82 protein-coding genes and 3 pseudogenes (1 of these 85 cut by a window edge) are annotated in these 81,225 nt (G+C 30.5%); 60 read left to right on the forward strand and 25 right to left on the reverse strand.

What is annotated here, in order from left to right:
• Positions 1–1,104, reverse strand: the 5' portion of a protein-coding gene (locus tag L8W57_RS02975; RefSeq protein ID WP_133319501.1) for a PhoX family protein. It extends 678 nt beyond the left edge of the window; 1,104 of the gene's 1,782 nt are visible here — the first part of the coding sequence; it begins with the start codon at positions 1,102–1,104; its stop codon lies off the left edge, out of view.
• A gap of 135 nt (positions 1,105–1,239) precedes the next feature.
• On the opposite strand from L8W57_RS02975, the gene dapB reads away from it, so the two are divergent.
• A complete protein-coding gene (dapB, locus tag L8W57_RS02980) occupies positions 1,240–1,968 on the forward strand; it encodes a 4-hydroxy-tetrahydrodipicolinate reductase (RefSeq protein WP_133319502.1) in 729 nt (242 codons plus the stop codon).
• Positions 1,969–3,309 (forward strand): amidophosphoribosyltransferase, encoded by a 1,341-nt coding sequence (purF, locus tag L8W57_RS02985; RefSeq protein ID WP_133319503.1) that lies wholly within the window; start codon positions 1,969–1,971, stop codon positions 3,307–3,309.
• Between the two features lie 3 nt (positions 3,310–3,312).
• On the opposite strand, the gene L8W57_RS02990 is transcribed toward purF, so the two are convergent.
• From L8W57_RS02990 to ilvE, 4 genes are read right to left on the reverse strand one after another with little or no spacing between them, the layout of a single operon-like run.
• Positions 3,313–3,843, reverse strand: a complete 531-nt coding sequence (locus L8W57_RS02990; RefSeq protein ID WP_133319504.1) for a DUF2393 family protein — start codon at positions 3,841–3,843, stop codon at positions 3,313–3,315.
• A complete protein-coding gene (locus L8W57_RS02995; protein WP_133319505.1) occupies positions 3,843–4,379 on the reverse strand; it encodes a DUF2393 family protein in 537 nt (178 codons plus the stop codon). Before L8W57_RS02995 ends, L8W57_RS02990 begins: the two co-directional genes overlap by 1 nt.
• 16 nt (positions 4,380–4,395) lie before the next feature.
• Positions 4,396–5,466: a prohibitin family protein gene (locus L8W57_RS03000; protein WP_133319506.1), complete on the reverse strand. Its 1,071-nt coding sequence runs from the start codon at positions 5,464–5,466 to the stop codon at positions 4,396–4,398.
• Between the two features lie 12 nt (positions 5,467–5,478).
• Entirely contained in the window at positions 5,479–6,393 is a 915-nt protein-coding gene (ilvE, locus tag L8W57_RS03005) for a branched-chain-amino-acid transaminase (protein ID WP_133319507.1), read from the reverse strand.
• Between the two features lie 100 nt (positions 6,394–6,493).
• Between ilvE and L8W57_RS03010 the strand changes: the two genes are divergently transcribed.
• From L8W57_RS03010 to L8W57_RS03060, 11 genes are all read left to right on the forward strand, one after another.
• Positions 6,494–6,700, forward strand: a complete 207-nt coding sequence (locus L8W57_RS03010) for a tautomerase family protein (protein ID WP_133319508.1) — start codon at positions 6,494–6,496, stop codon at positions 6,698–6,700.
• Positions 6,697–7,158 carry a thioredoxin-dependent thiol peroxidase gene (bcp, locus tag L8W57_RS03015; RefSeq protein ID WP_263659520.1) on the forward strand — a complete coding sequence of 154 codons (462 nt, stop codon included), beginning with the start codon at positions 6,697–6,699 and terminating at the stop codon, positions 7,156–7,158. The genes L8W57_RS03010 and bcp overlap by 4 nt, the downstream gene beginning before the upstream one ends.
• Positions 7,152–8,225, forward strand: coding sequence for an epoxyqueuosine reductase QueH (locus tag L8W57_RS03020; RefSeq protein ID WP_263661966.1), 1,074 nt, complete (start codon positions 7,152–7,154; stop codon positions 8,223–8,225). The genes bcp and L8W57_RS03020 overlap by 7 nt, the downstream gene beginning before the upstream one ends.
• A 68-nt stretch (positions 8,226–8,293) precedes the next feature.
• Positions 8,294–8,734 carry a 3-hydroxyacyl-ACP dehydratase FabZ gene (fabZ, locus tag L8W57_RS03025; protein ID WP_039619275.1) on the forward strand — a complete coding sequence of 147 codons (441 nt, stop codon included), beginning with the start codon at positions 8,294–8,296 and terminating at the stop codon, positions 8,732–8,734.
• Positions 8,734–9,525: an acyl-ACP--UDP-N-acetylglucosamine O-acyltransferase gene (gene lpxA / locus L8W57_RS03030; RefSeq protein ID WP_133319571.1), complete on the forward strand. Its 792-nt coding sequence runs from the start codon at positions 8,734–8,736 to the stop codon at positions 9,523–9,525. The genes fabZ and lpxA overlap by 1 nt, the downstream gene beginning before the upstream one ends.
• Entirely contained in the window at positions 9,518–10,747 is a 1,230-nt protein-coding gene (gene clpX / locus L8W57_RS03035; protein WP_039619273.1) for an ATP-dependent Clp protease ATP-binding subunit ClpX, read from the forward strand. The genes lpxA and clpX overlap by 8 nt, the downstream gene beginning before the upstream one ends.
• Positions 10,748–10,749: 2 nt before the next feature.
• Positions 10,750–11,787, forward strand: a complete 1,038-nt coding sequence (locus L8W57_RS03040) for a rod shape-determining protein (RefSeq protein WP_012662095.1) — start codon at positions 10,750–10,752, stop codon at positions 11,785–11,787.
• The gene (mreC, locus tag L8W57_RS03045) at positions 11,777–12,520 is read left to right on the forward strand and encodes a rod shape-determining protein MreC (RefSeq protein ID WP_133319511.1); all 744 of its coding nucleotides are present in this window, start codon (positions 11,777–11,779) and stop codon (positions 12,518–12,520) included. The genes L8W57_RS03040 and mreC overlap by 11 nt, the downstream gene beginning before the upstream one ends.
• Before the next feature lie 89 nt (positions 12,521–12,609).
• Positions 12,610–13,581 carry a catalase gene (locus L8W57_RS03050; RefSeq protein WP_263660462.1) on the forward strand — a complete coding sequence of 324 codons (972 nt, stop codon included), beginning with the start codon at positions 12,610–12,612 and terminating at the stop codon, positions 13,579–13,581.
• A 97-nt stretch (positions 13,582–13,678) separates the two neighbouring features.
• The gene (gene carB / locus L8W57_RS03055; protein WP_263661968.1) at positions 13,679–16,942 is read left to right on the forward strand and encodes a carbamoyl-phosphate synthase large subunit; all 3,264 of its coding nucleotides are present in this window, start codon (positions 13,679–13,681) and stop codon (positions 16,940–16,942) included.
• Complete coding sequence (locus tag L8W57_RS03060; RefSeq protein ID WP_263661970.1) at positions 16,939–17,361, forward strand: Sua5 YciO YrdC YwlC family protein; 423 nt, start codon at positions 16,939–16,941, stop codon at positions 17,359–17,361. Before carB ends, L8W57_RS03060 begins: the two co-directional genes overlap by 4 nt.
• Here L8W57_RS03060 and L8W57_RS03065 read toward each other — a convergent pair.
• Positions 17,358–18,392 carry an isoaspartyl peptidase/L-asparaginase family protein gene (locus L8W57_RS03065; RefSeq protein ID WP_263661971.1) on the reverse strand — a complete coding sequence of 345 codons (1,035 nt, stop codon included), beginning with the start codon at positions 18,390–18,392 and terminating at the stop codon, positions 17,358–17,360. The two genes, L8W57_RS03060 and L8W57_RS03065, sit on opposite strands and share 4 nt — an antisense overlap.
• A 462-nt stretch (positions 18,393–18,854) precedes the next feature.
• Between L8W57_RS03065 and L8W57_RS07925 the strand changes: the two are divergent.
• The 5 genes and pseudogenes from L8W57_RS07925 to bioD form a co-directional block, all read left to right on the forward strand.
• Positions 18,855–19,358 (forward strand): annotated as a pseudogene (locus L8W57_RS07925) (cache domain-containing protein); the annotation flags it as partial.
• Between the two features lie 690 nt (positions 19,359–20,048).
• Entirely contained in the window at positions 20,049–20,573 is a 525-nt protein-coding gene (locus L8W57_RS07930; protein ID WP_375154850.1) for a methyl-accepting chemotaxis protein, read from the forward strand.
• A 62-nt stretch (positions 20,574–20,635) separates the two neighbouring features.
• On the forward strand, positions 20,636–20,983 hold the full coding sequence (locus L8W57_RS03080) for a DMT family transporter (protein ID WP_087699708.1): 348 nt from the start codon (positions 20,636–20,638) through the stop codon (positions 20,981–20,983).
• Positions 20,983–21,297: a DMT family transporter gene (locus L8W57_RS03085; protein ID WP_087699706.1), complete on the forward strand. Its 315-nt coding sequence runs from the start codon at positions 20,983–20,985 to the stop codon at positions 21,295–21,297. Before L8W57_RS03080 ends, L8W57_RS03085 begins: the two co-directional genes overlap by 1 nt.
• Positions 21,298–21,304: 7 nt before the next feature.
• Complete coding sequence (gene bioD, locus L8W57_RS03090; protein ID WP_263661972.1) at positions 21,305–21,877, forward strand: dethiobiotin synthase; 573 nt, start codon at positions 21,305–21,307, stop codon at positions 21,875–21,877.
• On the opposite strand, the gene L8W57_RS03095 is transcribed toward bioD, so the two are convergent.
• Positions 21,851–23,119: an adenosylmethionine--8-amino-7-oxononanoate transaminase gene (locus tag L8W57_RS03095; protein WP_263661973.1), complete on the reverse strand. Its 1,269-nt coding sequence runs from the start codon at positions 23,117–23,119 to the stop codon at positions 21,851–21,853. The genes bioD and L8W57_RS03095 overlap by 27 nt on opposite strands.
• Positions 23,120–23,252: 133 nt before the next feature.
• On the opposite strand from L8W57_RS03095, the gene L8W57_RS03100 reads away from it, so the two are divergent.
• From L8W57_RS03100 to bioC, 4 genes are read left to right on the forward strand one after another with little or no spacing between them, the layout of a single operon-like run.
• Positions 23,253–23,873, forward strand: coding sequence for a tetratricopeptide repeat protein (locus tag L8W57_RS03100; protein WP_263661974.1), 621 nt, complete (start codon positions 23,253–23,255; stop codon positions 23,871–23,873).
• A complete protein-coding gene (locus L8W57_RS03105; protein WP_263661975.1) occupies positions 23,873–24,997 on the forward strand; it encodes an aminotransferase class I/II-fold pyridoxal phosphate-dependent enzyme in 1,125 nt (374 codons plus the stop codon). The genes L8W57_RS03100 and L8W57_RS03105 overlap by 1 nt, the downstream gene beginning before the upstream one ends.
• On the forward strand, positions 24,994–25,620 hold the full coding sequence (locus L8W57_RS03110; RefSeq protein WP_263661976.1) for a pimeloyl-ACP methyl esterase BioG family protein: 627 nt from the start codon (positions 24,994–24,996) through the stop codon (positions 25,618–25,620). The genes L8W57_RS03105 and L8W57_RS03110 overlap by 4 nt, the downstream gene beginning before the upstream one ends.
• A complete protein-coding gene (gene bioC, locus L8W57_RS03115) occupies positions 25,605–26,303 on the forward strand; it encodes a malonyl-ACP O-methyltransferase BioC (RefSeq protein ID WP_263661977.1) in 699 nt (232 codons plus the stop codon). The genes L8W57_RS03110 and bioC overlap by 16 nt, the downstream gene beginning before the upstream one ends.
• Positions 26,304–26,306: 3 nt before the next feature.
• Here bioC and L8W57_RS03120 read toward each other — a convergent pair whose 3' ends face one another.
• The 5 genes and pseudogenes from L8W57_RS03120 to surE all read right to left on the reverse strand — a co-directional run bounded on the left by L8W57_RS03120 (position 26,307) and on the right by surE (position 29,296).
• Positions 26,307–27,128, reverse strand: a complete 822-nt coding sequence (locus tag L8W57_RS03120; RefSeq protein WP_263661492.1) for a CPBP family intramembrane glutamic endopeptidase — start codon at positions 27,126–27,128, stop codon at positions 26,307–26,309.
• 13 nt (positions 27,129–27,141) lie between these two features.
• A pseudogene (locus L8W57_RS03125) lies at positions 27,142–27,449 on the reverse strand (hypothetical protein); the annotation flags it as partial.
• Positions 27,450–27,893 (reverse strand): annotated as a pseudogene (locus L8W57_RS03130) (GNAT family N-acetyltransferase). It abuts the pseudogene before it with no gap.
• Positions 27,877–28,530 carry a ThiF family adenylyltransferase gene (locus L8W57_RS03135; protein WP_220566570.1) on the reverse strand — a complete coding sequence of 218 codons (654 nt, stop codon included), beginning with the start codon at positions 28,528–28,530 and terminating at the stop codon, positions 27,877–27,879. Before L8W57_RS03135 ends, L8W57_RS03130 begins: the two are co-directional and overlap by 17 nt.
• Positions 28,523–29,296: a 5'/3'-nucleotidase SurE gene (surE, locus tag L8W57_RS03140; RefSeq protein WP_133319525.1), complete on the reverse strand. Its 774-nt coding sequence runs from the start codon at positions 29,294–29,296 to the stop codon at positions 28,523–28,525. The genes L8W57_RS03135 and surE overlap by 8 nt, the downstream gene beginning before the upstream one ends.
• Positions 29,297–29,416: 120 nt before the next feature.
• Here surE and pepE point away from each other — a divergent pair, with 120 nt between their 5' ends.
• On the forward strand, positions 29,417–30,121 hold the full coding sequence (gene pepE, locus L8W57_RS03145; RefSeq protein ID WP_263661978.1) for a dipeptidase PepE: 705 nt from the start codon (positions 29,417–29,419) through the stop codon (positions 30,119–30,121).
• A 9-nt stretch (positions 30,122–30,130) separates the two neighbouring features.
• On the forward strand, positions 30,131–31,423 hold the full coding sequence (dcuC, locus tag L8W57_RS03150; protein ID WP_263660471.1) for a C4-dicarboxylate transporter DcuC: 1,293 nt from the start codon (positions 30,131–30,133) through the stop codon (positions 31,421–31,423).
• A gap of 24 nt (positions 31,424–31,447) precedes the next feature.
• On the opposite strand, the gene pepT is transcribed toward dcuC, so the two are convergent.
• Complete coding sequence (gene pepT / locus L8W57_RS03155) at positions 31,448–32,674, reverse strand: peptidase T (protein WP_133319528.1); 1,227 nt, start codon at positions 32,672–32,674, stop codon at positions 31,448–31,450.
• Between the two features lie 156 nt (positions 32,675–32,830).
• Between pepT and L8W57_RS03160 the strand changes: the two genes are divergently transcribed.
• The 29 genes from L8W57_RS03160 to serC all read left to right on the forward strand — a co-directional run bounded on the left by L8W57_RS03160 (position 32,831) and on the right by serC (position 61,153).
• The gene (locus L8W57_RS03160; protein ID WP_133319529.1) at positions 32,831–33,637 is read left to right on the forward strand and encodes a cytolethal distending toxin subunit A/C; all 807 of its coding nucleotides are present in this window, start codon (positions 32,831–32,833) and stop codon (positions 33,635–33,637) included.
• A gap of 2 nt (positions 33,638–33,639) precedes the next feature.
• The gene (locus tag L8W57_RS03165; RefSeq protein WP_263661997.1) at positions 33,640–34,443 is read left to right on the forward strand and encodes a cytolethal distending toxin subunit B family protein; all 804 of its coding nucleotides are present in this window, start codon (positions 33,640–33,642) and stop codon (positions 34,441–34,443) included.
• A 9-nt stretch (positions 34,444–34,452) separates the two neighbouring features.
• Positions 34,453–35,025, forward strand: a complete 573-nt coding sequence (locus L8W57_RS03170; RefSeq protein ID WP_133319530.1) for a cytolethal distending toxin subunit A — start codon at positions 34,453–34,455, stop codon at positions 35,023–35,025.
• A gap of 124 nt (positions 35,026–35,149) precedes the next feature.
• A complete protein-coding gene (locus tag L8W57_RS03175) occupies positions 35,150–36,535 on the forward strand; it encodes an AAA family ATPase (protein ID WP_133319531.1) in 1,386 nt (461 codons plus the stop codon).
• 1 nt (position 36,536) lies between these two features.
• On the forward strand, positions 36,537–37,106 hold the full coding sequence (locus L8W57_RS03180; RefSeq protein WP_263661979.1) for a hypothetical protein: 570 nt from the start codon (positions 36,537–36,539) through the stop codon (positions 37,104–37,106).
• Between the two features lie 8 nt (positions 37,107–37,114).
• Positions 37,115–38,212, forward strand: coding sequence for a lipid-A-disaccharide synthase (gene lpxB / locus L8W57_RS03185; protein ID WP_263661980.1), 1,098 nt, complete (start codon positions 37,115–37,117; stop codon positions 38,210–38,212).
• A gap of 9 nt (positions 38,213–38,221) precedes the next feature.
• Positions 38,222–38,707 (forward strand): transcription elongation factor GreA, encoded by a 486-nt coding sequence (gene greA, locus L8W57_RS03190; RefSeq protein WP_039619215.1) that lies wholly within the window; start codon positions 38,222–38,224, stop codon positions 38,705–38,707.
• Between the two features lie 3 nt (positions 38,708–38,710).
• Positions 38,711–39,439 (forward strand): UDP-2,3-diacylglucosamine diphosphatase, encoded by a 729-nt coding sequence (locus tag L8W57_RS03195; protein ID WP_412175280.1) that lies wholly within the window; start codon positions 38,711–38,713, stop codon positions 39,437–39,439.
• Entirely contained in the window at positions 39,439–40,392 is a 954-nt protein-coding gene (locus L8W57_RS03200) for a chemotaxis protein (RefSeq protein ID WP_133319535.1), read from the forward strand. The genes L8W57_RS03195 and L8W57_RS03200 overlap by 1 nt, the downstream gene beginning before the upstream one ends.
• A gap of 2 nt (positions 40,393–40,394) precedes the next feature.
• Positions 40,395–42,701 carry a chemotaxis protein CheW gene (locus L8W57_RS03205; RefSeq protein ID WP_263661981.1) on the forward strand — a complete coding sequence of 769 codons (2,307 nt, stop codon included), beginning with the start codon at positions 40,395–40,397 and terminating at the stop codon, positions 42,699–42,701.
• Between the two features lie 4 nt (positions 42,702–42,705).
• Complete coding sequence (locus tag L8W57_RS03210) at positions 42,706–43,224, forward strand: chemotaxis protein CheW (protein WP_133319537.1); 519 nt, start codon at positions 42,706–42,708, stop codon at positions 43,222–43,224.
• The gene (gene serB, locus L8W57_RS03215; RefSeq protein WP_263660473.1) at positions 43,224–43,850 is read left to right on the forward strand and encodes a phosphoserine phosphatase SerB; all 627 of its coding nucleotides are present in this window, start codon (positions 43,224–43,226) and stop codon (positions 43,848–43,850) included. Before L8W57_RS03210 ends, serB begins: the two co-directional genes overlap by 1 nt.
• Positions 43,847–44,818 carry a transaldolase gene (locus L8W57_RS03220; RefSeq protein WP_263661982.1) on the forward strand — a complete coding sequence of 324 codons (972 nt, stop codon included), beginning with the start codon at positions 43,847–43,849 and terminating at the stop codon, positions 44,816–44,818. Before serB ends, L8W57_RS03220 begins: the two co-directional genes overlap by 4 nt.
• A 46-nt stretch (positions 44,819–44,864) precedes the next feature.
• On the forward strand, positions 44,865–45,401 hold the full coding sequence (locus L8W57_RS03225) for a 50S ribosomal protein L25/general stress protein Ctc (protein WP_133319540.1): 537 nt from the start codon (positions 44,865–44,867) through the stop codon (positions 45,399–45,401).
• Between the two features lies 1 nt (position 45,402).
• A complete protein-coding gene (gene pth, locus L8W57_RS03230) occupies positions 45,403–45,942 on the forward strand; it encodes an aminoacyl-tRNA hydrolase (RefSeq protein ID WP_263659767.1) in 540 nt (179 codons plus the stop codon).
• Positions 45,943–45,945: 3 nt separating this feature from the next.
• Positions 45,946–47,007: an LptF/LptG family permease gene (locus L8W57_RS03235; RefSeq protein ID WP_220566586.1), complete on the forward strand. Its 1,062-nt coding sequence runs from the start codon at positions 45,946–45,948 to the stop codon at positions 47,005–47,007.
• A 17-nt stretch (positions 47,008–47,024) separates the two neighbouring features.
• Entirely contained in the window at positions 47,025–48,230 is a 1,206-nt protein-coding gene (lysA, locus tag L8W57_RS03240; RefSeq protein WP_263661983.1) for a diaminopimelate decarboxylase, read from the forward strand.
• Position 48,231: 1 nt separating this feature from the next.
• Positions 48,232–48,993, forward strand: coding sequence for an HAD-IIA family hydrolase (locus tag L8W57_RS03245; protein ID WP_263661984.1), 762 nt, complete (start codon positions 48,232–48,234; stop codon positions 48,991–48,993).
• The gene (gene pheA, locus L8W57_RS03250; RefSeq protein WP_263659771.1) at positions 48,990–50,063 is read left to right on the forward strand and encodes a prephenate dehydratase; all 1,074 of its coding nucleotides are present in this window, start codon (positions 48,990–48,992) and stop codon (positions 50,061–50,063) included. Before L8W57_RS03245 ends, pheA begins: the two co-directional genes overlap by 4 nt.
• A complete protein-coding gene (gene hisC / locus L8W57_RS03255; RefSeq protein ID WP_133319546.1) occupies positions 50,053–51,144 on the forward strand; it encodes a histidinol-phosphate transaminase in 1,092 nt (363 codons plus the stop codon). Before pheA ends, hisC begins: the two co-directional genes overlap by 11 nt.
• 14 nt (positions 51,145–51,158) lie before the next feature.
• Positions 51,159–52,844, forward strand: a complete 1,686-nt coding sequence (gene fliF / locus L8W57_RS03260; RefSeq protein WP_133319547.1) for a flagellar basal-body MS-ring/collar protein FliF — start codon at positions 51,159–51,161, stop codon at positions 52,842–52,844.
• On the forward strand, positions 52,844–53,872 hold the full coding sequence (gene fliG / locus L8W57_RS03265; RefSeq protein WP_039619192.1) for a flagellar motor switch protein FliG: 1,029 nt from the start codon (positions 52,844–52,846) through the stop codon (positions 53,870–53,872). The genes fliF and fliG overlap by 1 nt, the downstream gene beginning before the upstream one ends.
• A 4-nt stretch (positions 53,873–53,876) precedes the next feature.
• Entirely contained in the window at positions 53,877–54,689 is an 813-nt protein-coding gene (fliH, locus tag L8W57_RS03270; RefSeq protein WP_220566592.1) for a flagellar assembly protein FliH, read from the forward strand.
• A complete protein-coding gene (gene dxs, locus L8W57_RS03275) occupies positions 54,686–56,515 on the forward strand; it encodes a 1-deoxy-D-xylulose-5-phosphate synthase (RefSeq protein WP_263661985.1) in 1,830 nt (609 codons plus the stop codon). Before fliH ends, dxs begins: the two co-directional genes overlap by 4 nt.
• Positions 56,516–56,596: 81 nt before the next feature.
• Entirely contained in the window at positions 56,597–57,010 is a 414-nt protein-coding gene (gene perR, locus L8W57_RS03280; protein WP_133319550.1) for a peroxide-responsive transcriptional repressor PerR, read from the forward strand.
• Between the two features lies 1 nt (position 57,011).
• Complete coding sequence (locus L8W57_RS03285; RefSeq protein WP_263661986.1) at positions 57,012–58,196, forward strand: hypothetical protein; 1,185 nt, start codon at positions 57,012–57,014, stop codon at positions 58,194–58,196.
• Between the two features lie 7 nt (positions 58,197–58,203).
• Complete coding sequence (gene ubiE, locus L8W57_RS03290) at positions 58,204–58,905, forward strand: bifunctional demethylmenaquinone methyltransferase/2-methoxy-6-polyprenyl-1,4-benzoquinol methylase UbiE (protein ID WP_133319552.1); 702 nt, start codon at positions 58,204–58,206, stop codon at positions 58,903–58,905.
• The gene (xseA, locus tag L8W57_RS03295) at positions 58,902–60,065 is read left to right on the forward strand and encodes an exodeoxyribonuclease VII large subunit (RefSeq protein WP_133319553.1); all 1,164 of its coding nucleotides are present in this window, start codon (positions 58,902–58,904) and stop codon (positions 60,063–60,065) included. The genes ubiE and xseA overlap by 4 nt, the downstream gene beginning before the upstream one ends.
• An 11-nt stretch (positions 60,066–60,076) precedes the next feature.
• Entirely contained in the window at positions 60,077–61,153 is a 1,077-nt protein-coding gene (gene serC / locus L8W57_RS03300; protein WP_263661987.1) for a phosphoserine transaminase, read from the forward strand.
• 60 nt (positions 61,154–61,213) lie between these two features.
• On the opposite strand, the gene kcuS is transcribed toward serC, so the two are convergent.
• The 3 genes from kcuS to L8W57_RS03315 all read right to left on the reverse strand — a co-directional run bounded on the left by kcuS (position 61,214) and on the right by L8W57_RS03315 (position 64,369).
• Positions 61,214–61,405 (reverse strand): KCU-star family selenoprotein, encoded by a 192-nt coding sequence (gene kcuS, locus L8W57_RS03305; protein WP_263661988.1) that lies wholly within the window; start codon positions 61,403–61,405, stop codon positions 61,214–61,216.
• On the reverse strand, positions 61,402–63,507 hold the full coding sequence (locus L8W57_RS03310; RefSeq protein ID WP_263661989.1) for a carbon starvation CstA family protein: 2,106 nt from the start codon (positions 63,505–63,507) through the stop codon (positions 61,402–61,404). The genes kcuS and L8W57_RS03310 overlap by 4 nt, the downstream gene beginning before the upstream one ends.
• A gap of 148 nt (positions 63,508–63,655) precedes the next feature.
• Positions 63,656–64,369, reverse strand: a complete 714-nt coding sequence (locus L8W57_RS03315; RefSeq protein WP_220566597.1) for a DUF4198 domain-containing protein — start codon at positions 64,367–64,369, stop codon at positions 63,656–63,658.
• A 158-nt stretch (positions 64,370–64,527) separates the two neighbouring features.
• Here L8W57_RS03315 and uvrA point away from each other — a divergent pair, with 158 nt between their 5' ends.
• Positions 64,528–67,350: an excinuclease ABC subunit UvrA gene (gene uvrA / locus L8W57_RS03320; protein ID WP_263661990.1), complete on the forward strand. Its 2,823-nt coding sequence runs from the start codon at positions 64,528–64,530 to the stop codon at positions 67,348–67,350.
• Between the two features lie 18 nt (positions 67,351–67,368).
• Here the strand turns inward: uvrA and trpB are convergent, their stop codons facing one another.
• Positions 67,369–68,544, reverse strand: coding sequence for a tryptophan synthase subunit beta (gene trpB / locus L8W57_RS03325; protein WP_133319559.1), 1,176 nt, complete (start codon positions 68,542–68,544; stop codon positions 67,369–67,371).
• A gap of 275 nt (positions 68,545–68,819) precedes the next feature.
• Here trpB and L8W57_RS03330 point away from each other — a divergent pair, with 275 nt between their 5' ends.
• Positions 68,820–69,263 carry a YqaA family protein gene (locus L8W57_RS03330; protein WP_133319560.1) on the forward strand — a complete coding sequence of 148 codons (444 nt, stop codon included), beginning with the start codon at positions 68,820–68,822 and terminating at the stop codon, positions 69,261–69,263.
• On the opposite strand, the gene L8W57_RS03335 is transcribed toward L8W57_RS03330, so the two are convergent.
• Positions 69,219–70,223 (reverse strand): nucleoside hydrolase, encoded by a 1,005-nt coding sequence (locus L8W57_RS03335; RefSeq protein WP_165955272.1) that lies wholly within the window; start codon positions 70,221–70,223, stop codon positions 69,219–69,221. The two genes, L8W57_RS03330 and L8W57_RS03335, sit on opposite strands and share 45 nt — an antisense overlap.
• Positions 70,223–71,575, reverse strand: a complete 1,353-nt coding sequence (locus L8W57_RS03340) for an MFS transporter (protein WP_243705651.1) — start codon at positions 71,573–71,575, stop codon at positions 70,223–70,225. Before L8W57_RS03340 ends, L8W57_RS03335 begins: the two co-directional genes overlap by 1 nt.
• Positions 71,576–71,705: 130 nt before the next feature.
• Here L8W57_RS03340 and polA point away from each other — a divergent pair, with 130 nt between their 5' ends.
• From polA to motB, 3 genes are read left to right on the forward strand one after another with little or no spacing between them, the layout of a single operon-like run.
• Positions 71,706–74,345: a DNA polymerase I gene (gene polA, locus L8W57_RS03345; protein WP_133319562.1), complete on the forward strand. Its 2,640-nt coding sequence runs from the start codon at positions 71,706–71,708 to the stop codon at positions 74,343–74,345.
• 12 nt (positions 74,346–74,357) lie between these two features.
• Entirely contained in the window at positions 74,358–75,131 is a 774-nt protein-coding gene (gene motA, locus L8W57_RS03350; protein ID WP_133319563.1) for a flagellar motor stator protein MotA, read from the forward strand.
• A gap of 9 nt (positions 75,132–75,140) precedes the next feature.
• Positions 75,141–75,875, forward strand: coding sequence for a flagellar motor protein MotB (gene motB, locus L8W57_RS03355; RefSeq protein ID WP_133319564.1), 735 nt, complete (start codon positions 75,141–75,143; stop codon positions 75,873–75,875).
• Between the two features lie 18 nt (positions 75,876–75,893).
• Here motB and L8W57_RS03360 read toward each other — a convergent pair whose 3' ends face one another.
• From L8W57_RS03360 to L8W57_RS03385, 6 genes are all read right to left on the reverse strand, one after another.
• Positions 75,894–76,877, reverse strand: a complete 984-nt coding sequence (locus tag L8W57_RS03360; protein WP_133319565.1) for a beta-ketoacyl-ACP synthase III — start codon at positions 76,875–76,877, stop codon at positions 75,894–75,896.
• Complete coding sequence (gene plsX, locus L8W57_RS03365; protein ID WP_133319566.1) at positions 76,864–77,853, reverse strand: phosphate acyltransferase PlsX; 990 nt, start codon at positions 77,851–77,853, stop codon at positions 76,864–76,866. The genes L8W57_RS03360 and plsX overlap by 14 nt, the downstream gene beginning before the upstream one ends.
• 5 nt (positions 77,854–77,858) lie before the next feature.
• Entirely contained in the window at positions 77,859–78,005 is a 147-nt protein-coding gene (gene rpmF, locus L8W57_RS03370) for a 50S ribosomal protein L32 (RefSeq protein WP_012662034.1), read from the reverse strand.
• 14 nt (positions 78,006–78,019) lie between these two features.
• The gene (locus L8W57_RS03375) at positions 78,020–78,373 is read right to left on the reverse strand and encodes a hypothetical protein (protein ID WP_133319567.1); all 354 of its coding nucleotides are present in this window, start codon (positions 78,371–78,373) and stop codon (positions 78,020–78,022) included.
• Positions 78,373–78,786, reverse strand: coding sequence for a nucleoside-diphosphate kinase (ndk, locus tag L8W57_RS03380; RefSeq protein ID WP_133319568.1), 414 nt, complete (start codon positions 78,784–78,786; stop codon positions 78,373–78,375). Before ndk ends, L8W57_RS03375 begins: the two co-directional genes overlap by 1 nt.
• A gap of 156 nt (positions 78,787–78,942) precedes the next feature.
• Positions 78,943–79,227 carry a ferredoxin, 4Fe-4S gene (locus L8W57_RS03385; protein WP_039619165.1) on the reverse strand — a complete coding sequence of 95 codons (285 nt, stop codon included), beginning with the start codon at positions 79,225–79,227 and terminating at the stop codon, positions 78,943–78,945.
• A 186-nt stretch (positions 79,228–79,413) separates the two neighbouring features.
• On the opposite strand from L8W57_RS03385, the gene L8W57_RS03390 reads away from it, so the two are divergent.
• Positions 79,414–80,010 (forward strand): peroxiredoxin, encoded by a 597-nt coding sequence (locus L8W57_RS03390; RefSeq protein ID WP_133319569.1) that lies wholly within the window; start codon positions 79,414–79,416, stop codon positions 80,008–80,010.
• Between the two features lie 244 nt (positions 80,011–80,254).
• Positions 80,255–81,225, forward strand: a 971-nt coding sequence (locus L8W57_RS03395; protein WP_263661995.1) for a cache domain-containing protein, incomplete at its 3' end; no start/stop codon positions are given.

Consider the following 81,225-nt stretch of genomic DNA (forward strand, 5'->3'; position numbering starts at 1 on the left):
AAGGTTATTTTTACCATATTCTAACTCAATCCATTTTCCACTCCCTCTAAAATCTCCTATTTTTCCATTAAATTGTGCTACATATAAGGTTCCTTCATCTAAAATTTTGCTAGTATCTAGACCTTTTTTATATTTATGTTTGCTTATAAATTTATAAATAAATTCATTGGCTTCATCATCTCCCATATAAATTACAACGGTTCCATCATCTTCTACAATTAATTCTGCATTTTCGTGTTTAAATCTTCCAAGAGCTGTTCTTTTTATAGGTATGCTGTTTGGATCAAATGGATCAATTTCCACAACCCATCCAAATTTATTTGCCTCGTTTGGATTTTTACTTAAATCAAATCTTTCATCAAATTTTTCCCACCCATATTGACTTTGAGCTTTAAATCCAAATCTAAGTTGCTCTTTTGAAAATTTAATTTTTTCATCTAAACTTCCAAAAAAATCATTTATATTTTCTTCGCAAGTAAGATAAGTCCCCCAAGGTGTTTTTCCATTGGCACAATTATTTAAAGTTCCATATATAAAATTTTCATTTTGAAGTACTTGTTGTTTTGCTGGACCACTAATGCTCATTTTTGTATTTGCATCAATTCTGCGGTTGTATTTAGAATCAAGCACCACAGACCATTGATCTTTTTCTTTTTTTATTTCAAAAATACTCACTCCTAAATTTGCTTGTTCGTATAAAATATCTTCTAAGCTAATATTTTTACCTTGATGTTTAAACATAATTTCAGGATTTATATATTCATTATTAATAGCTAGTATAGCCCTATCTTTTGAAAGAGGAAAAAAACTCATACCATCGTTATTGTCCCCAAAAGTTAATTTAGCATTTTCCACAGCTTTTTTATCGATATTTTTTTCTTCATCATAAATAGATGCTTTGCTAAAAAGAGGATCGCCCCATGAGATTAAAATATCTGCTTTGTAGCCATCTGGTACGATAACTTTATCTTCTGTGCTAGCAGGTATTTCTTTAAAATTTAGCAAATCTTTATCTTTTAATAAACTCGCATTTAAATTTGAGCTAGCAAAAAATGCTACCATAGAACCCAAAGCTGAACCTTTCAAAAATGTTCTTCTTTTCATAAAACTCCTTTTAAAAATGTGTTATAAATTTAAAGTTTTTTGGAAACTTTTTGGAAACTTTTGCTCATGGTATGTAATATTGTATTAATTAACTTAGTGATACAATTTCTCACTGCAAATATAAAGGATAAATTTATGATATGTATAGGAATTCATGGGAGCAATGGTCGCATGGGTAAACAAATTGAAAATTGTTTACAAGATCAAAAAGATGCTAAAGCAAGTGCATTTTTTTATCAAGGATCAAGCTATGAAGAATTTTTTAACAAATGCGATGTAATAATTGATTTTTCTTCCCCGAAAGGTTGTGAGGATTTGTTGTTATACGCAAGAAGCAATCCTAAACCTTTAGTGATAGGTACTACAGGATTAGATGCTAAGCAAAATGAGTTAATGCAAAGTGCAAGCATTACTATGCCAATTCTTTATGCTACCAATATGTCTTTGGGTGTAGCTATTTTAAAAAAACTTTCATGTTTAGCAAGTGAAGCTTTAAGGGATTTTGATATAGAAATACTTGAAATGCACCATAATAAGAAAAAAGACGCTCCAAGTGGTACAGCTATGACTTTAGCACAAAATGTCGCTAAGGCTAGGAATTTAGATTTGGAAAAGGTTAGAGTAAGTGGTAGAGATGGGATTATTGGTCAAAGAAGTAAAGATGAAATCGCAGTGATGAGCTTAAGAGGTGGTGATATAGTGGGTTCTCATAGAGTTGGATTTTATAATGATGGTGAATTTATAGAATTAAATCATAGTGCTACTTCAAGAGCTACTTTTGCTATGGGGGCTATTAGATGTGCTAAATGGCTGGTTTCTCAAGAAAATGGCTTATATGATATAGACGATTGTTTAGGAATTTAAATGTGTGCGGTAGTTGGAGTAATTAATTCAAAAAATGCAAGCACGGTGGCTTATTATGCTTTATTTGCTATGCAACATCGTGGCCAAGAAGCAAGTGGAATTAGCGTGAGTGATGGTTTAAATATCAAAACTCATAAAGCTAAAGGTGAAGTAGGACAAATTTTTAATACTCAAATTTTAGCAGATTTAAAAGGTAGTATAGCTGTAGGGCATAATCGTTATTCTACCGCCGGAAATTCTTCTTTGCATGATGCACAGCCTGTTGCAGCTACTTGTTCTTTGGGTGATATTTCTTTAGTGCATAATGGAAATTTGATTAATAAAGAAGAAGTTAGAAAAGAGTTAATTGATAATGGAGCTATTTTTCATTCTAATATGGACACGGAAAATGTTGTACATTTAATAGCAAAAAGCAAAAAAGAAACTTTAAAAGATAGATTTATAGAAAGTCTAATGCAAAGTAAGGGTGCATATTGCTTTATGTTAGCTAGTAAAAATCAACTTTTTGTGGTAAGAGATCCTTATGGGGTTAGACCTTTATCTTTGGGAAAATTAAAAGATGGCGGATATATTGTAGCGAGTGAAACTTGTGCTTTTGATTTGATAGAAGCTGAATTTATCCGCGATATAAAGCCCGGTGAAATGCTAGTTTTTACTCAAGGTAGTGATGAGTTTGAAAGCATTCAAGTTTTTGATAAAACAGATCCAAGAATTTGTGCATTTGAATATATTTATTTTGCTAGACCTGATAGTATTATAGAAGGTAAAAGTGTATATGAAGTGCGTAAAAAAATGGGTGAAGCCTTGGCTAAAAAATTTAAAGAAAAAGTAGATTTTGTAGTGCCTGTTCCTGATAGTGGAGTAAGTGCTGCTATAGGTTTTGCGCAATATTTAAAAATTCCACTTGAAATGGCCATAGTTAGAAATCACTATGTTGGAAGAACTTTCATAGAGCCAACTCAAGAAATGAGAAATTTAAAAGTAAAACTGAAATTAAATCCTATGAAGAAAGTTTTAGAAGGTAAAGATATAGTGGTGATTGATGATAGTGTAGTAAGAGGAACAACTTCTAAAAAAATCATCACACTTTTAAGACAAGCAGGTGCTAGAAAAATTCATTTGGCTATAGCTTGTCCAGAAATCAAATTCCCTGATATTTATGGTATAGACACTCCAACTTTTGAAGAGTTAATTTCAGCTAATAAGAGTATCGAAGAGGTTAGAGAATATACAGGTGCAGATAGTTTGACTTTTTTAGATATTAATGAGCTAGTTTCAAGCATAGGCAATGAAAGAAAATATTCTTTGATTAGTTTTGATGGGGATTATTTTATTAAATAATCCTTATCTGCATTTTAATTGTTTAAAAATTTTATAACTTTGAAAATGAGGTGGCAATCCTACTTCAAAAGAAAAGTCTTTGTAGGTATGACCTGATAATTGATTTGCAATGTTAATATTATACGAAACATCTCTTTGTTGTTGATTTGCTTTTTTTATGCTATCAAAATTTTGTTGATTAAAAATTTCTCCACTGATTGCATGCTTTTTATTATTATCAATAATTCTAAGTTCTAAAAAGCATTCTGAAATTTTAAAATTAGTATCGTTGGTTACTCTACCTTTTATAATAATACTTTCTGTAGCTAAGCGTCTGTAGGTTGAAAAATTACTCAAACTAGCTTTTTTTGTGTATTGATCTATAGTTAATAGTAAAGAAATAGTTAAGATTGAGGCTAATATAAAACTTATTATGCAAAAAATTATCATATATTTTTTGTTTTGTATTTTTAAATAGAATAAAATCCAAGTAAGGAAAGTTGAAGCTAGCATAATAAAAATGATAAGAATATGAAAAAAAGTAAAATATCCCATTAAAAACACTTTGAATTAATTTTAATATCAAAATCTTGACCTTCATTAAAATCGGAAAATTTGGTTTTTAGATTAATAGTTTGGTTGGGACTTATTGTTTTTTCGATAGTGGTAGATTTACTTCTTAATGGTTTTAATAAATGTATTAAATTTTTAAAAGTATTATTTTCATCGCTTTTTCTAAATACTTCTACTTTTATTTTGCAAAATTTAAAACTTTTTTTAGAAGTATTTGTCAAGCTATAATCAACACTTAAAGAATTATCATATACAAAAAATTGAGCATTATCTAAGCTAGCTATTCTGGATCTAACTTTAGTATCAATTAAAAAATATCCCAAATACGCAATACTAAGTGAACATAAAATTCCTAAAAAAATTATAATAAAAGCAAAAGTAGGTTTGTTTCTAACAATCAAAGCAATAAATAAAGTGATAATGAAAAAGAATACAACTAAAGCCATTAACAAAAAATCGATCAAGTGCAAATGAGCTGTATAAAAGATCATTTGCTCTCGGATATGTTGAACATTCATTATCACTTCTTTATTTTTAATTTGCTACTGAACTTGTTCTTTTATTATCTTTGCTATCAACCCAAATATTTGGCACAGCTCCGCCTGGTGTTAAGAAAATTTTAGCATCTTTATTGACTTTAAGTGCTTCATTAAATTGCTTTTGGGTTTCAATTTGTTTTAAATCAAGTAAAGGATTATTTAAACTTTTTGCTATTTCTCTATTTGAATATGCTTGTGCATCAGCTTCAATTTTTACGGCACTTGCTCTACCTTTAGCACTAATAATAGTTGCATTTGCCTCCCCTTCAGCTAAAGCCGCTTTTTTAAGTGCTTCTTGGTTAGCTCTTTCAACTTCATATTTAGTTCTTTCAGCTTCTTGTTTAGCAATTTGTACTCTTTCGATTTGTTCTTTTACTTTTATAGGTAAGATAATTTCTCTAAGCTGAACTGCTTGAAGCTCAGCAGGCTCATTTGGTTGGCTTTCAATAGTTTTTCTAATACCCTGATCAATTTGCACCGCTATAGTATTACGATTTGTTGGAAGCTCTTCTGCGGTGTATTGACCTACAACATTTCTTACAACATCTCTTACTACTGGATCTATGATTTTATTTTCCCAATTAAGCCCCCATGTTGCGATAGTTTGAGGAACTTGTAAAGGATTTAATCTGTATTGAACGGTTACATCAATAGATACAGGCAAGCCTCTTGAATCAAGCACTGAAATACTATTTTTATTAACAACGCCTGATCCTATTTGTAAATTTTCATTTATTCCTTCGATTGAAGCATAGTTGATTTGTCTTACTCTAGTATCTACGATAGTGATTTTTTGCAGTATAGGCATAAAAAAATGAAGTCCTGGTTCAAGTGGGGTAGGGCTGTATTTACCTGTAGTGGATTTGATCCCCATTTCCCCTGAATTTACTATTGCAAAAGGTTTAAAAAGTGCAAAAACTAAAATAATCGCAATTGCACTATAAATTAATGGGGAAAATTTCCCAAAACCTTTGAAATTAAATTCTGGTGTTTTGAAGTTTAAATTTTGCTTATTGTTGTTTTGATTGTTTTTTTTATTAAAATAATCATTCAAATCAGCTGGCATTTAGTTCCTTTGTTAAATATAAGTTAGCATAGAAGCGTATTTTTCATTGCGTCCATAAACTATATCAAAATACGCATTTTGAAGCTTTGTCGTTAGCTCACCTCTTTTTCCATCTCCTATAATTCTTGCATCAATATTATTTATCGGAGTTATTTCTGCTGCAGTTCCTGTGAAAAATGCTTCATCAGCTACATAAACTTCATCTCTTGAAATTCTTTGACGCACTACACTTATGCCCAAATCATGTGCAATTTTTAAAACAGTATCTTGAGTGATACTTTTTAATGAAAAATCATTTGGCGGTGTGATTAGCTTATTATCTTTAATCATAAAAAAACACTCACCTGTTCCTTCTGCTACAAAACCTTCTTCATCGAGCATTAAGGCTTCCTCATATCCTGCTTCTATAGCTTCATATTTAGCCATTTGAGAATTTAAATAATTTGCACTTGCTTTTGCTTTACCTAAGCTAGATTTTACACTATTTCTAGCAAAAGAAGAAATTTTAACCTTAATACCTTTTTCTAAGCCTTCTTCGCCTAAATAAGCACCCCATTCCCAAGCAGCAATAGCTACCCTAACAGGAGCTTTAGCATGATAAACTCCCATAGTACCATCACCTAAAAAGATTAATGGTCGCAAATAGGTGTTATTTTGAAAATCATTTGCTCTTAAAAGTTCAACTTGTGCATTTTCAAGTTCTTCTTGAGAAAAAGGAGAATTAATTAAAGTAATTTTTGCAGACTCTAAAAGTCTTTTGGTGTGTTCTTTTAATCTAAAAATTGCTAAACCATTTTGTGTTTTATAAGCTCTTGTTCCTTCAAAAACTGCATTTGCATAATGTAATGAATGTGTTAAAACATGAATTTTTGCATCATCAAAATCAATGATTTTTCCATCCATCCAAATTTTTTTTGCCCTAATCATAACTAAGCCTTTTTGTTGAAAATAAAACTAATTTTATCAAAAATATACTAATAATTACTAGAATATAGTAAAATTATTATATTTGAAACAAGGAAAAATCATGCCAATTATAAATATCAAATTAGCTAAACCAGAATTTAGCAAAACACAAAAAGAAGAGTTAATAGCAGATATTACAGAACTTTTACATACAAAATACAACAAGCCAAAGCAAAATATAGTGATCATGTTAGAAGATATTGAGCCATATAATATTGCTTTTGGTGGCGAAAGTGTAGAAAAATTAAGATTGAAAGATAAAAAATGAAAGAATTGCAAATTGGTGATAAAGCTCCTGTGTTTGAACTTTTAAATCAAGATGGAGTTAAAATTTCTTTAAGTGATTTCTTGGGTAAAAAAATTATTTTGTATTTTTATCCAAAAGATAACACCCCAGGTTGTACCACACAAGCTTGTGAATTTAGTCAAAGTTATGAGGATTTTTTAGAGCAAAATGCTGTGATTATAGGTATTAGTCCAGATAGTGTTAAATCGCATGAAAATTTCATAAAAAAATATGATTTAAAACACACTTTATTAAGCGATAGTGAAAAAGAAATTTGTAAACTTTATGGTGCTTGGGGTTTAAAGAAAAATTATGGTAAAGAGTATGAGGGGCTTATAAGATCCACTTTTGTGATTGATGAAAATGGAAAAATCTCAAAAATTTATAAAAATGTAAAAGCTAAAGATCATGCTTTTAAGGTATTAAAAGAATTATGCTAGTGCATATTTGCTGTAGTGTGGATAGTCATTATTTTATACAAGAATTAAGCAAAACTTATCCTGATGAGAAAATTATAGGTTTTTTTTATGATCCAAATATTCATCCTTATAGTGAGTATGAACTTAGATTTTTAGATGTTAAGCGTAGTTGTGATAAATTGGGTGTTAAGCTTTATAAAGGTGAATATGAGTATGAAAAATGGCTTGAGAGTGTAAAGGGTTATGAGGACGAGCCTGAAAAAGGCGCAAGATGTCAAATTTGTTTTGATTTTAGAATGCATAAAAGTGTTGAATTTGCTCAAAAAATTGGTGAAAAAAAACTTACAACAACCCTTTTAACATCCCCTAAAAAAGACTTAGAGCAGTTAAAATTAGCTTTACAAAAAGAATGCGATAAATTTGGTATAGAGTTTTTGGCGCCTGATTTTAGAAAAAATGGAGGCACGCAAAGACAATTTGCCTTAGCTAAGCAAGATATGCTTTATCATCAAAATTATTGTGGGTGTATTTATGCACTTTCTAAACAAAAAGGCCAAAAAGCTTTTATAGATGAGCTTATGAGTCCTGTAAATAAACAAATATTACCTTCAAGCATAGAAGAAAAGATAAAATTTTACAATCAAGTAAAAAAATTAGAAAAAAAGGGTGTTAAATTTGAAATTCAAAGAGAGAAATTTTTAAATTATCGCTTACTAAGAGCTTTGATAAAAGAAAACAAAAAAGCCATAAAAACTCATGTTTTATTTTATTCTCATTTTAAAAATTCTTACACTAAATTTAGCATTTTAGAAGAGGATTTAAAGTGCTATAAAAGTGTAAAGGATGAGATTAATTTATGGAGTTTTGATTATTTAAATAATTTGTGCAAAATGCGATTTAAAAATTTTGAAGATTTTTTACAAAATCCTTTAAAAATAGAGCAAGAAATCAAAATAAGGCAAAAGCATTTTGGTGCTTATGATCTTTCGCCGGTGGTTATTGTTGAAAATATTATTAAAGGCGCTTATGAATTTATAGCAAAAAGTGAAATTTATTTTGATAGTAAAGAAAAGATTGTGAAGTTATAAAACTTAACTAGTTTGTTAATATTTTTTTTGTAAAATCTGAATTTTGAATATATTTTAAGGCTAAATTTATGATAGATGTAATGCAAATTCAAAAAATTTTACCACATAGGTATCCATTTTTACTTGTAGATAAAATCGTAGAATTAAAAAATAAAGAAGTTGTTAGAGGTTATAAAAATATTAGTATAAGCGACCATGTTTTTATGGGGCATTTTCCAGATCATCCAATTTACCCGGGTGTGTTAATTTTAGAAGGTATGGCACAAACTGGAGGGGTTTTAGCATTTGAAAGCATGGATGATAAGGTAGATCCAAGCACTAAAGTAGTATATTTTACAGGCATTGATAATGCTAAATTTAGAAATCCAGTGCGTCCAGGTGATAGGCTTGATTATGAGATGAGTGTGGTAAAAAATCGTGGAAATATGTGGATTTTTCAAGGAAAAGCTTTTGTTGATGGACAATTGGTTGCAGAAGCTGAACTTAAAGCTATGATAGTAGATAAATGATGAGCAAAATTCATCCAAGTGCTGTTATAGAAGATGGAGCTATCATAGCAGATAGTGTTGTAGTAGAAGCCTATGCTTATGTTGGAAAAAATGCCAATATAGGTGCAAATACTATCATCAAACAAGGTGCAAGAATTTTACCTAATGTAAGCATAGGTGAAAATTCTAAAGTTTTTTCTTATGCCATAGTTGGAGATATTCCACAAGATATATCTTATAAAGATGAGATAAATTCAGGTGTTATTATAGGAAAAAATGCAGTTATTAGAGAATTTGTTACTATAAATTCAGGTACAGCTAAGGGCGATGGTTTTACAAGAATAGGTGATAATGCTTTTATAATGGCTTATTCTCATATTGCACATGATTGTTTGCTTGGAGATAATATTATTTTAGCAAATAATGCTACTTTAGCAGGTCATGTGGAACTTGGAGATTATACTGTGGTAGGTGGACTTACTCCAATACATCAGTTTGTTAAGGTAGGTGAGGGGTGTATGATAGCAGGTGCTAGTGCGCTTTCTCAAGATGTGGTGCCATTTTGCTTAGCTGAAGGAAATCGAGCAAGTATTAGAAGTTTAAATTTAGTAGGCATTAGAAGACGCTTTGATAAAGAAGAGGTGGATGTTTTAAGCAAGGCTTTTAAATTTTTATTCAGACAAGGAAGTTTAAAAGATAATGCTTTAAGTTTGCTAGAAAATACTTCTAGTGAAAATGTGAAAAAAATGTGTAATTTTATCTTAGAAACAAAAAGAGGAATTCCTATATATAAGGAAAAAAATCATGGTTAAAAGATGTAGTTTTTGCAATGAAATAGAAACAAGTGAAAGAAGAATTTTAGTAAATGATTATAATAATGCCTTTATATGTGAGTATTGTGCCGAAAGTGCTTGCAATATTTTCTTTGGAGAGGAAAAAGAATTAAAAAATAAAGAAGTTGATAAAGAAAATTTTAAAGATATTACTCCTAAGGAATTAAAAGCATATTTAGATAAATATGTTATCGGGCAAGATAGAGCTAAAAAAATCTTTAGTGTAGGGGTGTATAATCACTACAAAAGGCTTTTTAGATCTGACTTAGAAGATGATGATACAGAATTAGCAAAATCAAATATTTTATTAGTAGGCCCAACGGGAAGTGGAAAAACTTTACTAGCACAGACTTTAGCTAGATTTTTAGATGTTCCTATCGCAATTTGTGATGCGACTTCTTTAACTGAAGCGGGTTATGTGGGAGAAGATGTTGAAAATATCCTTACTCGTCTTTTACAAGCTGCTGATGGAGATGTGCAAAGAGCACAAAAAGGGATTATATTTATCGATGAGATAGATAAAATCGCAAGAATGGGTGAAAATCGCTCCATTACAAGAGATGTAAGTGGTGAGGGCGTGCAACAAGCCTTACTCAAAATTATCGAAGGATCTTTGGTAAATATCCCACCAAAAGGCGGTAGAAAACACCCAAATCAAGATTTTATACAAATAGATACAACTAATATTTTATTTGTGTGTGGCGGGGCTTTTGATGGTATTAGTGATATTATTAAAAGAAAATTAGGCGATAATGTCATGGGCTTTTTTACTGATGATAAAAAAGATGAAAAAGAAGCTTTACTTCAAAGACTAGAGCCTGATGATTTGGTGCATTTTGGGCTTATTCCTGAACTTATAGGAAGATTGCATGTGCTTGCTTCTTTAGAAGAGCTTGATGAGGAAAGCATGGTGCGTATTTTAACTGAGCCAAAAAATGCCATTATTAAGCAATATCAAAAACTTTTTGCTATTGACAATGTGGAATTAAAATTTGAAGATGAAGCGCTAAGAGAGATTGCTAAGCTTTCGCTAGAGCGTAAAACAGGTGCTAGAGGTTTAAGAAGTATTATTGAAGAAATGATGGTAGATTTGATGTTTGATTTGCCAGAGTATAATGGATATAGCATAGTAATTACTAAAGAAGTGATCAAAGAAGGTGCAAAACCTTTATTTATAAAAAATAAAAAAGTTAAAGGCTGAGAATGATTTTAGATCAAATAATTGGATTTTTTTCAAGTGATATGGGGATTGACTTAGGTACTGCAAATACTTTAGTTTTAGTAAAAGATAAAGGTATAGTGATTGATGAACCTTCGGTTGTTGCAGTAGAGCGTGAAAGATATGGTAGGGTTAAAATTTTAGCTGTTGGAAAGGAAGCTAAGGAAATGGTAGGAAAAACCCCAGGTAATATCGAAGCAATCCGTCCTATGAAAGATGGTGTGATTGCTGATTTTGATATGACTGAAAAAATGATCCGTTATTTTATAGAAAAAACTCATAGAAGAAAATCTTTTTTAAGACCTAGAATTATCATTTCAGTTCCTTATGGATTAACCCAAGTAGAAAGAAAAGCGGTTAGAGAAAGTGCGTTAAGTGCGGGTGCTAGAGAAGTATTTTTGATAGAAGAACCTATGGCAGCAGCTATTGGTGCAAATTTACCAATTAGAGAGCCTCAAGGGAGCTTGGTGGTAGATATTGGCGGTGGTACTACTGAAATTGGTGTTACTTCTTTGGGCGGTCTTGTGATTTCAAAATCTATCCGAACAGCTGGTGATAAGCTTGATACTAGTATAGTAAATTATGTAAAAGAAAAATACAATCTTGTCATAGGTGAAAGAACGGGCGAGGAAATCAAAATCGCAATAGGTTCAGCAGTTCAGCTTCCAAAAGAGCTTTCTATGGTAGTTAAAGGACGCGATCAAGTAACAGGATTGTTAAATAGAATAGAGTTAACAAGTGAAGATGTAAGAGAGGCTATGCGTGAGCATTTAAAAGAAATTGCTGATGCATTAAAAATCGTTCTTGAAATGATGCCGCCTGATCTTGCAGCTGATATTGTTGAAAATGGTGTTGTTTTAACAGGAGGCGGAGCTTTAATACGCGGTCTTGATAAATATTTATCTGAAATTGTAAAACTTCCAGTATATGTAGCTGATGAGCCACTTTTAGCAGTAGCAAAAGGCACAGGTAAAGCTTTGGAAGAAATTTCTTTATTGCACCAACTAACGAATGAAGAGTAAAATTCTTAGTGTTTTAATTTTATCTTTTTTAGTGTTTGTTTCGTTTTATTATGGAGATATAATAAAACGAAATGTTTTAGATTTAAATATTGCTATTGTTAATCAGTTTTCTCAAAGCATTAATCTTTTAAAAGATAAATTTAATGAGCATTTTAATCAAGCTCAAGAAATTAAAAAATTAAGAGAAAGAAATGCTGAGCTTGAAAAAAACAATATCTATATGAAAAACTTTGCCAATGAATTAAACAATATTTTAAGTGATAAAAATTCAAGTTTTTATTATCCTAATGTTAGTTTAGTTAAGGCAACTTCTTATGCTCAAATTAGCGATTATCATAAGGTTTGGCTTGATGTGGATTATAAAGGAAAAATTAAAGGCTTAATTTATAATGGCTATACAGCAGGCATAGTTATAGAAAAAAATGGTAGAGCTTTGGGACTTTTACAAGGTGATGAAGAGTGTATTTTTTCCGTATATATAGGTAAGGAACAAGCACCAGGTATAGCTCATGGTAGAAATGATTATGTTTTAGTTAAATATATTCCTAAATGGCTTGAACTTAAAATGGGCGATAAGGTTTATACAAGTGGCTTAGATGAGATTTTCTTTTCAGGAATTCCAGTAGGCGAAATTTTTAAAATAGAAGAAGAAGGCGCCTATCAAAATGCATATGTTAAACCTTATGTAAAAATGAAAGTACCAAGTTATTTTTATATGGTAGAAAATTTTTAATAAAAAGTTATTTATTTTAGTTGATATAAATTATTATTTACTATTAAATATTAGAATTATCTCCGAATTTTAAAAATTTAGGAGATTAAATGAAAAAATATATCAGTAGTTGTTTAGCTTTTTGCTGTTTAAGTGGTGCTATTTATGCAAATGAAGTGGAATATGATGCACAAAAAATAGCAGATATTTTTTATCAACTTAATGCTGATCCTAAAAATCCAAAAGCAAAAGTTAATCATGCAAAAGGCTTTTGTGCTATGGGAACTTTTGAGCCAGCTTTGTCTATTAATAAAGAAGTTGATGTGCCTTTGTTAACACAAAAAAGTTTGCCAATCCAAGTAAGATATTCTTTGGGTGGAGCTTTTAAAGATGATAAAAGCAAAACAAGAGGTATGGCTATTAGAATTACTGATCCTAAAGATTCTGCTTCTTGGACTATGGTTATGCTAAATACAGAAATAAATTTCGCAAAAAATCCTAAAGAATTCGGTCAGTTTTTTGAAATGAGACTTCCTGTAAATGGTAAAGTCGATCAAGAAAAAATAAGCAAGATGATGCAAGAGGTTGATTCTTATAGAAATTTTGCTGCATATACTGATAAAATTGGCATTAGTAAAAGTGTAGCAAATACTCCATTTTTTAGTATTCATACTTTTTATTTTAAACAAGCAAACGGAGAAAACTATTTACCAGCAAGATGGAAATTAGTTCCAAGTGAAGGTGTGGCATATTTAAATGAAGCACAAATGAAAAGTGCGAGTAGTGATTTTTTAAAAGAAGATTTCCAAAATCGTGTAAAAGCTAATAAGCCGGTTGAGTATAAAATGTATTTAGTATATGCAAATAAAAATGATATTACCAATGAAACAACGGCTTTATGGAGTGGTAAGCACAAAGAAAGTCTAGTTGGGACTTTTAAGGTTAATGCCTTGAGCGATGAAGATTGTAATTTTGATGTATATTTTCCTTCGGATGTACCTCAAGGGGTTAATCCACCACAAGATCCTTTATTTGATGTAAGAAATGAAGCTTATGCTATAACTTTTGGTAAGCGTCAATAAAATTTAGCTCTTTAAGAGCTAAATTCTTTGTTAAATTCAACTTCTAAAAAACTTATATTTGTTATAATTTGGCTAAAAATTCAGCTTAGGAAAATACATGCCAAAAAGAACAGATATAAAAAATATATTATTAATAGGCAGTGGGCCTATCATTATAGGTCAAGCTTGTGAGTTTGATTACTCAGGAACTCAAGCGGCAAAAACTTTAAAAGAGCTAGGTTATAGAGTAGTTTTGATCAATTCTAATCCGGCTACGATTATGACAGATCCTGAATTTGCTGATGCAACTTATATAGAACCAATTACCAAAGAAAGTATTCTAAGTATTATCAAAAAAGAAAAAATCGATGCGATTTTACCTACTATGGGTGGCCAAGTTGCTTTGAATGTTGCTATGGAAGTTTATGAAAGTGGCGAGCTTGCAGATGTAAAATTTTTAGGTGCAAATCCTGAAGCGATTAAAAAAGGCGAAGACAGACAAGTTTTTAAAGAATGCATGAAAAAAATTGGCATGGATTTACCAAAATCTATGTATGCGTATAATTATGAAGAAGCTTTAAAAGCTGTTGATGAGATTGGTTTTCCTTTGATGATTAGAGCTTCTTTTACCTTAGGTGGTGCAGGAAGTGGCGTGGTGTATAATATGGATGAGTTTGCAGAACTTGCAAATACTGCTTTAGCGCTAAGCCCTATCCATGAAATTTTAATCGAAGAAAGCTTACTTGGTTGGAAAGAATACGAAATGGAGGTCATTAGAGATAAAAATGATAATTGTATTATCGTTTGCTCTATTGAAAATGTCGATCCTATGGGAGTTCATACAGGCGATTCTATTACTATAGCTCCTGCTTTAACTTTGACTGATAAAGAATACCAAGCGATGCGTAATGCTTCTTTTGCTATTTTAAGAGAAATTGGAGTAGATACAGGTGGATCAAATGTGCAATTTGCTATCAATCCAACTAATGGTAGAATGATAGTTATTGAAATGAATCCTAGGGTTTCAAGATCTTCAGCCCTAGCTAGTAAAGCTACGGGCTATCCTATAGCTAAGGTAGCTACGCTTTTAGCAGTTGGATTTAGTTTAGATGAGATTAAAAATGATATCACAGGAACTCCTGCTTCATTTGAACCGGTAATTGATTATATCGTAACTAAAATTCCTCGTTTTACTTTTGAAAAATTCCCAAATGCAAGCACAGAGCTTGGCACTGCTATGAAAAGCGTGGGTGAGGTTATGGCTATAGGGAGAACTTTTAAAGAAAGCATTCAAAAAGCACTTTGCTCACTTGAGAGAAATTTAAGTGGGTTTGATACTATAGAATGTGATAAAAATGAGCTTTTAGCAAAAATCCGCCAAGCTAATGAAAAACGCTTGCTTTATATAGCACAAGCTTTTAGAGAAGGTTTTAGCACACAAGAGCTTTTTGAGCTTTGCAAAATAGATCCTTGGTTTTTAAACCAAATCAAAGAAATAGTGGAATTTGAAAATCAAATAGATATGGATATTTTAAGTAATAAGCAACTATTAAGAAAAGCTAAAACCTTAGGTTTTTCAGATAAAAAAATTGCTAGCTTAATTAATCAAAAAGATAATCTTGAGTTAAGCCAAAATGATATTTATTATGCAAGAATTAAACATAAAATCATCGCTCAATATAGTGAAGTAGATACTTGTGCGGGCGAATTTGAAGCACTAACCCCGTATTTATACTCAAGTATTAATACAAATGAAGCTACGCAAGTAAAAGAAAGTAAAGATAAAAAAGATAAAAAAGTGATGATTATAGGTGGTGGACCAAACCGCATAGGACAAGGCATTGAGTTTGATTATGCTTGTGTGCATGCTTCTTTTGCTCTAAAAGATATGGGTGTAAAAACTATAATGTATAATTGTAACCCAGAAACGGTTTCAACAGATTATGATACAAGTGATATTTTGTATTTTGAGCCAATTGATTTTGAGCATTTAAGAGCAGTTATTGATAGAGAAAGACCCGATGGAGTGATAGTGCATTTTGGTGGTCAAACCCCGCTTAAATTTGCAAAACGCCTTAGTGCTTTTGGAGCAAAGATTATAGGAACAAGTGCAAGGGTAATAGATTTAGCTGAAGATAGAAAGAAATTTGCTAAATTTATTGAAGATCTAGGTATAAATCAACCTAAAAATGGCACAGCCATAAGCGTTGAAGAAGCCATTATAAAAGCAAATGAGATAGGTTATCCTGTGCTTGTTAGACCAAGTTATGTTTTGGGTGGTCGTGCAATGCGTGTAGTGCATGATGAGAGTGAGCTTAGACTTTATATGCAAGAAGCAGTAGATGTGAGTGATAAATCTCCGGTATTAATTGATCAATTTTTAGATAATGCAACTGAGCTTGATGTAGATGCGATAAGTGATGGAAAAGAAGTTTATGTAGCAGGTATTATGGAGCATATTGAAGAAGCAGGAATTCACTCAGGCGATAGCGCTTGCTCTTTACCTGCTGTAAATATTGATGAAGCTATGCTTGAAATGATTGAGCAAAAAACAAAAGATATTGCTTTAAATTTAGGTGTAGTAGGACTTTTAAATATACAATTTGCTATTTATGATAATAAACTTTATATGATAGAAGTAAATCCAAGAGCTAGTAGAACCGTGCCTTTTGTGAGCAAAGCTACAGGAATTCCTTTAGCTAAGGTTGCAACACGCGTGATGTGGCAAGGAAATTTAAGAGAAAGCTTGAAATTTTATGACACCTTTAGAGTGGTAGAGGAAAAAAACGGAATTTTAAGAGCTAAAAAACCAAAACATATTAGTGTAAAATCAGTGGTATTTCCTTTTGCTAAACTTAGCGGAAGCGATCTTGAGCTTGGACCTGAAATGCGCTCAACCGGTGAAGTTATGGGAGTAAGTAAAGATTTTGATAACTCTTATGCAAAAAGCCAACTTGCTTCTTCAAATTTCTTACCAGAAAGTGGTAATGTGTTTTTATCACTAAGAGAGCAAGATAAAAAATATGCAGTAGATTTAGCTAATGAGTATATTAAGCTAGGATTTAAAATCATTGCTACGAGTGGAACTTATAAAGTTTTACAAGAAGCGGGCTTGGAGTGTGAGTTTGTGCATAAAATTTCTGAAGGACGCCCGAATGTAGAGGATAAATTAAAAAATTCTCAAATTCAACTTACTATAAATACTAGCGATGAGCATAGTTTTAAAGGCGACACTAAAAAAATTAGAGCAAATATTTTACGCTTTAAAATCCCATATTTTACAAATCTAAGAGCAGCTTATGCGGGGATTAAAGCTATCAAAGCTATACAAAATAAATCATGTCTTGAAGTAAAGAGCTTACAAGAATACTTAAAAACATGATTTATCTTGCTCAAACTGATACAACAGCAGGGTTTTTAAGTAAGGACTTAAAAGCCCTTAATACTTTAAAAAAAAGGCCTTTAAAGCAAGATTGTTTAATTACTACGGCTAAATTTAGTGAGCTTAAAAAACTTACAAGAGTGCCAAATTATTTTAAAAATACTATTAGAAAATCCAAAAAAACTACTTTTTTATATCCTAATTCTAAAGCAATACGCGTTGTGAAAGATTGCACTCATGAGGAATTTTTAAAAAAGTTTGATTGGCTTTATTCTACTTCTGCAAACATTCATGGAAAAAAATTTGATCTAAAGTGGGCTATGCAAAATGCAGATAAAATAGTAGATGAAAAGTTTTTTGAAAGTGGAGCCTCAAAGATTTTTAAACTTCGAGGCATTAAAAAAGTTAAACTGCGTTAATTTCCAAGCGGCCAAAATACTTTTGGCTCTTCGCCGATTTTTGCTTGTCCATGATACATTCCAAGTTTATCTTTAGTCCAAGCATAACCAACTTTTCCATTTTTATCTATTGAAATAATTCCGCCTGTACCACCAAGTTTTGCAACTTGTTTGATAGTTTCTTGGGCTGCTTTTTGCACTGAAAGTTTTTTGTATTTGTATAAAGACGCAACTTCATGAGCTGCAGCTACTCTTATGTAAATGTCACCTGTTCCTGTGCAAGAAATTGCTACTGAGTCATTATTTGCATAATTTCCTGCTCCTATGATAGGAGAATCCCCAATGCGTCCTGTCATTTTATTTGTAGTGCCACCTGTGCTTGTACCTGCTGCTAGGTTGCCGTTTTTATCTAAAGCTATTGCACCTACTGTGCCTAAATATGGCTCGGTGCTTACACCAAGATGAGCTTTTGCCTTATCACTATCTAATAAAACTTCCTTGCTTTTTTTAGCTTCTTGAAGTTGTTTGTATCTGTGCTCTGTAAAGAAGTATTTTTGTCCTACTATTTCTAAGCCATGTTTTTTGGCTAATTTATCAGCACCCTCGCCCGCTATTAAAGTATGGGGTGTTTTTTCCATAACAAGTCTTGCTGCTTCTATAGGATTTTTAATCGTCCTAGCCATAGCAACTGCACCTGCTTTTAAATTTTTTCCATCCATTATAGATGCATCAAGCTCATTAAATCCATCAGAGGTAAAAACAGCACCTTTCCCAGCATTAAATTCAGGACTATCTTCCATTACTTTAATAGCGGCTATAACAGCATCAACCGAGCTTCCTCCTTTTTCAAGTATGCTTTGACCTGCTTTTAAAGATTCTTTCATTACCTTTTCTCTTTTGGCAAATTCTTCTTTGGTAAGTCCTAAGCCACTTGTTCCACCATGTATAACGATGATAGGTTCAAAATTTTTTGCAAAGACATTATTGCTTAGTAAAAATATTAAACTAGTTAATGTCAATAAAATTCTTTTACTACAGGTTAAAAATTTCATTATTTACTCCTTTTTTAAAATTATTTATTATATTTAATAAAAATTAAATATAACTAAAATTTAATTAATAAATGAGTATTTTTAGGACAAAAATTCTACTTTTTATTTTTATAGGTGTTATTTTTGAAAAATTTTTTAGAAATTAATTAAAATGTTTTTATATTTATTGCAAAATTAGGAGGTATTTTAATGTTTAAAACTATTGTAGCTAAGAAAATATCATTTTTCACAGCTTTGATTTTGGTTGTTGGATTTGGTATTTTTGTTGGACTAAATTATTATTCGTCTAAAACGGATATTCTTCAAAGTATTGTAAGTGGAAAGCAAGAAAGTGTTAAAAATGGAAAAAATTTTTCAGATTTATACTTCAATACCAAGATAGAGAATATTAAAAAAATCGCTGCAAATATTATTGAACATAAAAATGTAAGTGAGGAATATATTGGTTCTTTTTTAGAAAAGATGTTTGGTTTTTATTCTTTTAATGCTATTTATGTTGGGTATGAAAAAGATGGTAGCTTAATTGATGTAGATATTAATTCTAAAGGAAAACATTTTATTTTAAATCAAGAAAAAGATGGTTTTGATGCTAGAGAACGCGTGTGGTATCAAAATGCAAAAAATAAAAATAAGGTAAGCATTTCAGAACCTTTTTTAGATGTCGTAACTAAAAAAATAGCTTTGTCAGTGTCAATTCCGATTGTTATTGATGGGAAATTTTATGGAGTTTTAGCAGGTGAATTTTTTCTAGATGATATACGCAATGCTTTTGGAAGATTAAAAACTACTGCAAGTAATAATGTGTTTTTAATCAATGAAAGAAAGGAAATGATAGCTCATTCTTCTGCTAATATAGATTTTTATGAAGACAATGAAGTTAAAGAAGTGTTAAAAAATTTTGTTAATGTTGCAAGTGTAACTCCAAATGAAACTACTGATTTGATTTTGTATAAACTTAAAGGTCAAGAACGCTTAGCTGTGTGTATTATGGGAGAAAATTCTTTAACTTTGTGTTCTTCTAATGCTTTGAGTGATTATGATGAGGTTTTAAACGGACTTTTAATTACCCAAGTTATATTTGGTGTGATTTTTGTCCTTGTTATTATCGTTATTTTGGGTGGTATGATAGAGCATTTTCTTAAGAAAATTATATTTATTAAAGAAGCTTTAGAAGATTTTTTTGAAAGTTTAAACTACAAAGGCGATATGAAAGATATAGATTTAAATATCAAAGGAAATGATGAATTTGCTATTATTGGTAAAGAAATCAATAATGGTATAAAAAATATCCAAAAGAATTTAAAACAAGACAAGAAGGCTGTGTTTGAAAGTGTTCAAAAGTTGAAAGAGATAGAGCTTGGAGATTTATCTGTTAGAATTGATAATGATCCTATAAATCCTCAACTAATAGAGTTAAAAAATGTATTAAATGAATTACTTGATATTTTAGAAGAGAAAATAGGATCAAACATCAACGAGCTTGATAGAGTGCTTGAAAGTTATAAGGCTTTAGATTTTTCAACACAAGTTGAAAATGCAAAAGGAAGTGTAGAAATAACAACAAATGTTTTAGGTTCAGAAATCAAAAAGATGTTGATTTCTTCTTCTAAATTTGCACATAAACTAACTATACAATGTGAAAAACTAGAAGAATTTATGCAAAAACTTGTTGATGGAACTTATTCTCAATCAAATTCTTTGGAAAAATCCATAAAAGCAGTAGAGCAAATAAACATTTCTATGCAAAATGTTGGAGGTAAAACTACAGAGGTTGTTTCTCAAGCTGAAAATATTAAAGAAGTAGTAAATGTGATCAAGGATATAGCAGAGCAAACAAATTTATTAGCATTAAATGCTGCCATAGAAGCTGCTCGTGCGGGCGAACATGGCAGAGGTTTTGCTGTGGTTGCTGATGAGGTGCGTCATTTGGCTGAAAAGACAGAAAGAAGTTTAGGTGAGATAGAAGCTAATGTAAATATTTTAGTTCAAAGTGTTAATGATGTTTCTATATCAATGCATGAACAAACTCAAAGTATTTCACAAATCAATGATGCGATAATTCAACTAGAAGATGTCACAAAAGAAAATGTAAAAATAGCTAATTTTACTAATGAAACTACTAAAGAAGTAGGGGATATTTCTCAAGATATATTAAAAGAGGTAGAAAGTAAGAAAATTTAATACCAAGGAGCTTATTATTTTGTAATTTTGGTTATAATTTGCACTTTTAAAAAAGGTAGATTATGATTGAAAGAACAAAAATAAGCTCTAATTTTGGTTGGTTTATGGTAATTTTAGGTGGTTTGGTTGAGTGTTTTTGGGTAAGTGGTTTAAAATACTCTACTGAAATTTGGCATTATGCTTTAACAGCTATTGGAGTTTGTATATCTTTTACATGTTTTTTAAAAGCTTGTGAAAGACTTGAAGTAAGTATTGCTTATAGTGTTTTTGTAGGTATTGGCACGGTTGGAGTGGTGCTTAATGAGATGTTTATTTTCAATGAGCCAAGCTCTATTACCAAGCTTACTTTAATAGCCATTTTGCTTTTAAGCATCATAGGCCTTAAAATCATTAGCAAGGAAGCTAAATAATGGAATGGTTCTTTTTGTTTTTAGCGACCGCTTTTGAAATTTTTGGTGTGATTATCATGAAACAACTTGTAAGCACTAAAAATAAGCTTTATCTTTTAGCTTTGATAGTGTGTTTTGCTTTTTCATTTGGATTTTTAAGCCTTAGCATGCAAAGTATTGCTATGAGTGTGGCTTATTCTATATGGACAGGAGCTGGAACTGCAGGCGGGGTTATCATAGGGGTACTTTTTTATAAAGAAAGCAAAAGCTTTTTAAAGCTTTTTTTGATTGCTCTTATCATTGCTTGCACCGTGGGTTTAAAAATACTTTCATAGGCTTAAAATGAAAATATACATTAGCGGCATAGACACAGATGTTGGCAAAACTTATCTAAGTGCTAGAATTTGTAAAGAATTGGGTTTTGATTATTTTAAGCTTATCCAAGCAGGCACGCCAAAAGATAGTGAGGTAGTAGCTGAGTTTAGCCCAAAAACTAAGATTTTCAAAGAAGGTGTGTTTTTACAAACCCCTGCTTCACCGCACAAAGGTAGGATTTTAGAAAATTTAAACTATAAAGCCTTTGATATACAAATTCCACAAAGTGAAAAACTCATTATCGAGCTAGCTGGTGGGCTTTTTTCGCCCCTTGATGATGAAAAAACAATGATTGATTATATGAGTGCGTTTAAGTACCCTATGATTTTAGTCGCAAAAGACTATCTAGGAAGTATCAATCACACGCTTTTAAGCATAGAAGCACTAAAACAAAGAGATATTAAAATCCTTGCTTTAATCTTAAAAACTCAAGATACTTTTAGCAAGGATTTTATAAGCAATTACGCTAAAATTCCTATCATAGAATTTGATGATAAAGTATGCGAAAAACTTTCAAAAATCCTTGAAAATTTCTCTTAAAGACTCCACTACATAATTAATCTCATCTTCATTTATAACATATGGTGGCATGAAATAAATTGTATTTCCAAGTGGTCTTAAAAGCAAGCCTTTTTCTAAAGCTCTTTGAAAGACTTCAAGTCCTGCTCTTTGATATTTGCTTTTTTGTATATCAAATGCACTTACCATACCTAAATTTCTAAAATTTCCTAAAAAGTCAAATTCTTTTAAACTCTCCCATTGAGTTTTTATAAAAGCACTTTTGATTTTATTTTTTGCGATGATATTTTCTTTTTCAAAAATATCCAAAGTCGCATTAGCCGCCGCACAAGCTAGGGCATTACCCGTGTAAGAGTGAGAGTGTAAAAAGGCCTTTTGGCTCTCATAGCTATCATAAAATTTCTCATAAATTTCATCTTTAGTAAGCACCACTGAAAGTGGTAAATACCCACCCGTAATAGCTTTAGAAAGACATATATAATCAATGCTTTGTGAGCAATAATCAAGCGCAAACATTTCCCCTGTGCGTCCAAAACCTGTGGCTATCTCATCAAATATCACTTGCACGCCATAATCTTTAGCAAGTTTAACCGCCTCATCTAAATACCCAAGCTCATACATGTGCATATTGCCCGCACATTGAAGTAAAGGCTCAAGTATAAAAGCACAAATTTCATGATGATGATTTTTTAAAATGCTTTCTAAAATTTCAAGTTCTTTTGTATAATCCTTGCTTGTTGGCGCAGGCGTTGTGATACTTTTTAAAAGTAAAGGCTCATAAGTTTTTTTATAAAGCGCTACATCGCCAACGCTTAATGCGCCTAAGGTTTCTCCGTGGTAAGAATTGCTAAGCGATAAGAATTTATCCTTTTTAGAGCCATTGTTTAAGTGGTATTGAAAGCTCATTTTTAAAGCCACTTCTATGGCTGAACTACCATTGTCTGCAAAAAAGCATTTATCAAAAGGTAAAAGCTTACAAAGTCTTTGTGAAAGCTTTATGATAGGCTCATGTGAAAAACCAGCAAGTATAACATGCTCTAAATTTTGAAGTTGATCTTTGATTTTTTCATTGATGTATTCATTACAATGACCAAAGATATTTACCCACCAAGAGCTAATGCAGTCTATGTAGGATTTTTCATCAAAATCATACAAATATACTCCCTTAGCTTTTTTTATAGGTATTAAAGGTAAAAACTCATGATCGCTCATTTGCGTGCAAGGGTGCCAAATGTGTTTTAAGTCTAGTTCTTTTAAATTCATTTTTGCTTCTTTGATTTTTATTACTAATGATACTACAATTTTTACTCAAATTTATGCTTTAAAATGAAAAAGTATTATTTAGAAAATATTTATATAATTAGCTTTTTTATTTTAAAATTTCAAAAGGAAAATAATGAAAAAAATATTAGTTGTTCTAACAATTTTATTTTTAAATTTTACATACGCACAAGAGGATTTTGTTGAAAAAGGAATTAAAGCCTATGATAGAGGCGATTACCCAACAGCTTTAAAATATTTTCAGCAAGCTTGTGATCAAAATAATAATTATAGTTGTAATAAACTTGGTTTTATGTATGTAAATGGTTACGGTATTAAAAGAGATGTTTTAAAAGCAAAAGAATTGTTTGAAAAAGCATGCGTCTTGAATGATGGTGAAGGTTGTCTTAATCTTGGCTATATGTATTTAAGTGGAGAAAGTATTAAAAAAGATAATTTTAAAGCAATTGATTTTTTTCAAAAATCTTGTGATTTAAATAATGGTTATGGTTGTTTTAGTCTTGCTACTATGTATAAAGAGGGTAAAGGTATTAAAAAAGATAATTTTAAAGCAATTGATTTTTTTCAAAAATCTTGTGATTTAAATAATGGTTATGGTTGTTTAAGTCTTGGTATTATTTATGAATATGGTAAAGGCATCAAAAAAGATATTTCTAAAGCTACAGAATTTTATAGTAGAGCTTGCGATTTAAAAATTGATGCGGGTTGTGGGAACTACGCAAGGCTTAAACAATAATGCAAATTACACAAATTTTAGATGAGTTAAAACAACAAGATAATTTTAGAATTCTACGCTCATTAAAACATGAGGGAAAATATGTTATTTATAATGAGCAAAAATTACTAAATTTAGCGAGCAATGATTATTTAAATTTAAGCAATGAAAAAACATTAAAGCAAGATTTTTTAACACATTTAAAAGAATTTGAATTTTCTAGTTCAAGTTCTAGAAGCTTGAGTGGAAATTATGCGATTTTTGATGAATTTGAAAGCTTTTTAGAAGCTAAATTAGGCAGAAAAATCTTGCATTTTAACAACGGCTATGCCTTAAATGTTAGCTGTTTGCAAGCTTTAGCAAGCATTAAAAATACTTTATTTTTAGCAGATAAGCAAGTGCATGCAAGTATTATTGATGGTTTAAGGCTTGGCGGGGCTAAATTTATAAGATTTAAGCACAATGATATAAAGCATTTGCAAAGCTTAGTGCAAAAGCATTATAAAGAATTTGAAAATATCATCATTGTAAGTGAAGCGCTATTTAGTATGGATGGAGATTTTGCGCCTATAAAAGAATTCATAAATTTGAAAAAAGAATTTAAAAATATTAAAATTTATATTGATGAAGCTCATAGCATAGGGTGTTTTAATGATGATGGTTTGGGTTATGTGAAATTTTTGGGCTTAGAAAAGGAAGTGGATTTTTTAGTTTTTACCTTTGGTAAGGCCATAGCTTCCATGGGAGCTTGCATGATAAGTGATGAAAAAGATTTTTTTATCAACAAAGCAAGGGCCTTTATATACTCAACTGCCATTGCGCCTATCAATGTAGCTTGGACTTTGCATGTTTTTAAGCATTTGCATGAATTTAATGCTCAAAGAAAAGAGCTTTTAGAGTTAAGCACTTGGTTTAAAAATGCTTTAGCAAGTAAAGATGCAGTTTTAGGCGAGGCTTATGTGATATCTTTTATTTTAGGGCAAAATGCACTAGCTAGTGAAATTTCACAAAAGCTTTTAGAAAATGGTATTTTCGCACCTGCTATTAAAGAGCCAACCGTGGCTAAAAATACAGCTAGAATTCGCTTTTCTTTGCATGCTGGTTTAGTGAAAAAAGACTTAGAAAAGGTTTTGGAGGTACTTTGAAAACTCATTTTTTACATGAAAATGCAAATTCATCTGAGTTGATTTTATTTTTTTCAGGATTTTGCTCGCATTTTAGCCATTTTACGCATTTAAAAAGTGATGTAAATGTTTTAATGGCGTATGATTATACGAGTTTTGATTGGGAATTTGATCTTCATAAATTTGAAAAAATCACTCTTGTTGGCTTTTCTATGGGAGTTTGCATAGCGAGTAAAATTTTAAAAGATATGAAATTTGATAAAAAAATAGCCATAAATGGCACAAATTTACCTATAAATGATGAATTTGGGATTAAAGAAGCTATTTTTAAGCTAACGATGAAAAGATTTGCTTTGGAAGATTTTAAAACAAATTTGCTTGAAAAAAGAATGAATTTAAGTGATGAATTTTACTTTGAAAAAAACGAGTATTTAAAAGAAGAACTTTTAAGCTTATATGAGTTTTGCACTAAGGATTTAAATGAAAATTTCACTTGGGATAAAGCCATAATTAGCAAAGATGATAAGATCTTTCCACCAAAGCATGTTTTAAATTTTTTTAAAGAAAAGGCAATGTTTATCGATGAGCCACATTTTGCATTTTTTAAATACCACACTTGGGAAGCACTTTGCAAACTTTCATAAGAGCAAAAAACACATATAGTGCTAACTCGCCAGTGCAAAAAGCCATGGCTAAAGAGCTTTGTAAAATGCTTAGTGAGAATGATTTGAGCGATTTTAAAGCGGTATTTGAGTTTGGCTGTGGAGTAGGGGTTTTTAGTAAGGCTTTGCAAGAGTGTATTAAATTTAAGCATTATTTTTTAAATGATATTTATCCTTTTGAAAATCCTTGTAAGTTTGATGAATTTGGTGTTTTTGATATGAATGAACTTAAAAATCATCATTTTTATACGAAAAAATTTGATCTTATAGCTTCAAATGCTTGCATGCAGTGGCTAAAGATGGATGAGCTTTTAGAAAATTTTGCAAGCATGCTAAATAAAAATGGTATTTTGCTTTTTTCTACTTTTGGAGAAAAAAATTTCACTCAAATAAAACAAAGCACTAATTTATCACTTGAATATTTAACTTTAGAGCAAATTAGGCAAAAACTTTCTAAAAAATTTAAGATTATCAAGGCAAAAGAAGAATTAAAAGAGCTAAAATTTGATCATACTTTAGAGCTTTTTAGGCATTTGAAATTAAGCGGAGTAAATGCTTTGAGTGATAAATTTTTTATAAGCAAGGCATTTTTAAAAAACTATGAAAAAGAATTTCAAAATACCTTGACTTATCATCCTTTATTTTTTCTAGTTAGAAAACTATAATCGCTAATGTTTTAAGTAAAATGGATAGGTAAAAAATATCAAATGGATTAAATTTAATCCATAGTGAAACAATACGCTCATCCATAAGCTTTTTGAGTGTTTATAAGCTAAGCCATAAATCACACCTGCAACACTAGCAAATACAATCATCAAAACACCGCTTTTATAATGCACTAATCCAAAAGCTATGCTTGCGATTAATAAAGCAAGATTGGGGTGAATAAATTGTGTAAGTCTTTGTTGGAGATAACCTCTAAAAAAAGCTTCTTCTACTAAAGCAACTAACAAAAGATTTGAAAATAAAAAATATAAAATCCATGATGGTATGCTTATTTCTAGTTTGATAACACCCAAATACCAAGGCACGCACAGCAAAAGAATAGGAGATAAAAGCAATAAGCTCCATTTTAGCACTGAAGCTTTGGTGTAGTTTGTGTTTTTAAATAAAATAGGAAAAAGTATAAAAAGTATAAAAACCCCTAGTGGCTTGTCAATACTAAAGTAAAGATTAAAAGGTGCGCTATTTGTGCTTGCATAAACTTGATCTAAAACTTTGATGTTATTTACACCAGGGATAAAATGAAGAAATAAAGCTAAAGCATAGATAAATAATGCTATTTCTAATATGAAAATTTTTTTATACTGATACAATATAGCCGTTATAAAAACTAATACATTAATCACTATAAAAGTTATATCTATAATTTTAAATACATATCCCAACAAGACTGAAAAGAGTAAAAAAATATACGAAATTTTGACTTTATCAAATGAAAGCAATATCAAAGAAATAGCCAAAAAAAGATGAGTGCTTAAAGCTAACATATAAAATCCTTGTTTATAATTGATCTAGATATAGTTTTACTACTTCTTCTCTTAGGTAAAGCTTTTTTAAATCATTTACATTTATATATTTAAGACAAAAGCGTAAATTTTGTTACTTTTTATAAAACCTACAATTTGTCTATATTGTTTTAAATTCCAGTTTGTGTTTTTACTTAGCTTGATGATATTTATAATTTTTACCTTTGTAGTGAAAAATTTATTATTATCTTTTATAATACCTTTATTGAGTGTAATTAAGACATTAAAAATTTTAAAGTAGAAGCAGATAAAATGCATTTTATTTGCTTTTTTAAAATCGTTTTATTTTCTTTTCATGAAAAATTTTTTTAATTCTTGTTGATCTCTTATAGCAATGTTTTCTTTGATGATTTTAAATCCTGCTCTTAAAAAGAAATTTTTAGCACTAAGGCTAGCAAAAGTATAAATTTCACTATAAGGGTAGTTTTTAAGAGCAAATTTTAATAAAGCTTTGCCATAACCTTGATGAGCATAGCTTGCATGAGTAAAGCAAAGATCGAGCGTTTTTTCTTCTAAATTTGTACTTATAAAAGATATGATTTGGCCTTTTTCTTCATAAACAAAGCCTAGTTGATTTTGAAATTTTTCCTCCCAAGCTTTTTGGTCTATATTAATCCAAGCATGAAATTGTTCTTTTGTGTAATCATTTTTACAAAGAGTAGATACGCTTTATTTAAAAAGCTTGATACAAGAAGCTAAGTCTTTTATGTTAAGCTTTCTTATCAAGCACTTTCCTTAAAGCCAAAGAAGCTAGAGCAAGTCCAAAAGAAGCTGTTACACCCATAAATGAGCCAAGATCTTTACAATGGGCTTCTTCATCTGAAAATACCACATCAAAATCCCCTTTAAAGCCCGATTTTCTAAGTTCATAGCGGAATTTTTTAGCTAAAGCATCGCCATGTGTTTTAAATATGCTTGTCGTTTTAATACGCGTTGGATCAAGCTTTCTAGCTCCACCGGTTGATGAGATAAAAATTTGCTTTTTCAAATCAAGTAAATTAGCCAAAGCAACCTTAGCAGGTATATCATCAATCGCATCGATGATAAGATCAAATTCACTCAAATTAAAACTTTTCAAAAACTCATCATCGATTTTACTGACTATACCTTTAGCATTGTAAATACGCTCAAAAACCTTAGCTTTTTCTTCGCCTATATTTTCACTATGAAGCTGGCGGTTTTGATTAGTAGTTTCAAATTTATCCGCATCAATTAAAGTTAGATTACTAAAGCCACTTCTAAAAAGCGCATCAACACAAATTCCACCAACTCCACCAAGTCCACAAACTAAAACTTTAGTGTTTTGAATTTTGATAAAATTTTCTTCATTAATAAGCCATTTTATACGCGTGTATCTATCCATTTTTCATCCATTTTTTGAGATTTTTCATTTGTTTATAAGCTGTTAGATCAAGCATTATAGGGGTTATTGTGGCATAGCCTTGTTTTAAAAGTGCTATGTCTGAATCTTTTTCATTTTCATGATCAAGATTAGCAGCAGCTAGCCAGTAGTATTCTACACCTCTTGGATTTGTATTTGAGTGTGCTTTATAGCTATAAATTCTTTTACCTGCTTTGCAAATTTTTAAGCCTTGAAAGGCTGTTTTGCTAGAAGGAAAGTTGATATTTAAAAATTCTTTTTTATCTAAAGGAAAGCCTTTTTCAAAGATATTTTTGACTATTTTTTTAGTAAGTTTTAAAGCAAGTTTATAATCAAGCTCTTTTTGATTATCTTTGTAAAATTGCGATAAAGCAATGGCAGGAATTCCATGAAGCACTGCTTCCATAGCACCTGCGCAAGTTCCTGAGTAGGTTATATCCTCGCCTACATTAGCACCTTTGTTAATTCCACTTATGACAAGATCAGGCAAACGCTTTTTATATAAAGCATGTAAAGCTAGATAAATACAATCTGCAGGCGTGCCATCATCAAGCTTGTAAAATCTTTTTCCAACCTTATGAAATCTTAAAGGCTTAGTTAGTGTTATAGAGTGTGAGCATGCTGATTTTTCACTAGCAGGAGCTACTATGGTAATTTTAGCTTTAAAATGCTTTCTTAGCATTTTTATAAGCTTTTTTAAACCCTCACTTTCATAGCCATCATCGTTTGTTATTAAAATTTCTTTCATGTTTTTTCCTTTTTTTAAATTCTAACACAAGTAATACAATATTTTTTTATTACTAAATTGTTTTTTCATTTTTTAAATATTAAAATTATAGTTTTGATTAATTTTTTAAAGGAAAGAATGATGTCAAAACTTTTACTTTTTAGTGCTTCTGGCTATAAAGATAGCGCTTATTTAAGTCATACTAGAGAATTTATAGATGATTTTTTAAAAGAAAATTCCATGAAAGATGAAGAAATTCTTTTTATACCTTATGCGGGTGTTAGAAGGACTTATGATGCTTATGAAGCTAGAGTAAAAGAAGGCTTGAAAAAAGATAATATCAAATCATTACACCATTTTGAAAATTTAAAAGAAGCGATTTTAAATGCAAGGGTTTTTTTAGTAGGTGGTGGCAATAGTTTTATGCTTTTGCATAAATTATATGAAAATGATTTGCTTGAAGTGTTAAAAGAGTGTATTGAAAAAGGGGCTTGTTATATAGGTTGGAGTGCAGGTTCTAACATAGCAGGCCTTAGCATAAAAACAACTAATGATATGCCTATTGTTATGCCAAAAAGTTTTGATAGTTTAGGGGTTTTTCCTTGTCAAATCAACCCACATTTTATTGGCGGGAAAATTCCTGGACACAACGGAGAAAGTAGAGAAGAGCGTTCGGAAGAGTTTTTATTAACTAATCCAAAAGACATTGTTTATGCTATACCGGAGGGTTCTGCATTAAAAGTGCAAGATGATAGCTTAAAAATCATAGGTTATCATGATGTGTTAAAGCTAAGTCATCCTTTTAATGTAGAATATTTAAAAATCAATCAAATAACTAAAATCTAAAGGAGAAAAATGCAAACTTTTTATCTTTTAGCTGCGATTTTTGGTATTGTGGCTGTGGTTTATTTGCTTATTAAAAAAGTAGAAACAAAAACAGCTTTAATTAGTGTTGGTTTTATTTTATGTTTGATTTCACTTAAGCCCATTGAAGCTTTGAGTGCTTTTACACATGCTATGGTGCAACCTGCTTTGATTAAGGCAATTTGTGCAAGCATGGGCTTTGCTTTTGTGATGAAAGTGACTAAATGTGATAAACATTTGGTTAAAATACTTACAACACCTTTGAAAAATGTAGGATTTTTCTTAATCCCACTTGCTTTTATGGTGACTTTTTTTATCGCTATAGCTATACCTTCAGCGGCAGGATGTTCAGCTGCAGTTGGTGCGACTTTAATACCACTTTTAATGGCTTCGGGTATAAAACCTGCCATGGCAGCAGCAACAGTGCTTTGTGGAACTATAGGAGGAATTTTAAGTCCAGGTGTTTCTCATACGGCTTTGATTTCTGAAATTTCAGGGAAAAATATACAAGAAATTGTTTTAACTCAAACTCCAAATGCATTAACAGCAGGAGTGATAGTGATGATTTCTTTGATGATTATGGCAGTGATTTTTAAAGATTATCAAAAAGGGCAAGTTTTTGAAGTGGCTAATCAAAACAAGACTGAAGATAATATTGAAAAAGTAAATGCATTTTATGCGCTTATGCCTTTAGTGCCTTTGATTGTACTAATTATAGGCGCAAGTCCTTTAAATGATTATGAGTTTTTAACATGGACAAAACAAGTTGGAGTTGCTGAAGCCATGCTTTTAGGGGCGATTATAGCTTTAGTAGTAACTATGAGCAAGCCTGATAATATTTTTAAAGAGTTTTTCAATGGCATGGGAAAATCTTATGCAGAGATTATAGGGATTATCATAGCTGCTAGTGTTTTTGTTGCGGGTTTAAAAGCATGCGGTGTAATTGATATTATCATAGAATGGCTTAAAAATGAACAGCATTATGTGCGTTTTGGTGGAACTTTTATACCATTTTTAATGGCTATGATTACAGGTAGCGGTGATGCTGCTGCTATGGCATTTAACAAGGCTGTAACTATTCATGCTCAAGATCTTGGTTTTGATCAAGTTAAACTTGGTACTGCAGTGGCAATGTCAGCAGTGCTTGGAAGATACCTTTCGCCTATTTTAGGAGCTTGCATTATCGTTTCAGCTATAGCTGGGGTTAGTCCTTTAGAAATTGTCAAAAGAACTGCTTTGGGGTGTGTTGTTTCGGTGGTTGTAATTGCTTTTGTGTTATTATAAATTTAAGCCTTAAAAGGCTTAAATTTATTTTGCGGCTAGGATGATGATTTCTTGTATAACTTTGCTTGCTGCTTTTAAAGATTTAACAGGTAAATACTCATAAATAGAGTGAAAATTATGTGCTCCGGTAAAGATATTTGGACAAGGTAGGCCTTTTTCTGAAAGTACCGCTCCATCGTATCCTCCACGCATAGGAATGATTTTAGTTTTGATATTTAAATTTTCATAAGCTTGTAAAGCAAGTTTAATAGGCAAAGATTTGGTTGTTTTTAGACTATTAAAGACATTTTTATAACGATCGTTAAGTTTAATGTTAATTCTTTCTTCTCCATATAGCTTTTTAAAACTATCGTTTAAATCTTGTAAAAATTGCATTCTTTGTTTGTATTTTTCATCATCAAATTCTCTAATATCTATTTTTAAAATAGTTTTAGCGCTATTTCCCTTGAGTTCTTTAACCCAAAAATATCCTTCTTTATTTTCTGTGTATTCAGGTGCTTCGCCATTTGGAAGCATAGAGATAAATTTATGTGCTAAAAGTAAAGAATTAACTAATTTTCCTTTAGCACTCATAGGATGAGCAGATTTTCCTATAAATTCTACTTCACAATCTCCTGCATTCCAATTTTCATAAATAAACTCTCCTATCTCACAACAATCTAAACAATATCCAAAGTCAGCATTAATTTCTTTTATATCAAAAGCTTTTGCCCCTCTTAAACCTTGTTCTTCATCAGGTAAAAAGCAAGCATAAATATCACCATGCTTAATATCAGGATTTTTAACAAAAAATTCAAGCATATCCATAATAGCTGCAATGGCTGCTTTATCATCAGCTCCAAGCAAGCTTGTGCCATCAGTGTGGATAATATCATCTCCTATGTAGTTTTTAAGCTCTTTAAATTCACTTTCTTTCAAATAAAGATCTAAGTTTTTATTTAAGCATATATCTCCACCTTGATACTTAGTGATTTGTGCTTTGGTGTCATTAGTTTGTTCCATACTTGTATCTAAATGTGCAAAAAAGGCTATTTTAGGAGCATTTGGAGTGTTTGCTGGTAAAAGAGCTGTGGTGATGGTGTTTTCTCTTCTTTTGATATCTTTTAAACCTAGTTCTTGTAATTCTTTTTCAAGTAATTTTGCAAGCTCCATTTGATTAGGACTTGATGGCATAATGCCTTTGGCGCCATTTTCTCTACTTGTAGTGGTATTAATCTTAGTGTAATTTATAAATCTTTGTACAATATCCATAATTTTTCCTTTTTAGATTAAAATTAATAAAATTATAACAATTCATTTTTAAAATATTTGATCAATCTAAGAAGATTTTATTAAATGATATTTTCTATCAAAATTTATTTAAAATTATGATAATATATTTAAATTTATATTTTTTAAGGAGAGAATATGCAAAAACTTAGATTTATGATGATATTGAGCGTATTTATAACTTTTTTTGTTGGATGTTCTTCTAAAGAAATCAATCCTTTAGGGCGTTCTTTTGGAGAATTTAGCGATGGAGATCCTTTGAAAATAGGTAAAAATCCAACTCCACCGGCTAAACAAAAAACACCAACTTTAGTGGAAGGTAAGAAAATCCCAGCTATACCACTTGAGCCACCTCTTATGAAAGTCAATACTTTTAAAGGAGATAATGCTGTAAAAGGACCATTACCAAGGCTTACATCAAGCAATGGATTTACTTCAAATGCTTTGTATGAAAATATAGGATTTGTAAGCGATTTTGTAACTATTATGAACCCAAATGGAGCTGCATTAACGGTTTGGGCTTTAAATCCAGGCAATTGGATATGGGGGTATAATTTATTTGATAGTAAATCTTTTGGTGATGCAAGAGTGTGGCAACTCATTGAATTTCCAAATAATACTGTGATGATTAAAAATGCAAAAACTTTAACTTGCTTAAATGCTTATGGTAATGGTATAGTACATTATCCTTGCGATCAGACAAATTTTGCACAATTTTGGAGATTATATCCTATGAGCAATGGTGCTTATCAAATTCAAAATTTTGCAACACAACAATGTATACAAACGACAGTTGGAAATGTAATGGAGGAATTTTATTTTGACTATTATAGTATTTATTTGACACCTTGTTTGAAATCAAAAGAAAAAAATTTAGATAGACAATGGAGCATTAGTGCGCCTGCTTTTCAAACAAGATCGCCTTATGCTTATACGGGAGAGTGATGATGAAAAAGATAGTATTTTTGATTTTTAGTTTTAATTTATTATTTGCTGCTTTGGAAAATTATAATAGTGGTACTTGGAATTTACAAGGTGCATCAGCTTCTACTGAAAGTAAGTGGAATATTAGTATAAGACAGCTTGTAACCGGTGCTAATCCTATGGATATTTTGGCTGTTCAAGAAGCAGGAGTTTTACCAAGTACTGCTATAATGACGCCAAGACAAGTTCAACCCGTGGGAATTGGCATTCCTATTCATGAGTATGAGTGGAATTTAGGCTCATCAAGTCGTCCAAATTCAGTTTATATATACTACTCAAGAGTTGATGTTGGGGCAAATCGCGTAAATATGGCTATTGTGAGTAGAACGCGAGCTGATGAGGTGATAGTTTTACCACCTCCAACCGTTGCTTCAAGGCCTATTATAGGAATTCGTATAGGAAATGATGCGTTTTTTAGCATACACGCTTTATCAAGAGGTGGTAATGATGCAGGGGCTATTATAAGTGCTGTGGATATGCACTTTAGGAATATGCCACAGGTTAATTGGATGATTTTAGGGGATTTTAACAGACCTCCTGGGACTATTGTAAATTTAATTGATCCGGATTTAAGATCTCGCATTAATATAGTCGCACCTCCTTCTTTTACACAAACAGGTGGCAATACAATTGATTATGCGATTACGGGAAATTCAAGCACTACATCTTTATATAGTCCGCCTAGAATTCTTGCAATCTTAGCTGTAGCAGGACTTAGGACTTTTTTAGCTTCGGATCATTTTCCTGTAAATTTTAGAAGACCTTAGGAGAAGATGATGAGAAAAATTTGTATTTTATTTTGCTTTATTTTAAGTTTTTTAAAAGCTGAAGTTTTATTTGATGATTTAGAAGATTTTACACCTATGTTCGCGATAAGATCTTTAGAAACAGGAATTTCACTTAGTCCTTTTAGATATAGCTCTGAAAAACTAGAAGAGCAAAATTGGTTTTTAAAAGAGATAATTCTTAGCGATGCGTTAAAACAAAAAGATAGATATGCCGTGCAACGCCCTTTTGGCTATGTGCAGTTTATAAACCCTAGAGGTGCTGATGTATGTTTAGCTGTCTTAAGTGAAAAATCTTTTGGAGTGAAATCTTGCAAGCAAGATTTGCAAGATGGGCAAATGCAAACGGTTTTTTCTATCATGCCTACTACAAGTTCAGCTGTGCAAATTAGATCTTTAACTCATGGCGGGGTAAAATGCATGAGTACCTTTTATGAAGCGCGCGTGCCTATAGAAAATCGTTTTGGCTTAGATGATTGCACTGTAAATCCTTCTGTGCCGATAGAGTTAAAAGAGTTATTTTTCTTTGCTCCTGCTATTGTTGAAGCAACTCCGATTTATTAAATTTAACCCGCTTTTGCGGGTTTAAACTCTAAGTTAAAATTTGTTAGAATGTCTTTAAATTTTTGTAGATAATTTTAATAGCCAAAATATAAATCCTACACAGTAGATATATTGAAGGAAAAATATGAAAGTAAAATTAAAAAATGTTGGAATGCTTGATGAGGCAGAATTTGAAGTAGGAAATATTACTCTAATTTGCGGTGAAAACAATACCGGAAAAACTTATGCTACTTATAGTTTGTATGGTTATTTAGATTTTATGAGAATTGTCAGAGAGAATTTTTTTGTTAGAAAAAGAAAACTTTATGATGAAAATTTAAGTAATGACATAAAAGATACACAAGAGCTAAAATTAACCTATATAGATATTAAAAACAAATTAGAAGATCATATAAAAAATAAAACAAAATTATATTCTCATCGCATACTTGTCAAAGTTTTAGCAGGTAAAAATGAAGATTTTGCAAATGCAGAATTTGATGTAGATATGCAAATTTCTTTAGAAAATGTTAAGCAAGCTATAAAGCAGTATTTAGAAAAATTAAATTTAAACAATAGAGCAAAAGCTAAACATATAGTTTATGATGATGGTATTGGTTTTTCTAATTTAAACAAACTTGAATTTGAAGAGTATTTAGAAATATTTTTTGATAATTTATTGAATTATATTTTTATGAAAAATTTTATTTTAAGCGTTGAAAGAACTGGTGCTTCTATTTTTCAAGAAGAATTAGATTTTATTAAAATAGCAAAATTAGAAGCTATGCAAAAAATATTAAAAGAAGAAGATGTTGATTTATTTGAATTTCACAAAAAAATAGAGGAAAAAAATCAACTTTATCCAAAACCTGTAAGAGATAATATAAATTTTATAAGAGACGTAAAACAAAAATCAAAATTAGAAAGTATGTTTAAAAAAGATAAAGATAAATATAAAAATATTTTAGATTTACTAGGAAAAGTAGTAGGTGGAAAATATAAAGCTACAGATTATGGTATTTTATATCAGCCAAAAGGCAGTAAGAAATTTTTTAATATCGAAGTAGCTTCAAGTTCTGCTAGATCTTTGTTGATGTTGTATTTTTATATTTTGCATGTTGCTCAAAAAGGTGATATTTTGATGATAGATGAACCAGAGCTTAATCTTCATCCTAAAAATCAAATTTTATTAGCAAGGCTTCTTGTTCTTTTGGCAAATGCAGGTATTAAAATTTTTATTACTACTCATAGCGATTATGTGGTTAGAGAATTAAATAATTGTATTATTTTAAACAATTTTACAAATGAAAAGATAAAAGAAAATTTTAAAGAATATGATGATAGTTATAAATTATCAAAAAAAGATGTAAATGCTTATATTGCGTTTTATGACAAAAAAAGCAAAAAAAATACATTAAAAAAGGTAGATATAAGCAGTGAAAATGGCATAGATATGGAAACATTTAATGATGTTATCGAACAAACTATAAATATAGATGAAAAAATGGCTAGTATGTTTATGAAAGATTAAAATGGATAATAGTCTTAAAGCATTTAAAGAAAACATAAATCAAAATTTACTTTGTGAAAATATTAAAGAAAGAAATGATGGAAGAACTAAAATTCTAGGTGTAAATTTTACTAAAAACAATGAAGATTTTATAGTAATTAGACAAGAAAATCATCATAAAAGTCAACATACTTTGCTTAATTATTCTAATGAAGAAGATTGGTTGCATAAAACTAATTTATCTTGCGATTTTATAATAGTTTATTCTAAAAATAATAAGGTAAAAATTAGTTTTTGTGAAATAAAAAGTAGTAATACTGACTTAGAAAAAGCAAGATGTCAAATATTATATTCTAAATTATGGCTTGAATATCTTTTTAAATGCTATAGCTTTGCACATAAAGTAGATATAGATTGCTTTACTAAAGCTCTAAATGAAAGTAAATATTTTATGTTATATCCTAGAATAAATAAAGTTAATTTAAAAAAAACTATCGGAAAAGATAATAAAAGAAAATATAAAGAAACAGCAATACAAGATTGTTGTTTATCTGAAAAACATTTTAATGTAAATCCTTATAATTTTATTTAGGAATTTAAATGAAAACCTTTTTAGTTTGTGCTTTAGAGCCTTCAGCAAATTTGCATTTAAAAGAAGTTTTAAAAGCTTATAAAAATGAGTATAAAGAATTTGATTTAATGGGAATTTATGATGAGAATTTATGTGAAGAATTTAGTTTAAATTCCAAGCCACTTTATAGCTCACATGAGTTTAGTGCTATGGGTTTTATAGAGGTTTTGCCACTCATTTTAAAAGCCAAAAGAGCCATAAAAGAGCTAGTGAGTTTAAGTTTTGCTCAAAAAATTGATGCGATTTTATGTATAGATTCTCCTGCCTTTAACTTACCTTTTGCAAAGGCTTTAAAAAAAGCAAATTCCAAAGTAAAAAGAATTTATTATATTTTACCTCAAGTTTGGGCATGGAAAAAAGGACGCATTCCTATCATAGAAAGTCATTTTGATGTGTTAGCTTCTATTTTACCTTTTGATAGTGAGTTTTTTAGTAAAAGCACTTATGTGGGACATCCGCTTTTAGATGAGATAAAAGAGTTTAAAAATCAAGAAGATATAAATTCTATACTTTCAAAAAAAGATGATGAAAAAATCATTGCTTTCTTACCGGGCTCAAGAAAAAGTGAAATAAAGCGTTTGATGCCTATTTTTAGAGAGTTAAGCACTAAATTTAAAGGTAAAAAAATCCTTTGTGTGCCCGAGTTTAATTTAAAAAGATTAGAAATTTACGGGGAAATGAGTAATTTTGAAATTCAAACTAACACCCCAAAGGTTCTAAAAAATGCTGATTTTGCTTTTATTTGTAGTGGCACAGCTACACTTGAAGCAGCTTTGGTCGGTACGCCTTTTGTGCTTGCTTATAAGGCTAAAGCTATTGATGTATTTATCGCAAGATGTTTTGTAAAACTCAAACATATAGGCCTTGCAAATATCTTTTTAGATTTTGCAGGAAAAAGCGAGCTTAATCCTGAATTTTTACAAGAGCAAGTGAATGTGGAAAATTTATATCAAGCTTATCTTAAATACGATTATAAGGCATTTTTTGATAAAGTAGATTTTTTAAAAGAATATTTGCAATTTGCAAGTGCAAAAAATTTAGCTAAAATACTTTATGAAATCAAATAAGGATAAATCATGCAAAAAGAACCTATGAGTAAATACGGCTATGAGAAATTAGAAAAAGAATTAGAGCATTTAAAAAAAGTTGAACGCCCAAAAGTAGTAGAAGAAATAGACATAGCAAGAAGCCATGGAGATTTAAAAGAAAATGCAGAATATCACGCGGCTAGAGAAAAACAAGCTTTTATAGAAGGAAAGATTGCTGAACTTGGAGATTTGATCTCAAGAGCACAAATCATCGATCCATCTTCTTATGAGCATGATAGTGTGAAATTTGGCTCAACTGTTGTTGTAGAGGATTTAGAAAGTGAAAAACAAAGCACTTATACTTTGGTAGGGGTAAATGAAGGAAATTTAGAAAAAGGCTATATTTCCATTAGTTCACCTATTGCTAAAGCAATGCTTGGTAAAAAAGAAGGGGATGATTTTAAAGTGCGTTTGCCAAAAGGCGAGAGTGAATTTGAAATCATTTCTATAGAATACAAAGCTTTGGAATTTTAATTTTTGCAAAAAATAATTATAAAAGAAAATGCTATTTTTATTGCCGATGCGCATGAAAATAAAAATAGGCGTGGTTTTTGGGAGTTTTTGCAAGCCTTAAAAAATAAAAAAATTCAAACTCCACAGCTTTTTTTAATGGGTGATATATTTGATCTTTTAATTTATGAAGTAAAGGCCACGCATGATTTTGCAAAAGCTTATATAGACTTACTTGAAGAACTTGCGTATGAAATTGAAATCATTTATTTAGAAGGTAATCATGATTTTAATTTAGCTAAATTTTTTAAAAAAGTGAAAGTTTTTAGTATAAAACAACAACCCTTGCTTTGCGAATTTCAAGATAAAACCTTAGTAAAATTAGCCCATGGGGATATTTTTTTAAAACCTTTTTTGCAGTTTTGCTTAAAAAGTTTGAGAAATCATTATTTGCTACTTTTTTTAAATTTTTTAAATGTTATTAGTAAAGAAAGAATTACTCAAAAAATTCTAAAAAATCAAAACAAAAAACAACATATTAGAAAAATTCCCCATTTTTCTGCTTTAGTAAAAGAGCGTTTAAAGCACTATAATATAGGCTTTGTAATAGAAGGTCATTATCATCAAGATGTATTTTTAAAAAATGAAGATATAAAATATCTAAATTTAGCTACTTTTGCATACAAGGAAAGTTTTTTTATAGTAAAATATGAGCCAGAAATCAGATTTCACAAAATAGAACTTAAGGAGGCATAATGTTTGATGAGAATGTCGTTAAAACAGGTTCAAATGAAATGGAACTTGTTGATTTTCGCATCTTTAAGCAAGGCCACGATAAAGTCTATGAGGGAATTTATGGTGTAAATGTTTCTAAGGTTAGAGAAATCATTAAAATTCCTTTTTTGACTGAAATTCCAGGAGTACCTGAATATGTAGAAGGTATTTTTGATCTTCGTGGCGTGGTGATTCCTGTAATCAACCTAGCAAAATGGATGCAAATTCAAGAACCAGAAATGACAAATATAAAACCTAGAGTTATCATTACTGAATTTAGTAATGTTTTAATCGGTTTTATTGTCCATGAGGCGAAAAGAATTCGTAGAATTAACTGGAAAAATATTGAGCCAGCTACTTTTGCAACAAGTGCGGGTAGTTTAGATAAGGGTAAAATTACTGGTGTAACTAAGATCGAAGGAGATGAGGTTTTACTTATCCTAGATTTAGAAAGTATAGTGCAAGAACTTGGAATTTATACCCCGCAAACTGATATTGACGATGATAAAATTCAAAAAATCGAAGGTATGGCTTTAGCACTTGATGATAGTTCAACTGCAAGAAAGCTTGTTAAAGATTTATTAAATAAAATTGGTCTTAAAGTAATTGAAGCTAAAGATGGTGTTGAAGGTTTACATAAACTAGAAGAGCTTTATAGTACTTATGGCAGTGATTTAAATAAACATTTAAAAATTATTGTAAGTGATGTTGAAATGCCACAAATGGATGGATTCCATTTTGCAGCAAAAGTTAGAGATGATGAGAGATTTAAAAATATTCCTATCGTATTTAACTCTTCTTTATCAAATGAATTTATGAGTGATAAAGGTGTTAAAGAAGCAGGTGGAGATGGGTATTTAGTTAAATTTAATGCAAGTGATTTCTTTGCTGAAATTTCTCGTATCATAGCAAAACATGAAAAAGGTGAGGAGTAAAAATGGAAGATATTCAAGAAATACTTGAGGATTTTTTAGTTGAAGCCTTTGAATTAGTCGAGCAAATTGATCATGATTTGGTTGAATTAGAAGCAAATCCTGAAGATTTAGAATTATTAAATAGAATTTTCCGCGTTGCGCATACTGTTAAAGGATCGTCAAGCTTTTTAAATTTTGATGTTTTAACAAAACTTACTCATCATATGGAAGATGTTTTAAATAAAGCAAGACATAATGAGCTTAAAATTACTCCTGAAGTAATGGATGTAGTTTTAGAATCTATTGATATGATGAAAACTTTATTAAATTCTATTAGAGATAATGGAAATGATACAGCAATCGGACTTGATATAGCTCCAATTTGTGCAAGATTAACCGCAATTTCAGAAGGAGAAAGTTTAGAATCAATTACTCCGACTAAGGCTGAAGAGCCAAAAGAAGAAGTTAAAGAAGAGCCAAAAGCTGAAGAACCTGAAGTTGATGTAAATAAACTTAGTGATGATGAAGTTGAAGCTGAAATTGAAAGACTTTTAAAAGTAAGAAAAGCTGAAGATCAAGCAAGACGCGCTGAAAAGAAAAAAACTCAAGAATCAACTCCAACTCCAAGTAAGCCAGCTCCACAGGCACAAAATGCAGCAGCTGAGAAAAAGGTCCCTGCAGCAGGTGGTGGAAGCAGTGGTGCAAATATGGATCAAACAATTAGGGTTGAAGTTAAAAGACTTGATCATTTAATGAACTTAATTGGTGAGCTTGTATTAGGTAAAAACCGCTTGTTAAAAATTTATGATGATGTTGAAGAAAGATATGATGGAGAAAAATTCTTAGAAGAATTAAATCAAGTTGTTTCTCAACTTAGTATTGTCACTACAGATATTCAACTTGCGGTTATGAAAACAAGAATGCAACCTATTGCGAAAGTATTTAATAAATTCCCAAGAGTTGTGCGTGATTTAGGCCGTGAACTTGGTAAACAAATGGAGCTTGAAATTTCAGGGGAAGAAACTGAACTTGATAAGTCTATTGTAGAAGAAATTGGCGATCCTATTATGCATATGATTAGAAATTCTTGTGATCATGGTATAGAAGATCCAGCAACGCGTATAGCTAATGGTAAACCAGAAAAAGGAACGGTTAATCTTAAAGCATATAATGAAGGAAATCATATCGTTGTTGAAATTGCCGATGATGGTAAAGGTTTAGATGCTGATGTGTTAAAATCAAAAGCAATAGAGAAAAACTTAATCACAGAGCGTGAAGCTGATCAAATGAGTGATAAAGAAGCATTTGCATTGATTTTCAAACCAGGTTTTTCAACCGCTGCAAAAATCACCAATGTTTCAGGGCGTGGTGTTGGAATGGATGTTGTTAAAACTAATATTGAAAAATTAAATGGTGTGATTGAAATCGATAGTGAGCTTGGAAAAGGCACTGTGATGAAGCTTAAAATTCCACTTACTTTGGCGATTATTCAATCTTTACTTGTGGGAACTCAAGAAGAATTTTATGCTATTCCACTTGCAAGTGTTCTTGAAACAGTTAGAGTGCCAATTGATGATATTTATACCATTGAAGGTAAAAATGTACTTCGCTTAAGAGATGAGGTTTTATCTTTAGTAAGACTTTCGGATGTATTTGGCGTAAAACAAGTGCTTGAAAATACTGATCAAACTTATGTAGTTGTTATAGGTGTGGCAGAAAGTAAGCTTGGTATTATAGTAGATACTTTAGTAGGTCAAGAAGAAATTGTTATCAAGTCTATGGGTGAGTATTTGCAAAATATCCAAGGTATAGCAGGAGCAACTATCCGTGGTGATGGTAGAGTAACTTTGATTATCGATGTTGCTGCTATGATGGATATAGCTAAAGAAATTAAAGTTGATATTAAAGCACAAATTGAATCACAATCTAAAAAAACAACTAAAGAAAAACCAAGTGATTATACAGTGCTTATAGTGGATGATTCTAAAATGGATAGAAATATCATGCAAAAATCATTAGAGCCACTAGGTGTAAGTATTATAGAAGCAACTAATGGTGTTGAAGCATTAAATACAATTAAATCAGGCGAGCATGATATTGATGCTGTGTTGATTGATATTGAAATGCCAAGAATGGATGGTTATACCTTAGCAGGTGAAATTAGAAAATATTCTAAATATAAAAACCTCCCACTTGTTGCAGTAACTTCAAGAACTAGTAAATCAGACCGCTTAAGAGGTGTGGAAGTAGGAATGACTGAGTATATTACTAAGCCTTACTCTCCAGAGTACTTAGAAAATGTAGTTAGAAAAAATTTAAAACTAGGATAAGAAGATGAATGATAAATTAAACCAGGTTTTGCAAAAACAACAAGCGCAAATTGCAGAACCTGATGTAGATAAAGAAGAGGATATTATTCAGCTTGTTGGCTTTGTGGTAGGAGATGAGGAATATGCTATTCCAATTCTTAATATCCAAGAAATTATTAAACCTATAGAATATACTAGGGTTCCAAGTGTGCCTGATTATGTTTTAGGTGTGTTTAATATGAGGGGTAATGTTATGCCTTTGATTGATCTTGCTAAAAGATTTAATCAAGGTAGTTCTAAAATGACTCCTCAAACAAGATATATTGTTTTAAAAGGTATAGCAAATGGCAATCAAACTCCTGCAGGTAATGCAGGTTTTGTGATAGATAGATTAACAGAAGCTATTAAAATTCACAGAAGTAGGATTGATCCACCACCTGAAACTTTACTAAAAGAAAAAGGTATGATTTTTGGTATAGGCAAAAGAGAAGAAAATATCTTGACTATATTGAAAGCTGAAGCTTTATTAAAGCGTGAGTTTTAATGATAAAGCTTTGTGCCTTTGACTTTGATTCTACGCTAATGGATGGGGAAACTATCGATATTTTAGCACAAGAATATAATGTTGGTGATGCTGTAAAAGCAATCACCAACAAAGCAATGAATGGTGAGCTTGATTTTTTTGAAAGCTTAAGTTCTAGAGTAGCTTTGCTTGAAGGTATGCCTATAGAACAGGTAAAGAAATGCTGTGAAAATTTACCTTTGATGAATGGCGCTAAAGAATTATGTGAATATTTAAAAAGTAAGAATATAAAAATAATCGTTTTTAGTGGTGGATTTCACGAAGGAATTGATTTAATACAAAATAAACTTCATTTTGATTTTGGTTTTGCTAACTTTTTACATAGTAAAAATGGTTTTTTAACAGGAAAAGTTGGCGGAGAAATTATGTTTAATAACTCAAAAGGTATTATACTACAAAGACTTAAGAAATTTTTAAATTTAAAAACAGAAGAAATTATGTGTGTAGGCGATGGAGCTAATGATATTTCTATGTTTAAAGAATGTGGATTAAAAATAGCTTTTTGTGCCAAAGAAATTTTAAAATCTCATGCAGATATTTGTATAGATAAGAAAGATTTAAAAGAAATAATAAAGGCAATACAATGAAAAAATTTTCACTATGGTGTGATTTTATAGAAAATGAATTTTTAGATTATGAATTTTTAGATTTAATTTACTCAAAAACAATCAATGGTGCTACCTCAAATCCTGCTATTTTTAAAAATGCGATTTTAAACTCAGCTATTTATAAAGAAAAAATCAAAAAATCAAATCTTAAAGATAAAAAAGCTTTATATGAGTATCTTGCGATAGAAGATATAGCTAAGGCTGCGGATAAATTAGCTATTAATTATTATGAAAATAATGATGGTTTTATTAGTATTGAAATTGACCCAAGATTAAAAGATAATACTAGCCTATCTTTGGCCGAAGCAAAAAGATTATACATGCAAATTGTAAAAGAAAATGTGATGATGAAAATTCCTGCTACAGAAGCTTCTTATGAAGTAATGCAAGAATTAATGAAAAATGGTATTAATGTTAACGCTACTTTGATTTTTGATTTTGAGCAAACTAAAAAATGCTTTGAAGCTTTAAATTTAGGTTTAAAAGAATTTAGAAAAAATAATACCACAGCTAAAAAAGAGCCTCGAGCAGTTATTAGTATTTTTGTAAGCCGTTTTGATAGATTATTAAATAATCAAGTTTTAGATAAAAATTATATAGGAATTCTTACTGCAACAAAGGCTTATAATTATATCATTAAACAAAATGAAACAAATATTAGAGCTTTATTTGCAAGTACAGGTGTTAAGGGTGATGATTTAGAAAAAGATTATTATATTAAAGAATTACTCTATGATAAAGCTATTAATACTGCACCACTAGATGCTATTAAGGCTTTTAAAGGTAAGCAAATTATATTTAAAGAGCCTTTGAAAGATGAATGTATAGAGAAAAAATTAAATGCAAATATTTCAAAAGATGCTTTAAGTAAAGCTTGTAAAGATTTGCTTGATGATGGTTTGGAGCAATTTTGCATAGCTTATGAAGATATTTTAAAATCTTTATAAACTTATTTGGCTATAATTAGCGTTTATTTTTTTAGAAAGGAAACAGATGTTAGAAGGTATCGTTAGAGAGAGTATCGGTAGAAAAGCTGCTAAAGCTTTAAAAAGAGATGGTTATCTAATCGCAAACATCTACGGAAAAGGATTAGAAAACATCAATGCTGCTTTTAAAGTAAATGAATTTATTAAAGAAGTACGCAAAAAAACTACTTTAGCTTTTGATGTAAAAGTAGCAGATAAAGTATTAAATGTTGTGGTAGTTGATTATCAAAAAGATCCTGTAACTGCAGAATTAAAACACGTAGATTTAAAAGTAGCACAAAAAGGTGTTATTTCTAAATATATGGTTCCTGTAAAGATTGTAGGAACAGCTATGGGTCTTAAAAATAAAGGTGTTTTAATCCAATCAAAAAGAAGATTGAAAGTAAAATGTGCAGCTGAAAACTTACCAAATTATTTTGAATTAGATGTAACTAAACTTGATGTTGGTGATGCACTTTTAATCCGCGATGTAGTTGTACCTGAGGGTGTAACTATGGTTGATGCTGATAGAGTAGCTGTAGTTGGCGTAGAAAAAGCAAGATAAAATGACCTTAGTCGTAGGACTTGGTAATATAGGAGAACAATACGCCCAAACCCGTCACAATGTAGGGTTTATGCTAATTGACTTAATTTTGAAAGATTTGCAAACAGCAAAGCTTTCAAATGCCAAATTTAAAGGAGAGCTTTTTAAAGGCTCTTCTACTCTTTTTTTAAAACCTTCCACTTATATGAATTTATCAGGAGAAAGTGTAAAAGCTGTTAGTGAATATTATAAATGTGATAGAATCATTGTAATCCATGATGATATAGATTTAAATTTGGGTGCATTGAAATTTAAAATGGGTGGATCAAGCGGTGGACATAATGGGCTTAAAAGTATAGATAATCTTTGTGGCAATGCTTATGAGAGGGTACGCATAGGAGTAGGAAAAGGACAAGATGTAATTTCTCATGTTTTGGGAAAATTTAAACAAGAAGAACAAGAAAGTTTAACTAAGGTTTTAGAACATAGCAAAAAAGCTTTACTTGAGCTTTTAAATTCTGATATAGAAAAAATCGCTTCAAAATATTCTTTAAAAAGTTAAACGATGAGTATATTTTTTCGCTATATTTCATCTTTGTATTTAAAATCATTTTTTATTTTATTTTTTTCTTTGACTTTTTTCTTCGTAGCGATTGATTTTTTACTCAATTTCAATAGACTGCCAAAAAGTGCAAATTTAGAGCTTTTGTATATATTTTTCTTAACATGTTCAGCAGCTTCTTATATACTACCTTTAGCTATAGTCCTTGCTTTGGTTTTATGTATTTTTAATATGATACGCTCGAATGAATTTGTTAGCTTGTATGCTTTGGGTTTAAGTAAAAATCAAGTGATTTTTTATCCTTTTTTATGGGCTATGTTTTTTTGTTGTGTTTATGTAGGACTTAATTTTAGCGCCTTTGCTTATGCAGATGAATATAAAAGTAATATTCTCAAGCGTGGCGTTGTAGATAGAGAGGGTGGGGAAGTTTTGATTAAATATAATGATAAATTTATTTATATACAAAAAACAAGTTCTCAAACCTTATATAATATAAAAATCTTTGATGTAAAAAATTTAGACATTCAAAGCACAATCCATGCAAAAACTGCTAAATTTGATGGAGATTCTTGGAACTTAAATGACGCTAAAGCTACTAATGTACCACAAAATTTGATTGTTTCAAAAGAGGGTTTAAGCGTAGAAGAATTTAAAAATATCAAAGGCTTAGAAGACTTTTCTCCAAAAATCTTAGAAAGAATTTCTTTAGTAGAGAGCAATCCTTCTTATTCTATTTTAGACGCGCTAGAAAGTATGGCAATTTTTGCAAAACAAAATATTTCTACTAATACACTTAGAACAAGTTTATATTCTTTAGTTCTTACACCATTTTTTGCGCCATTTTTAATGCTTATTGTGTATTATTATTTTCCTTTAACAGCAAGATTTTTTAATCTCGCACTTTTAGCTTTTGTGTTTTTTGTGTGCATACTTTTAGTTTGGGGTTTGTTGTTTTTATTAACAAGATTGAGTGAAAATGAAATTTTACTTCCAGAGCTTGGTATAATGCTACCAGTATTTATTTTAATAAGTATAGGAAGTTTTTATTATTTTAAACACAAATAACTACAAGTGAGGTTTTTATGGATTATTTAAAACTAGCAAAGGAATACAACACACCATTTTATATTTATGATTTTGATAAAATTAAAGAGCGTTTTACAATGTTAAAAGATGCTTTTAAGGCAAGAAAATCACAAATTTTTTATGCAGTCAAAGCAAATTCTAATTTAAGTGTTTTAAAGCTTTTAGCTTCTTTAGATAGTGGGTTTGATTGTGTTAGTGCGGGTGAGATTTATAGAGCTTTAAAAGCAGGGGCTAAAAATTATAAAATTATTTTTAGCGGGGTAGGTAAAAGTGCTGATGAATTAAAATATGCCTTAGAGCAAAACATACTTTATGTAAATTTAGAAAGTTATGAAGAAATGCTTCTTTTGGAGCAAATTGCTAAAGAAAGTCAAAAGATAGCTCGTATAAGCATAAGGGTAAATCCAAATGTAGATGCTAAAACACATCCTTATATTTCTACAGGTTTGCATGAAAATAAATTTGGTGTAGATATAGAAAGTGCTAAAAAAATGTATCTTTATGCTAAAAACTCACAATTTTTAGAGCCAGTTGGAGTGCATTTTCACATAGGTTCACAAATTCTTGATATAAGTAGTATCCATGAGGCCTCAGCGATTGTTGCAAAATTAGTAAAAGAACTTTTAGTTTTGAAAATTAATATTAAATTCTTTGATATAGGCGGGGGTTTAGGAGTTTGTTATAAAGATGAACAAGAGCCAAATTTATATGATTATGCTCAAGGAATTCTAGCAAGTTTGCAAGGTCTTGATGTGTGTATAGGTATGGAACCTGGCAGGTTTTTGGTAGCAAATGCAGGCGAGTTTGTTACTAAAGTTTTATATGAAAAATTTAATGATAAAAAGCGTTTTGTGATTATTGATGGGGCGATGAATGATTTATTGCGTCCAAGTTTATATAGTGCTTATCATGAAATCAAGCTTTTGAGTGAAAATAAAGAAGAAAGCCTTTGTGATATTGTTGGTGGGGTTTGTGAGAGTGGAGATTTTTTAGCTAAAGATAGAAAGCTAGCTAAAACAAAAGCAGGAGATTTGATCATAGTTAAAAGCGCAGGTGCATATGGTTTTAGCATGAGTAGTAATTACAATACTCGTAATAGAGTATGTGAGCTAGCTTGTGAAAATGGCAAGGTAAGAATGATTAGAAAAAGAGAAAGTTATGAGGATCAAATTGCTTTAGAGCTTGATTTTTTAAAGGATTAAAATGTTGTTTTTAGATGTGCAAGGAACTTTGATTTCAGATCATGATAAAAGTCCTATAAATGGTGCTTTAGAACTCATTAAATCTTTAAATAAAGAAAAAATTCCTTATGTAATTATTACTAATAATACCAAAAAATTAGATTTTTTAAATTATTTGCAAAATTTGGGTTTTGAAATTAATGAAAAGGTTTATATTGATCCTTTTTGTGTTTTAAAAGATTATTTAAAACCTTGTAAAATAGCAGCTTTTGGGGCAAAAGAATTTTTAGATTCACTTCAAGAGTTAGGTTATGAGCTTGATTATAAAAATCCAAAAGCATTTTTACTAGCAAGTTATGATGATTTTAAATTTCAAGATTTTGCTAATATGATAGAGTATATTAAAGATGGCGTGCAAGCTATAGCAATGCATGAGGGTAGTATTTATAAGAAAAACTCAAGGCTTTATCCAGGCGTTGGAAGCATCATGTCTATGCTTAAAAATGCATGCGAGTTTGATTATAAAGTGATAGGAAAACCTAGTAAGGCTTTTTATGAAAGTGCTTTAAAATTATTAAAACAGCAAGATTGTAATGTGAGTTTTAAAAAGACTTTGATTATTAGTGATGATTTTAAAGGCGATTTGCTCGGTGCTTATGAGCTTGGTATGCAAACAGGCTTAGTTTTAAGTGGTAAAATTTCTAACACTCAAGGTCTTGATACAACTAAACTTAATTTTGTATATGATAGTATTAAGGATTACTACATATCGAGGTTTAAATGAAAGATATAGAAAAATTACGCAATAAAATCGATACTATCGATGATAAAATTTTGGCTTTGCTTAATGAAAGAATGCTTCATGTTAAAGATATAGGAGTTATTAAACAAAATTTAGGTGGAAGTATTTATAGACCTGAGCGTGAAAGAGCTATTATAAATAGACTTAAAAATTATAATCATGGTTTATTAGATCAAAATGCAATCGAAGCAATTTACCAAGAAATTTTTGCTGTATCAAGAAATTTAGAAATGCCTCAAAGCATAGCTTATTTAGGGCCTGAAGGAAGTTATACGCATCAAGTAGCAAGAACGCGTTTTGGTGCTATGAGTCGTTATACTCCACTTGCAAATATAGAAGATGTTTTTAAAGAATTAGCTCACAAAGAAGCAAAATATGGAGTAGTACCTATAGAAAATAATACAGCAGGTGCAGTGGGTGTGACGCTTGATTGTCTTGGAAAATATGAAGATGTAAAGATTTTTGCTGAAATTTATATGGACATTCATCATTCTTTTGTAAGTATGAGTGAAAATTTAAAAGATATTAAACGCATATATTCTCATCCACAAGGCTATAATCAATGTAGAAATTTTTTAGAAAGTCATGATTTAAGTGAAGTAGAATTTGTAGCAAGCAAATCCACAGCTCATGCGGCTTACTTAGCTTCTCAAGATGTTACTTCAGCTGCGATTTGCTCTAAAATTGCAGCAAAACTTTATAATGTACCTATATTATTTGAAACGATTGAGGATAATTTGGCAAATCGTACTAGGTTTTTGATTTTAAGTGATATAAAAATACCTCAAATGCCTCATTGTAAAACTTCTATCTTAGCACTTGCTGCACACAAACCAGGTGGGCTTAGCGATTTGTTGTATGAGTTTAAAAAAGAGGGGATAAATTTAACAAAACTTGAATCACGCCCTATAAAAACAAGAGAATTTGTGCATAGTTTTTATATAGATTTTGAAGGACATATTGATGATGAAAATGTCCAAAGAGTATTAAAAAAAGCTGAGCATATAAAATGGCTTGGATCATATTTATCAGGAGAAAGCAATGAAATTTAATCCTTTTTTAGAAGCTATTAAAACTTATGAAAGTGGCAAGGATATGGATTTAATTGCTAAAGAATATAGCTTAAAAGAAGTTATTAAACTAGCAAGTAATGAAAATCCTTATGGCACAAGTAAAAAGGCTAAAGAAGCCATCATAAATAATGCACATTTAGCTCATTTATATCCTGATGATACTATGAGTGAATTAAAACAAGCTTTAGCACAAAAATATGATATTTTAAAAGAAAATCTCATCATAGGTAGTGGGAGTGATCAAATTATAGAATATATAGCGCATGCAAAACTTGATCATTCTAAGGCTTATTTACAATGCGGGGTTAGCTTTGCTATGTATGAAATTTATGCAAAACAACTAGGAGTTAAGGTTTATAAAACCCCAAGTTTAACCCATGATTTAAATGAGTTATATGAGTTATATCAAAAGCATAAAAATGAAATTAAAGTAATCTTTTTATGCTTGCCAAATAATCCTTTAGGTGAGTGTTTAGACGCAAGTGCGGTTTTTGAGTTTTTAGAGAAAATTGATGAGGATTGTTTGGTAGCTATTGATGGAGCTTATAATGAATTTGCTTCGTTTAAAGATAGCAAAAAACATATCAACCCTAAGGAATTAATCCATAAATTTCAAAATGCAGTATATCTAGGAACCTTTTCTAAGCTTTATGGTTTGGGTGGTATGAGAGTGGGTTATGGTATAGCTTGCAAGGAAATTATCAATGCATTTTATAAATTACGAGCACCTTTTAATGTGACTAATTTGAGTTTAAAAGCTGCTGTTGCTGCGTTAGATGATGATGAGTTTGTGCAAAAAACTTTGGAAAATAATTTTTCACAAATGAAACTTTATGAAGATTTTGCTAAAAATTATAAAATTCAATACATTCCAAGCTATACAAATTTTATTACCTATTTTTTTGGTGAAAAAAATAGCACAGATTTATCTGAAAAACTGCTTAAAAACGGTATAATAATAAGAAATTTACAAAGTTATGGTTTAAATGCTGTGCGTATAAGTATAGGTACAGAGTATGAAAATTCAAGGTTTTTTGAAGAGTTTTCTAAAAATTTTTAGTTTGTAGGAAATAAATGGATTATAAAACTATACTGCACCAAGTAGGTCAGCTTTATCAAAATTTAAGTTTAAGACAGCGTATTATCATTGCTGCTTCTATTGTTGTTGTAGTTGGATTTTTAGTATTTTTAACCCTTTTTAGAAGTGGTTCTACAGTGGCTAGTGAGGCTGGATATTCAGTATTATTTGAAAATGCTAATACTAGTGATTCGGCGATGATAGTAACTCAACTTGAAAAAAGTGGGGTTCCTTATATTTTGCGCAATGAAGGGACTATTTTAGTTCCTAATGAACAAGTGTATAAACAGCGTTTAGCTATTGCTTCTGCAGGATTATTGCCAAAAGATAATAAAGTAGGTTTTGAGCTTTTTGATAAACAAGAATTTGGCGCAACAGAAGCTGAACAAAAGGTAAAATACCAAAGAGCATTAGAAGGTGAGCTTGCTAGAACGATTGAAAGTTTAGAGCCTATTCATAGTGCTACGGTGCATATTGCTTTTGCTAAAGATACGCTTTTTACACAACAACAAGTTCCACCAACTGCTTCAGTAGCTTTGACTATAAAAGAAGGCTTAAAGCTTAATAAAAAGCAAATTATGGGGATTAAAAACTTAATTGCTTCCTCAGTGACAAAACTTACTCCTGAAAATGTAAAAATCATGGATCAAAAAGGTATTCCTTTAGATGATGAGGGTGCTTTTGAAAGTGATTTAATCGCTGCTCAAATTAAATATAAAAGAGATCAAGAGTATGAATTAGAGCAAAAAATTGTTGCTTCTATTGCTCCATTTGCAGGTGGCTATGATAGGGTGGTAGCAAAGGTTAGTATTGATTATGATTTTTCTAAAGAAGAATCACAAAGTGAAGTGTATGATCCAAATACCGTTGTGCGTAGTGAACAAACCTTGGAAGAGCATAGAGAAGGCTATAAAGATAAAGAAATTCAAGGTGTACCAGGTGCTGTTTCAAACATCGGTCCTGTGGAAGGTTTGGATGATAAAGGTGCGCGCGAGGTTTATACTAAAAATCAAACTACAACTAATAATGAAATTTCTAAAAAAATTACCAACACCACTAAGCAATTTGCAACCATTAAAAGAATTTCTGCAGCTGTTGTGGTAGATGGAAAGTATAAAGTAATTACTGATGATCAGGGAAATATTACTAATGAATATATTCCTTTGAGTGATAAAGAAATTAAAGCGATTGAAAATCTTACTAAAGGTGCCATAGGATTTAATCTTGCTAGAGGTGATGCGGTTGAAGTAAATAATTTGGAATTTCATAGAACAGCTAAAGTTGAAAATAAGGTTCAAACTTTTTATTCAAGATTTGTCGAGCCTTTTATTCCACCTGTTAAGTATGTATTTGCCGCGATTTTGCTTTTTATCTTTTACAAAAAAGTTATTGTGCCATTTTCTCAAAAAATGCTTGCAGATATTAGACTTGAAGAAGAGATGGAAGGTAAGGATGGGCAGATTATTGATGAGGCTGAAGATGCTATTGAAAAATTCAATGCTGCTCGTAGAAAAGTTGAAGAACAGCTTGGTTTTGGAGATAGTTTTGATGAGGATGCATTACAATATGATGTTTTACTTGAAAAATTAAGAGCAGTAGCTAATGAAAAAGGCGAAGAAGTGGCATTGTTGCTACAAAAACTTGTTGAAAATGAAGCTGAATTTGGTGAGAAGGATATCTAATGATAAAGCTTAGTGAAGAACAAAAAATGGTCTATGATGACCTTTCTATGCCAGAAAAGGTTGCCATATTTTTAATCCAACTTGGAGAAGATGTAACGACAGTTTTATTTTCTCATATGGATATTAATGTCATCACTGAAATTTCTCGCTATATTGCTTTAGCAAAAAATGTTGATAAGCCAGTTGCTACTGCTGTACTTGAGGAATTTTATACTTTATTACAATCAAATCAATACTTAAAAAGTGGTGGTTTGGAATATGCAAAAGAAATTTTATTTAGAACTTTTGGTCCTGAAATTGCCAATAAAATTTTGGAAAAACTTACCAAAAGTATGGAAAATAATCAAAATTTTGCTTATCTTTCACAAATTAAACCACAACAACTTGCAGACTTTATCATTAAAGAACACCCGCAAACTATAGCTTTGATTTTAGCTCATATGGATACTACTCAAGCTGCTGAAACTTTGGAATATTTTAGCGATGAATTAAGAGCTGAAGTTGTAATAAGAATGGCAAATCTTGGAGATATATCTCCTTCAATTATCAAAAGAGTATCTGCTGTGCTTGAAAGTAAGCTTGAAAGTCTTACTTCTTATAAAGTTGAAGTGGGTGGTCCAAGAGCAGTTGCTGAAGTGCTTAATCGCTTGGGTCAAAAAGCCTCTAAAACAACACTTTCTTATATTGAGCAAAGTGATGAAAAACTTGCTACAACCATTAAAGATTTAATGTTTACCTTTGATGATATTTCTCAACTTAGTACTAATGCGATTAGAGAAGTTTTAAAAGCTGCTGACAAGCGTGATTTGATGATAGGTTTAAAGGGCGCAAGTGAGGATTTAAAACAAAAATTTATGTCCAATATGTCTACGCGCGCTGCTGAAGCTTTTGTAGAAGAAATGGGCTTTTTGGGTGCTGTGCGTGTTAAAGATGTAGAAGAAGCACAAAGAAAAGTTGTAGAAGTGGTGCAAAAACTTGCAGAACAAGGTCTTATCCAAGTGGGTGAGGCTGATGAGATGATAGAGTAAGATTATGGCAAAATTAACCAATGTAATTTCACCTGAAAATATTTCTGCTCATGTAGTTGAGGGTTATCATTTTAAAGTTATGAGTGAAATGCCCTCTAGTGAAGAACAAAAACAAGAAGAAATTCAAACTATAAATCAAGTCTCTCCCGTCCAAAACACACAACAAGCAGTAGAAAATCAAACAATAGAAGCTACTCCACAAGCCCCACAACCACAAATTCAACCTGATTTTGTTGAAGATTTACTTAAAAAAACTGATGAAATGTCAGGAAATATCATTAAGTTGCAAATGCAGATAGAAAGCCAAGAGGCTGAATTTAACAATCGTTTAAACACAGAATTAGAACATGCAAAGGAAAAATTTACTAAAGAAGGTTATGAACAAGCACAAAAGAATTTTGAAAGTGAATTAGAAGCCTTGAAGGAAAAATACTTAAAAAGCGTAGAAAAGCTTGAAAATACAGTGCAAAATTTAAATGAGTTTTTATCTAAAAATGAAAAAGAATTAGCCGATACAGCTGTAATTATTGCAAAAGAAGTGATTGCAAAAGAGCTCGAAGAAAATTCATCACTTATAGCATTAAATTTAGCAAAAGAACTTATGAGTGAACTTAAAAATGCTACTAAAATAGAATTAAAGTTAAGTCCTGATGATTTTGAATATGTAAAAACACACTTGCAAGAACAAAGCAATATTAAATTTAGTCTTGATGATGCGATTAATAAGGGAAGTATTTTAATATTAAGTGATGCGGGTAATATAGAGTCAAACCTTAACAATCGTTTGCAAAAAATCAAAAACATGGTTAATGAATGATAGATTTAAATAACTTAAATATTAAAAATATGCAAATTAAAGAACTGGAAAATTTAGCTAGTAATTTGCGTGAAGTTATCATAGATACAGTGAGTAAAAATGGTGGACATTTAAGTTCAAATTTAGGTGTAGTTGAACTTAGTATAGGAATGCATTATGTTTTTGATGTGCGAAAAGATCCTTTTATTTTTGATGTTTCACACCAATCTTATCCACATAAGCTTTTAAGTGGTAAGATAGATAATTTTCATACTTTAAGACAATTTAATGGCTTGAGTGGATATACAAAGCCTGATGAGGGGGATTATTTTGTAGCAGGACATTCAAGCACTTCTATATCTTTGGCAGTTGGAGCTTGTAAGGCTATAAGATTAAAAAAAGAAGATCGCTTACCTGTTGTATTAATAGGTGATGGAGCGTTAAGTGCAGGTATGGCTTATGAAGCTTTAAACGAGCTTGGTGATAGAGAATATCCTTGTGTGATTATTTTAAATGATAATGAAATGAGTATTTCAAGGCCAATTGGAGCTATTTCAAAATACCTTTCTCAAGCAATGGCAACGCAGTTCTATCAAAAATTTAAAAAACGCATAGAAAATCTTTTAGAGTATTTTCCTCAAGGCGCATCTTATATGGCAAAGCGTTTCGAAGAGGGTTTAAGACTTATTACACCTGGACTCTTATTTGAAGAATTAGGACTTGAATATATAGGGCCTATTGATGGACATAATTTAAATGAAGTTATAAATGCGCTAAATCAAGCTAAAGCTATGAATAAACCTTGTGTAGTGCATGCGCAAACTATCAAAGGCAAAGGTTATACATTAGCTGAAGGTAAAAATGCTAAATGGCATGGAGTAGGTGCTTTTGATAGAAGTAGCGGAGAGAGTTTAAAGGCTAATATGAACAAAAAAAGTGCGACAGAAATTTTTTCAAATACACTTTTAAATTTAGCTCAAAAATATGAAAATATAGTAGGTGTAACTGCTGCTATGCCAAGTGGAACTGGAATAGATAAGCTAATGGAAAAATATCCTGAGCGTTTTTGGGATGTAGCAATTGCAGAACAACATGCAGTTACTTCTATGGCAGCTATGGCTAAAGAAGGTTTTAAGCCTTTTATAGCAATTTATAGCACTTTCATGCAAAGAGCTTATGATCAAGTTATCCATGATTGTGCTATTATGAATTTAAATGTAGTTATTGCTATGGATAGAGCTGGCATAGTAGGAGAAGATGGGGAAACTCATCAAGGTGCTTTTGATGTTAGTTTTTTAAGTGCTATACCAAATATTACTTTAGCGGCTCCAAGAGATGAGGCTATGATGGAAAAAATTATGGAGTATGCTTATTTTCATCAAGGTGTTTTTGCTTTTCGTTATCCTAGAGGTAATTTTTTATTAGATGAAAATTTTAATCCATGTGAGATAAAACTTGCAAAAGCTCAAATTTTATCTAAAACACAAAGCGATAAAGTATTTTTAGGTTTTGGTCAGGGTGTGGCTAAGGCAAAACTAGCTTTAGATAAACTTGGTTTAGATTATGCAAGCTTAATAGATTTGATTTTTGCAAAACCTTTAGATGAAGAGCTTTTAAAAGAATTGGCAAAAGATACAAAAACTTGGTTTGTTTTTTCAGATAGTGCTAAGATAGGTGGAGTGGGAAGTTTGATTACAACTTTCTTGCAAAAAGAAAACCTTTATCATATAAAACTAGTAAGTTTTGAATTTGAAGATCAATTTATAACTCATGGTAAAACAAATGAAGTAGAAAAATTTCTAGAAATTGATGTTGAATCTTTGTGTAAAAAGATTAAAATTTATTAAAAGATAAAAAATATCCTTTAATATAATCATTTTTTTATAAAAAAAGCGTTATACTATATAAAAAATATCGGAGAATTAATAATGGAACTTATTCAATTGCTTAAAAATTGTGATTTAAAAGCTACTCCTCAAAGACTTTGTATTTTAAAAATTTTAAAACGCCATGAACATCCTAATATAGAATCTTTATACGAAAGCATTAAGGAAGAATATCCTTCTATCTCTTTAGCTACAGTGTATAAAAATTTAAATACTTTAAAAGAACAAGGTTTGGTTGTAGAAATCAACACTCCAAATCAAAAAACTTGTTATGATATTTACGAATATCCTCATATACATGTAATTTGTAGCAAATGCAATCATATAGAAGATGTATGTTATGAAGATAGTGGGATAAATAAATACCAAGAAGATCTTGAGAAAAAAATTGGCAATATCATTGATTATCTTGGCGTATTTGCTTATGTGAATGGTTGTAAAGCTTGTAAAAAATAAAATGGTTTGTGAAGTCCAAAGACGCTTTTTACTCAAAAATGATGACTTTATAAAAATTTTAAAAGAAGAAAAAATTATATATTCTAAGGATAAAATACGCGTTTTCTTTACGCGTATAAGTCCTTTTTGTGATGTTAAATATAAAAAATTTAATAAAAATTATTATCGATTTTCACTTTATAAACTGCATGATATTTTAGATAAAAAAAATCATAAACTTTCTAAAAAAGAATTTAAACAGCAAAGTAAAAAACTTATAGGAAGTGTTATTAAGAAAACTAGAATTAGTTTTGAGATTAATAGTGCTCGATTTTTACTTTATAAGTTTAAAAATAATCTGCAAGATTTGGTCATTTTGAAAGTTGTTTTTCCTACTTTTGAAAAAGCAAAGCAATTTAATTTACCTCACTTTTTTAAAAGCTATAAAGAGATTTCAGATGATGAAAATTTCTACAGCAAAAATTTAGCATTATATGGAGATTTTTCTAAAATTTTTGATAGTGCTAGATGTATTAAAATTTTAGATAAGCAAGAAGATATTAGCTTACATTTTCCAAATCAAATTCAAAGTTTTGAAGCGGGTAAAATTTTACTTTTTGTGCTTTTAAAAAGATTAAAAAATGACAGATTGAATTTTTTACAAAAATTAAATTTTGAAAGTTTTGAGCAATTTTTTGCAAGTCTTAGGCAAATATGCATTTTCTTTGAGCTTTTTAGCACTCTTTTTGAAAAGAGTATTCAAAATAAACTTCAAGATTATATTTTGAATTTGGAAAAACAAATTTGTAATGATAAAATTTGTAAATTTGAATTAGAAAAATATATTTTTATTTTAAGTGATGAAAAAATCAATGATATTTTTCTTGATATGGATTTTATTTTAAAGAATGATTGTAGTTTTTATCAAGGAGAGAAAAATCAAATTTTAAAGTCTTTAGTGGCTTTTAAACTAAGAAAAGAATTAGTTTTTTTAAAGAAAAAAATTGTAAAATCTCAAACAAATCATGAAGAAGAATTAGAAAGAATAAAATTTTTATTATGCTATTTTGCAACTATGTTTGAAGAAAAAAGTATTGAAAAACTAAAAAATTATTTTGAACATAATCATTTAGAACAAATTTCATATGATGAAAATACAATAAAACAAATTGAAAAAAGCATTAAAAAATTAAAAATATATAGTTAGGAAAAACATGCAAAAACAAGAAAAAATAGTCAAAATGTTTGATGATATAGCACCAACTTATGATAAGGCTAATAGAATTTTAAGTTTTGGAAGTGATGTGAGTTGGAGAAAAAAAGCTTGTTTAGATGTTTTTAAATTTTCTAACAATGAACTTGATATTATCGATGTGGCTTGTGGTACAGGCGATATGATTATAGAATGGCAAAATCAAGCCTTAAGGACAAATAAAAATATCATTAGTATAAAAGGGGTTGATCCAAGTGCGGGCATGCTTGAAGTGGCTAAGAAAAAAATTCCTGATGCGACTTTTGTGCAAGCAAAAGCACAAGAACTTCCACTTGAAAGTGAAAGTGCAAATATCATAAGTATAAGTTATGGCATACGCAATGTGGTAGATAGGAAAGAAGCTATAAAAGAATTTGCAAGAGTGTTGAAAAAGGATGGGATTTTACTTGTGCTTGAATTTACTAAAAGAGAGCAGGGTGGTTTTATAGCTGCTTGTAGAGATTTTTACTTAAAAAATATTTTACCAAAAGTGGGTGGATTTATCAGTAAAAATTATAGTGCTTATGAGTATTTACCAAATTCGATAGAAGATTTTTTAAGCAAAGAAGAATTTATTAAAGAATTGAGTGAGTATTTTGAAATGCTAGAGTATAAAAGCTTTAGTTTTGGTGTTTGCTCTATGTTTATTGCAAGAAAAAAATGAAAGTTTCAGAACTTAATCTAAAAGCTAAAAGTTTATTAGAATTTCATCTTGATGATATAGAGCTTAGTGGAGAAATTTCTAAAATTACCATTCATAGTTCAGGACATTGGTATTTTGATTTAAAAGATGAAAAATCAAGCATAGCTTGTGTGATGTTTAAAGGCTTTAATCAGTTTGTCCAAGCTAAACCTAAAGTTGGCGATATGCTTGAACTTAGAGGTTATGTGAGTTTATATGAAGCAAGTGGCAGGTATCAATTTATCGCCAAAAGTATGCAAAAAACAAGTCTTGGAGATTTAGAAGCTAAATTTTTAGCTCTAAAAGAAAAGCTTGAAAAAGAAGGTTTGTTTGATACAAATGTTAAAAAAAGCATTATTAAATTTCCTAAAAAAATAGGCATAATTACTTCTTTTACTTCAGCTGCTTTGCAAGATATGTTAAAGCTAATTTCACAAAAAGAATACAATCTTTGCAAAATAACTATTTTTAATGCCCTTACCCAAGGACAAAGTGCCCCAAATTCTTTAATAAATGCTTTAAAAAAAGCCAATGAGTATAATTTAGATGCGATTATTTTGGCAAGAGGTGGTGGAAGCAGAGAAGATTTGTTTTGTTTTAACGATGAAGAACTTGCAAGATGTATTTTTTCTTTAAAAACGCCTATTGTTTCTGCTATTGGACATGAGATTGATTATGTTATTAGTGATTTTGTAGCAGATTTAAGAGCACCAACTCCAAGTGCAGCTATTGATATGATTTTTCCAAATAAACTAAGCTTAGAACAAGGACTTGATGAGCTTGCTATGCGTTTTAAAAACCAAATGTTAAATCATCTTAAGTTTTATCAAAACAAAATCGATCATTTGCAAAATTTAGCCAAAGCTAAGTCTTTAGAAAATGCTTTTTTTCTTAGAAAACAAAAGCTTGATTTTTTACAAAGCCAACTAAAGAGCGTTTTAAATTTAAAATTATTAAATTATGAAAATAAGCTTGATAATTTTGAGGAACTTTTAACTCAGCAAAAAAATTTCTTTGATAAAAGTAAAAATTTGATAAATTTACAAAAAGATGGCAAAAATATCTCTCTTGAAAAGCTAAAAAAAGGAGATATTATAAAGCTTTGCTCAATAAATGAGAGTAAAGAAGCTCAAATACTATAAAAGGAGATAAAATGAGAGTGATGAATTTTAGTGCAGGTCCTTCAAACCTGCCTGATGAGGTTTTAAAAGAAGCTAGGGAACATTTGTTTGATTATCATGGTAAAGGCTTTTCTATTATGGAAGTTTCTCATCGTGGAAAGGTTTTTGAAGAAGTGCATTTTGAAGCTATCAAAATGGCAAAAGAACTTTATGGTGTAAATGATGATTATGAAGTGCTTTTAATGCAAGGTGGAGCTAGTTTGCAATTTGCTATGATACCTATGAATTTATATATGGGTGGAGTTTGTGAATTTGCTAATACGGGAGTTTGGACTAAAAAGGCTATTAAAGAAGCTGAAATTTTAGGAGTAAATACAAAAATAGTAGCAAACACTCAAGAAAGTGAGTTTGATCATATCCCACAATTTGAATTTAGCGATAATGCAGATTATGCTTATATATGCTCTAATAATACCATTTATGGAACTCAATATAAAAGCTATCCAAAGACTAAAAGTCCTTTGATAATTGATGCTTCTAGTGATTTTTTCTCTAAAAAGATAGATTTTTCTAATATTGCTATGCTTTTTGGTGGGGTGCAAAAAAATGCAGGAATTTCAGGGCTTGCTTGTGCTTTTGTGCGTAAAGATATGATAGAGCGTAGTAAAAACAAAAATATACCTAGTATGTTAAAATATAGCGTTTATGCTGAAAATAATTCTTTATTTAATACTCCAGCAACCTTTGCTATATATATGTTTAATCTTGAAATGAAATGGCTTTTAAATCAAGGTGGATTAGACAAAATCAATGAGCAAAATATACAAAAAGCCAAAATTTTATACGATGTGATTGATGAGAGTAATGGTTTTTATAAAGGTCATGCTAAAAAAGAGGATAGATCATTAATGAATGTTAGTTTTAATATAGCTTATGATAAAAACTTAGAGCCAGTTTTTGTAAAAGAAGCTGAAGAAAATGGTATGATAGGTCTTAAAGGACATAAAATTTTAGGTGGAATTCGTACTAGTATTTATAATTCTATCAGCATTGAAAAGGTTCAAAAGTTAAGTGAATTTATGAAAGCTTTTGCAAAAAAACATGCTTGATTTTTGGTGATTTTCACCAAAAATCATTTGTATAGTAAAAACTTTACTCTTTAATATTTATCAGCATTTTCCTAAGCCATTATTGTATTTTTTTTCAAGAAAATCTTTGAAAAATTCTTTTCTACTTTTACAAGGTGCTTTAGGATGTTTTTCTCTCATATGTTCAAGATATTTATCATAGCTTGCAACTCCAACTAAGGGATGAAAAAACCTTTCGGATTTTTCATACCATAATTTAAGTTTTTTTATCATGTTTTTTCCTTTTTTAATGCTATATAAGGGCTTTCTTTTAAAGGAATGTTTAATTTTTTGATAAAAATTCCAAAACAAGAAAGTATAACAAGCAAAGTGGTAATCATGAAAAACACACATAAAATTGCATTTATTAAATTGGAGTTTTTAGCTTGAGATGCTAATTTTATATCTTTTTTGATTTGCTCGATTATTGCTTCATCTTGTGTTTGAGAAAGTTTTAAATTAAATTCTTGTATTTTTTGCGCATTTATTTGTACAGCAGCAACATGACTTATAGCATTATGGATTGGATCTCCTTCTTTGTAAGGAAGAATTTTTTGAATACCTCCATAAAGTGTTGCGATTAAAACAAAACAAGCAGGTATGAGAGTAATCCAAGTATATCTTGCTTTCCCCATTTTAAATAAAATCGCACTTGCTAAAAGCAATGCCATACCAGCAAGCATTTGATTACTCACTCCAAAAAGTGGCCATAATGAGTAAATTCCACCTTTTGGATCTATCGCTCCTTGATAGAGAAAATACCCCCATCCACCAACACTTAAAGCTGTTGCAAAAATTCCTGCTAAGGTATTATTGATATTTCCTAAAGGTTTATAAACATTACCCAATATATCTTGAGCCATAAATCTACAAGCTCTTGTCCCAGCATCAACTGCAGTTAAAATAAACAAGGCTTCAAATAAAATAGCAAAGTGATACCAAAAGCCCATTAAATTCACTCCACCAAATAATTCATGTAAAATTAAAGCAACACCTACAGCAAATGTTGGTGCCCCACCAGTTCTTGATAATATGCTTTGTTCGCCTATATTTGTAGTTAAAGTAGTGATTTCTTCAGGAGTTATTTTAAAACCCCAGCTAGAAATAGCAGCAGCTGCATTTGCAACATCTACACCTATAGTAGCAGCAGGCGCATTGATGGCAAAGTAAAGACCAGGGTGTAAAATACAAGCACAAATTAAAGCCATGATGGCCACAGCACTTTCCATAAGCATAGAGCCATATCCAACAGCTAATGCATGAGTTTCATTTTCAAGCATTTTAGGAGTTGTGCCACTTGAAATTAATGCATGAAAACCACTAATAGCTCCGCATGCAATGGTAATAAATAAAAATGGAAAAATTGCTCCAGCAAATACAGGCCCACTTCCATCTAAATATTGAGAATTAATTTTTGGCATTTGAAGATCAGGTGCTACAAATACAATAGCTAAAGCCATAACCACAATAACACCGATTTTTAAAAAAGTTGATAAATAATCTCTTGGAGCAAGTAAAAACCAAACAGGTAAAATTGCAGCTATAAAACCATAAGCCATCATAATAAGTGCTAAAGTTGGTGCATCAAAGGTAAATATTTTCGCCCAATAAGGATCAGCAGCTATTTCACTTCCATAATGTATGGCTAATACGAGCAGTATAAAACCTATAATAGAAGCTTCACCAACCCTACCAGGTCTTAAAAATCTCATATAAATTCCCATAAAAACAGCAATAGGAATGGTCATTGCAATGGTAAATAATCCCCATGGAGATTCTGCTAAAGCTTTTACAACAACCATAGCTAAAATCGCAATAATTATAAGCATAATTCCAAATATAGCAATCATTGCTATTGCGCCGATAAATTGTCCTAATTCATCTTTTATCATCTCTCCTAAAGATTTTCCATTACGACGCGTAGATATAAATAAAACTACAAAATCATGTACCGCACCTGCTAAAACACCGCCTATTAATATCCAAAGCATAGAGGGTAAATAACCCATTTGTGCAGCAAGTATAGGACCTACCAAAGGACCAGCTCCTGCGATAGCGGCAAAATGATGTCCAAAAAGCACAATTTTATTTGTAGGGACAAAATCACATCCGTCATTTTTAACTACAGCAGGAGTTGCTCTGTTTTTATCTAGCTCTAGCACCTTATAGGCAATATATCTACCATAAAATCTATACCCTATGATATAAATACATAAAGCAGCAATAACAAGATAAATCGCTGAAATACTTTCGCCATTTTGGAGTGCTAATATGCCAAAACAAACAGCACCGACAATGGCAACAAAAAACCATAATATTTTGTTAGTAATATTCATTTAATTCCTTTGCTTTAGTGAATTTATTTAGTGTATCGTAGAATTATATTTTATTGCTATATAGGATAAATAAAAAATTAATATATTACAAAATGTAACATATTTCTTAGTCAATTAAAAATTAATTTTATTGACTAAGAATTTGAAATTATTTAGATTTAAAACTTAGTGTCGCTGTCAATTGTAAAGTATCGCCATATCTGTCTAGATTGTATGGTAGTTTGATGTTTGCAGCTATTATTTGTAAACCATCTTTTGGTTTTGTGAGTGTGATTGTTGCTATACCTTTTTCATTTGTTGCTATGTTGTCGATATCATCATTTTGATCTTCAAATTCAACTCCTTTTACGGGTTTTCCATCTAGTAAAACTTGGAGTTTTAATTTATCTCCTTCATGTAGTGTTAAAGGATTTTGTAAAGGAACTATTTCAAATTTTAATCCTAATGGTTTTTTTGAACCTTCATCCCAAGAAAAAATACTTTTTCCCATTTTGAAAATTTTTCTTGTTTGAGTGACTTCATTTGCACCAGTAATATCTGTAATATCAGATCTTTTTTGTGCATAATGTTTTCCATCTTTTGTAAATGTGTAATATCCAAAATCATAATTAACACTTGCAACAGCAGGTTTTCCCTCAATAAATATTTTGTTATTTTCGTAGTCATAGCCAGCTTTTAAATTTTTTCCTTGAGAATCTTTTGCACTTATACCAAAAACCCTATCAGGTTGATATTGTCCCCAGTGATCATCAGCCCAAAAACCTACTTCATATCCATTGCTAGTTTGCATAGGAAAGAATTGATGAGCTAAAGCAGAACTTGCTATAAAAAAACTCAAAAACACCATTTTTGAAAATTTCATTTTTTCTCCTTTAAAATAATTTTGATAATCATTATATATATTTTTATTTATATAAAACTTAAGGATGTATTTTAATTTTTCCTTTATAAAAAAGAAAAATATTTTAATTTTTCTTATGTTAAAATCATAAATTTATTTTTAAATATTTAGGAAAAGTTATGAATGATACTATTAATATAATTGGTGCTAAAGAGAATAATCTTAAAAATATCAACCTAGAAATTCCTAAAAATAAGCTTATAGTTTTTACAGGACTTAGTGGAAGTGGTAAATCCACCTTGGCTTTTGGTACACTTTATGCAGAAGGACAACGCCGCTATATTGAGAGTTTAAGTGCTTATGCAAGGCAGTTTTTAGATAAAGTGGGTAAGCCAAATGTTGATAAAATAGAAGGTTTAACTCCTGCTATTGCTATTGATCAAAAAACAACTTCTAAAAATCCTCGATCAACCGTTGGAACTATTACTGAAATTTATGATTATCTAAGACTTTTATACGCAAGGATTGGCTCACAACATTGTCATCAATGTGGCCAAAAAATCTCATCTATGAGTGCAGCAGATATCGTAGGTGAAATCTTAAAGCTTCCAAAAGGGGCAAAAATCATCATTTATGCTCCTTTGATCAAAGAAAAAAAGGGAACTTTTGCAGATCTTTTGGAAAATTTAGTCGCAAAAGGTTATGTTAGAGCACAAATTGATGGGGTTTTAACGCGTCTTGATGAGGATATTGAGCTTGCTAAAACCAAAAAACATACAATAAAGCTTGTGATAGATAGACTCCAAGTGCAAGATGATATGTTGGCAAGACTTGCAAGCGATATAGAAAAAGGTCTTAGTGAGAGCTTTGGTGAAGTGGAAATTGAAGTTTTAAATAATGAAGAATTAAACATAGCAAAACATTTTCATTATAGTGAGCATAATGCTTGTTTTGATTGTAAAATTTCTTTTCCTTTGCTTGAGCCTTTGAGTTTTTCTTTTAATTCTCCAAAAGGTGCTTGTCCAAGTTGTGATGGTCTTGGTATAAGATATACGCTAGATATGAAAAAGCTTATCAATGAAGAATTAAGCTTAGAAGCAGGAGCTGTAAAGCTATTATATGGGTTTAATAAAAGTTATTACTATAAGTTTTTAATGGCCTTTTGCGAGCAAAATGCTATAAGGGTAAAAATTCCATACAATGAGCTAAGCGAAGAAGAAAAGCGCCTAGTGCTTTATGGTAATGCCAAGGAAATTAACTTTTTATGGAAAAGACATCGCTTAAATCGCAAATTTGAAGGTGCGGTTAAATATGCCTATGAAATGCTAAAAGATGAAAAAGATTTAAGCGAATATATGAGCGAAAAAACTTGCAAAGATTGTAATGGTCATCGTTTAAGAGCTGAAAGTTTAGCTGTAAAAGTTGCTGAAAAAAATTTGGGTGAAATTTTAGATATGAGCATAGAAAATACTACTGCATTTTTTTCAAAAGAAGCTAATTTTGCATATTTGAGTGAGCAAGAAAGATTGATAGCTAAGCCTATTTTTAAAGAAATTAATGAAAGATTGTTTTTTCTTTATGATGTAGGACTTGGGTATTTATCCTTAGGGCGTGATGCAAGAACAATTAGTGGAGGTGAAGCTCAAAGAATTCGTATAGCATCTCAAATTGGTAGTGGTTTAAGCGGGGTGATGTATGTTTTAGATGAGCCTAGCATTGGTTTACATGAGCGAGATACGGCAAAACTCATTAAAACTTTAAGAAATCTTCAGCAAAAGGGTAATACTTTAATCGTGGTTGAGCATGATAAAATGACTATAGAAGAGGCAGATTTTATCGTAGATATTGGTCCAAATGCTGGTAAATTTGGTGGTGAAGTTGTATTTAGTGGAACTTATAAAGAATTATTAAAAAGCAAAAGTCAAACCGCCCTTTATATGAGTAGTAAAAAGCAAATTGCCCATCAAAAAAATAGAGAACAAAAAGATTTTATTAGTTTAAAAGATGTGAGCATTAATAATATTCAAAATTTAAGTGTAGATTTTCCATTGCATAATTTAGTAGCAATTACAGGTGTTTCAGGAAGTGGTAAAAGCTCGCTAATCTTGCAAACTTTGCTTCCATTTGCAAAAGAAGAGCTTAACCGTGCTAAAAAAGTTAAAAAACTAAGTGGGGCTAAGATAGAAGGTTTGGAAAAACTTGATAAGGTAATTTATCTTGATCAAAGTCCTATAGGAAGGACTCCTCGTTCAAATCCTGCTACTTATACAGGTGCTATGGATGAAATTCGTAATCTTTTTGCAGCTACCAAAGAAGCTAAAATGCGAGGTTATAAAGCAGGGCGTTTTTCTTTTAATGTTAAAGGTGGAAGATGTGAAAAGTGTAGTGGCGATGGTGAGATTAAAATAGAAATGCACTTTTTGCCTGATGTGATGGTAACTTGTGATGTTTGCAATGGTAAAAGATATAATGATGCAACTTTAGAGATTAAATATAAAGGTAAAAGCATAGCTGATGTTTTAAATATGAGTATTATTGAAGCAAGCGAGTTTTTTACTTCTGTGCCAAAGATAAAACAAAAGCTTGATACTTTGGTAAAAGTTGGGCTTGATTATCTTACCTTAGGACAAAATGCAACTACTTTAAGTGGTGGGGAGGCTCAGCGTATTAAGTTAGCTAAAGAATTAAGCAGAAGCGATACAGGAAAAACTCTTTATATTTTAGATGAACCTACAACAGGACTTCATTTTGAAGATGTTAATAAACTTATTGTAGTTTTGCAACATTTAGTTGATCTTGGAAATAGTGTGTTTGTGATAGAGCATAATTTAGATGTGATTAAAAATGCTGATTATATCATCGATATGGGACCTGAAGGTGGAGTTAAAGGTGGTAAGGTTATAGCTAAAGGTAGCGTTGAAGAGCTTGCTAAAAATCATAAAAAAAGTGGTTCTTATACAGGGTATTATCTAAATTTAGAGCTAAAAAGCATAAAAAAATAAATTGGTTGAAGTTATTCTTCAACCATAAATTTCACCTTTTTTATACTCATAAATACTTTGCATATCTTTATCTCCTCTTCCTGAAAGATTTACAACTATCACACTTTTTTTCTTTAAAGTCGGACAAAGTTTTTCTAAATAAGCTAATGCATGTGAGCTTTCAATAGCGGGTATAATACCTTCTTCTTTACATAATAATTTTAAAGCATTAATGCACTCATCATCACTAATAGCATGATAACTTGCTCTTTTACTTTCTTGCAAATATGCGTGCAAAGGCCCTATGCCAGGGTAATCAAGCCCAGCAGAAATACTAAAAGTATGAGCAATGTTGCCTTTATCATCTTGTAAAACTTTAGTTTTCATACCATGGATAATACCTTCTTCGCCTTTAGTAAGTGTGGCTGCATGATAAGGTGTATCTTTTCCTAAACCTGCTGCTTCAACACCTATAAGCTTAACTTTTTCATCTTTTAAAAATGCATGAAAAATTCCAGCAGCATTGCTACCACCTCCAGCTGCTGCTATGATGTAATCTACTTTTTTATTTAATTTTCTAAGTTGCATTTTGCATTCTTTACCTATAATACTTTGAAAATGCGTAACAATTTGTGGATAAGGATAAGGCCCCACTGCACTTCCTACTACATAAAATACTTCTTTGGTATTTTTAATCCAAAAATTTAAAGCCTCATCTACCGCATCACTTAAAGTTTTACCTCCACTTTCTACTGCGTGAACTTTTGCTCCTAAAATCTCCATTTTATAGACATTTAAGGCTTGCCTTTTTACATCAATAGCCCCCATAAATATCTCACATTCAAGTCCCAAAAGTGCTGCTGCAGTAGCTGTTGCAAGCCCATGTTGTCCTGCTCCGGTTTCTGCAATAATTTTTTTCTTATTCATTTTCTTTGCCATTAAGGCTTGAGCTATGGCATTGTTGATCTTATGAGCTCCTGTGTGAGTTAAGTCTTCTCTTTTTAAATAAATTTCATGATTATAAAGCTTGCTTAAATTTTTAGCATGGTATAAAGGCGTAGGTCTTCCCACATAATTAGCTAAGAGTTCTTTTAATTCTGTGTTAAAATCTTTATCTTTTTTGAGTTTTAAAAAAGCTTTTTCTACTTCATCTAATGCTATTTTTACTTCATTTGGCACAAATTGCCCACCAAATTTTCCATAATATTTTTTCATAGTATTTCCTTAAAATGATTAATAATTTAAAATCAAAAAATGATCAACTAAAACTAAAAATGTAAAATAAAAATGATTGAAAATGTAGTAGCAGGCTTAACGCCAAGAAAAAGAAGCTTTGTTAAATGAGTATTCTAAATTTAGTTTAGAAAATTTTTTCCTTTCCATAATTTTTCCTTTTAAAAAATTGCCAAATGACTTTACATTCTAAGATAATTATTATTAAAAATTCTTTAAAATGATAGTTTATAAAATAAATACTAAGAAAATTTATAATGTTTGATTTTTTATATAATGATATAAGTTATATAGGGCTTTTTGTAGTATGTTTTCTCTCTAGCACGCTTTTGCCTATGGCTAGCGAGGCTTTTGTGCTTGCTTTTGTGAAATTAGATTTTAATGCTTATATGGTTTTATTTATAGCAAGCTTGGGGAATACTTTGGGTAGTTTAAGTACCTATGCGTTAGCTTATTTTGGAGAGAGTCAAATTTTGGAAAAATATTTTAAAAACTCTTTATGTAAATTAGAAAAAATCAATGCAAACTTTAAAAAATTTGGCTCTTTATATGCTTTTTTTACTTTTTTACCCATAGTGGGAGATCTTTTTGCACTAGGCCTTGGATTTGCTAAGTATTCTTTTTTAAAAGCAAGTATTTTTATAGCCTTGGGTAAATTAAGTCGTTATGCTTTTGTAATTTTCATAGCAAATTCCATTTAAAAGTCTTGATTTTAAAAGATTTAAAAGTCTAACATTATCAACATCTTTTAAAACTTTTATGGTGTTTTTTAATTCATGATTTTTCATAGGCATTTTAGAATCTTTAAAACACCTTATCGTGCTTCCTCTAGCAAAAGTACTATCACAAATGACATCTACTAAATACTCATCAAAATTTGCTAAATTTGGATCAAGCATATAAGCAATAGTTAATGCATCGTGTATCCATGTGCCATTTGTGCCTCTTGTTTTGCTTGCATAATCAATCCAAACTCTTAAAGTTTGCACTAAAAAATCACAAAGTGGATTTTGATTTTCTAAAGTATTTAAATCTTCATGCGTGAGCATAGTTTGCATTGTTATATTATAAGGAACAAGTGTGATTTTAGCTCTTGAGTTTAAAACTATACTAGCAGCTTCAGGATCAAAGCCAAAATTTGTATCTTTGATATGATAAGGCATATCAAAACTCCCACCCATGATAAAAATTTCTTTTACATTTTTATCAAAGTCTTTGAAAAGCTTCATAGCTATGGCTATATTTGTTAAAGGCCCTATAGCACAAATTGAAATTTCACCTGGGTTTTGCATAATAAGCTTACCCATTTTCATACAAGCATTTGGGTTTATGTTTTCTAAGATTTTTATAGGTTTTATATGATCCCAAAGATGAGTAAGCTTAAACTCTTCTACGCCTTTATCTAGTCTTTGTCTCCAAAAATGACTATTTTCACATAAAGCTTCATGAGCACCTAAATACAAAGGTATATCTAGATTAAGCTTATTTAATAAATCTTTAGCAACACTATAAGCGGTTAAAGCTTGCACATTACCACTTAAAGTGCTAATCATTTCAAGTTTGATTTCTTTGGAGGCTAAAATAAGTCCAAGGGCTAAACCATCATCAGTATTAGCCCCTGCTATTCCATTGCCTATATCAGTATCTAAAATAAGGCGTATCATATCGCATCTTCTATTAAATTTAAATCCCTACCTCTAGTTTCTGGTGCAAAGAAAGTTGTGATAAAACCAATTCCTGCAGTGATAACAAAATACAAGGCTATTGGCCACCAAGTGCCATAATAAGCAAGCAAAGCTGAAGCTATCATAGGAGCGGTTCCTCCTGAAAGTATAGAGCCAAATTCTTTTGCTAGTGCCATTTTGGTATAGCGATTTTTTGCTCCAAAAAGCTCCACACCCCACGCAGCTTGTACGCCAAAAATTCCTAAAGATGCTAAAGACATACCTACAATGATAGTTAAAATTACAATAATTTCATTTTTACTATCAAGTAGCATAAAAGCAGGGAAAGCATAAAGCATTAAAAGCAAGCAAAAGGTTCTATAAGTAATACGCCTTCCAAATTTATCGCTTAAATATCCTGCTAAAGGTATAACCAAAAATCCCACCAAAGAAGCGATAACAACAGCAGTTGTGGCTACTGATTTATCAAGAAGTAAAATTTTAGTTACATAACCTACTATAAAGCCTTGTGCAAGATAAGATGGTCCATTTTCTCCTATTCTTATGCCCACCATAGTCCAAAATGCACGACTTTTCTGCCAAAAAGTTCTTTCATCTTTTTTCATATGTGCTTCATTTTCATGACGAATTTTTAGCATTAATTCTTTTTGTTTTTCAAAAACAGGAGTTTCTTTTACATTTAAACGCATATAAACAGCAAAAAGTGCTATAAAAATACTTCCTATAAAAGGAATTCTCCATCCCCATTCTTTAAAACTAGCATCATCCATACTTGTAACTAAAAGCCACACGAAAGCTGCAAGCAAGGTTCCGCTGTTTGATCCAAGTGCTATAACAGAAGAGATTAAACCTCTATGTTTGCTAGGAGCATATTCTCCAAGCATGACAGTCCCACCTGAAAGCTCAGCACCTGCTCCAAAGCCTTGCATAAAACGCAAAATAACCAAACATATAGGAGCCCAAATTCCAATTACTGCATAACTTGGTATAAAACCAATTAAAGTAGTTGAAATACCCATTAATGCAATGGTGCTCATTAATACATTTTTTCTTCCGTATTTATCTCCTAAATATCCAAAAAATAAAGCTCCAATAGGTCTAGCAATAAAACCTATACCATAAGTAACAAAACTAAGCAATAATGCTATAACAGGAGTTTGTTCAGGAAAGAAAACTTCTGAAAAAACAGTAGCTGCAGCTAAGCCATAAAGTGCAAAATCTGCATATTCCATGGCAGTTCCTAGCCAACATGAAAATACAGCCTTTTTAAATGCCTTTTTTCCTTGTGGAGTTTGAAAATTTTCATCCGCGATTGATTTTGTTTGCAAGATTAAACCTTTGTTTTAAATTTAAAATATAATTGTAACTAAAATGCTTAAAATGGAAATTTAATACTTTTTACCGACTTTTAAATAATTTTGGGCGATAATTATTATTATTTTTTAATATAGGAAAAAAATGAAAACTTTAACAATAATTGATACTTTTGGCTTTTTCTTTAGACTTTTTTATGCTTTAAAGGGGTTGAAAAATTCAAAAGGTGAGCCTAGTAATATGATTAGTGGTTTTGCTAATTTTATTTATAGTTTGAAAAATGAACATCCTAGTGATATGATTATTTTTGCTCTTGATAGTAAAGGAAAAACTTTTAGAAGTGAAATTGATCCAAATTATAAAATCAACCGCACTCCACCTCCGCCTGATTTATTAGCTCAAATTCCAATTTGCATTCAAATGATAGAAAAAATGGGTTTTTCAAGTTTTTCTTGCGAAGGATATGAGGCTGATGATATCATCGCATCTTTAGTTAAAGAGTGTGAAAGTAAGGATATTTTTATAAGAATTATCACTCAAGATAAAGATTTATATCAACTTATAAAAGATGATAAAGTTAGTATTTATAGCCCTATTTCAAAAAATGATTATAATGAAGCAGGGTGTTTGGAAAAATATGGGGTAAAACCTAGCCAAATAAGAGATTTTTTAGCTCTATGTGGAGATAGTTCAGATAATATCCCAGGGGTAAAAGGAATTGGTGCTAAGGGTGCTAAGAATTTACTTGATGAGTTTGAAAGTATTGAGGGAATTTATGAAAACTTAACACTAGTGCGTAATGAGAGAAGTCGTAATTTGTTGCTTGAAGGCAAAGAAAATGCCTTTTTAAGCAAAAAACTTGCTTCTTTGTATGAAAATTTAGATGTAAAAGATATGCTTTTAAATTGTGAGTATCCAAAAGATGAGCCTTTGTTTAAGATTATGGATATTTTAGAGCATTATGAATTAAATGCTTTGTTAAAAAAACTACGCACTAATCCTACTAATAAAGATAAAAATTTAGGATTTAATGCAAGATTAATTTTAGATGAGAAAGAATTATTTGAAATTTTAGAAAAAATTGATGATCAAAGCATTGTTGCTTTTGACACCGAAACTACGGGCTTGGATACTAAAGAAGCTAAGATAGTAGGGTTTAGTTTTTGTTTTCATGAAAGTGAAGCCTTTTATGTGCCACTTGCACATGATTATTTAGGAGTTTGTAAGCAAATTTCTATGCAAGTAGCTAAAAAGGGTATAGAAAAAATATATCAAAGCACGGTTATAGGCCATAATCTTAAATATGACTTTGAAATCATAAAAAATAATTTTAATTTACTTCCTCCAAAAAACTATGCTGATACTATGATACTTGCATGGCTTAAAGAGCCAAGTTTGCGTGTAAATATGGATGATTTGGCAAAAAGATTGTTTGCTTATGAGACTTTACATTTTGAAGACTTGGTAAAAAAAGGAGAAAACTTTGCAGGAGTGGATGTAGAAAAAGCTTGTAAATATGCTGCTGAAGATGCTTATATTACTTTAAGATTTTATTTGTATTTTTTAAAAAATTTAGAAAAGCCTTTATTTGAACTTGCACAAAAAAGTGAGTTTGAATTTATCAAAGTGCTTATTATGATGGAAAATAATGGCATTAAACTTGACACTCGAAAGCTTGAAAACTTAATGCAAAGTTTTAATCAAGATATTAAAATACTAAGTGAAAAAATATATGATTTAGCGGGTGAAAAATTTAATATTAACTCTCCTAAACAAGTAGGGGATATTTTATTTGAAAAATTAAAATTACCAAGTGGTAAAAAAGGTAAGACAGGTTATTCTACTGATGAAAAGGTTTTAAATACTATTTTAGATAACCATCTGATTGTGAAAGAAATTTTAACTTACAGAGAGCTTGCAAAATTAGTTTCTACTTATTGTGAACCTTTGTTAAAATTAGCTAAAAAAGATGAAAATTCAAGAATTTATTCAAGTTTTTTGCAAACAGGAACAGCTACTGGACGCCTTTCATCAAAAGATCCAAATTTGCAAAATATCCCTGCACATGGTCAATATGCTAAAGATTATAAATCTTGCTTTATTGCAAAAGAAGGATTTAGTTTTATCTCACTTGATTATTCACAAATTGAGCTTAGAATGCTAGCACATTTTAGTGAAGATGAGAAATTATTAGAAGCGTTTTCAAACGATGAGGATATTCATGCAAAAACTGCTATTATGATTTTTGGCCATAGTGATTATGAGACAAGAAGTATTGCTAAAAGTATAAATTTTGGTCTTATTTATGGTATGGGTTATAAGACTTTGAGCCAAAATTTAAAAATAGAAGCAAAGTTGGCTAAAGAATATATTGAAAAATATTTTGAGAATTTTACTAGTATTAAAACTTATTTTGAAAAGGTAAAAAATGAAGCTAAGCAAAATGGCTTTATAAGTACTTTGCTAGGTCGTAAGCGTTATTTTGATTTTGAAAATGCAAAGCCTATGCAAATTGCAATGCATGAAAGAGAGAGTATTAACTCTATACTTCAAGGTTCAGCTGCCGATATAATAAAATTGGCAATGATAGAAATAAGTAGAAATTTGGATGAAAATAAACGCTTAATTTTACAAATTCATGATGAGCTTATTTTTGAAGTAAAAGATGAACTTTGTGAGGATTTTGCAAAAAAAGCTAGTGATATTATGGAAAATATTGTAAAATTAAAAGTTAAATTAAAAACTTCATCAAGTATTGCCAAAAATTGGGGTATATTAAAATAAGGAGAATGTTTAATGGATCTTTCAACCATACTTGGGATGGTATTAGCTGTTGTTAGTATTTCTGTAGGGGATATTTTAGAGGGTGGTAACCCTTTGCATGTTTTACACTTAGCGTCTTTTATTATCGTGGTGCCTACAGCAGCTTTTTGCGCAATGACTTCTACACATAAAAAAATTGTTAAAGGTGCATATAAGGAATTAAAGGTAGTTTTTAAAGGTTCGGGGGTAAATTTAAGTCAAAGAATAGCTGAGCTTGTAGAATACTCTGTTATAGCAAGAAGAGATGGACTTTTGGCTTTAGAGTCAAAAACTAATGAAATTGACAATGAGTTCTTAAAAGAAGCTATGATGATGATGGTAGATGGTAAGAGCGTAGAAGAAATTAAAGAAAGTATGGAAATTCAAGTAGAAGAAATGGAAGAATATTATAAAGAATGTGCAGAATATTGGATACGCTTTGGTGAAACTTGTCCTACTATGGGGCTTGTTGGCGCTGTTTTTGGATTGATTTTGGCACTTAAACTACTTGATGATCCACAGGCTATGGCAGCGGGTATTTCAGGAGCTTTTACAGCAACTGTTACGGGAATTTTTGGTGCTTATGCTTTATTTGGGCCTTGGGGTAATAAAATGAAAGCTAATTCACATGATTTAATTAAGGAAAGAATAGTTATTTCTCACGCTATTGTAAGCATTGCAGAAGGAGCTAATCCAAGAGATTTGGAGGCAAAGTTATTTAACTATTTAAGTCATGATGAGCCTAGAATTTCTCAATTTGATAAATAAGAGTTAAAAATGGGAAAAAAACATAAATGTCCAGAATGTCCAGCAGGTGAAAAATGGGCAGTGCCTTATGCAGACTTTTTAAGTTTGCTTTTGGCGCTTTTTATTGCTCTTTGGGCGATTTCTGAAAGTAATCCTGCAAAAACTGAAGCCTTGAAAACTGAATTTGTTAAAATTTTTGAATTCACTGCTTCTAGTCCTTTAGAAAAAGAAAGTGAAGTGCATAATAAATATAGCGCACCTTCAAATGCAAATGTAGAAGAGCTTGAAAAACTTAAGAAATTAAGTATTACTCAACAAGAAAATATAGAAAAATTAAAAGCAGCATTAGATCAAAGAGAAAATAATATAGTTTTAAATTTACCAGCTAGAGTTGAATTTGCTAGGGGTAGTATTCAGATTGATTCTGCTGATGTACAAGATTTTTTAAAGCGTATTAGTGAAGTGCTCAAGAAAATGCCAAAACAAGCTCAAATAGAACTTAGAGGTTATACTGATGCAAGCGATCGGGATCCTAAGAGAAATTTTGATTTAGCTAGTAAAAGATCTCAAGTTGTAGCTGATTATTTAATAGCTAAAGGAATCGATCCAACTCAACTTATAGTTGTAAGTTTTGGTGATAATTATCCTTTAAGTACAAATAAAGAAGATGAAATAAATAATAGGGTAGAGTTTTATATTCGTGTAGATTCTTCAGACAATCAAGTTAGAAAGTCAGTATTAGATCAAATAGAAACTTTTAAATAACAAATAAGCTTTATAAACTTATTTGTTATTTTCTCCGCCAAAACGAAGCAATGCTGAACCCCAAGTAAATCCACCGCCAAAAGCATCAAGCAATATTAGCGAACCTTGTTTTAAACGACCTTGTTCATAAGCATCATTCATTGCCATAGGTATTGAGGCTGCTGAAGTATTACCGTATTTTTGCACTGTAACCACGCATTGTTCATCTGCAAAATTTAATTTTTCTTGCACGGCTTTAATAATTCTTAAATTAGCCTGATGAGGTATAAAAAGATCAATTTCTTCACTTTTTATATTATTTTTTGCAAGAATATCAATAACATCATTACTTAGAGTATTTACTGCAATTTTAAATACTTCGTTTCCTTTCATTTGCATAGAAAGAGGAGAGCAAATGCTACTTTTTTGAGATCTTTGAGTTATTAATAAATCTCCAAATTCCCCATCACTTGCTGTATGAGTATCTATAATCGGATAATTATCATCTAAAGATACAATTCCAGCACCAGCTCCATCGCCAAATAAAACACAAATACTTCTATCTGTATAGTCTATAATAGAGCTAATTTTTTCAGCTCCAATAATTAAAACATTTTTCTTTGTTTTGCTTTCAACCATAGATTTAGCAAGTTCTAAAAGATAAATAAACCCTGAACATGCTGCAGAAATGTCAAAAGCAGTGATGTTTTTTAATCCAAGATTATGAGCAATTTTACATGCAGTTGATGGCATAGTAAAGCAATCAGGACTTAAAGTAGCAACAATAATAGCATCTATGTCTTGAGGTTTTAAATTCGCTCTTTGTATAGCTTTGATAGCTGCTTTAGTACCAAGATCACTTGTGTTTTCATCATCATTTGCTATGCGTCTTTGTTCTATTCCTGTTCTTCTTAATATCCACTCATCACTAGTTTGCACCATAGATTCTAATTCTTTATTGCTAAGTATTTTTTCGGGGATGTAAGAAGCTATACTTTTTAATGAAGCTTTAGTTGATTTCATAATTGGCAAGTTCTTTTTCTATAGTTTGATTTATATTTGATTGTGTAAAATTTAATGCTTGAAAAATAGCATTTTTAATAGCTTTTGGACCGCTTTTACCATGACTTATAATGACACATTCTTTCACACCTAGAAGGGGAGCCCCGCCATATTCTTCATAATCAATGTGGGTTTTTAATTCATTAAAAGCAGGTTTTGCTAAAAGATAGCCAAGTTTTGCTAAAAAAGATTTTTGAATTTCTTGTTTTAAAAGTTTTGTAATAACACTTGCTACACCTTCGCCGGTTTTAAGTAAGATATTTCCATTAAAACCATCGCATACTAATACATCTATCGTGCCATTAAATATATCTCTTCCTTCAGCATTTCCGACAAAATTTGAAAGTTGCTTTAAAAGTTGATGGGTTTCTTTAGTAAGCTCATTTCCTTTGCATTCTTCTTCACCATTTGAAAGCAAAGCAACTCTAGGCTTAGCAATTTTTAAAATTTCTTTAGCATAGGCTTCACCCATAATGGCAAATTGAAACAAATGCTCACTTTTGCAATCAACATTTGCACCAACATCTAACACTAATGTTCTTGAATGGATATTTGGCATTAAAGTGGCTATTGCAGGTCTAGCGATATTGGCTAATCTTCCAAGTCTTAAAGTAGCCAAACTCATAGTAGCTCCACTATGTCCAGCTGACACAACAGCTTTTGCTTTTTGATTTCTTACTAAATCTATGGCTTTGTAGATTGTACTATCTTTTCGTTTTAATGCATCTGTAGAATTTTCTTCCATAGCAAATACATCAAAAGCCTCTTCATATTCTATATATGAGTTTAATTCTTGAGGGATTAAGGTTTTAAGCTTTTGAGGATCTCCTACTAAGATGGCTTTAAATTTTCGCTCTTTTAGAGCTTGAATTACACCTTCTATAATAGGTTTTTCCCCAAAATCACCACCCATTGCATCAATAGCAATGCTCGTCATTGTTCTTAATATTCCTTAGTTACAGGATTTACACGATGAGGCATTTTGTAGCTACCATCTTTATCCTTAATAGGCATAGGTAAGGTAACTTTGTAATGAGTTCTGCGTTTTGCTGCGCGAGTTTTGCTCACTCTTCTCTTAGGTACTGCCATTTTTTACTCCTTTATTAATTTAAACATTTATTACAATAAAAATAATCACTTAAGTAAGATTGTAATTCACTTGTAGCAAGCTCTATTAAGTCAATATGAGAGTCAAAAAACTCCATAGTATCACTTAAAGTATTATTTTCATCTTTAAAAATTCCATCGCTTGCAAAAAGCTCTATATTTTGATCGATTTCAAGTTCCATTTCATTACCACATCGATCGCAATTTCTATAAGTAAATCCTTTAAAATTAGCTGTTATTTTAGCTAATTTTGGATTAACTTTTGTAATAGTTCCTTCAAAAACTATATTATCAAGATCTAGTTTAAAAGGATAAGCTACAGAGCTAAGTTTTGCAAAGGCAATTTTCATTATAGAATTTCAGTTTTTGAAAAGAAAAATTCTATTTCAATTTTTGCATTTTCCAAGCTATCGCTTCCATGAACCGCGTTTGCATCAATACTATCTGCAAAATCTGCTCTGATAGTACCAGGAGCCGCTTCTTTTGGATTTGTAGCACCCATTAATTCTCTGTTTTTTAACATAGCATTTTCGCCTTCTAAAACAGAAACCACAACCGGACCACTGATCATAAATTCAACTAAGTCTTTAAAAAATGGTCTATCTTTGTGTACAGCATAAAATTCTTGTGCTTCTTTTTCTGAAAGCTGTATTTTTTTTGTAGCCGCTATTCTTAGACCGTTGCTTTCAAAGCGTGTTAAAATTTGACCAATAACGCCTTTTTTTACTGCATCAGGTTTAATAATAGAAAGTGTTTTTTCCAAAATCGTCCCCTTAATTTAGATAAGTTTTATGTTTATAAAAGAGCTAATTATATCAAAAAATGCTTTAAATTTATATAAAAATTGTAATTTTGAGTTATAAAATGAAGAAGCTACAAGCATCTTAAATACTAGAAAGATGCTTGTATTGGGTACTAATTAAGCAAATACCGGAGTTGAGCCATCTCTTAAATCGCTTCCGATATTATCACGACTTGGTTGACCACTAACTACATCGCTCCATACAATACAGCCATCAGTTGGACATGCACTTGCACATGCTGGCTGATCATTATGTCCTACACATTCAACACATTTATCAGCATAAACATAATATCTATCTTCGCCCTCAGGGTTATTTGCATCATCTACGATTGCACTTACTGGGCATTCATCTATACAAGAACCACATGCTATACAAATATCAGTAATTTTAACTGCCATTTTTTACTCCTTAAATATTAAAAGTTTAATATAAGATTATCAAAATTGTCTTAATTTTATTCTTAAAATCTTTTAATTTTGATAATAAAATTAATTTACATACAAATTTACACAATTAATAAATTTTTAAATTTACAAATGATATTATTTTGTTACAAATAAAATTTATTAATTAGGAGATAAACGATGATAGTAACTAAAAAAGCTATTGATTTTACAGCACCTGCTGTATTAGGTAATAATGAAATAGTTGGAGATTTTAATCTTTATAAAAATATAGGACCAAAAGGTGCAGTAGTATTTTTCTATCCAAAAGATTTTACTTTTGTTTGCCCTTCTGAAATTATTGCTTTTGATAAAAGATATCAAGATTTTAAAGATAGAGGTATTGAAGTAATTGGTGTATCTTGCGATAACGAATTCTCTCACTTTGCTTGGAAAAATATGCCTGTAAATCAAGGTGGTATAGGTCAAGTTAAATTTCCTTTAGTAGCCGACTTAACAAAACAAATTGCTAGAAATTTTGATGTTTTATTTGAAGAAGCAGTTGCTTTAAGAGGTTCTTTCTTGCTTGATGCTGATGGAACAATCCGCCATGCAGTTATAAATGACTTACCACTTGGAAGAAACATTGATGAAATGATTAGAATGGTTGATACTATGTTATTTACTAATGAACATGGTGAAGTTTGCCCAGCTGGTTGGAATAAAGGCGATGAAGGTATGAAGGCTGACCCTAAAGGTGTTGCTGATTATCTAAGTAAAAACGAAAATAAATTATAATTTTTTAAGCTGAAAGTTTTTCTTTCAGCTTAGCATAAATTGTGTTATAAAGTTACAATACTCTCAAAATATACTGATTAATATACATTTTTGATAAATGCTTTTAAAATATTATAACTAGGACATCATGTAATAAATAATTTACTTTTTATTTTATATATTTATTATTTTGTTGTCATTTTATTGTATTAATAGCATGATAATCGTTGTATAAAAATTTACTACAAAATTTTAAGGAGCTGTTATGGTTTTTTCATTTTCTAAGAGCTTATCTTCAAAGCTTATATGGATAATGTGTGTAGGTGTAGTTTCTATTGTAATACTGATTAATTTAGTCAGTTATTTTAATTCAAAAAATAGTACTTTTGATTTACTAACAGAAATACAAGTAAACAATATGGTGGATACAAATGCTCTGTATGATTTTTATGGAAAAACTAAAAGATTAGCTATAGAATCTTTAGCAGAGCAATTTTCTAGTAATTTAAATATGCCTTCAGAACAAATTATGCAAATTCTCAAACTAGCTGCAAAAACTTCTGGGTTTGAGCTAGTTTATGTTGGTTTTGAAGATAGTGGCAAAAATTATCAATCAGATGGTCAAGTACTTGATTTATCAAAGGGTTATGATACTAAAAATAGAGGTTGGTATAAAGAAGCTAAAGCAGCTAGAAAATTTATAACAACTGATCCATATAAATCTGTAACAACAGGAGAAATAGGAATTACTTATGCCATTCCTGTTTATGCTAATGGAAAACTCTTAGCGGTAGTTGGAGGTGATTATAATTTACATACTTTTTCTAAAGATGTTTTAGCTATAGGGCATTCTCAAAGCTCCTATGCAGCAGTATATGATAAAGAAGGTATGGTAATTTTCCACGAAGATAAAGATAAAATGCTTACTAAAACTGACTTAAGTATTAATATAGCAAATGCTATTAAAGCAGAGCCTGATTTAATTGATCCAAGTAAAGAAGATACCTTATTTTATGCTAAAGATGGTGCAGGCAAAACACAAGTTGCAACTTGTAATCAAACTTTAAATCCAAAATACATTGTATGTTCTATTACAGATGAATCTGTATATACTGATGCAGTTAATAAAGTTTTATTCCAACAAGTTATTATTGCATTAATAGCTATTATTGTAGCTTTAATCTTAGTAAGATTTGCTATTATTAAAAACTTAAAACCTATAGCAGTTATAACTAC

The sequence above is a fragment of the Campylobacter sp. IFREMER_LSEM_CL1890 genome, from assembly GCF_025772045.1.
Taxonomy (GTDB): domain Bacteria; phylum Campylobacterota; class Campylobacteria; order Campylobacterales; family Campylobacteraceae; genus Campylobacter_D; species Campylobacter_D lari_D.

Coding starts and splice junctions, on each gene's coding strand:
- perR (WP_133319550.1), top strand. CDS start 56,597: ATGGAACTTATTCAATTGCTTAAAAATTGTGATTTAAAAGCTACTCCT.
- lysA (WP_263661983.1), top strand. CDS start 47,025: ATGGATTATTTAAAACTAGCAAAGGAATACAACACACCATTTTATATT.
- surE (WP_133319525.1), bottom strand. CDS start 29,296: ATGAAAGAAATTTTAATAACAAACGATGATGGCTATGAAAGTGAGGGT.
- L8W57_RS03310 (WP_263661989.1), bottom strand. CDS start 63,507: ATGAATATTACTAACAAAATATTATGGTTTTTTGTTGCCATTGTCGGT.
- L8W57_RS03040 (WP_012662095.1), top strand. CDS start 10,750: ATGATTTTAGATCAAATAATTGGATTTTTTTCAAGTGATATGGGGATT.
- L8W57_RS02995 (WP_133319505.1), bottom strand. CDS start 4,379: ATGAATGTTCAACATATCCGAGAGCAAATGATCTTTTATACAGCTCAT.
- L8W57_RS03330 (WP_133319560.1), top strand. CDS start 68,820: ATGTTTGATTTTTTATATAATGATATAAGTTATATAGGGCTTTTTGTA.
- ilvE (WP_133319507.1), bottom strand. CDS start 6,393: ATGATTAGGGCAAAAAAAATTTGGATGGATGGAAAAATCATTGATTTT.
- serC (WP_263661987.1), top strand. CDS start 60,077: ATGAGAGTGATGAATTTTAGTGCAGGTCCTTCAAACCTGCCTGATGAG.
- L8W57_RS03080 (WP_087699708.1), top strand. CDS start 20,636: ATGATTGAAAGAACAAAAATAAGCTCTAATTTTGGTTGGTTTATGGTA.
- serB (WP_263660473.1), top strand. CDS start 43,224: ATGATAAAGCTTTGTGCCTTTGACTTTGATTCTACGCTAATGGATGGG.
- L8W57_RS03085 (WP_087699706.1), top strand. CDS start 20,983: ATGGAATGGTTCTTTTTGTTTTTAGCGACCGCTTTTGAAATTTTTGGT.
- purF (WP_133319503.1), top strand. CDS start 1,969: ATGTGTGCGGTAGTTGGAGTAATTAATTCAAAAAATGCAAGCACGGTG.
- L8W57_RS03170 (WP_133319530.1), top strand. CDS start 34,453: ATGAGAAAAATTTGTATTTTATTTTGCTTTATTTTAAGTTTTTTAAAA.
- L8W57_RS03065 (WP_263661971.1), bottom strand. CDS start 18,392: ATGAAATTTTTAACCTGTAGTAAAAGAATTTTATTGACATTAACTAGT.
- pth (WP_263659767.1), top strand. CDS start 45,403: ATGACCTTAGTCGTAGGACTTGGTAATATAGGAGAACAATACGCCCAA.
- mreC (WP_133319511.1), top strand. CDS start 11,777: ATGAAGAGTAAAATTCTTAGTGTTTTAATTTTATCTTTTTTAGTGTTT.
- L8W57_RS03225 (WP_133319540.1), top strand. CDS start 44,865: ATGTTAGAAGGTATCGTTAGAGAGAGTATCGGTAGAAAAGCTGCTAAA.
- clpX (WP_039619273.1), top strand. CDS start 9,518: ATGGTTAAAAGATGTAGTTTTTGCAATGAAATAGAAACAAGTGAAAGA.
- pepE (WP_263661978.1), top strand. CDS start 29,417: ATGTCAAAACTTTTACTTTTTAGTGCTTCTGGCTATAAAGATAGCGCT.
- L8W57_RS03165 (WP_263661997.1), top strand. CDS start 33,640: ATGAAAAAGATAGTATTTTTGATTTTTAGTTTTAATTTATTATTTGCT.
- L8W57_RS03120 (WP_263661492.1), bottom strand. CDS start 27,128: ATGTTAGCTTTAAGCACTCATCTTTTTTTGGCTATTTCTTTGATATTG.
- L8W57_RS03220 (WP_263661982.1), top strand. CDS start 43,847: ATGAAAAAATTTTCACTATGGTGTGATTTTATAGAAAATGAATTTTTA.
- L8W57_RS03095 (WP_263661973.1), bottom strand. CDS start 23,119: ATGAATTTAAAAGAACTAGACTTAAAACACATTTGGCACCCTTGCACG.
- pheA (WP_263659771.1), top strand. CDS start 48,990: ATGAAAGATATAGAAAAATTACGCAATAAAATCGATACTATCGATGAT.
- L8W57_RS03385 (WP_039619165.1), bottom strand. CDS start 79,227: ATGGCAGTTAAAATTACTGATATTTGTATAGCATGTGGTTCTTGTATA.
- L8W57_RS03210 (WP_133319537.1), top strand. CDS start 42,706: ATGAATGATAAATTAAACCAGGTTTTGCAAAAACAACAAGCGCAAATT.
- L8W57_RS03235 (WP_220566586.1), top strand. CDS start 45,946: ATGAGTATATTTTTTCGCTATATTTCATCTTTGTATTTAAAATCATTT.
- bioD (WP_263661972.1), top strand. CDS start 21,305: ATGAAAATATACATTAGCGGCATAGACACAGATGTTGGCAAAACTTAT.
- greA (WP_039619215.1), top strand. CDS start 38,222: ATGCAAAAAGAACCTATGAGTAAATACGGCTATGAGAAATTAGAAAAA.
- polA (WP_133319562.1), top strand. CDS start 71,706: ATGAAAACTTTAACAATAATTGATACTTTTGGCTTTTTCTTTAGACTT.
- L8W57_RS03205 (WP_263661981.1), top strand. CDS start 40,395: ATGGAAGATATTCAAGAAATACTTGAGGATTTTTTAGTTGAAGCCTTT.
- L8W57_RS03160 (WP_133319529.1), top strand. CDS start 32,831: ATGCAAAAACTTAGATTTATGATGATATTGAGCGTATTTATAACTTTT.
- fliF (WP_133319547.1), top strand. CDS start 51,159: ATGGATTATAAAACTATACTGCACCAAGTAGGTCAGCTTTATCAAAAT.
- L8W57_RS03100 (WP_263661974.1), top strand. CDS start 23,253: ATGAAAAAAATATTAGTTGTTCTAACAATTTTATTTTTAAATTTTACA.
- carB (WP_263661968.1), top strand. CDS start 13,679: ATGCCAAAAAGAACAGATATAAAAAATATATTATTAATAGGCAGTGGG.
- fliG (WP_039619192.1), top strand. CDS start 52,844: ATGATAAAGCTTAGTGAAGAACAAAAAATGGTCTATGATGACCTTTCT.
- L8W57_RS03175 (WP_133319531.1), top strand. CDS start 35,150: ATGAAAGTAAAATTAAAAAATGTTGGAATGCTTGATGAGGCAGAATTT.
- dapB (WP_133319502.1), top strand. CDS start 1,240: ATGATATGTATAGGAATTCATGGGAGCAATGGTCGCATGGGTAAACAA.
- L8W57_RS03315 (WP_220566597.1), bottom strand. CDS start 64,369: ATGAAATTTTCAAAAATGGTGTTTTTGAGTTTTTTTATAGCAAGTTCT.
- fabZ (WP_039619275.1), top strand. CDS start 8,294: ATGATAGATGTAATGCAAATTCAAAAAATTTTACCACATAGGTATCCA.
- dxs (WP_263661985.1), top strand. CDS start 54,686: ATGATAGATTTAAATAACTTAAATATTAAAAATATGCAAATTAAAGAA.
- kcuS (WP_263661988.1), bottom strand. CDS start 61,405: ATGATAAAAAAACTTAAATTATGGTATGAAAAATCCGAAAGGTTTTTT.
- L8W57_RS03390 (WP_133319569.1), top strand. CDS start 79,414: ATGATAGTAACTAAAAAAGCTATTGATTTTACAGCACCTGCTGTATTA.
- pepT (WP_133319528.1), bottom strand. CDS start 32,674: ATGGATATTGTACAAAGATTTATAAATTACACTAAGATTAATACCACT.
- L8W57_RS03000 (WP_133319506.1), bottom strand. CDS start 5,466: ATGCCAGCTGATTTGAATGATTATTTTAATAAAAAAAACAATCAAAAC.
- L8W57_RS03245 (WP_263661984.1), top strand. CDS start 48,232: ATGTTGTTTTTAGATGTGCAAGGAACTTTGATTTCAGATCATGATAAA.
- bcp (WP_263659520.1), top strand. CDS start 6,697: ATGAAAGAATTGCAAATTGGTGATAAAGCTCCTGTGTTTGAACTTTTA.
- L8W57_RS03105 (WP_263661975.1), top strand. CDS start 23,873: ATGCAAATTACACAAATTTTAGATGAGTTAAAACAACAAGATAATTTT.
- L8W57_RS02990 (WP_133319504.1), bottom strand. CDS start 3,843: ATGGGATATTTTACTTTTTTTCATATTCTTATCATTTTTATTATGCTA.
- motA (WP_133319563.1), top strand. CDS start 74,358: ATGGATCTTTCAACCATACTTGGGATGGTATTAGCTGTTGTTAGTATT.
- plsX (WP_133319566.1), bottom strand. CDS start 77,853: ATGACGAGCATTGCTATTGATGCAATGGGTGGTGATTTTGGGGAAAAA.
- L8W57_RS03285 (WP_263661986.1), top strand. CDS start 57,012: ATGGTTTGTGAAGTCCAAAGACGCTTTTTACTCAAAAATGATGACTTT.
- L8W57_RS03060 (WP_263661970.1), top strand. CDS start 16,939: ATGATTTATCTTGCTCAAACTGATACAACAGCAGGGTTTTTAAGTAAG.
- lpxB (WP_263661980.1), top strand. CDS start 37,115: ATGAAAACCTTTTTAGTTTGTGCTTTAGAGCCTTCAGCAAATTTGCAT.
- L8W57_RS03200 (WP_133319535.1), top strand. CDS start 39,439: ATGTTTGATGAGAATGTCGTTAAAACAGGTTCAAATGAAATGGAACTT.
- motB (WP_133319564.1), top strand. CDS start 75,141: ATGGGAAAAAAACATAAATGTCCAGAATGTCCAGCAGGTGAAAAATGG.
- xseA (WP_133319553.1), top strand. CDS start 58,902: ATGAAAGTTTCAGAACTTAATCTAAAAGCTAAAAGTTTATTAGAATTT.
- trpB (WP_133319559.1), bottom strand. CDS start 68,544: ATGAAAAAATATTATGGAAAATTTGGTGGGCAATTTGTGCCAAATGAA.
- dcuC (WP_263660471.1), top strand. CDS start 30,131: ATGCAAACTTTTTATCTTTTAGCTGCGATTTTTGGTATTGTGGCTGTG.
- uvrA (WP_263661990.1), top strand. CDS start 64,528: ATGAATGATACTATTAATATAATTGGTGCTAAAGAGAATAATCTTAAA.
- L8W57_RS03135 (WP_220566570.1), bottom strand. CDS start 28,530: ATGGATAGATACACGCGTATAAAATGGCTTATTAATGAAGAAAATTTT.
- L8W57_RS03050 (WP_263660462.1), top strand. CDS start 12,610: ATGAAAAAATATATCAGTAGTTGTTTAGCTTTTTGCTGTTTAAGTGGT.
- ubiE (WP_133319552.1), top strand. CDS start 58,204: ATGCAAAAACAAGAAAAAATAGTCAAAATGTTTGATGATATAGCACCA.
- L8W57_RS03375 (WP_133319567.1), bottom strand. CDS start 78,373: ATGAAAATTGCCTTTGCAAAACTTAGCTCTGTAGCTTATCCTTTTAAA.
- L8W57_RS03360 (WP_133319565.1), bottom strand. CDS start 76,877: ATGAAATCAACTAAAGCTTCATTAAAAAGTATAGCTTCTTACATCCCC.
- L8W57_RS03010 (WP_133319508.1), top strand. CDS start 6,494: ATGCCAATTATAAATATCAAATTAGCTAAACCAGAATTTAGCAAAACA.
- L8W57_RS03180 (WP_263661979.1), top strand. CDS start 36,537: ATGGATAATAGTCTTAAAGCATTTAAAGAAAACATAAATCAAAATTTA.
- L8W57_RS07930 (WP_375154850.1), top strand. CDS start 20,049: ATGCAAAAACTTGTTGATGGAACTTATTCTCAATCAAATTCTTTGGAA.
- lpxA (WP_133319571.1), top strand. CDS start 8,734: ATGAGCAAAATTCATCCAAGTGCTGTTATAGAAGATGGAGCTATCATA.
- L8W57_RS03020 (WP_263661966.1), top strand. CDS start 7,152: ATGCTAGTGCATATTTGCTGTAGTGTGGATAGTCATTATTTTATACAA.
- rpmF (WP_012662034.1), bottom strand. CDS start 78,005: ATGGCAGTACCTAAGAGAAGAGTGAGCAAAACTCGCGCAGCAAAACGC.
- fliH (WP_220566592.1), top strand. CDS start 53,877: ATGGCAAAATTAACCAATGTAATTTCACCTGAAAATATTTCTGCTCAT.
- hisC (WP_133319546.1), top strand. CDS start 50,053: ATGAAATTTAATCCTTTTTTAGAAGCTATTAAAACTTATGAAAGTGGC.